This window comes from Streptomyces sp. NPDC056503, assembly GCF_042794995.1.
Classification (GTDB): Bacteria; Actinomycetota; Actinomycetes; order Streptomycetales; family Streptomycetaceae; genus Streptomyces.
The window spans coordinates 1-82026 of record NZ_JBHTST010000018.1 but is presented as its reverse complement, the minus strand read 5'-3'; the positions used below and the strand labels follow the sequence as shown (position 1 = coordinate 82026).

The window sequence follows — 82026 nt, the reverse complement described above, 5'->3', positions numbered from 1 at the left end:
CGGACCTCCTCGGTCCGGGCGCCCCTTCCGTCGTGCCGCGCCGCTACTTCTCGTACGGGCTGGGCACCGGGAAGTACGCCTCCAGGAAGGGGGTGATCAGGTCCTTCTGCTCGCCCACCTCCTGCTCCGTCGACACCGTGTCGTTGACGCAGAAGACCGTCTTGTCCCGGGCCGCGAGGAGCCGGCCGAGCCGGGTCTCCGTCCACGGGTGGGTCAGGTCCAGATAGGAGTACGGCAGCTGGGAGGGGACCGCGCGGCCGGTGTGGAAGGCGTAGTAGTGGTGCAGGGACGACGAGATGGAGATGTCGTCGATGCTGCGGAACCTGCTCGCCTCCGTGTGGCGGTACTCGGCGGCGAACTCCGTCTCGATCTCGGTCAGCACGGTGCGGCTCAGCGGATGCGGCATGTGCTTCATCTTCTGGACGAGGACGGCGCCGTACCGCTCCTGGATCAGGCGGCGGTTGTTCTTGCCGGCGGCGGCCACCGGCGGGTCGTCGACGGTCCGCTCGCCGAGCGGCACCAGCGCCGGCGACGGGAAGAACTTGGTGATGCCGTTGGCGTGGAAGAAGTCCGCCGGCGTCACCTCGTTCCCGAGCATCACGTCGTCGTTGAAGTAGAGGAAGTGCTCCGAGAGCCCCTCGATGTGGTGCAGCTGCGACTCGATCGCGTGCGAGTTGAAGGTCGGCAGCAGGTCGGGGGAGCGGAAGACGTCCTTGTGCGGGACCACCTTCAGGCCCGGCACCTCGGTGTCCAGCCAGGCGGGGACCTGGTCGTCGGTCACCAGGTAGATGTTCCGCACCCAGGGGGCGTACATGTGGAGCGAGCGCAGCGAGTAGCGGAGCTCGTCGCGGCTCAGGTAGCGGGCGGCGTTCGCCGCCTCCGCGTGGTAGCCCTCGCCGGAGAACTCGGCGCGCCGACGCAGCCAGGCCGGGTCCGCGCCGTCCACCCAGGTGTAGACGACGTCGACCGGGAAGGTGACCTCTTCGGTCGGGACGACGGCCGTCTCCGCGCGGGCGGGGACGAGCGGGGCACCCTCGGTCTCCCGGGGGGCGAGGCTGGTGAAGTAGGGCTCGGGGACCGGGACGATCTCCCCGGCCGGCGGCAGCACGGTGGCGATCCGGCCGGCGCGGGGAGCGGTCAGCGCGCCCTCCTCCAGCGTCCAGAACTCGACGTCGCAGCCGTAGGTCTCACCGAGCGCCAGCTGGTGGGTCGGGTCCGTGTGGTACCAGGTGAGGCGCAGGACGGGGGAGGTGCGCAGCCGCTGCCAGGTCGACTGCTCGAAGCCGGGCTCGGAGGCGCGGGTCACGGGGCCGTTGCCGCTGACCGGGGTCACGTAGCCGGGCAGGTTCCTGCAGGCCTCGGCCAGGGCGTCGAGGACGGCGGCGCGGTCCTCGGCGCGCACGGCCACGGCGGCGGCGGTGTCCGACTGGCCGCGGACGGCGAAGTGCTCGACGCCGGCGCCCGTGAGCGCCGCGAGGACGCTCTCCAGGTTGGCCCGACGGGCCCGGAGCGGGGTGATCCCCTCGGTGACGAGCGCCACCTTCGGCTCCTTGCCCACGGTGATCACGGCGCGGTCGGTACCGGTGGTGTAGGCCCCGTAACGCTTGGCGAGACGGCCGCCGCGGCGTCGCTCGGCGGCCGCGGTGCCGCTGGCGATGCGCATCTTCACACGGCGGCGCATATCGGCGTCGACCTGCGAAACGATGGCCCGCCTCACGCGTTCCGGTACGGCTCGGCGGTAGACCCCAAGCAGCCTGGGTGCCTCGGGATTTCGCACTGCGGTCGACTCCTTGAACGGGACCGGACGGAAGGATGAACCCGTCCAGTATGACGCCTGACCCTGTGCCCTTCCGGAGCGGTGGGGCCCGGTCGCGCGGGCCAGTCGGTACGGTGGAGTGCCGGTGCGCGGGGACCGCGCGGCGGACAGTGGCGGACAGTGGCGGACAAGGGGTGTGGTTCAGCATGACCTTCCTGATCACCGGCGGTGCCGGCTACATCGGCGCGCACGTGGTCCGGGCCATGACGGCCGCGGGCGAGCGGGTCGTCGTCCTCGACGACCTGTCGACCGGCTTCGCGCAGCGGCTCCCCGAGGGCGTGCCGCTGGTGGTCGGCTCCGTCCTCGACCGCGAGCTGCTGGACCGGACGCTCGCCGGGCACGGCGTCACCGGCGTCGTCCACCTCGCCGCGAAGAAGCAGGTCGGCGAGTCCGTCGACCTGCCGCTGGACTACTACCGGGAGAACGTCGGCGGCCTCACCGTCCTCCTGGAGGCGGTCGCCGCGGCGGGCGTGCGCACCTTCCTCTTCTCCTCCTCCGCCGCCGTGTACGGCATGCCGGACGTCGACCTCGTCACCGAGGAGACCCCCTGCGCCCCGCTCAGCCCGTACGGCGAGACCAAGCTCGCCGGCGAGTGGCTGGTCCGCTCGGCGGGCCGGGCGCACGGCATCGCCACCGCCTGCCTCCGCTACTTCAACGTGGCCGGAGCGGCCGCCCCCGAGCTCGCCGACACCGGCGTCTTCAACCTGGTGCCGATGGTCTTCGAGAAGCTCGACGCCGGCGAGGCCCCCCGGATCTTCGGCGACGACTACGCCACCCCGGACGGCACCTGCGTCCGCGACTACATCCACGTCGAGGACCTCGCGGAGGCCCACCTCGTCGCCGCCCGCAAGCTCGCCGAGTGGGCCGAGGCCGGCGCGCCGCGCGACCTCACCGCCAACGTCGGCCGCGGCGAGGGCGTCTCCGTCACCGAGATGGTCACCCTGATCAACGAGATCACCGGGCACACCGCCGAGCCCGTCGTCACCCCGCGCCGCCCCGGCGACCCGGCCCGCGTCGTCGCCTCCGCCGACCGCATCGCCGCCGAGCTGGGCTGGAAGGCGCGGTACGACGTCCGCGACATGATCGGCTCCGCCTGGGCGGGCTGGACCGCCCGCCGCGGCGCCGCCGTCTGAGGCCACGGCCCCCCTCCGCGCCGTCCCCCTCCCCTTTCCCCACGGCCCCCTCGTCCGCACGAGGGGGCCGTCCGCGTTTCCTACGAGGGAGCCCGTCCGCAGCTGACGAGGGGGCCCGTCCTCGGTCCGTACGAGGGGGGCCGTCCTCGTCGGTACGAGGGGGCCCGTCCGCGGCTGACGAGAGGGCCCGTCCTCGTCCGTACGAGAGGCCGTCCGCGTTCTGTACGAGGGGCCGTCCTCGTCCGCACGAGGGGCCGTTCGCCGTGCGGGCGTCGCCCCCAGGGCATGCCCCGTTCATCTCACGGCGATCTGATGGGCCGCATGCGAGACCAGCTCGGCCAGATCATCCGCTTCGGCGTGGTGGGCGGGATCAACACCGGCACCTTCTTCGGCTGCTACCTGCTGCTCCACCCCTGGATGCCGTACTTCGCCGCGTACACCCTCGCCTTCCTGCTCAGCATGGTGGGCTCCTTCTTCCTCAACACGTACTTCACCTACCGCACCCGCCCCACCTGGAAGAAGTTCGCCCTCTTCCCCCTCACCAACGTCACCAACTACGCCGTGCAGAGCGCCGGCCTGTACGCGCTCGTCACCTGGGCCGGAATGGACGACAGGATCGCGCCACTCGTGGCCGCCGTCGTCGCCATCCCCTTCACGTACGTGATCTCCCGCCGGATCCTCGTCAGCCGGAGCCCCGGGGCAGAGGCCGGGTCCGGGTCCGGGGCAGGGCCCGAGGCCGGGTCCGGGGCGGGCGCCCCGGGTCCGGAGAGCGGAACGGAGGAGCGGCGGCCGTCCCGGCTCGCGTAGATTGCCCCTCGCGACCGTGCCGGGAGCGCACGGCGCCAGGACAGCGAGTGAGGACGGCGCAGGTGGCGACGGAGATGGCGACGGTGCAGCAGGACATGAACCGACAGGACGTGACCCCGCAGACCGCGACCCCGCCGTCCGTGACCCGTCCGTTCGTCACCGAGGCGCGCCGGATCGTCGTCAAGGTCGGCTCCTCCTCCCTCACCACCGCCGCCGGAGGCCTCGACGCCGACCGGGTCGACGCGCTCGTCGACGTCCTGGCCAAGGTCCGCAGCGGCGGCGAGAAGGAGATCGTCCTGGTCTCCTCCGGCGCCATCGCCGCCGGCCTCGCCCCGCTCGGCCTCACCCGCCGACCCAAGGACCTGGCCCGCCAGCAGGCCGCCGCCAGCGTCGGCCAGGGACTGCTCGTCGCCCGCTACACCGCCTCCTTCGCCCGTTACGGCGTCCGCGTCGGCCAGGTGCTGCTCACCACCGACGACACCAGCCGACGGGCCCACTACCGCAACGCCTACCGCACCCTCGACCAGCTCCTCGCCATGGGCGCGCTGCCGGTCGTCAACGAGAACGACACCGTCGCCACCGACGAGATCCGCTTCGGCGACAACGACCGGCTCGCCGCCCTCGTCGCCCACCTCGTCCGCGCCGACCTCCTCGTCCTCCTCTCCGACGTCGACGGCCTCTACGACGGCGACCCCGCCAAGCCCGGCACCTCCCGGATCGCCGAGGTCACCGGCCCGCAGGACATCGCCCACGTCGAGATCGGCTCCGCGGGCAAGGCCGGCGTCGGCACCGGCGGCATGGTCACCAAGGTCGAGGCCGCCCGGATCGCCGCGGCCGCCGGGATCCCCGTCGTCCTCACCTCCGCCAGCCGCGCTGCCGACGCCCTCGCCGGCCGGGACACCGGCACCTGCTTCCAGCGGACCGGCCGCCGCTCGGCCGACCGCCTCCTCTGGCTCGCCCACGCCTCCACCCCGCAGGGCTCCCTCGGGCTCGACGACGGAGCCGTCCGGGCCGTCGTCGAGGGCAAGAAGTCGCTGCTCGCCGCCGGTATCGCCGCCGTCGAGGGCGACTTCGTCGCCGGCGACCCGGTCGAGCTCCGCGACTCCGCAGGCCACCCCGTCGCCCGCGGGCTCGTCAACTTCGACGCCAAGGAGCTCCCCCGGATGCTGGGCCGCTCCACCCACGAACTCGCCAGGGAACTCGGCCCCGAGTACGAGCGCGAGGTCGTCCACCGCGACGACCTCGTCGTCCTGGGCTGAGACCGAGCCGGCCCCGGGCAGGGGCCAGGCCGGAATCCGGTGCGGAAGCCCTTGCGAAACCGCCGCCGAAACGGCTGAAACTCCTGCCATCCGGAAGGGACCTTTACCAAAACCGCCCCATGCGGCGGCTGGGACTGGTCAACTTTGTCTCGGGGGCAACGAGCAACGCGGGGTACAGCACCACACGCATCACACAGGAGGCCGCCGGTGAGACGAGCGCGCCCAGGGGCACTGCCCCGCGGGACGGCCGAACGCGCCCTGACGAGTGTCGAGGCCGGAGCCGACTTCGACGCGGCACGGGACAGGGCCACGGAGAGCAGGAGCACAGCAGCCGAGACGGGCACAGGGGACGGCGGCGCGGGGGAGCGCCCGCTGTCCAAGCTGTGGCACGTCACCCTCAGCGTGTCCGGTGTCGAGTCACCGCTGAAGGAGGTACGACGCGGGCTCGAACAGCTCGCCCACGACCACCCCTTCCTGCTGACCAGCCGGTACGCCAACGACCACGCGGAGATCCGGTACTGGGAGGAGGCCCGCGACCTGCACGACGCGGCCGCCGTCGCCCTCCGGCTCTGGGGTGAGCACCGGCAGACCGCGAAGCTCCCGCCGTGGGAGATCGTCGGCCTGGAGGTCATCGACCGGGAGACCTACCACCAGCGGATCGCGGAGGGCTACGGCCCGCCGCCGGCCGCCCCGGTCGGAGTCCACCCCTACTGACCGGCCGGGGGCCCGGGTCCTGACGGGCCGGGCCCCCGCGGTCCGTACGGTGGCACGGGCGCGTCTCGCACTGCGGGATGCGCCCGTCGTACGTGCCGGACCGACCCGCCCGTGCCAGTACCCTGCGGGCATGACCTCGCTGACGCCCCTCGACAACCTGACCCCGGTCACCCGGGCCGCCTACCAGGCCCGTGGCGCCGCCGCACAGATCGCGCCACTGCCGCGCTCCGCCAAGGACGAAGCCCTCCTCGCCATCGCGGACGCCCTCGAAGTCCGCACCGCGGAGATCGTCGAGGCCAACGCCGAGGACATCGCCAAGGCCCGCGAGGCCGGCACCAGCGAGTCGATCGTCGACCGTCTCACCCTCACCCCCGAGCGGGTCCGCGCCATCGCCGCCGACGTCCGCCACGTCGCCGCCCTGCCCGACCCGGTCGGCGAGGTCGTCCGCGGTTCCACCCTCCCCAACGGCCTCGACCTCCGGCAGGTCCGGGTCCCCCTCGGCGTCGTCGGCATCATCTACGAGGCCCGGCCCAACGTCACCGTCGACGCCGCCGCCCTCTGCCTCAAGGCCGGCAACGCGGTCCTGCTCCGCGGCTCGTCCTCCGCCTACGCCTCCAACACCGCCCTCGTCACCGTCCTCCGCGACGCCGTCGGCGGCGCCGGGCTGCCCGCCGACGCGATCCAGCTCGTCCCCGGCGAGTCCCGCGACTCCGTCCGCGAGCTGATGCGCGCCCGCGGCCTCGTCGACGTCCTCATCCCGCGCGGCGGAGCCTCCCTCATCCGCACGGTCGTCCAGGAGTCCACCGTCCCGGTCATCGAGACCGGCACCGGCAACTGCCACGTCTACGTCGACGCCGAGGCCGACCTCGACATGGCCGTCGACATCCTGATCAACTCCAAGGCCCAGCGGGTCAGCGTCTGCAACGCCGCCGAGACCCTCCTCGTCCACCAGGACGTCGCCGCCGCCTTCCTGCCCCGCGCCCTCGACGCGCTGGCCGAGGCCGGCGTCACCGTCCACGCCGACGAGCGGGTCCTCGCCCACGCCGAGGGCACCAAGGCCACCGTCGTCCCGGCCACCACCGAGGACTGGGAGACCGAGTACCTCTCCTACGACATCGCCGCCGCCGTCGTCGACTCCCTCGACAAGGCCGTCGAGCACATCCGCATGTGGACCTCCGGCCACACCGAGGCCATCGTCACCACCTCGCAGGCCGCCGCCCGCCGCTTCACCCAGCTGGTCGACTCCACCACGGTCGCCGTGAACGCCTCCACCCGCTTCACGGACGGCGGACAGTTCGGCTTCGGCGCGGAGATCGGCATCTCCACCCAGAAGCTCCACGCCCGGGGCCCCATGGGCCTTCCGGAGCTCACCTCCACCAAGTACATCGTGACCGGCGACGGTCACATCCGGTAACACCACCCCGCATCCCTCCTTCTTTCGTCCTTTCGGTACGGGCGGGGAGACTTCGCACTCTCCCTGCCCAAAACCACAGCGCCGGTCTACTCTGAATCCGTGCCGGACGACGTGGGGGGCAGGCCGTCCCCGAACGGCTGGGAGCCCGACGACGAGCGCGGAGGCGCCGCCGAGGGCCGCTGGGACGTGGTCCTGGACGAGGAGTTCGTCCGGGCCGCCGCCATCCACGAGCCGACGGCCGTCGAGCGCCTCCTCGCCGCCGCCCAGGCGCGCGCCGAGGCCGAATCCGCCCGGACCCGCGCCCTCCGGGCCGCCGGCGACGAGGACCTCTACGACGAGGGCCGTGACCTCGTCGGCCTCACCTACGAGCCCGACGACATCGGCGACGACGCCAGCCCCTACGGCCGCCACGGCGGCGCCCTGCGCCCCTACCGGGGCAGCGCCCGCTGGCACCGGCCGATCGCCTGGCTCCTCGCCCTCCTCATGGGCATCGGCATGGTGGCCCTCGCCTTCACCGCCGTCTACCGCGGCGCCGCCGCCAACCGGCAGGACCAGGTCCCCCCGGCCTCCACCGGCGTCGACCAGCCCAACCCGGCCCCGCCCGCCGCCTCACCGGCCGCCGGACCCCCGGTCCCGGTCCTCACCGGCACCCCGGCCACCGCCGCCGCCCCGTCGGCCCCCGGCCGCCCGGCGACCGCCGACCGGACGCCCCCGCCGGCCTCCGTCGCGCCCCGCACACCCTGACGTCACCCGGACGGCCGCCCCGCCCGCCGGAGCGCTCACCCCGACGGCGGAAAACTTCCGAAGTTGTCGTGTACCTGGGCGTTTACCGAAGCCTCCGCCGACCTACCCTGAAGGTATGGCAGGGCGTGGCGACCCGCCTGAGGGGACTCCCGAGGGACTCCCCGGCGGTGAGGACGAGTACCGAGCCGTCGTCTTCGACGAGGCGTTCGTCCGCGCTGCCCACCTCCAGGAGTACTCGGCCCGGGAACGGATGGGCGAGCACGCGCTCGCCGTCCGCAGCCGCCCCGGCTCCGCCGGCCGCCGGTCCGGACCCGGCCAGGCCCTGCTGCTGGTGCTGCTGATCCTCCTCGCCTTCGGCACGGCCGTCTACCTCGGTCTGCGCAACCCCTACCTGCCGCCGCCCGACCAGCGCGCCGAGCCGCTGCGCACCACCGTCGTCCCCCTGGCCCCCCAGGGCCCCGTCCCCGGCGGCGACCCGGCCCGGCTCCTCGCCCGCAGCCCCGCCGCCGAGTACCGCGCCGGTGCCGCCGGCATCAACCTCCCCGTCGCCGCCCGCACCACCCACTTCTCCGAGGGCCAGGTCGTCACCGCCCTCAGCATCGCCAAGGACTACCTCGTCGCCTCCTCCCTGGAACCCGACGTCCTCGCCGGCCAGACCGTCCGGCCCGCCCGCCTGCTGCTCGACCCCGACCTGCTCGCCCAGTTCGACCGAAGCGTCGAGTCGCCCGCCGACGACGGCCGGCACGCCCTCGCCGCCTGGGTGGTCCGCTTCGATCCCCGTCAGGTCGCCGTCGCCGAGCCCGCGCCCCGCGTCCAGGGCGCCCTCCGCTTCGCCGAGAGCACCCCCGACACCCTGGACGTCACCACCGACCACACCTTCACCTACGCGCTGCGCCCCGCCGTCCAGGGCCCGGGCGCGCCCGCCGCGGCCTCCCTCTTCACGGTCCACCGCGTCCTGCACCTCCGCTTCGACCGCGAGGACCTGCGCATGCACCGGGCCGAGCTGCTGACCAGTACCGTCGAGGCCGGACCGCAGGCCTGCGGCGCCGACACCGGCGGCGGGCTCAGGCCGCTCCTGGCCGGCGCCGAGGTCCCGGCGAAGGCCGGCCCGGTCCTCACCGACCCCTACGCCACCGACCGTCCCCAGGCGCCCGCCCTCTGCGGAGCCCTCGCCCCGGCCGCCCAGCCCAAGCCCTGACGGCCCGAGCCCCGACGTCCGGGCCCTGAGCCCCGAACCCTGAGCCCCTGAGCCCTGACGCCCGAGCCTCGAAGCCTGACGCCCGAGCCCCGACGGCCCGGGTGCCGGCTATCCCTCGGAGCCCTCGCCCGGCTTCTTGTCCGTGTCCTCGCCGGACTCCTTGCCCGAGTCCTTCGCGGCGGCGCCGCCGAACACGGTCCGCAGCCGTCCGCCCAGGTCGCCCGCGAGGTCACCGGCCCCGCCGGCTATGTCGCCGACGAGCCTGATCAGCGGATCCCTGCTGTCCTTCACCGTCTGTGCGTAGTGGCCCGCCGACTCCCGGAAGGAGTCCGTGACCGAGGCGTCCTTGTCCTCCGAGCGCTTCGGGTAGTGGCCGTCCATCAGCCGCTGGTGGTCGCGGCTCTCCGACCACTTCTTCAGCTCCGCCGCCCGCACCGTCGTGAACGGGTGCGAACGCGGCAGCACGTTGAGGATCTTCAGGACCGAGTCCCGCAGGTCACCGGCCTTCTCGTACTCGTCCGCCTGGGCGAGGAACGCGTCCACGTTCATCTCGTGCAGGTGGTTGCCGCCGGCGAGCTTCATCAGACCGCGCATCGAGGCCTGGAGGTCCTGCCCCACCAGCAGCCCGGCCCGGTCGGCCGACAGCTCGGACTTGCGGAACCACTCGCGCAGCGCCGTCACGATCGCCATCACCGCCACGTTCCCCAGCGGGATCCAGGCGACCTTCAGGGCCACGCTCGTCAGGAAGAGCAGCACCGTCCGGTAGACCGCGTGGCCCGACAGGGCGTGACCGACCTCGTGGCCGACCACCGCCCGCATCTCCTCCTCGTCGAGCAGCTCGACGAGCCCCGTCGTCAGCACGATCACCGGCTCGTCCAGGCCCACGCACATCGCGTTCGGCACCGGGTTCTGCGTCACGTACATCGCCGGGACCCGGTCCAGGTCGAGGATGTAACAGGCATCGCGCAGCATGTCGTTGAGGTGCGAGAACTGCGCGTCGCTCACCCGGACGGAGTCCGAGAGGTAGAGGAGTCTGAGGCTGCGCTCGGGCAGCAGTCCGCTCAGCGCCTTGAACACCGTGTCGAAACCGCTCAGCTTCCTCAGCGCCACCAGCGCCGAACGGTCCGCCGGGTGCTCGTAGGCCCGGGAGGAGATGCCGGGGAACCGCTTGCGCTGCCTGCTCGGCACGTCCCCCTGCCGCTTCCCGTCGTGGTTCCGGCCGTGGTTCTCGGTCATGAACGCCCCCTGCCCATACGTACGAGTCGGTACTCGTCCCCCTGACACGCCCCACCCTAGGCGAGGGCGCTACCGTGGGCGGAGAGCCTGTGGACAACTCGGGCCCTGTGGACAACGAGGGAGCACGACCCGCATGCCGGACACCGCCGAGGCCATCGCGGCCCTCACCGGGATCGCCGCAGCCGCGCAGGAGGGACCGGGCGACACGCTCCGTATCGTCCTGCTGGTCTCCATGGTCGGCGGCGCCCTCCTCGCCTGGTTCCTGCTCCGCGGATACGGCCGGGACGAGACCGGCGAGCAGCCCGACGAGGCCTCCGCCCGAGGGGCGTCGGGGGACGCCGAGGACGCCAACGCCTGAGTCGGCGTGAGCGGGCCGCGACCGCCCGCATACGATGTGCGCGAAGTCTCCGCTCCCACCCCCGATCGGATAGGTCCCGCCGAAGATGAGCCTCCACAGCACCGCCGCCAACCTCGTCACGCTTGCCTCCGAGGGCGCCGAGCACGGTGGCAACCACGACAGCCTCAACCCGTACGTCACGGGCGGTGGCGCCTTCCTCGCGCTGATGCTGCTGCTCTGGATCACCACCCGCTTCAACCGCGACCGCTGAGCCGAGCGCCGACCGGGAGGCCGCTGAACCGGCGCCCGCCGCCGTGCCAGTAGGCTCTGCACGCATGGGAGAGCAGGAAGTGCCTACTGGCGGCAGCGGCAAGCGCCGTCTCGGCGTGATGGGCGGGACGTTCGACCCGATCCACCACGGACACCTGGTGGCGGCCAGCGAGGTCGCCGCCCTGTTCCACCTGGACGAGGTGGTGTTCGTACCGACCGGTGAACCGTGGCAGAAGAGCCACAAGGCGGTGTCGCCCGCCGAGGACCGGTACCTGATGACGGTCATCGCCACGGCCTCCAACCCGCAGTTCTCGGTCAGCCGCATCGACATCGACCGCGGCGGCGCGACCTACACGATCGACACCCTGCGCGAGCTCCAGTCGCTCAACGCCGACGCCGACCTCTTCTTCATCACCGGCGCCGACGCGCTCTCGCAGATCCTCACCTGGCGCGACGCGGACGAGTTCTTCTCCCTCGCCCACTTCATCGGCGTCACCCGGCCGGGTCACGACCTCACCGACGACGGACTGCCCAAGGGCGGCGTCTCCCTCGTCGAGATCCCCGCCCTCGCCATCTCGTCCACCGACTGCCGCGCACGGGTCGTCAAGGGCGACCCCGTCTGGTATCTCGTCCCGGACGGTGTGGTCCGCTACATCGACAAGCGCCAGCTGTACCGCGGCGAGTGAGTCCCGGGGAGGGGCACCGGTGAACGACCAGCAGAACCCGTACGACCCGTACTACCCGCAGCCGCAGATCATCGGCTACGACGCGTACGGGCAGCCCGTGTACCAGCAGCCGGCCCAGGCCCCTCAGCAGCCCGCGTACGACCCGTACGCGGGGCAGCAGCAGCCGTCGTACGGCTACGACCCGTATGCCCAGCCCCAGGCGCCCCAACAGCCCCAGGGTCCCCAGCAGCCGTCGTACGACCCCTATGCCGGGCGGCAGCAGGGCCAGGGCTACGCCCAGCAGCCCGCCTACGACCCGTACGAGACCTACGGCGGCGGGCAGCAGTGGCAGGCCGCCGAGCCCTCGGCGCCCGTCGCCGCCGCCCCGGCCGGCGTCCCCGGCCAGCGGCCCGCCCCCGAACCGCCCGTCGCGCCCGCGACGCCGCGGCGGCCGGACGCGGGCGACGACCGGGACTACCGCACGGAGCAGTTCTCCTTCATCGAGGAGCCCGACGAGGACTCCGAGGACGTCATCGACTGGCTCAAGTTCACCGAGAGCCGGTCGGAGCGCCGCGAGGAGGCCCGCCGGCGCGGCCGCAACCGGGTGATCGCCCTCGTCGTCGTGCTGGCCCTCGCCGTCATCGGCGGTGTCGGCTACCTCTGGTCCGCCGGCCTGCTCCCCGGCACCGGGGACTCCGCGCAGAAGGGCCAGGCCGCCGCCACCGGCCCGCAGCAGCGCGACACGATCGTCCTCCACCTGCACGACCTCCAGGGCGGCGGCACCTCCACCGCCCTCCTCGTGGACAACTCCACCACCAAGCAGGGCACCACCGTCCTGCTGCCCAACGCGCTCGCCGTCGCCGACTCCGAGGGCTCCGCCACCACCCTCGGCAAGTCCGTCGAGGAGGACGGCTCCAGCGGCACCCGCGAGGCCCTCGACACCCTCCTCGGCGCCAAGATCGCCGGAACCTGGCGGCTGGACACCCCGTACCTGGAGAACCTCGTCGAGTACCTCGGCGGCGTCGAGGTCGACACCGACACCGCCGTCCCGGACCCCAAGGGCAAGAAGGGCGCCGACCCGCTCGTCGCCAAGGGCGAGCAGCAGACCCTCACCGGCCGTGCCGCCGTCGCCTACGCCACCTACCGCGCCTCCGGCGAGGCCGAGGTCAAGCAGCTCCAGCGCTTCGGCCAGGTCGTGAACGGCGTGCTGCGCAAGATGCCCAGCGACGCCGCGAACGCCACGTCGGCCGTCGAGTTCCTCCAGCAGATCGCCGACCCGTCCCTCCCCGAGAAGGACCTCGGGGCCTCCCTCGCCAAGCTCGCGGAGCACGCCAAGACCGGTGCCTACAAGACGGCTCTCCTCCCGGTCGGCGAGGACGGGACCCTCGCCGAGGGCACCGGCGACAGCGTGGTCAAGGACATCCTCGGCGGCAAGGTCACCGCCCTCGAAGCCGGCGGCGTGCCGCGGGTCTCGGTCAAGGACGGCACGGGCGAGGACGCCGTCGAGGCGGCCAAGGTCGTCCTGATCAACGGCGGCTACGCCTTCGTCGGCGGCAGCAAGACCGAAAGCCAGGCCAAGTCCGAGGTCGTCTACGGCGACGACGCCCAGAAGGCCACCGCCGCCGAGGTCGCCGAGACCCTCGGTCTGCCGGCCGGATCCGTCACCAAGGGCAAGCCCGCGGGCAACGCCGCCGTCACCGTCGTCCTCGGCCGGGACTACGAGATTCCGGGCGCTTCGTAATCGTTTACGGGGTCGTCGGCGGTCCGTGAGACCCTGGAGGGGTACCCGACCGCCGACGAAAGCCTGCTTGTGACCGCCACGGATCGCTCCATCGAGCTCGTCAACGCCGCCGCCCAGGCGGCGGCCGACCGGCTCGCCCACGACATCATCGCCTACGACGTCAGCGACGTGCTGTCGATCACCGACGCCTTCCTGCTCGCCTCCGCGCCCAACGACCGCCAGGTCAAGTCCATCGCCGAGGAGGTCGAGGAGCGGCTCCAGAAGGAGCTCGGCGCCAAGCCGGTCCGCCGCGAGGGCGACCGCGACGCCCGCTGGATCCTCCTGGACTACGTCGACATCGTCGTCCACGTGCAGCACAGCGAGGAGCGGGTCTTCTACGCCCTGGAGCGGCTGTGGAAGGACTGCCCCGAGCTGCCCCTGCCCGAGGACGCCGTCAAGACCCGCGGCAAGGCGGCCGAGCACGCCGCCCTGACCGGCGCCGACAGGGCGGACGGTGAGCTGAGCTGAGCGCCGCCAAGAGCGGAACCGGCCGCCGCATCCTCCTGTGGCGCCACGGTCAGACCTCCTGGAACCTGGAGCGCCGCTTCCAGGGCTCGACCGACATCGAGCTCACGGAGGCGGGCGTCCACCAGGCCCGCCGCGCCGCCCGGCTGCTCGCCGCCCTCCGTCCGGACGCGATCGTCGCCTCCGACCTGAAGCGGACGGCGGCCACCGCCGCCGAGCTGGCAGCCCTCACCGGCCTCCCCGTCGCCCACGACGCCGCGCTGCGCGAGACGTACGCGGGGGAGTGGCAGGGCCTCACGCACGAGGAGATCGTCGCGCGGTTCGGCGAGCAGTACGCCGCGTGGAAGCGCGGCGAGCCGGTGCGCCGGGGTGGCGGCGAGCTGGAGACCGAGGTGGCCGACCGGGCCGCCCCGGTGATCCTGGAGCACGCCGACAAGCTCCCGGGTGACGGCACCCTGGTCGTGGTCAGCCACGGTGGCACCATTCGTACCGCCATCGGCCGGCTCCTCGGACTGGAACCCCACCACTGGGAGGGTCTGGGCGGCCTCTCGAACTGCTCCTGGTCCGTCCTCGGGGAGGGCGCGCGCGGCTGGCGCCTCCTGGAGCACAACGCCGGATCGCTCCCCGAGCCGGTCCTCGGCGACGACACCTGACACACCCCGGGCGTCCGGGCCCCCGGGGCCCGGATTTCACTTTCCGGCAGGTCACCGGCTAAAGTTCTTCTTGTTCGCAGCGCCGAGCGCGAAGAACACGAGGGGCTATAGCTCAGTTGGTAGAGCGCCTGCATGGCATGCAGGAGGTCAGGAGTTCAATTCTCCTTAGCTCCACAGTCACCGGATCCCGTCCCCCTGCCAAGGGGGGCGGGATCTGTTGTTTTGTCACTTCTGGGCGGCCGCCCGGCCATGGCAGAATCGGACGGCCGGAGGGGGACCAGGTCCGGACGGGAGGGTGGCCTTTGGGTGCGCACAGGCGGAAGTGCGACTGGTGCGGCAGCGGCACGCCCATCGTGCGGGACATGGACCCCGTCAACCCCGACTACCAGTACTGGTGCGAGGAGTGCGCGCGGGCGCTGATCATAAAGGGCGACCCCATCGAGACCTACCGCGAACTCGAGGGGGAGCCGATCTACGGTCGGCTCCTCGACGAGCACTGCACCCTCAAGCGGTTCTACTCCTTCGCCACGGCCTGACGCTCCCGGACCACGGTGCCCTGCCGGGGCACCGTCCGGGGGCCCGCCGCCTCCGGTCGGCGTGTCCGCCAGACCACCAGCGCGTACCCGGCGAAGACCGCCGTCGCCGTGAGCGGGTAGACCGCCGACAGCAGCATCTGACCCGCGTTCTGGTCGAGTTCGGGACGGCCCGGGTCGTGCGGCACCCACCACAGGGCGAACGAGGCGAAGGCCAGCGCCACCGCGCCCGTCACCTGCCACGCCGGGCGCACCACCCGCTCCGCCAGGCCCAGGGGGAGCGTGGCGCGGTCGTACAGCAGGATCAGCAGCGGCACGCACCAGACCCAGTGGTGGGACCAGGAGATCGGGGAGACCATCAGCGCCGTGAAGGCGGTGACGACCACGGCCACCGCCTTGTCGCCGAGCACCGCCGCCCGTACCGCGAGGGCCATCGCCGCGCCGCCCAGCAGGACCGCCGCCGCGAGCCACCACAGGCCGGGCGCGTCCGTGTGCATCAGCCGGGCGAGGACGCCGCTGAGGGACTGGTTGGCGGTCTCCTCGGCGTGTCCGACCCGGCCGGTCTCGAAGAGCGTCCGCGTCCAGAAGGTCCTCGACTCCGCCGGCAGCGCCACCACCATCGCCAGTGTCGTGACCAGGAAGGCCCCGGTCGCGGTCAGCGCCGTGCGCAGCCACTGGTTCATCCCCCGGTCCCGGCGCCACAGCAGCACGCCCGCGGCGAGGAGCAGCACCACGAAGAGGCCGGGTGTGAGTTTCACCGCGGTCGCCAGGCCTATCCCCAGGCCGGCCCAGCGGCTTTTCTCGCGGCGGGTGAAGTCCCACAGCACGGCCACCGCGACCAGCAGGTTGATCTGGCCGTACCGGAGGGTCGTCCACACCGGCTCGCACCAGACCACGACCGCCGCGACCCACAGTGTCGTACGCCATAGATCGGCCCGCCGGGCGGGCGAGGCCAGCGCCGGGCGGACCAGCTGGAGCGAGAGCCGCACCAGGGCCACCACGAGCAGCAGGTTCCCCGCCGTGGAGAGCGTCCGCATCAGCGGGACGCCGACCAGGGTCAGCGGCAGGAACAGCACGGCGGCGAACGGCGGATAGGTCATCGCCAGGTTCGCCGAGGTGGCGCGCATCGCGTACAGGTCGCCGCCGGCCCGCAGGGTCTCGGCCTCGGCCCGGTAGACCATCACGTCGAGCATGTTCACGTGGGCGACGCGCTGCGCCACCCAGAAGGCCGCGAACGAGATCAGGCAGGCCGCCGCGGCGGCGACCAGGGGCCACGGCCGGGCGCGGGACGGGGAAGGTGCGGAGGGGGACACAGGGGGCGACCCTACCCGGAGCCTCCGACAGCGCCGGAGAAACGGATTTGGAGTTCTGCCCGGCGGCCGGTTACTGTTCTGTCCGTCGCCGCGAGGAAGACCCGAGAGGGATCCGGTCGGACGACCACGAGGGGCTATAGCTCAGTTGGTAGAGCGCCTGCATGGCATGCAGGAGGTCAGGAGTTCAATTCTCCTTAGCTCCACAGAAGGCAGACGGGCCATCCACACCGGATGGCTCTCCGCACTTCTGCGGTAGGCTGAATGCCGCATATGAGGGGCTATAGCTCAGTTGGTAGAGCGCCTGCATGGCATGCAGGAGGTCAGGAGTTCAATTCTCCTTAGCTCCACAGAAGAGAAGCGGGTCATCCACACGGATGGCCCGCTTCGTCGTTACCGGCCGGCCCGTGGACGTCGATGCGGCCCGTATGGGCGCTGCGGTACCCTGGCGCCATGCGTGCCGTACGCCTGCTGCTTATCGAGCCGCGCTGACCAGTCCCGACGGGCGGAAGAGACCCCGTCGGAGTCGGCGCGGCGTCCCCTCCTGTGCGAGGGGATTTTTCATTTCGTGGCAGTTCATGGCAGTGGGCAGAGACGATCGATGGAGCTTCTAGGACCATGACCGAGATCAACACGGCCGCCGAGACGGCGGCCCCGCATCGCTACACGGCGGCCATGGCCGCCGACATCGAGGCACGCTGGCAGGACGTCTGGGACGCCGAGGGCACCTACGAGGCGCCGAACCCCACCGGTGACCTGGCGGGCGACCCCGAGGTCGCCGCCCGCCCCAAGAAGTTCATCATGGACATGTTCCCGTACCCCTCCGGTGCGGGTCTCCACGTCGGCCACCCGCTCGGCTACATCGCCACGGACGTCTTCGCCCGCCACGCGCGCATGACCGGCCACAACGTGCTCCACACCCTCGGTTTCGACGCCTTCGGCCTGCCCGCCGAGCAGTACGCCGTGCAGACCGGCACGCACCCGCGCGTGTCCACCGAGGCCAACATGGAGAACATGAAGGTCCAGCTGCGCCGGCTGGGCCTGGGCCACGACAAGCGCCGGTCGTTCGCCACGATCGACCCGGACTACTACAAGTGGACCCAGTGGATCTTCCTGCAGATCTACAACTCCTGGTACGACACCGAGGCCGCCAAGGCCCGCCCGATCGCCGAGCTGATCGAGCAGTTCGAGAACGGCACCCGTGAGATCCCCGGCTCCACGCGCGCGTGGGGCGAGCTGACCGCCGCCGAGCGCGCCGACGTCCTGGGCGAGTACCGCCTGGCGTACGCCTCCGAGGCGCCGGTCAACTGGTGCCCCGGCCTGGGCACCGTCCTCGCCAACGAGGAGGTCACCGCCGACGGACGCTCCGAGCGCGGCAACTTCCCCGTCTTCAAGTCCAAGCTGCGCCAGTGGAACATGCGCATCACCGCCTACGCGGACCGCCTGCTGGACGACCTCGACGGCCTGGACTGGCCCGAGGCGATCAAGCTGCAGCAGCGCAACTGGATCGGCCGCTCCGAGGGCGCCCGCGTCGACTTCCAGGTCGGCGACACCGGCGCCATCACCGTCTTCACCACCCGTCAGGACACCCTGTTCGGCGCCACCTACATGGTCCTGGCCCCCGAGCACGACCTGGTCGAGAAGATCGTCCCGGCCGCCTGGCCCGAGGGCACCCACACGGTGTGGACCGGCGGGCACGCCACCCCGGCCGAGGCCGTCGACGCCTACCGCAAGCAGGCCGCCTCCAAGTCCGACGTCGAGCGCCAGGCCGACGCCAAGGAGAAGACGGGCGTCTTCACGGGCGCGTACGCGACCAACCCGGTCAGCGGCGAGCGGGTCCCCGTCTTCATCGCCGACTACGTCCTCATGGGCTACGGCACCGGCGCCATCATGGCCGTCCCCGCGCACGACACCCGCGACTTCGCCTTCGCCCGCGCCTTCGAGCTGCCGATGCGCTGCGTCGTCGAGCCGAACGACGACCGCGGCACCGACCCGTCCACCTGGGACGACGCCTTCGCCTCGTACGAGGCCAAGCTGGTCAACTCCGCCAACGACGAGATCTCCCTGGACGGCCTGGGCGTCGTCGACGCCAAGGCGAAGATCACCGCCTGGCTGGCCGACCGCGGCATCGGCGAGGGCACCGTCAACTTCCGCCTCCGCGACTGGCTGTTCAGCCGCCAGCGGTACTGGGGCGAGCCCTTCCCGATCGTCTACGACGAGGACGGCGTCGCCCACGCGCTGCCCGAGTCGATGCTCCCGCTGGAGCTGCCCGAGGTCGAGGACTACTCGCCGCGCACCTTCGACCCGGACGACGCCGACACCCGGCCCGAGACCCCGCTCTCCCGCAACGGGGAGTGGGTCAACGTCACCCTCGACCTGGGCGACGGGCCGAAGAAGTACCGCCGCGAGACCAACACCATGCCCAACTGGGCCGGTTCCTGCTGGTACGAGCTGCGCTACCTCGACCCGCACAACGACCAGAAGCTGGTCGACCCGGCCATCGAGCAGTACTGGATGGGTCCGCGCGACGGCATGCCCACCGGTGGCGTCGACCTGTACGTCGGCGGTGCCGAGCACGCCGTGCTCCACCTGCTGTACGCCCGCTTCTGGTCCAAGATCCTCTTCGACCTGGGCCACGTCTCCTCGGCCGAGCCCTTCCACAAGCTCTACAACCAGGGCATGATCCAGGCCTTCGTCTACCGCGACGCCCGGGGCATCGCGGTGCCGGCCGCCGAGGTCGAGGAGCGCGACGGCGCCTACTGGTACGAGGGCGAGAAGGTCAGCCGCGTCCTCGGCAAGATGGGCAAGTCCCTGAAGAACGCCGTCACGCCGGACGAGATCTGCGTCGAGTACGGCGCCGACACCCTGCGCCTCTACGAGATGGCGATGGGCCCGCTGGACGTCTCCCGTCCGTGGGACACCCGCGCCGTGGTCGGCCAGTACCGGCTGCTCCAGCGGCTGTGGCGCAACATCGTCGACGAGGCGACCGGCGAGGCCACCGTCGTCGACACCGCGCCCGACGACGACGCGCTGCGCGCCCTGCACAAGGCGATCGACGGCGTCTCGCAGGACATGGCCGCGATGCGCTTCAACACCGCCATCGCCAAGATCACCGAGCTGAACAACCACCTGACCAAGGTCGGCGGCGCGGTCTCCCGCCCGGTCGCCGAGCAGCTGGTCCTGCTGGTCGCCCCGCTCGCCCCGCACATCGCGGAGGAGCTGTGGCGCCGCCTCGGCCACACCGAGTCGGTCGTCCACCAGGACTTCCCGGTCGCCGACCCGGCGTACGTGGTCGACGAGACCGTGACCTGCGTCGTGCAGATCAAGGGCAAGGTCAGGGCCCGCCTGGAGGTCTCCCCGTCGATCTCCGACGCCGACCTGGAGGCGCTGGCCCTGGCCGACCCGCACGTCGTCTCGGCCCTCGGCGGCGCCGAGATCCGCAAGGTGATCGTGCGCGCGCCGAAGCTGGTGAACATCGTGGCCTGAGTGCCACGACGGGCCTAGGGGTTTCCCCTACGGGCAGGTTGGGGGTTCCGATGGAACCTCCTGCCTGCCCGTTCCGTTTACCGTGGAAGAACCACAGCCGTGGGACGACGACGGAGTCTGAGGAGCCACCCACATGGAAGCCGCGATTGTCACGATCCTGGCGCTGCTCTTCCTCTCGTTCGTGGCGCTCGGGGTCTACGCCACGGTGAAGGTCGCCAAGGCGGCCAAGCGCGGCGTCGACCGGACCCTCGACCAGGCCCGGCGCACCGTCGAGGACACCACGCTGCGGGCCAAGAGCTTCGGCCAGGCCGGTGTCGCCGCCGAGCTGGCGAAGCTGCGGCTCTCGCTGCGCACCTCGATGCGCGCCACCCAGGACGCGCTCCAGGCCGGGGCCGTCGAGGACGCCTCGCTGCGCGAGTCGCTCGACCTCTTCTCCCGGCTGAGCGCCCACGGACGCGAGCTGGACGAGGACCTCAAGCGCCTGGAGCGGGAGCCCGACAAGGCGTACGTGGCCGGGCAGCTGCCCGCGCTCACCGAGCGGACCGAGCGGATCACCGGTTCGGCCGACGCGCTGCGACAGGCCGCCCGCGACCGGGCCCGCCGGTTCGCCGAGGACGACCTGGAGACGCTGAGCGCCCAGATCGACGTCGAGACGGGCGCGCTGCGGCACTGGACCACGACCGACCGGGAGACGACCGGACCGGAGGCCGGGCAGACGGCCTGGTACGAGTCGGCCCCCACGTCGCAGGCGCCGCCGCGGGCCGGGGAGGCGCCGCAGGCGATCACCGCGCCCGACCCCCGGGCGACCCCGTACCCGTGGGAGAAGACGGCCCGTCCGGAGTCCGCGGGCTGACCGTCCGCGTCGGGTCGAGCGGGTCTCCCGCGAGGGTGTCGCGCGGGCCGTGACCGGGGCCGGGCTGCCGAGCGGTGGTCGCTGCGGGTAACCTCCCGCTCATGTCCCGGCATGTCGCGATCGTCACCGATTCAACGGCCTACCTGCCACCCCAGACGATGGAGCGGCACGCCATCACCGCGGTCCCGCTGACCGTCGTCATCGGCGACCGCGCCCTCCTGGAGGGCTCCGAGATCTCGGCCAGATCGCTCGCGGAGGCGCTGCAGAAGCGGCGGCCCGTCACCACCTCACGGCCGAGCCCCGAGGTCTTCGCCGCCACCTACCGCGAGGCGGCGGAGGCGGGCGCGCGCGGGATCGTCTCCCTCCACCTCTCCGCCGAGGTGTCCGGCACCTACGACGCCGCCGTGCTCGCGGCGAAGGACGCGCCGCTTCCCGTACGGGTCGTGGACACCCGCATGATCGGCATGGCCCTCGGCTTCTGCGCCCTCGCGGCGGCGGAGGTCGTGGAGGGCGGCGGCTCGCTGGAGGAAGCGGTCGCGGCGGCCGAGAAGCGTGCCGGGAACACGTCCGCCTACTTCTACGTCGACACCCTGGACTACCTCCGCCGGGGCGGGCGGATCGGGACCGCGCAGGCACTGCTCGGCTCCGCCCTCGCGGTGAAACCCCTCCTCGAACTCGACGGCGGCCGCATCGAACTGCGGGAGAAGGTGCGGACCGCGTCCAAGGCGATCGCGAGGCTGGAGGAGCTGGCCGTCGAGCAGGCCGGCTCCGGCCCCGTCGACATCGCCGTCCACCACCTCTCCGCGCCGGAACGGGCCGAGGCGCTGGCCGAACGCCTCCGGGCGCGGGTGCCCGGGATCGGGGAGCTGCATGTCAGCGAGGTCGGCGCGGTGATCGGCGCGCACACGGGGCCGGGGCTGCTCGCGGTGGTCGTCTCACCCCGCTGATACGGGGCCTCTCACCCTTGTGGGTGAGGGAGTTGTCCACAGGAACGTCGCTGTCCACGGAAGTCGAGGGGCGACGGCACGGGGCCGTGGCGGACCCTACCGTCGCGGACATGGATCTTCGTACGGCTTCTTCTCGCGCTCCTTCTTCCTCGACTTCCGCCCGGGCCGCCGGGCCCGGACCTGTGGGGCCTCGGCGCGGTGCTTCGCCAGGGCGGGCGCGCCGGCGGGCGCGGGTGCGGCGGGTTCTGGCGCCGCCGGGTCGGGCCGGGGGCGAGGCGGGGGTCGTACGGGAGCGGGGCGACGCGCTGTTTCCGCCGTCGCCGGTCGCGGAGCCGGTGGTCATCGAGGAGCCGGGGGCCGAGGGACCCGTGGCCGTCGCGCCGGTGCTCGACGTGCCGCCGGCCGGCGTGGTGGGGGAGCGGCGCTGGCGGGCGGTGGTGGGGGAGAGGCTGCCGTTGTGGGTGCAGACGCGGTGCGGGCTGGAGCCCAGGTCGCTGGCGGCGCTCGCCGTGGTCCTGGCCGTGGCTGCCTGCGCGGCGGGTGGCTTCTTCTGGGCGGGGCGGCCGGAGTCGGTGCGGGCCCCGGAGCTCGTGCGGGTCGCGCCGGTGGCGGCTTCGCCCACGCCGGCGGCGGCTTCCGGCGCCGGTCCCGGTGGTGGCGCCGCCCCCGCGGAGGTCGTGGTCGACGTGGGAGGGAAGGTGCGCAGCCCGGGGGTGCTGACGCTGCCGGCCGGCTCGCGGGTCGCGGACGCGCTGAGGGCCGCGGGCGGCGTGCGTGCGGGAGCGGATCTGACGGGGCTCAACCGGGCCCGGGTCCTCTTCGACGGTGAGCAGGTGCTCGTCGGGGTGCCCGGAGCGCCGGTCGGTGGTGGGGCGGCGCCGGGCGCGGGGGCGGGCACGAGCGGTGTGCCGTTGAGCCTCAACACGGCGACGGCCGAGCAGTTCGACGGGCTGCCGGGCGTGGGGCCCGTGCTCGCGCGGCGGCTCGTGGACCACCGGACGGAGCGGGGCGGGTTCCGCTCGGTCGAGGAGTTGCGCGAGGTCGACGGGATCGGCGAGCGGCGTTTCGCGGACCTTCGGCCGCTGGTGCGGCCGTGACGCGGGACGGGGAGCCGGGGTGGGAGGAGCCGGCGGACCTGCGGCTCGTGCCGCCCGCGCTGGCCGCGTGGGCGGCGGCCGCGGCGGCGCTGGGGGTGGCCGGCTGGTGGGTGGTCGCCGGTGTGGGGCTCTGCCTGGCGGGAGCGGCGGCGTCGCTGACGCCGGCGGTCGCGCGGTGGGTGACCAGGGGGCGGGATCCCGCTGCGGGCGGCGGTGAGGGGGAGCGAGGCCGTGGCGGCGGTGGGTCGCCGGGGTGGCGGCTGCGGGCGACCGCCTGGGCCGGGGTGCTGTTGTGCGCCGCGGCGGGGGCCGCTTCGGCGGGGCTGCACGCCGCGGACCTGCGGCGTGGTCCGGTGCCCGTCCTGGGGCGGGAGTACGGCCGGGCCTGGGCGGAGGTGACGGTGACCTCGGATCCCCGGCTCACCCGGCCCCGGGTGAGCGGGCGGGCGATGGTGCCGGTGTCGGTGGTGATGGACGCCGAGGTGGTCCGGGTGGAGTCGGCGGGCGGCGCCGCCGTGCGGACCCGCGCGCCGGTGCTGCTGATCGTGCCTCCCGGGGAGGGACGGGACGCGTGGCTGCGGCTGCTGCCGTCCACGCGGCTGCGGATCGGTGCCCGCTTCACGCCGCCCAGGGAACCAGGGGACCCGTACGCGGCGGTGCTCAAGGCGGGGGCCGGGCCGCCACGGATCCTGGGGCCGCCGAGCGCGCTCCAGCGGACGGCCGGCGGACTGCGGGCCGGACTGCGCGCGGCCACCGACGGGCTCGCCCCGGACCCGCGGGCGCTGCTCCCGGGCCTGGTCGTCGGGGACACCGCACGGATCGGCACCGAGTTGCGGGACGCGTTCGAGGCCACCGATCTCACTCACCTGCTGGCCGTGTCCGGAAGCAACCTCTCGGTCGTGTTGCTCCTGCTCGTCGGGCGTCCGGGGCGGGCCCGCCAGGTGGAGCGGGGTGGGCTGGCTCCCCGGATCGGGCTCTCGCTGCGCGGTACCGCGCTGGCGGGGGCGGGGCTGACGCTGGCGTTCGTGGTCGTGTGCCGGCCCGATCCGAGCGTGCTGCGGGCGGCTGCCTGCGGGCTGGTCGCGCTTCTCGCGATCGCCACCGGACGGAGGAGGTCGCTGATCCCGGCGCTGGCCGCGGTGGTGCTGGTCCTGGTGCTGTACGACCCCTGGCTGGCGCGGAGTTACGGCTTCCTGCTGTCGGTGCTGGCGACCGGGGCGCTGCTGGTGGTGGCGCCGGGATGGAGCGACGCGCTGCGGCGGCGTGGGGTGCCGGGGCGGCTCGCGGAGGCGCTGGCCGCAGCGCTGGCGGCGCAGGCGGTGAGCGCGCCGGTCGTCGTGGTCTTCGCGGCCAGGATGAGCCTGGTGGCGATTCCGGCGAACCTCCTCGCGGAGCCGGCGGTGGCGCTCGCGACGGTGTTCGGCTTCGCCGCGCTCGCGGTGGCGCCGGTCTGGGCGGCGGGGGCGGAGGGCCTGGCGTGGGCGGCGGGGTGGCCGGCCGGCTGGATCGCCTCGGTGGCACGGACGGGAGCGGCACTGCCGGGCGCGGAGACGGCGTGGCCCGGCGGCTGGTGGGGAGGGGCGGCACTGGCGCTCGTCACGGTCGCGGTGGTGGCCGGGGTGCGGCGGCTGCGGCACCGGACGTGGCCGGTGGTCGGTGTGGTCGTGCTGCTGGTGCTCGTGGTGGCCCGGCCGGTGCCGTTGGTGCGCTGGGTCAGCGGGTGGCCGCCGCCGGGCTGGGTGTTCGCGATGTGCCAGGTCGGCCAGGGTGACGCCACGGTGCTCGCGACCGGCGGGGGCGCGGGGGTGGTGGTGGACGCCGGGCCGGATCCGCTGGCGGTGGACCGCTGTCTGCGCGAACTGGAGGTGAGACAGGTCCCGTTGCTGGTGCTGACGCACTTCCACGCCGACCATGTGGCCGGACTGCCGGGGGTGTTGAAGGGGCGGGCGGTCGGGGCGATCCAGACCACGGGGCTCGAAGAGCCGCCCACGCAGGCGGAGTTCGTGCGGCGGGAGGCGGCCGCCGCGGGGGTGCCGGTGGTGAGGGCGGAGCCGGGGGAGAGGCGGCGGTCCGGGGCGCTGGAGTGGCGGGTGCTGTGGCCGCCGGCCGGGCCGGGACCGTCGGACGGCGGGCCGAACGACGCCAGCGTCACGCTGCTGGTCCGGGGGCCCGGCGGGGTGAGCGCGCTGCTGCTCGGTGATCTGGAGCCGCCCGCGCAGCGGGCCCTGTGGCGGGCGCATCCGGAGCTGGGGGCGGTGGACGTGCTGAAGGTCGCCCATCACGGGTCCGCGCACCAGGACCCGGGGCTGACCGCCGCGGTGCGGCCGCGGCTGGCGCTCGTGTCGGCCGGTCGGGACAACCCGTACGGTCATCCGTCGCCCCGGACGCTGGCGGCGTTGCGGGCGGGCGGGGCGCGGGTGTTGCGGACCGACCGGGACGGGGCGATCGCGGTGGTGGGCGCGGGGAGGGGGTTGGTGGCCGTGGCGCGCGGCTGGTGACCCGCAGGAAGGGACACGCTTCTAAAGAAACGCTTGTAAAGGAGTCTTTCTATAGATACCTTTAGATCATGACGGAGAACAGCGCGTCGCATCCCGAGGACGAGAAGCGCCACAGCGTCAGGCTGACCGACCCCCGGGCCCTGCGGGCCTACGCGCACCCCCTGCGGATGGCCCTGGTCGGGATGCTGCGCCGACACGGGCCGTTCACCGCCACCCGAGCCGCCGAGCTGACCGGCGAATCGGTGGCCAGCTGCTCGTACCACCTGCGGATACTCGCCAAGTACGGGCTCGTGGAGGAGGCGCCGGGCGGACGGGGCAGGGAGAAGCCGTGGCAGGCCACCGCCCGGTACACCGAATGGCCCGGCTACAGCGAGGACCCCTCGGTCGCCCAGGCGGCCGACGAGCTCAACGTGGCCGTCGCCGAGCGCTACTTCGGGCGGTTCGCCCAGGTCCTGGAGGGCCGGACGGACGTCTCGAAGGAGTGGCGGGAGGCCGAGCTGTTCGGCGACGCCCTGGTGTACCTCACCCCCGGTGAGCTCCACACCCTCGGGGAGCGGATCGACGAGCTGCTCGGGGCCTACGCCGACCGCGAGGACGACCCGGCCACGCGGCCCGCGGGCGCGCAGCCCGTCAGCTTCCTGAAGATCGCCTATCTGGATCCGGACACCGACGACGGCAAGGAATGACAGGGATGAGCCTCACCGCACGGGTTCCGGCGCTGCTGCGCGAGCGGACCTTCCGCCGTTACTGGACGGGGCAGACGGTCTCGCTCGTCGGGGACCAGATCTCCCTGATGGCGCTGCCGCTCGCCGCCGTGCTCGTGCTCGGCGCCGACGCCGCCCAGATGGGGTGGCTCAAGACCCTCGAACTCCTCCCGGCCCTGCTGCTCAACCTCCCCTTCGGGGCCTGGGCCGACCGGCGGGCCGACCGCCGCCGGATCATGATCGCCACGGATCTGGGGCGGGCCGCGCTGCTGCTCACCCTGCCCGTCGCCTACGCCCTCGACCTGCTGACGCTCGACCAGCTCTACCTCGTCGCCTTCGGGGTGGGCGCCCTGTCGGTGCTCTTCGAGGTGTGCAACTCCACGCTGTTCGCCTCCCTCGTCCCGACCGAGCGCTATGTGCAGGCCAACTCGCTGGTGAACGGCAGCCGTTCGATGGCCTGGCTGGCCGGGCCCAGCATCGGCGGCGTACTCGTGCAGGTGCTCACCGCGCCCGTCGCGCTGCTCGCGGACGCCCTCACCTATCTGGTGTCGGCGGGATACCTGGCGAAGCTCCGGACGGCCGAGCCCGCCCCGGCTCCCGTGGCCAAGGGGCACTTCACGGAGGGGATGCGGTGGGTGCTGCGGGAGCCGTCGATGCGCGCGCTCTTCGCGGCCTCCGGCACCGTCCAGTTCTTCAACTACATGTTCCACACCCTCTTCGTGCTCTACGTGACCAAGGACCTCGGGCTCGGCGCGGGCCTGCTCGGCCTGGTGCTCGGCACCGGAGCCGTCGGCGGTCTGCTCGGGGCGGTGTGGAGCGGGGCGGTCGTCCGCCGGATCGGCATCGGCGGCTCCCTCGTCGCGGGCTTCCTCGGCTTCACCCTGCCACTGGTCCTCATACCCGCGGTGGACGGGCCGCTGCCGCTCGTCGTGGGCGTGCTGTTCGCCGCCGAGTTCCTGTCCTGCGCCGGCGTGATGATCGTCGACGTGGCCGCCGGTTCCTTCCAGATGGCACTCATCCCCGAGACCATGCGAGCCAGGGTCATGGGAGCCTTCCGCACCCTCAACCACGGCTTCCGCCCCCTCGGAGCCCTCGCCGGCGGTGTGCTCGGCACCGCGATCGGTCTCCGCCCCACCCTCTGGATCGCCACCGTGGGAGCCGTCTTCGCGGTCCTCTGGCTGCTCCCCTCGCCCCTGCCGCGCATGCGCGAACTGCCGACCCAGGAGCGGGAATCGGCCGCCGCCACCCCGTGACGCCGGTGAACCGGCAGACTGCCCCCATGACCGATCATGAAAAGTCCGGGGGACTGCAGCACGACGCCGTGGAGCGCTACCTGGAGCGCATCGGCGCCGCACGGCCGGACCGGGCGGACGCCGGGGCGCTGCGGGAGCTGCATCTGCGGCATCTGCTGTCCGTGCCCTTCGAGAACCTCTCGATCCACCTCGGGGAGGACATCGTCCTCGACGAGAAGGCCCTCGTCGACAAGGTGGCCGTGGCCCGGCGGGGCGGGTTCTGTTACGAGCTGAACACCTCGTTCGCCGCGCTGCTCCGGGCGCTCGGCTACCGGGCCGAGCTGCTCCAGGCGAGGGTCCTCGGCCCGGACGGGCGGGTGGGGATCCCGTACGACCACATGGCGCTCCTCGTCGAGGACGCGGACGGGGGACGGTGGCTGGCCGACGTGGGCTTCGGGGATCACAGCCACCATCCGCTCGCCTTCGACGAGCGCGGGGAGCAGGCCGACGCCTCCGGGGTCTTCGTGATCCGGGAGGTCCCGGGGACGGACGGGGACCTCGACGTGGTGCGGGACGGCACGCCGCGGTACCGGCTGGAGCCGCGGCCGCGGGTGCTCGCGGACTTCGAGGCCGGCGCCTGGTACCACCGGACCTCGCCGGAGTCGCACTTCACCCGCGGGGTGATCTGCTCGCTGCTCACCGAGGACGGCCGGGCCAGCATCGGCGGCCGGAAGCTGTACCGGACGGTGGCGGGCGAGCGCACGGAGCGGGAGCTCGCCACGGACGAGGAGCTGCGGGAGGCGTACCGGGAGCTGTTCGGCATCGTGCTCGACGAGCTGCCGGTCGTGCGCGCCGCGGGGGAGGACGGCAAGCGGAATCCATAATTCGGACTCGACGGCAACAAGGCCGCGTTTGCCTCGAACACCCCATGGGTGATCGAATGTGAACTCGTTGCATAGTGAACGAGTCGCACGGGGGTGCGTGGAGAATGTTCGGTGGCCTCTTCGGCAAGCGGGGGAACGGCGGCGGCCGGGGCGGTGCGCTCTCCGGGTACGCCGTACCGGCCTCGGCGGGAGTGCTGAGCTGCCGGGTGCTCGACCCCGTGCACGAGCCGCTGCGGCAGGCCGAGTTCGCGCTCACGGACACGGCCGGCCGCAAGGTGCTGGGAGGGGAGACCGACCCGTACGGCACCCTCCTCGCCACCGTCCCGGCGGGCGAGTACCGGCTCGCCGTCACCTCCGACGGGTACACCCCGCACCACACCACCGCCGTGATCGACCAGGGCCTCCACGCGGACCTCGGGGACGTCCTGCTCCAGGTCGCCCCCCAGCCGTCGCTGCCCGAGCCCGGCGACTGGGAGATCGACCCCGCCCACTCCCAGATCGGGTTCACCGCCCGGCACATCGGACTGGCCCGGATCCACGGGCGGTTCAACAGCTTCGCCGGCGCGATACGGATCGCCGAGCGCATGGAGCACTCGGCGATGCACGTCGTCATCGACGCGGCCTCCATCGACACCGGGGTCCAGATGCGCGACGACCACCTGCGCTCCGGTGACTTCCTCGACATCGGCGTGCACCCGACCATCGAGTTCTTCAGCGAGCGCTTCACCCACCGCGGCGGCACCCGCTGGAACGTCACCGGCGCGCTCAGCCTCCACGGCGTGAGCCGTACCGTCACGCTGGACACCCAGTACCTCGGTCTCGGCAGCGGCCTGGAGGGCGAGACCCGGGGCGCCTGCAGGGCCACCACCGAACTCCACCGGGAGGACTTCACCCTCACCTGGCAGACGCTGCTCGCGCGGGGCATCGCGGCGGTCGGCTCCAGCATCGCGATCGACCTGGACGTCCAGATCGTGCCGAAGGCGGCGGGCCGAGGAGAGGGCGGGGCGGAGTCGGCGGGGCGGGGCGGAGCAGGGTGAGGCGGGGCAGGGGCTAAGGAGCCTCCAGCCAGCCCTCGTACTCGGCGGCCAGGTCGTCCAGCGCGGCCGGGTCCAGGCGGCCGTCCGGGTCCTCGACGACCACCAGCCACTGGGCGTCCTCCGCGTCGTCCTCGCCGGCCAGCGCGTCCCGGACCAGTTGCGGCTCCTCGGCCACCCCGAAGCGGCCGGACAGTTCCTCGGAGAGCTCCTCGGCGGCGTCGCGGTCGGGGAGCACCAGTACGTGTCGTTCACTCACCCGGACATTCTCGCTCGGGCGCGGGCCGGGGTGTCGGGCCGGGGCCGTCGGTGGCCTTGGCGGCCGTGGCCGTGGCCGTGGCGGTGGCGGTGGCGGTAGGGCTGTCAGTGGGGCGCTGTCGGTGGGGCGTGGGATGCTGGTTCGCGATGGCCACCAGAAAGACTTCCAGCGACGACCTCCTCGGCCCCGTCACGCTCGCCGTGGGCCAGGAGGACCTGCTCCTCGACCGTGCCGTCCGGGAGGTGGTGGCGGCCGCGCGGGCCGCCGACGCCGACACCGACGTACGGGACCTCACTCCCGACCAGGTCCAGCCGGGGTCCCTCGCCGAGCTCACCAGCCCGTCGCTCTTCGCCGAGCGCAAGGTGCTGATCGTGCGAAACGCGCAGGACCTCTCTGCGGAGAGCGTCAAGGACGTGAAGGGGTACCTCGACTCGCCCGTCGAGGACATCACGCTCGTCCTGCTGCACGCGGGCGGCGCCAAGGGGAAGGGGCTCCTCGACGCGGCGCGGAAGGCGGGGGCGCGGGAGGTGGCCTGCCCCAAGACCACGAAGCCGGCGGAGCGGCTGACCTTCGTGCGGCAGGAGTTCCGCACGCTCGGGCGGTCCGCCACGCCCGAGGCGTGCCAGACGCTCGTCGACGCCATCGGCAGCGACCTGCGGGAGCTGGCCTCCGCCGTGACGCAGCTGACGGCGGACGTCGACGGGACGATCGACGAGGCGGTCGTCGGGCGGTACTACACCGGGCGGGCCGAGGCCTCGTCCTTCAACGTGGCCGACCGGGCCGTGGAGGGACGGGCGGCGGAGGCCCTGGAGGCGTTGCGCTGGTCGCTGTCGACCGGGGTCGCGCCCGTACTCATCACCAGCGCGCTCGCACAGGGCGTGCGGGCCATCGGGAAGCTCTCCTCCGCGAGGGGCGGGCGGCCCGCCGATCTCGCGCGCGAGCTGGGCATGCCGCCGTGGAAGATCGACCGGGTGCGGCAGCAGATGCGGGGCTGGACCCCGGACGGGGTCGCGATGGCCCTGCGGGCCGTCGCGGAGGCGGACGCGGGGGTGAAGGGCGGGGGCGACGATCCCGAGTACGCCCTGGAGAAGGCGGTCGTCGCGGTGGCGCGGGCGGCGAGGTTCCGGCGCGGCGCGTGACGCGTGTGCGGTGTGGTGCGACGCGGTGCGGGCCGATGGGCTGGGCCCCGCCGGCCCCCGTGCCCCGTGTGGGGCACCGCCTTGGAGGCCCCCACCCCACCCCTTCCCGAAACCCTGCCGGGGGCAGAACCCGCACCCCCTGGCGCTGAGCCCATCGGGCCGCGCCCGCGATCGGGCTGCGCCCGCGTTTTTGCTGGGTAGCGGCCTAGAGACCTTCCCGGGGCTGTGCCCCGAGCCCTGTCGGGCTGTGCCCGCTTCCCGGGGCTGTGCCCCGAACCCCGTCGGGCCGCACTCGCCCCCCCCGGGGGGCTGCGCCCGCTCCCCGAGCCGCGCCCCACCCTGCCCATCCACCCCCCCCAGCACGCCAGAAGGCCCCGCTCCCTCCTGGGGAGGAGGGAGCGGGGCCTTTTGGGTGATGCTTGGTGTCCCGCACACGCGTGGCGAACGCGTATCGCGTACGGGGCGGGGTGGCCGGACGGGAGCGGTAGAGGGTCCGCTGGGTCCCGGCGGCCGGGTGGAGCCTTAGATCATGAGATCCGGTCTCAGCCCTGGAGGGAGCCGACCTTGATCGCCAGCGCCGACTTCTTGTTGGCGGCGGCGTTCTTGTGGATGACACCCTTCGAGACAGCCTTGTCGAGCTGACGCGAGGCGGCACGGGCGGCCACGGTGGCCTTCTCGAGGTCGCCGGCGGCGACAGCCTCACGGGCCTTGCGGATCGCGGTCTTGAGCGACGACTTGACGGCCTTGTTGCGCAGGCGCGCCTTCTCGTTGGTCTTGTTCCGCTTGATCTGGGACTTGATGTTCGCCACTGAAAGAGCCTCTACAGGTTCGATGTTTCTTCAGGATGTGCCGCGCAGCTGAGAGGGCACACGAGACACAGCTGTCCACGGTATCAGGCGCCCTCCCGGCCGCCCAAACGAGGTCGCCGAACGGCCGCGGAACGCCCGAACCGGACGCCAGGCCGTGGGCATGGGACGATGGGGGCTACGTATCCGTTCCGAACACCGCCCCGAGACGAGAACCCTGCGTGCCCGCGACTCCTACCAACGTGCCCGAGCCGAGCCGTACCGACCCGGCTCTGATCCGCAACTTCTGCATCATCGCGCACATCGACCACGGCAAGTCCACGCTCGCCGACCGGATGCTCCAGCTGACCGGTGTGGTCGACCAGCGGCAGATGCGCGCCCAGTACCTCGACCGGATGGACATCGAGCGTGAGCGCGGCATCACGATCAAGTCCCAGGCGGTCCGGCTGCCCTGGGCCCCCACCGAGGGGCCGGAGCAGGGGCGTACGCACATCCTCAACATGATCGACACCCCCGGGCACGTCGACTTCACCTACGAGGTGTCGCGGTCGCTGGCGGCCTGCGAGGGCACGATCCTGCTGGTCGACGCGGCCCAGGGCATCGAGGCGCAGACCCTCGCCAACCTCTACCTGGCGATGGAGAACGACCTCACCATCGTCCCGGTCCTCAACAAGATCGACCTGCCGGCCGCCCAGCCGGAGAAGTTCTCCGAGGAGCTGGCGAACCTCATCGGCTGCCAGCCGGAGGACGTCCTCAAGGTCTCCGCGAAGACCGGCATGGGGGTCGAGGCGCTGCTCGACCGCGTGGTGCGGGACGTTCCGGCGCCGGTCGGCGTCGCCGACGCGCCCGCCCGCGCGATGATCTTCGACTCCGTGTACGACTCGTACCGGGGCGTCGTGACGTACGTGCGTGTCGTCGACGGGCAGCTCAACAAGCGCGAGCGCATCAGGATGATGTCGACCGGCGCCACCCACGAGCTGCTCGAGATCGGCGTCTCCTCTCCGGAGATGACGCCGTCCGACGGTCTGGGCGTCGGCGAGGTGGGTTACCTCATCACCGGTGTGAAGGACGTCCGCCAGTCCAAGGTCGGTGACACGATCACCTCCCTGAACAAGGGCGCCACCGAGGCGCTGGGCGGTTACAAGGACCCCAAGCCGATGGTGTTCTCGGGTCTGTACCCGCTGGACGGCTCGGAGTACCCGGACCTCCGCGAGGCCCTGGACAAGCTCCAGCTCAACGACGCCGCGCTGGTCTACGAGCCGGAGACCTCCGCCGCGCTGGGCTTCGGCTTCCGCGTCGGCTTCCTGGGTCTGCTGCACCTCGACGTCATCCGTGAGCGGCTGGAGCGCGAGTTCGGTCTCGACCTCATCGCCACCGCCCCCAACGTGGTCTACCGCGTGGTCATGGAGGACGGCAGCGAGCACACGGTCACCAACCCGAGCGAGTTCCCCGAGGGCAAGATCGACGAGGTGTACGAGCCCGTCGTGCGCGCCACGATCCTCGCCCCCAGCGAGTTCATCGGCGCGATCATGGAGCTCTGCCAGACGCGTCGCGGCACGCTGATCGGCATGGACTACCTCTCCGAGGACCGGGTGGAGATCCGCTACACCCTGCCCCTCGCCGAGATCGTCTTCGACTTCTTCGACCAGCTGAAGTCCAAGACCCGCGGCTACGCCTCCCTCGACTACGAGCCCACCGGCGAGCAGGCCTCCAGCCTGGTCAAGGTCGACATCCTGCTGCACGGCGACAAGGTCGACGCCTTCTCCGCCGTCACCCACAAGGACGCCGCGTACGCGTACGGCGTGCGGCTCGTCGCCAAGCTGCGCGAGCTCATCCCGCGGCAGGCCTTCGAGGTGCCCATCCAGGCCGCCATCGGCTCCCGGGTCATCGCCCGGGAGACCATCCGCGCCATCCGCAAGGACGTCCTCGCCAAGTGCTACGGCGGTGACATCTCCCGTAAGCGGAAGCTGCTGGAGAAGCAGAAGGAAGGCAAGAAGCGCATGAAGATGGTCGGCTCGGTGGAGGTCCCGCAGGAGGCCTTCATCGCCGTCCTGTCGAGCGACGAATCCGGCGGCAAGTCGAAGAAGTAGTCGTCTCGTCGTGTACGAACGGGTCCGCGTGCCTCCGGCGCGCGGACCCGTTCGTTATCCACAGGCCCTTACGCGCCGGACGTCGGCGCTCTAATCTGAAGCCCCCCGCAGGTTACTCGCGAGTTAGTTACGCATCCGTAGCTGCCCGTCGGCAGCTGCCGTTCGTAGCCGCGCATCCGTGGGTGCGCATCCGTAGTTGCACGACCACCGCACCGCCAACAGGCACCGCCGCCGCCCGGAGGACGACGTGAGCGACAACCAGATCCAGATCGACGACCGGCTGCCCTCCGTCGCGGCTCTCTTCCTCGAACGGGTCGAGCGCACACCCGACACGGAGGCCTACCGCTACCCGGTGCCCGCCGCCTCCGGCGCGGGACCGGACGACTGGAAGTCGCTCAGCTGGGTCCAGGCCGCGCAGCGCGTCTACGCCATCGCCGCCGGTCTGATCGACCTCGGGGTCCGGCCGGAGGAGCGCGTCGCCCTCGCCTCCGCCACCCGGGTCGAGTGGATCCTCGCCGACCTCGGCGTGATGTGCGCCGGCGCCGCCACCACCACGATCTACCCGCAGACCAACGTCGAGGAGTCCGCCTTCATCCTCTCGGACTCCGAGTCGAAGGTGCTCATCGCGGAGGACGCCGCCCAGCTCGCCAAGGCCGTCGACCGCCGCGCCGAGCTGCCCGGCCTCCACCACGTCGTGGTCATCGACCCCGAGGGCGCCGACACCTCCGACGAGTGGGTCCTCACCCTCGCCGAGCTGGAGGCGCGCGGAGCGGCGTACCTGGAGAAGCACCCCGAGGCGGTCAGGGAGCGGGTCGCGGCGATCACCCGCGAGCAGCTCGCCACCCTCATCTACACCTCGGGCACCACCGGCCGCCCCAAGGGCGTCCGCCTGCCGCACGACAACTGGTCGTACATGGCCAAGGCGATCGCCGCCACCCGCCTGATCACCCAGGCCGACGTCCAGTACCTGTGGCTGCCGCTCGCCCACGTCTTCGGCAAGGTCCTCACCTCCGGCCAGATCGAGGTCGGCCACGTCACCGCCATCGACGGCCGCGTCGACAAGATCATCGAGAACCTGCCGGTGGTCCAGCCGACCTACATGGCGGCCGTCCCCCGCATCTTCGAGAAGGTCTACAACGGCGTCGCCGGCAAGGCCCGGGCCGGCGGCGGAGCCAAGTACAAGATCTTCCAGTGGGCCGCCGGCGTCGGCCGCGAGTACGCCAAGGCCACTCAGGACAACTTCCGCCGCACCGGCACCGCCTCCGCGCCCTTCGGTCTCACCGCCAAGCACAAGGTCGCCGACGCCCTCGTCTTCTCCAAGATCCGCGGGGCCTTCGGCGGCCGGCTGCGCGCCTGCATCTCCGGCTCCGCCGCGCTCGCCCCCGAGATCGGCTACTTCTTCGCCGGCGCCGGCGTCCACATCCTGGAGGGGTACGGCCTGACGGAGTCCTCCGCCGCCTCCTTCGTCAACCCCGGCGAGGCCTACCGCACCGGCACCGTCGGCAAGCCGCTCCCCGGCACCGAGGTCCGCATCGCCGACGACGGCGAGATCCTGCTCCGCGGCCCCGGCATCATGGAGGGCTACCACGGCCTTCCCGAGAAGACCGCCGAGGTCCTGGAGGCCGACGGCTGGTTCCACACCGGCGACATCGGCGAGCTCTCCGCCGACGGCTACCTGCGGATCACCGACCGCAAGAAGGACCTCATCAAGACCTCCGGCGGCAAGTACATCGCCCCGGCCGAGGTCGAGGGCCAGTTCAAGGCCGTCTGTCCGTTCGTCTCCAACATCCTCGTCCACGGTGCCGACCGGAACTACTGCACCGCCCTCATCGCGCTGGACGAGCCCGCCCTCCTCGGCTGGGCCGCCGAGCACGGCCTGGGCGGGAAGACCTACGCCGAGGTCGTCGCCGCCCCGGAGACCGTCAAGCTCGTCCAGGGCTACGTCGACCGGCTCAACGAGGGCCTCCAGCGCTGGCAGACGATCAAGAAGTTCCGCCTCCTGCCCCGCGACCTCGACATCGAGCACGGCGAGCTCACGCCGTCCCTGAAGCTGAAGCGCCCGGTCGTCGAGCGCGAGTACAAGGGGCTCATCGAGGACATGTACGAGGGGTCGCGCGAGGCCTGACCGGGCGCGCCCGCCGCCACCCCGGGCAGTACGGGACAATGGACCCCATGCCTTCCGTACTGCCCGATGGTGAGCCCGTGCCCGAGGACGGGGCGCTGCCCCCGCGTGCCCTTCAGGGGGCGGGGGAGCGGCCGCTCGGGTTCTATCTGCACGTCCCGTACTGCGCCACGCGGTGCGGCTACTGCGACTTCAACACGTACACCGCGAGCGAGCTGCGCGGTGCCGGCGGCGTGCTCGCATCCCGGGACAACTACGCGGGGCAGGTCGTCGAGGAGGTCCGGCTCGCGCGGAAGGTGCTCGGGGACGATCCGCGGCCGGTGCGGACGGTCTTCGTCGGGGGCGGTACGCCCACGCTGCTGGCCGCCGGGGACCTCGTGCGGATGCTGGCGGCGATCCGGGACGAGTTCGGGCTCGCGGACGACGCCGAGGTCACGACGGAGGCGAACCCGGAGTCCGTGAACCCGGAGTACCTCGCCGAGCTGCGGGCCGGGGGGTTCAACCGGATCTCCTTCGGGATGCAGAGCGCCCGGCCGCACGTCCTGAAGATCCTCGACCGGACCCACACGCCGGGGCGGCCCGAGGAGTGCGTCGCCGAGGCGCGGGCGGCCGGCTTCGCGCACGTGAACCTCGACCTGATCTACGGGACCCCCGGGGAGACCGACGACGACTGGCGAGCCTCGCTGGACGCGGCGATCGGGGCCGGGCCCGACCACGTGAGCGCGTACGCCCTGATCGTCGAGGAGGGGACGCAGCTGGCGCGGCGGATCCGGCGCGGCGAGGTGCCGATGACCGACGACGACGTGCACGCGGACCGGTACCTGATCGCCGACGAGGCCTTCGAGAAGGCCGGGTTCTCCTGGTACGAGGTGTCCAACTGGGCGACCTCCGAGTCCGGGCGGTGCCTGCACAACGAGCTGTACTGGCGCGGCGCCGACTGGTGGGGGGCGGGCCCCGGCGCCCACTCGCACGTGGGCGGGGTGCGCTGGTGGAACGTCAAGCATCCGGGGGCGTACGCGGCGGCGCTCGGTTCCGGGAAGTCTCCCGGGGCCGGGCGGGAGGTGCTGGCCGAGGAGGACCGGCGGGTCGAGCGGATCCTCCTGGAGCTGCGGCTCCGGGAGGGGGTCGAGCTGTCGCTCCTCAAGCCCGCCGGGCTGGCGGCCGCCGGGCGGGCCTTGGCCGACGGACTGCTGGAGGCCGGGCCTTACGCGGCCGGGCGGGCCGTCCTGACGCTGCGGGGGCGGCTCCTGGCCGACGCGGTGGTGCGGGACCTGGTGGACTGAGGGCGCGGCGGCCAGGACGCGGCCGTGTGCGGCGTCCCGCCGTGCCCGCCCTCCCCCGAGGACTTCGTCCCGGGGGTGTTCCCGGCCCCGGCGGAACGCGTGCCGCCCACCGCGCGGTGGGCTAGCCCACCGTCACGAAGTCGATGAGCTCCTCCACGCGGCCCAGGAGTTCCGGTTCCAGGTCCTTGTAGGACGTGACCCGCTTCAGGATGGCCTGCCAGACGGCGCCCGTGTTGTCGGAGGGCCAGCCCAGGGCCCGGCAGGTGCCGGTCTTCCAGTCCTGGTCCCGGGGGATCCGCGGCCAGGAGGGGATGCCGAGGACGGACGGCTTCACCGCCTGCCAGATGTCGACGTAGGGGTGGCCCACCACCAGGACGTCCGCCGAGGCGACCTCGGCGGCGACGCGGGACTCCTTGGAGCCGGGCACCAGGTGGTCGACCAGGACGCCCAGGCGGGCGTCCGGGCCGGGGGCGAAGTCGGCGACGATCCGCGGGAGGTGGTCGACGCCCTCCAGGTACTCCACCACCACGCCCTCGACGCGCAGGTCGTCGCCCCACACCCGCTCGACCAGCTCGGCGTCGTGGCGGCCCTCGACGTAGATGCGGCTCGCGCGGGCCACCCGGGCCCGCGCGCCGGGCACGGCGACCGAGCCGGAGGCCGTACGGGCGGGGCGGGACGGGCCGGCGGACACCGGGCGCACCAGGGTCACCACGCGGCCCTCCAGGAGGAAGCCGCGCGGGTCGAGCGGGAAGACCCGGTGCTTGCCGAAGCGGTCCTCCAGCGTCACCGTGCCCGCCTCACAGCGGATCACCGCGCCGCAGAAGCCCGTGGAGACCTCCTCGACCACCAGGTCCGGCTCGGCCGGGACCTCCGGGGCGGGGGCCTGCTTCTTCCAGGCGGGCGTCAGGTCAGGGTCGTAGCTGCGCATTCGGGGACGCTACGACACCCCGAAGCGGCGTGCCAGCTCATCGCGCTGGCGTCGGACGAACTCCGCGTCCACGACGGCGCCGTGGCCGGGGACGTAGAGGGCGTCCTCGCCGCCGAGGGCCAGGAGGCGGTCGAGGGCGTCGGGCCAGCGGGCGCCGATCGCGTCGGGGCCGGCCTGGGGTTCGCCGGACTCCTCGACGAGGTCGCCGCAGAAGACGGTCTCGCGCTCGCCGGGGACGAAGACGGCGAGGTCGTGGGTGGAGTGGGCGGGGCCCAGGTTGGCCAGGAGGACCTGGCGGCCGCCCAGGTCCAGGGTCCACTCGCCGGTGACCGTGTGGCGCGGGGCCACCAGGGCCTCCACCGCCTCCGCGGCGGCCCGCTCGTCGACCCCCTGGCGCACGGCGTCCCCGTACAGCTCCTCGCGGGTCCGGGCGGAGCCGAGGAGCTCGTCCATGCCGACCGCGCCGAAGACCTCCGCTCCGGCGAAGGCGGCGGTGCCGAGGACGTGGTCGAAGTGGGGGTGGCCGAGTGCGATGTGCGTCACGCGCCGGCCGCCGGTGATCGCCTCCGCCTGGGCCCGGATCCCGGCGCCCTCGGCGAGCGTGGAGCCCGTGTCGTAGAGCAGTACGGCCTTGTCCCCCACGACCAGTCCGGTGGTGGCGTCCCAGCCGGGGAGCCTGCGCCGGCCCACTCCGGACGCGAGCCGTTCCCACCCCTGGGCCGCCCAGACCGCCTGTTCGATGTCCATGCGATCGACGCTAGCGGATCCGCCTCCTTGCCAGGAGCGACCGACCCGGCCGTACACTGGCCGGGGGTTTCCTGGCACTCGGGCAGGGCGAGTGCCAAAAGCGGAGCAACCGGAACGGCTGGAGCGGGAGGTGTGCGCGTGCTGAGCGAACGCAGACTCGAGGTGCTGCGCGCCATCGTCCAGGATTACGTCGGGACGGAGGAGCCGGTGGGTTCCAAGGCGCTCACCGAGCGCCACAAGCTCGGCGTGTCGCCCGCCACCGTGCGCAACGACATGGCGGTGCTGGAGGAGGAGGGGTACATCGCCCAGCCCCACACCAGCGCCGGCCGGATCCCCACCGACAAGGGGTACCGCCTCTTCGTGGACCGGCTGGCCGGCGTCAAGCCGCTGTCGACCCCCGAGCGGCGCGCCATCCACAACTTCCTCGACGGTGCCGTCGACCTGGACGACGTCGTGGGCCGGACGGTGCGGCTGCTCGCGCAGCTGACCCGTCAGGTCGCCGTCGTCCAGTACCCGTCGCTGACCCGCTCCTCGATCCGTCACGTCGAGCTGCTGTCGCTGGCCCCGGCCCGGCTGATGCTCGTCCTGATCACGGACACCGGACGGGTCGAGCAGCGGGTGATCGACTGTCCCACGCCCTTCGGCGAGACCTCCCTCGCCGACCTGCGGGCCCGGCTCAACAGCCGGGTCGGCGGCCGCCGCTTCGCGGACGTGCCGCAGCTGGTGCAGGACCTCCCCGAGTCCTTCGAGGAGCCCGAGGACCGCGCCACGGTCTCGACCGTGCTCGCGACCCTCCTCGAAACGCTCGTGGAGGAGCACGAGGAGCGGCTGATGATCGGCGGCACCGCCAATCTCACCCGCTTCGGACACGACTTCCCGCTGACGATCAGGCCCGTCCTGGAAGCCCTGGAGGAGCAGGTCGTGCTCCTCAAGCTGCTCGGCGAGGTCAAGGAATCGGGCATGACCGTACGCATCGGGCACGAGAACGCCTACGAGGGACTGAACTCCACGTCCGTCGTCTCGGTCGGCTACGGTTCGGGCGGCGAGGCAGTCGCCAAACTCGGCGTGGTCGGACCGACCCGCATGGACTACCCCGGAACGATGGGAGCGGTACGCGCAGTGGCACGTTACGTCGGACAGATCCTGGCGGAGTCGTAAGTGGCCACGGACTACTACGCCGTGCTCGGCGTGCGCCGCGACGCTTCCCAGGACGAGATCAAGAAGGCCTTCCGGCGCCTCGCCCGCGAGCTTCACCCGGACGTCAATCCGGACCCGAAGACGCAGGAGCGGTTCAAGGAGATCAACGCCGCCTACGAGGTCCTCTCGGACCCGCAGAAGAAGCAGGTCTACGACCTGGGCGGCGACCCGCTCTCCTCCTCGGGCGGCATGGGCGGCGGAGGCGGCTTCGGAGCCGGCGGCTTCGGCAACTTCTCCGACATCATGGACGCCTTCTTCGGCACGGCCGGGCAGCGCGGACCGCGCTCGCGGACCCGCCGCGGCCAGGACGCCATGATCCGTCTGGAGATCGACCTCAACGAGGCGGCCTTCGGCACCACCAAGGACCTCCAGGTCGACACGGCCGTCGTCTGCACCACCTGTTCGGGTGAGGGTGCCGCCCCCGGCACCGCCGCGCAGACCTGCGACATGTGCCACGGCCGCGGCGAGGTCTCCCAGGTCACCCGGTCGTTCCTCGGCCAGGTCATGACCTCCCGGCCCTGCCCCCAGTGCCAGGGCTTCGGCACCGTCGTCCCGACCCCGTGCCCCGAGTGCGCGGGCGACGGCCGGGTCCGGTCCCGCCGCACGCTGACGGTGAAGATCCCGGCCGGCGTCGACAACGGCACCCGGATCCAGCTCGCGGGCGAGGGCGAGGTCGGCCCCGGCGGCGGCCCCGCCGGCGACCTGTACGTCGAGATCCAGGAGACCCCGCACGAGGTCTTCCAGCGGCGCGGCGACGACCTGCACTGCACGGTCACCCTGCCCATGACGGCGGCCGCGCTCGGCACCAAGGTGCAGCTCCAGACGCTCGACGGCCTGGAGGAGATCGACATCCGCCCGGGCACGCAGTCGGGCCAGTCGGTCCCGCTGCACGGCCGGGGCATCACCCACCTGCGGGGCAACGGCCGGGGCGACCTGATCGTCCACGTCGAGGTCCAGACCCCGGGCAAGCTCGACCCCGAGCAGGAGCGCCTCCTGCGCGAACTGGCCAAGCTGCGCGGCGAGGAGCGGCCCACGGGCCAGTTCCAGCCCGGGCAGCAGGGGCTGTTCTCGCGGCTGAAGGACGCGTTCAACGGGCGCTGACCGGCTGGGGCCGTTCTCGCGGCCGAAGGACGCGTCCGACGGCGCCGAGTCCTCGGCGACATGACCGGTGCGTGAGAGGGGCGGCACTCTGAGTGCCGCCCCTTTCCCGTGCCCGGGAACGGGCATGACACGATGCCCATATGTCCACCACCGCACTGAACGATCTCTTCCGGTACCCGATCGTGCAGGCCCCCATGGCGGGTGGCGCCTCCTGTCCCGCGCTCGTCGGAGCCGTCGCCGAGGCCGGCGCGCTCGGCTTCCTCGCCGCCGGGTACAAGACGGCCGGCAGCCTCTACCAGGAGATCAAGCAGGTCCGCGGACTCACCGGACAGCCCTTCGGCGTCAACGTCTTCATGCCCCAGACCGGCCCCGGCGTCGACCCGGCGGCCATCGAGGTCTACCGCCACCAGCTCGCCGGGGAGGCCGGCTGGTACCGGACCGCGCTCGGCGAGACCGACGACGGCCGCGACGACGGGTACGAGTCCAAGCTGGCGATCCTCCTGGAGGACCCGGTCCGCGTCGTCTCCTTCGCCTTCGGCTGCCCCGAGCCCGAGACCTTCGAGGCCTTCGCCCGCGCCGGCACCTACACGATCGTCACCGTCACCTCCGCCGAGGAGGCCCGGACGGCCCAGGCGGCCGGCGCCGACGCGCTGTGCGTCCAGGGAGTGGAGGCGGGCGGCCACCAGGGCACGTACCGCGACGACCCCGCCGACGAACAGCCGGGCACCGGCCTCCTCGCCCTCCTCACCCAGGTCCGGGAGGCCACCGCGCTGCCGCTGGTCGCGGCCGGCGGCCTGATGCGCGGCGCGCAGATCGCCGCCGTCCTCGCCGCCGGGGCCGCCGCCGCGCAGCTCGGCACCGCCTTCCTCGTCTGCCCCGAGTCCGGCGCCCATCCGCTGCACAAGCGGGCCCTGACCGACCCGCTCTTCCACCGCACCGCCCTCACCCGGGCCTTCTCCGGCCGGCCGGCCCGCGGACTCGTCAACCGCTTCATGCGCGAGCACGGGCCGTACGCCCCCGCCGGCTACCCGGAGGTCCACCACCTCACCGCCCCGCTGCGGAAGGCCGCCGCGACCGCCGGAGACGCCCAGGGCATGGCCCTGTGGGCCGGCCAGGGCCACCGCCTCGCCCGCGAGCTGCCCGCGGGGGAGCTGGTCGAGGTGCTCGCCGCCGAACTCGACACCGCCCTCACCGACCTCGCCGACCCGGCCCTCAGGAGTGCCTCATGACCGCCCCCGTCTTCGTCGTCGACGCCGTCCCCGGCGCCGGCACCTTCGTCCTGGAGGGGCCCGAGGGACGGCACGCCGTCTCCGTGAAGCGGCTCCAGGCCGGCGAGGAGCTGGTCCTCACCGACGGCCGGGGCCGCTGGGCGCGGTGCGTGGTGCGGGAGACCGAGGGCAAGGACCGGCTGACCGTCGAGGTGACGGCGGACCACGAGGAGCCGGAGGAGCTGCCGCGGATCACCGTCGTCCAGGCCCTCCCCAAGGGCGACCGGGGCGAACTCGCCGTCGAGACCATGACCGAGACCGGCGTCGACGCGATCGTGCCGTGGGCCGCCTCCCGCTGCATCACCCAGTGGCGCGGCGACCGCGGCCTCAAGGCGCTCGCCAAGTGGCGCGCCACCGCCCGCGAGGCCGGCAAGCAGTCCCGCCGCACCCGCTTCCCCGAGGTCGCCGACCTCATGACCACCAAGCAGGTCGCCCAGCTGCTCGCCGGCGCCGACTTCGCGGCCGTGCTGCACGAGGACCGCGACCACCCCAGCGGCGCCCTCGCCACCGCCGGGCTCCCCGAGAAGGGCTCGATCGTGCTGGTCGTCGGCCCCGAGGGCGGGGTCTCCCCGGAGGAGCTGGCCGCCTTCGAGGCGGCGGGAGCGAAGCCGTACCGGCTCGGCCGGAGCGTGCTGCGGACCTCCACGGCGGGTACGGCGGCCACCGCCCTCGTCCTCGGCCGCACCGGCCGCTGGGGCTGAACCGGCCGCCGGGACCGAACCGGCCGCCGGGGCCGAACCGCGCGGGGGACCCGTCAGGGGGGACCCGGTGTCCGAGCGACCCGGGCCTTTTCTAGGCTGACCCGTATGGCCGACGAGTCCCCTCTGATCCGCAGTCTGCGCGCCGCGGTCGCCGCCGCGCCCGGCGACGTGCCCCTGCGCCTCCACTTCGCCGAACTCCTCCTCGCGGAGGGGCGGAACGACGAGGCCGTCGCGGAGGCGGCCGTCGCCCTCCAGCACGCGCCGGGGGACGCCGCCGCCCGTGCCCTGATGGTCCGCGCCATGGGGCTGCCGCCGGCCGTGGCCGAGGCCCCGACCGCGGCCGAGACCCCGGTCGTACGGCCGGCGCCCGAGGTTCCGCCGGCGCCGGCGCCCGGTCCCGTACCGCAGACCCCGCCCGCGTCGCAGACCCCGCCCGGCCCCGTCCCGCCCGAGCCGAGGTCCTCCTTCGACTGGGCCGCCGCCGAGGAGCAGGTGTCCGACCTCGTCGGGCCGCGGTACCTGGAGGAGCCGCAGGCCGAGGGCGGGGACGGGCGCGCCGGGGACGCGGCCGCCTGGGACGTGGACGCGCCCGGGGCCGTACGCCTCGCCGACGTCGGCGGCATGACCGACGTCAAGGAACGGCTCGAAGCCGCCTTCCTCGCACCCATGCGCAACCCCGAACTCCGCCGCCTCTACGGCAAGTCGCTGCGCGGCGGGCTCCTCCTCTACGGTCCTCCCGGCTGCGGCAAGACCTTCATCGCCCGGGCCGTCGCCGGCGAGCTCGGCGCGAACTTCCTGACCGTCTCGCTCTCCGACGTCCTCGACATGTGGATCGGGGCCTCCGAGAAGAACATCCACGACATCTTCGAGACCGCCCGCCGGCAGGCCCCCTGCGTCGTCTTCCTCGACGAGCTCGACGCCCTCGGCGGCAAGCGCTCCCGCACCCACAACAACGGGCTGCGCAACGTCGTCAACCAGCTCCTCACCGAGCTCGACGGCATCGCCTCCGGCGCCGGCAACGAGGGGATCTTCGTCCTCGCCGCCACCAACGTGCCCTGGGACGTCGACCTCGCCCTGCGCCGCCCCGGCCGCCTCGACCGCACGCTGCTCGTGCTGCCGCCCGACGCCCCCGCCCGCGAGGCGATCCTCCGCTACCACCTGCGCGACCGGCCCATCGAGGCCGTCGACCTCGGCAAGCTCGTCAAGGTCACCGAGGACTTCTCCGGCGCCGACCTCGCCCACCTGTGCGAGACCGCCGCGGAGACCGCCCTCCTCGACTCCGCCCGCACCGGCTCCGTCCGGCTCATCACCACCAAGGACCTGCTCGGCGCCGCCAAGCAGCTCCGGCCCTCCACCGAGCCCTGGTTCGCCGCCGCCCGGAACGTCGCCATGTTCGCCAACGAGGGCGGTCTCTACGACGACCTCCTCGCCTACCTGAAGCGGAAGCGCAAGCTGTGACCACGCCCACCGCACTCGCCCGGGCCGAGGCGCTCTACGAGGCGGGCCGGTACGAGCAGGCCGGCGAACTCGCCGTCCGACACCTCGCCGACGACCCCGAGGACGCCGACGCGCTCACCCTGCTCGCCCGCTGTCAGCACCGGGCCGGGAACCACCCCGCCGCCCTCGTCGCCGTCGAACAGGCGCTGCGCGCCGAACCCGAGCTGGTCATGGCGCACCTGATGCGCACCCAGATCCTGCTCGCGCTCAAGCGGTACGGGGAGGCCGAGGACGCCGCCCACCGCACGGTCCGACTGGCCCCGCAGTTCTGGGGCAGCCACTACGCGCTCGGCACCGCGCTCGCCGAGACCGCCGAGGCCGGCCGCGGCCGCGACCGGGCCAGGACCGCCGCCGCCTACGAGGCGGCGCGCACCGCCGTCGCCCTCGGCCCCGAGGAGGACGCCGCCCACTTCCTCGTCGGCCTCACCGCCCAGCGGCGCGGCGACCACGCCACCGCCCGGCAGGCCTACGAGACGACCCTGCGGCTCAACCCGCAGAGCAGCGAGGCCCACAACAACCTCTCCCTGCTGAAGCTGCGCCGCCGCTGGTTCCGGCGCGGGGCCTGGACCCAGGCCGCCGAGGGCTTCGTCGCCTCCGCCGCGCTCGACCTCGGCGACCGCAAGGCCCGCTTCAACCTGGAGGCGATGGCCTGGGGGACCGCCGCCGGCGCCCGCTGGGTCGCCCTGCTCGGCTTCCTCGCCTCCGCGCTCGGCTCGGCCCCGGTCCGGACCGGGGCGACCGGCGCCGACGCCGTCGTGCCCTTCGTCGTCGGCGCCGTGGTCCTCGTCGGCGCCTGGGCCGGCTGGGCCGTGTGGATGGGCCGCCGGGTGCCGCCGAGGCTGCGCCGTCCGCTGCTGCTCGTCGCGCGCAACTGCCGGCCGGTGCTCGCGATGGCCGCCGCCGTCGGCCTGCTCGGTCTGTACTCGGCGGTCACCATGGTCCTGTGGTCCTTCGACGCGGGGGTCGTCGGCGCCCTCGGCACCCCGCTCTTCTGGGCCGTCGTCATCACGTACTGGGTGAGCCGCTCGGCCCTCAACCGGCGGATGCCCAAGGACTGACGGGGCCGCCGGATAGCATGCGCAGGTACTGACCACCCGAGGGCGAGGAGGCCCGGAGCATGGCCGGAGAGCCGCAGAGCGACTGCCTGTTCTGCAAGATCGTGGCCGGGGAGGTGCCGGCGACGCTCGTCCGCGAGACCGAGACCACGCTGGCCTTCCGCGACATCAACCCGCAGGCGCCCACCCACGTGCTCGTCATCCCGCGCCTCCACTACCCGGACGCCGCCTCGCTCGCTGCCGCCGCGCCGACCGTCGCCGCCGACGTGCTGCGCGAGGCCGGCGAGGTCGCCGAGCAGGAGAAGGTCGACGGCAGCGGCTACCGGATCGTCCTCAACACCGGCGCCGGCGCCGGCCAGACCGTCTTCCACGCGCACGCGCACGTGCTGGGCGGCCGCGGCCTCAACTGGCCTCCCGGATAGGACCGTTCCCGTGTCCGTCCGTGAACTCGTCGTCCTCGGCACCGCCAGCCAGGTCCCGACCCGTCACCGCAACCACAACGGCTACCTGCTGCGCTGGGACGGCCACGGCCTCCTCTTCGACCCCGGAGAGGGCACCCAGCGCCAGATGCTGCGGGCCGGGGTCGCCGCGCACGACCTGAACCGGATCTGTGTCACGCACTTCCACGGCGACCACTCGCTGGGCCTGGCCGGGGTGATCCAGCGGATCAACCTCGACCAGGTCCCGCACCAGGTCACCGCCCACTTCCCGGAGAGCGGCCGGCACTTCTTCGAGCGGCTGCGGTACGCCACCGCCTACCGCGAGTCCGTCGAGCTGACCGAGGCGCCGGTCGCGGAGGACGGCGTCCTGGCCGTCACCGAGGCCTTCGCCCTGGAGGCCCGCCGGCTCTCCCACCCCGTCGAGTCCTTCGGCTACCGGCTCGTCGAGCCCGACGGGCGCCGGCTGCTGCCCGAGCGGCTCGCCGCGCACGGCATCAAGGGCCCGGACGTCGGCCGCATCCAGCGCGAGGGCGCCCTCCGCGGGGTCGGACTGGACGAGGTGAGCGAGGTCCGGCGCGGACAGCGCTTCGCCTTCGTCATGGACACCCGCCTCTGCGACGGGGTGCACGCCCTCGCGGAGGGCGCCGACATGCTCGTCATCGAGTCCACCTTCCTCGACGCGGACGTGCGGCTCGCCGAGGACCACGGCCACCTCACCGCGGGACAGGCCGCCGCGGTCGCCCGGGACGCGGGCGTCCGGCACCTCGTCCTCACCCACTTCTCGCAGCGCTACTCCGATCCGTCGGAGTTCGAACGGCAGGCCAGGGCCGCCGGATTCGCGGGCGAGCTGAGCATCGCCCAGGACCTCATGAGGGTCCCCGTACCGAAACGAACGTGAACATGCACCTCCCCGCACCCCTTCCCAAGGCCGAGCTCCACCTCCACATCGAAGGCACCCTCGAACCCGAGCTGGCCTTCGCCCTCGCCGCCCGCAACGGCGTCACCCTGCCCTACGCGGACACCGAGGAACTGCGCGCCGCCTACCGCTTCGGCGACCTCCAGTCCTTCCTGGACCTCTACTACGCGCTGATGGCGGTCCTGCGCACCCCCGAGGACTTCACCGCGCTCGCCGACGCCTATCTGGAGCGGGCCGCCGCGCAGGGGGTCCGGCACGCCGAGATCTTCTTCGACCCGCAGGCGCACACGGCGCGCGGAGTCCCGTTCCCGACCGTCATCGAGGGGCTGAGCGCCTCCCTCGACCGGGCCGAGGAGCGGTACGGGGTCTCCACCCGGCTCATCATGTGCTTCCTGCGCGACGAGTCCGCCGAGTCGGCGCTCGCCACGCTGGAGGCCGCGAAGCCGTACCTCGACCGGATCACGGGCGTCGGCCTCGACTCGGCCGAGGTCGGGCATCCGCCGGCGAAGTTCCGCGAGGTGTACGAGGAGGCCGCCCGGCTCGGACTGCGGCGGGTCGCGCACGCGGGCGAGGAGGGACCCGCGTCGTACGTCCGCGAGGCGCTCGACGTCCTCGGGGTGGAGCGGATCGACCACGGGCTGCGGTGCATGGAGGACCCGGAGCTGGTCGAGCGCCTGGCCCGCGAGCGGATCCCGCTCACCCTGTGCCCGCTGTCGAACGTCCGCCTCCGGGTGATCGACACCCTCGCCGACCACCCGCTGCGGGCCATGATGGACGCCGGCCTGTTGGTCACCGTCAACTCCGACGACCCCGCCTACTTCGGCGGCTACGCGGGCGACAACTACGACGCCGTCTCCGACGCCCTGGCCCTCACCGGAGAGCAGCTGCGCACCCTGGCCCGGCACTCCTTCGAGGCCTCCTTCCTGGAGGACGACGAACCCCGCCGGGCCCGTTACCTCGCCGAGGTGGAGGCGTACCGCTTCTAGCGGCGGAGTCCTTTCCGCGAACGATCCTCCCGGCGATACCGGGAGGATCGTTCGTTTCGGGGGAGCAGCGAGTGGTGGATGTGAACGGGCCCGGAGGGGCGGGTGGTTCGCCCCGCGAGGGCGAGGGCGGGGAGTCGGCGGCCGCCGTCCCGCAGGCCCCCTGTGCCGCGTCCCCCGAGCAGTTCTGGTGGCTCGCGGTCACCTGACGCGGACGGTGGCCTCAGCCCCGGTCCGACGGCCGGGCCAGGCGGAAGGCCGAGCGGGCGCGGCGGGCGGCCGTCGCCGGGGCCGGGATCGGGGCGATCTCCTGCTCCGGGGCCCCGACCTGGGGGAGGAGGGCGGTGGTCGTGGGCGTCGTGCCCGCGACGACGGCGGCGGGGGCGCCGCCGCGGCGGCGGATGGAGCCGGGGACGAGCGGGCGGCCGGAGGCGTGCCGGGCCACCGCCGTCATGGGGGCGGCCACAAGCAGCAGCAGGCCGGCCAGGACCGCGCCCATGCCCGGGTAGCCGGCCGCCTCCGAGAGGACGCTGCCGGCCAGCGGCCCGCAGGCCGTGCCGAGCGAGGACGCCGAGCCGACCAGGACGGCCCAGCGGCCGCGCGGGTCGAGGGAGGCGGCGAGGCCCAGCAGGTAGGAGAGGACCACCGGGTAGACGGCGTTCCAGAGGATCTCGCCGGTCGCGAAGGAGGCGAGGCCGCCGGCGGCCGAGCTGAGCAGCACGCAGCCGGCGATCAGGACCGTGCCGGCGCCGATCGGCACCGCGCGGCCGAGCCGCGAGCCGAGCGCCCCGGCGGCGGTGACCCCGGTGAGGCCCGCGCCGAGCGCCAGCGCGAAGACCGCGCCGACGGTCACCTCGGAGAGCCCCGCCTGGCCGGTGCCGATCCGTCCGCTCACGCCCCAGAGCGCGTTCTGGGCGAGGGACCAGCAGAGGAGGCAGCCGGCCAGGACCGCGCCCGCCCGGCGGTACGGCAGCGGCCCGCCCGCCGCCGGGGTCTGCGCGCCGGGCGCGCCCCGGTACGCGCGCGTGGCGCCCGGCAGCCGGCCGGTGACCGGCCAGACCAGCAGCGCCGCGCCCGCGAGCGCCAGCAGCGGCAGGGAGTGGCCGCCGCCGAGCCGCGGCAGCGTCAGGTACAGCGCGCCGGCCGTGGCCGAGACCGACAGCAGGCCCAGCGTGGAGGCCCGCTGCGGATCCGGCCGCCCGGCGATCCCGGAGGCCGCCACGGCCGTCGCGGTGCCCGAGCCGAAGCCGCCGAGGACCACCCCGGCGACCACCAGCGGCAGGCTGCCGGTCGCGGCGGCGGAGCCGTAACCGAGGGCCATCGCGAGCAGTCCGAGGCGGGCCGCCCGGCGGGGGCCGATCCGCTCCACGCGCGCGGCGAGCGTGAAACCGGCGGAGGCGGAGCCGAGCAGCAGCACCGAACCGACCAGGCCGGCCTGGGACGGGCCGAGGCCCAGTCCGGCGGCGAGCCGTCCGACGACGGTCGGCAGCAGGTACGGGGCGAGGTAACCGGCCGAGAAGAGGGCGACGAGGGCGACGAGGGCCCCTCGGGCGCGCGGGCGCGACGACATGGGCGTTCCAGGAACTGAACGGGGGGATGAGACGGCGCCCCGGTGATCCACGGGGTCGCGGCACCATGTGTATCAAGCAACCGAATGGGCGGAGAAGGCACTCTCCCCCGATTCGTCCTGTGATACAGGACACAATCGGTTTGGATGGAGGGAACCGGGGTATCGAGCGGCGATCCGTCGCGTCACCCCCGTCTCCCCGACCCCATCGGGCACACTGTCCGGACCGGCACCCCGGGTGCCGATCCCGCCGCACCACGACCGGGGAGTTCGCCGTGAGCACAGCCAGCGGAGACCAGCGCGCAGAGCCGCACGAAGGACCGGCCGGGGTCGACGGACCGGCCGGGGTCGACCCGCTGGAGACGGTCCGCGAGCCCGCCGACCCGGCCTGCGACGTCTTCCTCACCGGCACCGTCTTCCTCGACATCATCTTCACCGGCCTCGACAGCGCCCCCGTCCGCGGCACCGAGTCCTGGGCCCGCGGCATGGGCTCCAGCCCCGGCGGCGTCGCCAACATGGCCACCGCCCTCGCCCGCCTCGGCCTGCGCACCTCCCTCGCCGCCGCCTTCGGCGACGACCACTACGGCGAGTACTGCTGGGACGCCCTCGAACAGGGCGAGGGCATCGACCTCACGCTCTCCCGCACCGTCTCCGGCTGGCACTCCCCGGTCACCGTCTCCATGGCCTACGAGGGCGAGCGGACGATGGTCTCCCACGGGCACGAGGCCCCCCGGTCCGACGGTCCTCCCGTCCGCCCGCCGCGCGCCCGCGCCGCCGTCGCCTCCCTCGTGCCCGGCAGGACCGAGGAGTGGGTGGCCCGCGCCGCCCGCGACGGCGCCCGGGTCTTCGCGGACGTCGGCTGGGACGACACCGGCCGCTGGGACCTGGCGGGCCTGGCCGACCTGGAGCACTGCGAGGCCTTCCTGCCCAACGCCGCCGAGGCGATGCGCTACACCCGCACCGACTGCCCCCGCGCCGCCGCCCGGGCGCTCGCCGACAAGGTCCGCTACGCGGTCGTCACGCTCGGTGCCGAGGGCGCCTACGCCGTCGACGGCGCCACCGGCGAGACCGCCGAGGTCCCCGCCATCCGCGTCGAGGCCCTCGACCCCACCGGCGCCGGCGACGTCTTCGTGGCCGGCTTCGTCACCGGCACCCTCGCCGACTGGCCGCTCGCCGACCGGCTCGCCTTCGCCGGCCTCACCGCCGCCCTCTCCGTCCAGGAGTTCGGCGGCTCCCTCTCCGCCCCCACCTGGGCCGAGATCGCCGCCTGGTGGCAGCACGTCCAGCACGACGACCGCCAGGACCCCGCGCCGCTGCGGGCCCGCTACGCCTTCCTCGAAGGCCTCCTCCCGGCCCCCGCGCGCCCCTGGCCGCCCCGCCGCGCGGTCCCCACCATCGGCTTCCGCGCGGCCGTCCCGTAAACCGCTTCGGGCACACCGGTACCAGGTCGTAGGCTGGGTTCGAGAGGTTGTCGAGCCACGAGAACCCCGCAGCAGGAGGTAGGCGCAGGCCAGAGGGCCGGCCCATGACGCAGACACCCACAGCTCCCAACGGAACGCCGGGCGAGGCCCGGGCCCACTTCGCGGTGCCGGCCAAGCACCCCATGGTGACCGTCCTCGGCTCCGGCGACTCCCTGCTCCGCGTGATCGAGCAGGCGTTCCCCCGGGCGGACATCCACGTCCGGGGCAATCAGGTCAGCGCGGTCGGCGACCCCGCGGAAGTCGCCCTCATCCAGCGCCTGTTCGACGAGATGATGCTGGTGCTCCGCACCGGACAGCCGATGACGGAGGACGCAGTGGAACGCTCCATCGCCATGCTCAAGGCGAGCGAGAACGGCGAGGGCGCCGACGAGACCCCGGCCGAGGTGCTCACCCAGAACATCCTCTCCAGCCGCGGCCGCACGATCCGCCCCAAGACGCTCAACCAGAAGCGGTACGTCGACGCCATCGACAAGCACACCGTCGTCTTCGGCATCGGTCCCGCCGGCACCGGCAAGACCTACCTGGCGATGGCCAAGGCCGTCCAGGCCCTCCAGTCCAAGCAGGTCACCCGGATCATCCTGACCCGGCCGGCGGTCGAGGCCGGCGAGCGGCTCGGCTTCCTGCCCGGCACGCTCTACGAGAAGATCGACCCGTACCTGCGCCCGCTCTACGACGCGCTGCACGACATGCTCGACCCCGACTCCATCCCCAAGCTGATGGCGAGCGGGACGATCGAGGTCGCGCCGCTGGCGTACATGCGGGGCCGCACCCTGAACGACGCGTTCATCATCCTCGACGAGGCGCAGAACACGAGCCCCGAGCAGATGAAGATGTTCCTCACCCGCCTCGGCTTCGACTCGAAGATCGTCATCACCGGTGACGTGACCCAGGTCGACCTGCCGAACGGGACGAAGAGCGGTCTGCGGCAGGTCCGGGACATCCTCGACGGGGTCCCCGACGTCCACTTCTCGACGCTCACGTCCCAGGATGTCGTCCGGCACAAGCTCGTCGGCCGTATCGTCGACGCGTACGAGAAGTACGACAGCGCCAACGAGCAGCGCACCGGCCGCAACGGGAAGTAGAAGCACCGCACATGTCGATCGACGTCAACAACGAGTCCGGCACCGAGGTCGACGAGCAGGCGATCCTCGACGTCGCCCGCTACGCCCTCGGGCGCATGCGCATCCACCCGCTCTCCGAGCTCTCGGTGATCGTGGTGGACGCGGAGGCGATGGAGCAGCTCCACATCCAGTGGATGGACCTCCCCGGGCCCACGGACGTCATGTCCTTCCCGATGGACGAGCTGCGCCCGCCGGCCAAGGACGACGAGGAGCCCCCGCAGGGGCTCCTCGGCGACATCGTGCTCTGCCCCGAGGTCGCCACGAAGCAGGGCGAGGACGCCCCGACGAAGCACTCCATGGACGAGGAGCTCCAGCTCCTCACCGTCCACGGCGTCCTCCACCTGCTCGGCTACGACCACGAGGAGCCGGACGAGAAGGCCGAGATGTTCGGCCTCCAGGCGGCGATCGTCGACGGCTGGCGCGCCGAGCGGGGCCTCACCGGGCCGTCGCCGGCCCCGACCGTCAACTGACCCCGCGCGCCCGATGAGCATCCAGCTGATCCTCGGCGCGGTCGCCCTGGTCGTCGTCGCCTGGCTCGCCGCCTGCGCCGAGGCCGGGCTCGCCCGCGTCTCCAGCTTCCGCGCCGCCGAGGCCGTCCGTTCCGGGCGGCGCGGCGCCGAGAAGCTCGCCCAGGTCGCCTCCGACCCCACCCGCTACCTCAACGTGGCGCTGCTCGTCCGAGTCGCCTGCGAGATGGCGGCCGGCGTCCTCGTCACCTACGCCTGCCTGGAGTACTTCCCGGAGACCTGGGAGGCGCTCCTCGTCGCCATCGTGGTGATGGTCCTGGTCAGTTACGTGGCCGTCGGCGTCTCGCCGCGCACCATCGGCCGCCAGCACCCGCTGAACACCGCGACCGCCGCCGCGTACGTCCTCCTCCCGCTGGCCCGGATCATGGGCCCGATCCCGCAGCTGCTGATCCTCATCGGCAACGCGCTCACCCCGGGCAAGGGCTTCCGCAAGGGCCCCTTCGCCTCCGAGGCCGAGCTGCGGGCGATGGTCGACCTCGCCGAGCAGGAGTCCCTCATCGAGGACGACGAGCGCCGGATGGTGCACTCGGTCTTCGAGCTGGGCGACACCCTCGTCCGGGAGGTCATGGTGCCGCGCACCGACCTCATCTGCATCGAGCGGTACAAGACCGTCCGGCAGGCCCTCACCCTCGCGCTGCGCTCCGGTTTCTCCCGGATCCCGGTCACGGGGGAGAACGAGGACGACATCGTCGGGATCGTGTACCTGAAGGACCTGGTCCGCAAGACGCACATCAACCGCGACGCCGAGGCCGACCTGGTCTCCACCGCGATGCGCGCGGCGGCCTTCGTCCCCGACACCAAGAACGCCGGCGACCTGCTGCGGGAGATGCAGCAGGAGCGCAACCACGTCGCCGTCGTCATCGACGAGTACGGCGGCACGGCCGGCATCGTCACGATCGAGGACATCCTGGAGGAGATCGTCGGCGAGATCACCGACGAGTACGACCGGGAGCTGCCGCCCGTCCAGGAGCTCGGCGACGAGTGCCACCGGGTCACCGCCCGCCTCGACATCGGCGACCTCGGCGAGCTGTACGGCTTCGGCCCCGACGAGTTCGACGACGAGGACGTGGAGACGGTGGGCGGTCTGCTCGCCAAGGCCCTCGGCCGCGTCCCGATCTCCGGCGCCTCCGCCGTCGTCACCCTGCCCGACGGGCGGGAGCTGCGGCTGACCGCCGAGGCCCCGGCCGGCCGCCGGAACAAGATCGTCACCGTGCTCGTCGAGCCGGTGGTCCCGGCCGGCGCGGAGGGGGCGGACCAGGAGTGACCCCGGACCGGCTGCGCGCCTTCTGCCTGGAGTTCGCCGACGCGACCGAGGAGTTCCCCTTCGGGCCCGACACCTCGGTCTTCAAGGTGGCGGGGAAGCTCTTCGCCCTCTCCCGGCTCGACGGCGAGCCGCTGCGGGTCAACCTGAAGTGCGATCCGGAGGACGCCGTACGGCTCCGCGAGGAGTACCCGGCGATCACCCCCGGCTACCACATGAACAAGCGCCACTGGAACACGGTCGAGGTGGCCGGGCTCCCGGACCGGATGGTCCGGGAGCTCGTCGAGGACTCGTACGACCTGGTCGTCGCCGGCCTGCCGAAGGCGGTACGGCTCCGGCTCGACCGGCCGTAGCTCACCGGGAGCGCCGCAGGCCCAGGGCGATCAGGACCGCCGCGACCAGCACGATGGCCGCGTCCAGCGCGATGACCGTGCGCACCCCGTCGTAGAGGCTGTCGCCCGTGGTGGCGAGGATGCCGAGCAGTGGGATGCCGACGGTCAGGCCGACCTGCTGGGTGGTGGTGACCAGGCCGGTCGCCAGCCCCTGCTCCTCGTCCGGGACGCCCGAGGTGACGGTGACGCCGTACGAGATGATCGCGACCAGGTGGAACATCGAGGCGACCGAGACGGCGACGCCCGCGAAGACCGCGCCCGAGCCGGAGCCGATCCCCAGCAGGGCCGCCACGAGGACGCCCTGCCCGGCGAGCCCGGCGACCAGCGTGCGGCGGGCGCCGAAGCGGCCGATCAGCCGGGGCGCGACGGTGCCGGCGAAGACCGACACGACACCCTGGACACCGAAGACCAGACCGGTGGCGAAGCTGGACAGGCCCAGGGTCTCCTGGAGGTACAGGGTCAGCACGAAGATGATGGTCGACATCATCGAGAAGGTGACGAGACCGCCCAGGTTGCCGAAGGCGACCGTGCGCCGGCGCAGCATCGGCAGCGACACCAGCGGGGCGGGGCTGCGGGACTCCACGACCACGAAGGCGACGAGCAGCGCGATGCCGGCGACCAGGGTGACCAGGACGTCCGCGCCGCCGAAGCCGCGCTCGGCCGCCGTCGACAGGGCGTAGATCAGGGACAGCAGGCCGCCGGTGACGGTCACCGCGCCGGGCACGTCGAGCCGGGGCCGCTCCGGGGTGCGGGACTCGGAGAGCAGCCGGGGGGCGAAGGGCAGCACCAGCGCGCTGAAGAGGGCGAGCAGGCCCATGGTGGAGCGCCAGCCCAGGGTGTCGGTCATGACGCCGCCGAGGACCATGCCGATGGTGAAGCCGAGCGAGAGCAGGGTGCCGGAGATGCCGAGCGCCCGGTCGCGCAGCGGGCCCTCGGGGAAGGTGGTGGTCAGCAGGGACATGCCGGTCGGGACGATCGCGGCGGCGCCGACGCCCTGGAGGGCGCGGCCGGCGAGGAAGGAGGCCGGGCTCCAGGCGAAGGTGGCGAGCAGGGAGGCCGCGCCGAAGACCGCGAGGCCGGTGAGGAACAGCTTCCTGCGGCCGTAGAGGTCGCCGATCCGGCCGAAGAGGAGCAGGAAGCCGCCGGACGGCAGGGCGAAGGCGGTGACGGCCCACTGGAGGGCCGAGGGGCTGAGCCCGAGGTCGGCGCCGAGCGCGGGCAGCGCGACGTTCAGGACGGAGAAGTCCAGCGACACCATGAACTGGGCGGCGCACAGGACGATCAGGACGAGCCGGGCGCGGCCGGTGAGCGCGGGTGCCGGCGGCGCGGGGGCGGCGGGGGCGGACGGGGGAGAGGACACGGTTGCCATGGCCACGACTCTCGTGGTCCGGGAACAACGCTGGGGAGCGGGAACTTATCCTGTTGGTCGCACCACCAGGCGTCCGGGGGAGGAAGCACACGTGGTCACAGCGCTGGAGAGCGCCGACGGCAAGGCGCACCGACTGGCCGAGCTGCGGGAGTTCCTGATGAGCCGGCGGGCCCGGGTGAGTCCCGCGGAGGCCGGTCTGCCGGACGGCGGCGCGCGGCGCCGCACGCCCGGACTGCGCCGTGAGGAGGTCGCCGTCCTCGCCGGGGTCGGGGTGTCCTGGTACCAGTGGCTGGAGCAGGGCCGCGACATCACCGTCTCGCCGCAGGTCCTCGACGCGGTGGCGCGGGTGCTGCGGCTCAGTCCGGCGGAGCGTCGCCATCTGTACGTCCTGGCGGGGCTGAACCCGCCGGCGCCGGAGGTCGATCCGGGGGCGCGGGACATGTGCCACGGACTGCGGCGGCTCATCGAGGCGTGGATGCCCTTCCCGGCGCACATCATGGACGCCTACTGGAACACGGTCATGTACAACGACTCGGCGTCCATCGTGCTGGGGATGCGGCCGGAGATCGTCCAGAACTGCCTGATCTCCTTCTTCACGGACGAGATCTACCGGGCCCGGTCGAGCGACTGGACGGAGCTCGCGCCGAAGGTGGTGGCGCAGTTCCGGGCCGCGTGCTCGGAGAGCCCGGAGGACGAGGGGTTCCGGGCGGTGGTCGAAGAGGCCAGGGCGGCGAGTGCCGAGTTCGCGGAACTGTGGGAGCAGCGGGACGTGATGCCGGGCGGTCAGACCCGCAAGGTCCTGGAGCACCCGCTGGCCGGCCCGCTCCACGTGGAGGCCACCCAGCTGCGGGTGCCGGCCCGTCCCGACCTGGTGATCGTGCTGCACACCCCGCTGCCGGAGGCGCGGACGGCCGAGAAGCTGGAGTGGCTGGTGTCGCCGGAGGGGCGGCGGGGGGCGATGTACCCGCTGGCGGGCTGACCGGGCGCCCCGACCTATGCTCGGTCCATGACACTCAGCAGTGAGCACGGCGACCTCGGCGCCGAGGACCTGAAGATCATCACGCTGGCGCGCAGCGCCCGCGCCCGCAACGGCGTGCCCGAGGGCGCGGCCGTACGGGACGAGACCGGCCGTACGTACGTGGCGGGCACGGTGGAGCTGGATTCGCTGAAGCTGAGCGCGCTGCGGACCGCCGTGGCGATGGCGGTGGCCAGCGGCGCGCAGTCGCTGGAGGCGGCGGCCGTGGTGTCGGCCGCGGAGGCCGCGTCCGACGAGGACCGGGCGGCCGTGCGGGACCTGGGTGGGCCGGGGACGCCGGTGCTGCTCGCGGGGCCCGACGGACAGCTGCGTTCGGCCGTCACGGCGGGCTGAGAACGGCGCCCTCCGGCACGCGGGGTCCGGCCACGGCCGGACCCTTGCGCGTTTGTGAAGGATCTCCGCGCATTCTCTTGCCTTCCCATGCCGTCTGCGCGTCAATAGGCGGCGGACGGTCCGACGGACCGTCAGATATGCGCCAGTCCACGCAGTGCCCGCACCCCTGCGTTCGTCATCGGAAGGGGTACGAACTCGCCATGAGAAGAAGCACCTTAGGGGCGGCCGGAGCACTCGCGGCCGGACTCGCCGCCGCGTCCCTCGCCTTCGCGCCCACGGCCTCCGCCGCCGTCTCGCCGGGCACGGTCACCGCGACCTACGACTGCGGCAGCTGGGGCGGCGGCACCGCCACCCTCACCATGACCCACTCCGGCTCCACCGGCCAGGTCTCGATCACCGCTCCGGTGTCCACGCCGATCGCGGTCGGCGCGGACACGATCAGCTCCACGCTGATCCTGGACAACACCACCGGGCCCGACCGGACCTTCACCGGCAAGAAGAACCCGGCGATCCCGGCCGGGGGCTCGGCGAAGCTGGGCCCGCTGACCGCCACCAACGTGGTCGCCGGCGACAAGCTCAACTCGTACTTCGCCGGTGTCGCCCTCAAGCTGGTGATCTTCGGCGTCACGGTGAACTGCGACGCGGTCACGTCGCAGTCCCCGGGACCGTTCGTCATCAGCTGATCCACCGCACCGCCCGCGACCGGTGCCACCTGGGGTGGCACCGGTCCTCGGCATGCGCTCCGACATTCCGGAGAAGTCCCCACATCAGCCGATCTTGACAGGATCTGATGGGTCATCAGTCGATGGCGTCCGTCGTTATTGACTTCTCTCGCCCCCCGGCCGTCAATGGCGCCCTCTCGACCCTCAGGAGGGGGCACACACATGGCATTCACCCGAACCCGGGCGGCGGCCCGAAGACGGCGCTGGACCGCCGTACTCGGCGCCACCGCCCTCGCGTTCGCGGCCGGCGGCGCGCTCGCCGCCCCGGCCCACGCGACCGGCGCCGGGCAGTCGGTGGAATTCCCCACCCGCTGCGTCCCGCCGCCCATCGCGGGCATCCCGCCCATCGAGGGCACCACCACCGCCGTGATCTCGGTCGACAACGCCAACCCCAAGGTCGGCGACACCGTCAGCGTGACCTACTCGATCACCAAGCCCGCCGCGTCCAATCCGGTCGACCTCGCGCTCCCGGCCGACATCCTCACCCCCAGCGGCAAGGTCGTCCTCGGCGGCGCGCAGAGCGGCGCCGTCAGCGTCGTCGGCCCCAAGAAGAACCCGCCGGTCCCCGGCAAGGGCGCCTTCCCGGGCTTCTCCATGACCGGCACCTTCAAGGTCACCGCGGCGGGCTCGATCACCCTCTCGCCCGGCGACTACAACATCCACACCAGCTACCTCATGGAGCTGGACACCCCCTGCACGGTGCTCAACCCGCCCGCGCCCGTCTCCCAGACGGTCCAGGCCGGCGACCAGACCGTGCCCAACGAGCGGACCCTCGAACTCGGAGCGGCCTCCGGCGCTCCCGGCGTCCGGGTCACCGTCACCGGCGCCGAGTTCACCCCGCTCACCGAGGTGACCGTGGCCGCCAGGGCCGGAGCCGCCGAGACCGCCGACCGGATGACCGTCACCACCGACAGCGAGGGCGGCTTCGTCGCCCGGCTCAAGGTGAACGACCCGGCCACCACCGGGATCGTCGCGTACGAGGGCGGGAGCTGGAACGCGGAGAAGGGCGCCGGCCCCCTCCCGTACCAGGTCGTCGACGACACCCCGACCCCGCCGAACAGCCAGAAGATCACGGCCACCGTCCAGGCGGGCGAACTGTCCATGACCCAGGCCGGCGACGCCGTCTCGCTCTCCGCGGTCGACTTCGGCCAGGGCGGCTCGGCCACCGGAGCCCTCCAGACGGTGACGGTCAAGGACTTCCGCGGCGGCCCCGCGGGCTGGTCCGTGACCGGCAAGGTCACCGACTTCACCGGCCCGGGCGGCGCCATCGGCGCCGACAAGCTCAGCTGGACCCCGGCCTGCGTCGCCAAGGAGGGCAGCCCCAGCGCCTGCACGGCCGGCTCCGCCGGACCCGTCGGCGCCGGCGCCACCCTCGCCTCCACGGCGAACGGCACGGTCACCGGCGGCGAGTTCACCGTCGACGCCCAGCTCGCGCTGGACGTCCCGGCGTTCACCGCGCCCGGCGGCTACGCGGGCGTGCTCACGCTGACCCTGTCCTGACAGCGGCCGACGGGCCGGCCGGGCGCACCCCCGGCCGGCCCCTCGGCGGCCCCACACCCGCCCCTCCCCACCGCACCCCCGGGGGTCCGCACCGTGCGACGCAAGCTGTACGTCCTCCTCCTGAGCGCCGCCGTGCTGCTCCTCGGGGCCCCGGCCGCCCAGGCCGCCGAGAACGGCGAATGGGCCGTCTACCCGGCCGCCGCCCGGCTCGGCGACCGTCCCTACTACTTCCTCACCGCCGACCCCGGCGCCACCCTCCGCGACGAGGTCACCGTCGCCAACAAGACCGCCGCCCCGCTCACCTTCCGGCTCTACGGCGCCGACGCCTACAACACCGAGCGCGACGGCGGCTTCGCCGTCCGCACCCTGAAGGAGGAGCAGAGCGGCGCCGGCGCCTGGATCAAGCCCGAGCGGACCACGGTCACCGTCCCGCCGCGCTCCGCCGTCACCGTCCCCTTCACCCTCACCGTCCCCGCCGACGCCGACCCCGGCGACCACCCCGGCGCCCTCGTCGCCCTCGACGAGCGGATCACCCCCGCGGGCGGCGGCAGCGTCGCCATGGGCGTCCAGCGGGCCGTCGCCGCCCGCCTCTACCTCAAGGTCAGCGGCCCCGCCGTGCCCGCCCTCGCCGTCGAGGACGTCACCCTGGAGCAGGACCGGCCGCTCGTCCCCGGCACCCGGGACGGCACCACCCTCGTCACGTACACCCTCCACAACCGCGGCAACGTCACCCTCGCCCCCAAGGTCGTCCTCAGCGCCGAGGGGCTCTTCGGACGGACCCTGCTCGAACGCGACCTCGACCGGGTGCCGTCCGAGCTGCTGCCCCGGCAGCGGATCCGGCTGACCGAGCGGTGGACCGGCTCGCCCCAGCTCGACTGGGGCGAGGTGACGCTCACCGCCACCGCGAAGGACGTCCGCGAGAGCGCCCGCGTCTCCTTCCTCGCCGTGCCCTGGCCGGTCGCCGCGGCGCTGCTCCTGGGCGCCGCCGGGGGGCTCGCCGGGTGGCGGATCCGACGCCGCCGGGCCCGGTCGGGACACTGAGTGCGTGGCGGGGCCGCTCATCGGGGACAATGGCCCCCATGAGCGTGCGCAGTGATGAGACCGATGAGAACACCGCCCCCCACCGGGCGGGCTTCGCCTGCTTCGTCGGGCGCCCCAACGCGGGCAAGTCCACCCTCACGAACGCTCTGGTCGGTCAGAAGGTGGCGATCACCTCCAACCGCCCCCAGACCACCCGGCACACCGTGCGGGGCATCGTGCACCGCCCGGACGCCCAGCTGATCCTGGTCGACACCCCCGGCCTCCACAAGCCGCGCACCCTCCTCGGCGAGCGGCTCAACGACGTCGTCCGCACCACCTGGGCCGAGGTCGACGTCATCGGCTTCTGCCTGCCCGCCGACCAGAAGCTCGGCCCCGGCGACCGCTTCATCGCCAAGGAGCTCGCCGAGATCAAGAAGACCCCCAAGGTCGCCATCGTCACCAAGACCGACCTGGTGGACTCCAAGACCCTCGCCGAGCAGCTGATCGCCATCGACCAGCTCGGCCGGGAGCTCGGCATCGAGTGGGCCGAGATCGTGCCCGTCTCCGCCGTCGGCGACAAGCAGGTCCGGCTCGTCGCCGACCTGCTCATCCCGCTCCTCCCGAAGTCCCCGCCGCTCTACCCGGAGGGCGACCTCACGGACGAGCCGGAGCAGGTCATGGTCGCCGAGCTGATCCGCGAGGCCGCGCTCGAAGGCGTACGCGACGAGCTGCCGCACTCCATCGCGGTCGTCGTCGAGGAGATGATCCCCCGCGAGGGCCGCCCCGCCGACCGGCCGCTGCTCGACATCCACGCCAACGTGTACATCGAGCGCCCCAGCCAGAAGGGCATCATCATCGGCCCCAAGGGCAGCCGCCTGAAGGAGGTCGGGATGAAGTCCCGCAAGCACATCGAGGCGCTCCTCGGGACCCCGGTCTTCCTCGACCTGCACGTCAAGGTCGCCAAGGACTGGCAGCGCGACCCCAAGCAGCTCCGCCGCCTGGGCTTCTAGCGGTGCTCGACGCGGGGACGGAGCGCTTCGTCGACCACGCCGTGGCGCTTCCCCCCGCCGCCCTCGCGACGGCCTTCGACCGGATGGTCGACGGCCGCGCCACGGGCGGCCGGGAGGCCTCCCGCGCGGCGAGGCCGTCGGCGGCGCAGGACGCGGTGCTCACCCACCGGGTCCGCGGCGGACTGCTGCCCCGCGCCGACGAGCTGGACGGCCACCTCACGGGGCTCCACTCCGATGCCAAGTCCGCGATCTGCATCGCCGCCCGCGCGGTCCTCAAGCGCGGCCGGCTCACCCCGGAGCAGTACGCCCTCCTCGTCACCCCCTTCACCGGGCTGGGCGTTCCGACGCCTCCGCACCCGACCGTGGACCTGTCCTGAGGCGGCGTGCCAGCATGACGCCGTGACGGAGATCAGCAAGGGGGAGGACCTGCCGGTCCCCGGGCAGGCAGGGCAGGCCGGACCGGTTCCGCTGGAGATCCCGCACGGGGCCGTCGGAAAGTCGGCGGGCGCGGGCGCGGGCGCAGGTACGGATACGAGTACGGGCTCGGGCTCGGGATCCAGGTCGGAATCCGGCTCCGGCTCCGGCTCCGGCGCGGAGGCGGGTGCCGGGTGGGACGCGGGCTCCGGCGCGTCCGGCGCGCCGTCCGGCGCCCAGGAGGCGGACCGCTCGCGGCCCCCGCACCGGATCGACCTCGCGGACGGCGGGCGCTGGGCGGACCTGATCGCCCCCTCGCCCGCTCCGTCCCCCGGGGCGGCCGCGGTCGCCGGGATCCTCGGCGGGGAGTTCGAGGACATCGTGTACACCGGCAGGGGCGACGCCGCGTTCACCATGGAGGAGACGCCGCCGCCCGGCTACGTCCTGGTCGAGTTCGCCCGGACGGGAACGGGAACCGTCGACCTGGAGTCCATCGACTGGAACGGCAGGCAGTCCCTCTCCCTCGGGAGCGTGGACCGGCCGGGGCGGTTCGAGCAGCGGGTGATGTGGTGCGACCTCCTGTACCCGCTGCGCTTCCGGGTCCGGTGCGGTGACGCGCACCGGGGCGAGTGGGTGATCGTGATCCGTCCCGTGAGCGGGGTGCGCGAGCTCGGCGAGGGCGCCACCGGGCGGGGCTCCGAGGTACTGCTCCACACGGGGCCCGCCGGTGAACTGGTCGCCCGGGTGAGCGGGGCGAAGCGCCACGTGTCCCTGAGGGTCAGGGGGCACGAGCCGCATCGCCCCGGCGCCCCCGACCGGCGCTCGCCCCTGCTGGCGAGCGGCTACGGCCCGAGCGCGCGGGACACCGGGAAGCTGCCCGGGGGCCCGCTGCTCGTGGAGGTCGAGGGCACCGACGGCGACTGGTCGCTCGACGTCCGGCCCGCCCGCCCCGCCGAGGAGCGGAAGACCGGCTTCTGGAGCCGCCTCTTCGGGCGGTAGCTCAGGCGCCCTCCTTGAGGACCCTCGTCACGAGGGTCCGCTGGGCGTCCGTGAGGTGCGGGTCGGCGCACCGCACGGTCCGGCCGTCGACCGTGATCTCGTAGGAGAAGCCGTCCGGGACGACTCGGGTGGCCTCCGGGCCCGTGAGGACGGCGGAGGCCAGGGACTCCCACTCCGGGCCCGCGACCTCCACCTCCGCCGTCCGCTCGATGCCCGCGAAACCACCGGTGCGCCGCACTCGAATCCGCATGGGCCCTGTCTACCAGCCCGGCTCAGTCGGTGGGTACGCCCACGGTCGCCCACGCCTTCGTCACGGCCTGGATCTCCGCCGCGTCGCCGTACCGCGCCTTCGCCGCCGCCACCGTGGCCGCCGCGAACTCGGTGAAGCGGGTCTCGGGGGCGAGGGTGCCGCCGGTCATCACGTCGTACCAGATCCGGCCGGCCCGGTCCCAGGCGTGGCCCCCGAGTTCGGTCGCCACCAGGTAGAACGCGTGGTTGGGGATGCCGGAGTTGATGTGCACCCCGCCGTTGTCCCGGCTGGTGCGCACGTAGTCGTCCATGTGGCCGGGCTGCGGGTCCTTGCCGAGGACGTCGTCGTCGTACGCGGTCCCCGGCGCCTTCATGGAGCGCAGCGCCGTCCCCTGCACGTCCGGGTGGAAGAGGCCCTCGCCGATCAGCCAGTCGGCCTGGTCGGCGGTCTGGCCGAGCGCGTGCTGCTTCACCAGCGAGCCGAAGACGTCGGAGACGGACTCGTTGAGCGCGCCGGACTGGCTGAAGTACTCCAGGTTCGCCGTGTACTGGGTGAAGCCGTGGGCCAGCTCGTGGCCGATGACGTCCACGGGGAGGGTGAAGTCGAGGAAGATCTCGTCGTCGCCGTCGCCGAACACCATCTGCTCGCCGTTCCAGAAGGCGTTGCCGTACTTCTCGTCGTAGTGGACGGTCGCGAGCAGCGGCAGCCCGGCCCCGTCCATCGAGTCGCGTCCGAAGGCGTCCCGGAAGAGCGCGAAGGTGGCGCCGAGGCCCGCGTAGGCCCGGTTGACGGTGGCGTCGGCGGTCGCCTCCTCGCCCTCGTCGCGGACCTTCACACCGGGCAGCCCGGTGCGGCGCTGGGCGTCGTACACGGTCCGGCGCGGGGCCGCCGGCTCCGGCGGCGTCCCGGTGGGGGCGACGGCCGCCCGGGGCAGGACCCGGGCGGTACGGGCCGAGGCGTCGGCGATCAGGGTGCGGCGGGCGGCCTCGGCGACGGCGGGGTTGGCCGAGGAGGCGAGGTGCTCCAGGAGGTGGGGCGGCACGATCGTGCAGAAGGGGGAGGTCATACCGGCAATGTGGCACTGTGCGACGCCACTGTCACGAGAAGTGACAGGGATTGGCGAAATAGAGTGATGGGTCACCTTTTGGACTTGACGACACGGCCGTCCCGCATACTGGAACAGGACGTCCGCCTTCCCCGGTCCTGGGCTATGGTGACGCACATCATGCGTTTCGGGCTGCTTCTCCTTAGCTGCCGCGGCGAGGGCCTGTAGTCGTAGGCCGACCCCCTCCCCGCGGGTTTCGGTGTTGCGTTCGACAGTCGGCCGTCCCCCCTGAGGACCCGAGGAGCCCTACGCAATGTCCCAGTCCCCGTTCGTCAGCCGGCCCACGCCCGTCACCAACGCGACGCACACGCAGAAGCCGTCCGGGATGCCGATCCACAAGTACGGCCGCTACGAGGCCGTGGAGATCCCCGACCGCACCTGGCCCGAGCAGCGCATCACCAGGGCCCCGCGCTGGCTGTCGACCGACCTGCGCGACGGCAACCAGGCCCTGATCGACCCGATGTCCCCGGCCCGCAAGCGCGAGATGTTCGACCTGCTGGTACGCCTGGGCTACAAGGAGATCGAGGTCGGCTTCCCGTCCTCCGGCGAGACCGACTTCGCCTTCGTCCGCTCCATCATCGAAGAGGGCGCGATCCCGGACGACGTCACCATCTCCGTCCTGACCCAGGCCCGCGAGGACCTGATCGAGCGGACCGTGGAGTCCCTGGTCGGCGCCAGGCGCGCCACCGTCCACCTGTACAACGCCACCGCGCCGACCTTCCGCCGGGTCGTCTTCCGCGGCTCCAAGGACGACATCAAGCAGATCGCCGTCGACGGCACCCGCCTGGTGATGGAGTACGCCGAGAAGCTGCTGGGCCCGGAGACCGCCTTCGGCTACCAGTACAGCCCGGAGATCTTCACCGACACCGAGCTGGACTTCGCCCTGGAGGTCTGCGAGGCCGTCTGCGACGTCTGGCAGCCCGGCCCCGGCCGCGAGATCATCCTCAACCTGCCCGCCACCGTGGAGCGTTCGACCCCCTCCACGCACGCGGACCGCTTCGAGTGGATGTCCCGCAACCTGACCCGCCGCGAGCACGTCTGCCTGTCGGTCCACCCGCACAACGACCGCGGCACCGCCGTCGCCGCCGCCGAGCTGGCCATCATGGCCGGCGCCGACCGCATCGAGGGCTGCCTGTTCGGCCAGGGCGAGCGGACCGGCAACGTCGACCTGGTCACCCTGGGCATGAACCTGTTCAGCCAGGGCGTCGACCCGCAGATCGACTTCTCGCAGATCGACGAGATCCGCCGCACCAGCGAGTACTGCAACCAGATGGAGGTCCACCCGCGCCACCCCTACGCGGGCGACCTGGTCTACACCGCCTTCTCCGGCTCCCACCAGGACGCCATCAAGAAGGGCTTCGACGCCATGGAGGCCGACGCGGCCGCCCAGGGCAAGACCGTCGACGACATCGAGTGGGCCGTCCCCTACCTGCCCATCGACCCCAAGGACGTCGGCCGCTCCTACGAGGCCGTCATCCGGGTCAACTCGCAGTCCGGCAAGGGCGGCATCGCCTACGTCCTGAAGAACGACCACAAGCTGGACCTGCCCCGCCGGATGCAGATCGAGTTCTCCCGCCTCATCCAGGCCAAGACCGACGCCGAGGGCGGCGAGGTCACCCCGGCGCAGATCTGGTCCGTCTTCCAGGACGAGTACCTGCCCAACCCGGACAACGCCTGGGGCCGCATCCAGCTGCGTTCCGGCCAGTCCACCTCCGACACGGACGGCACCGACACCCTGCGCGTCGAGGCGGTCGTCGACGGCGTCGACACCGTCCTGACCGGCTCCGGCAACGGCCCGATCTCGGCCTTCTTCGACGCCCTGCAGTCGGTCGGCGTGGACGCCCGCCTGCTGGACTACCAGGAGCACACGATGAGCGAGGGCGCCTCCGCGCAGGCCGCCTCGTACATCGAGTGCGCCATCGACGGGCGCGTCCTGTGGGGCATCGGCATCGACGCCAACACCACCCGCGCCTCCCTGAAGGCGGTCATCTCGGCGGTCAACCGCTCCGCGCGCTGACCCCGCGCTCCGTACGGCGCCCCGCCCCCTCCACGAGGGGGCGGGGCGCCTTCGCGTGTGAGGTGCGTCACTGTTTCAGTCTCGCTTAAGGAAGATCATGGCGACATGCCGGAATCGGCGCGCTATGAGGTGAGTTGACGGCACATCAAGGTCTGACGGATGGTACAGACCACTTCCCCCGGGACCCCCACGTCCTCCCTCCCCGCACTCCCTGACCTGGAGTTCCGCATGCGCACGTCCGCTGCCGTCGCCACCGTCCTCACGGTGACCGGAGCCGCCCTCGCCTGGGCCCCCGCCGCCTCCGCCGCCTCCACGGAGTGCGCGCCGAACCCGCTCGGCACGGCCGGGCTGTACGCGGAGTTCGTGGAGCGCGACTCGGTACGGCACTCGGACTCCGAGGGCGCGGTGGCGGTCGGCGGCGACGCGAAGTTCGGCGACCCGAAGCAGCCGTCCGGCTTCTCCGTCGGCCACCAGCTCGGCTCCGCCGACCTCGACAGGCTGCCCGGCGGCCACAGCCTCGTGGTCGGCGGCACCCTCTCCGCCAACCAGGTCGTCATCACCAAGGGCACCGGCATAGCCGGCAAGGTCGTGAACGCCTCCGGCGGCAAGAACTTCGGCGTCGACGGCACGATCACCGAGGGCGCCTCCCCGGTCGACTTCGGCAAGGAGTTCGCCGAGCTGCGGACCCGCTCCACCGGCTGGGCGGGCGAGAAGCCCAACGGCACCGTCTCCGCCGCCGGCGACGGCCTCTTCCTCACCGGCACCGACGGCACGCTGAACGTCTTCGCCGTGGACGCCGCCGACCTCCAGAAGGCCCGCGCGATCACCCTGGACGTGCCGGTCGGCGCCTCCACCCTGGTGAACGTGCTCGGCGCCACCTACGACATGAGCGCGAACGCCACCTACGGCGTCTACTACAAGAACCTCGCCGGCGGCGCGCCCGTCGTCGACGACTACAACGTGCCGGACCCGGCGTACCGCACCATCCGTTCCCGGCTGCTGTGGAACTTCCCGCAGGCCACCACGGTGAAGAAGAACTACACCTCGTGGCCCGGCACGATCCTCGCGCCCCTCGCCACCGTCCACATGGGCGGCCCCGGCGTCGGCCCCGGCCACGTCAACGGCGCCGTGATCGCGAAGAACCTCGTCACCGTCCCCGGCGCCGAGACCCACCAGATGACCTTCGCCGGCTGCCTCCCCGGCGAGACCACCCCCGGCCCGGTCGTCACGCCGGAGACCCCCGAGCCGACCGACACCCCCGTCCCCACCCCGCCGGCCACCACCGAGCCCCCGGCCCCCACCACCTCCGCGCCCGGCGCCCCGGAGACCACCGCCCCCGCGCCCTCCGGGACGCCCTCCGACGCGCCCTCCGGGACGCCTTCCGGAACCCCCGCGGGGACCACCGCCCCCGCCGGGAGCCCGGAGGGGACCACCGCCGCGCCCGCGCCCTCCGCGACCACCCCGGAGGGTGATCTCGCCACGACGGGTTCGGCCATCGGGCCCGGTGTCATCGGGGCGGCCGTCGGGGCCCTGCTGCTCGGCGGAGGCTTCCTGGCCTTCGCGAAGCGGCGCCGCCGGGCCTGAAACCCCGGTGTCGTGTCTCGGCCATCTCCGGTGCGAAGTACGGACGAGGTGCTGACGTCACATCATGGATGTGGCTAACATCACGCCAACGCACCGGCAGTGCAGCCGGGCCGTTGAGGAGGTGCGCGTGCGTTCTGCCAGGAAAACACGTGGTGGGAAGCTGACCGTCTGCGGAATCCGCACCTCCTGGAACACCATCGGCGACGGCGAGTTCTTCTGCGAGGCGTGCGGCGGTGACCGCAGCTACCGGCGGCGCACCGGCCGCCGCCGGTTCGCCGTCCTCGGCGTCCCGCTGCTGCCCAGGGGCTGTACCGGCCCGGTGGTGGAGTGCGCCGCCTGCCACACCCACTTCGGTACCGAGGTGCTGGAGCGGCCCACCACCGGCCGGTTCTCCGCGATGCTGCGGGACGCCGTCCACACCGTCGCCCTCGCCGTCCTCGCGGCCGGCGGCACCGGCTCCCGCGAGGTCCTCGACCGGGCCGTGCACGCGGTGAGGTCCGCGGGGTACGCCGACTGCACGGCCGTCCAGCTCGTCGACCTGGTCGAGGCGCTGGAGGCCGACACCGGGCGGTTCATGCCCGAGATCAACCCCGAGGGCGCCCTCCTCGCCATCGAGATCCACGAGGCCGTCGCGCCGCTCACCCCGCACCTGGAGCCGGCCGGCCGGGAGACGCTGCTGCTCCAGGCGGCCGGGATCGCGCTGGCCGACGGCGGGTACAGCCCGGCCGAGCAGGAGGTCCTGGGCACCGTCGGAACGGCGCTGGGCCTCCCGCCGGAGGACGTCCTGCGACTGCTGGCCACCGCGCGCACCGTGTCGTGACCCGGGGCCTCAGGGCGCGATGTTCTGGTTGAGCCGGAAGACGTTGTCCGGGTCGTAGCGGCGCTTCACCTCGCGCAGCCGGGCGTAGTTCTGCCGGTAGTTCACCCGGATCCGGTCCTGGTCGTCGGTGTCCATGAAGTTCACGTACCCGCCCGCCTCCGTGTGCGGGCGCAGCGCCCGGTCGTAGGCGCGGGTCCACGCGACGTTGGCCGCCGTGCCGGACGGGTCGGTCCAGGTGGCGCCGAAGGAGTGCGAGACGTCCGCGTCCCGGTAGGCGAAGGCGGTCTCCTCCGGGCCGGTGCGGTGGCAGGCCCCGTCGATCGGGAAGAGCGCGGTGTCCGACTCCATGGTCGGCATGGTCGCCCCGTACTCGGCGTGCACGGCCGCCGCCCCCGCGGAGAGGCCGAGGCTGAAGTTCCCCTTCCAGTAGTGGTGGAGCCCGGCGGGCAGCTGCTCGTCGAAGAGCGTGTTGATCACCGGGTACGGCATCCGCTCCATGAACCGGCCCACCACCGGACCCAGTGTGTCGAGGAGCGCCCGTACCGTGCCGTCCCCGTCGGGCGGGCCGCTGAAGCAGGTGAACGCGGCGCAGACGGGGCGCCCGTGCCAGCGCTCCGGCAGGAAGGGTTCCTCCGGGCCGAGGGCGAGCACCAGGATGATGTTCAGCTCCTCCGGGGCGGCGGTGGCCGCCTCGTGCCAGGCCCGGATCACCGCCTCGTCCAGCGGGTAGCAGGTCAGCCCGCCGTACACCTCCGCGAGCGGGTGCAGCCGGTAGACGAACTCGGTCACCACCCCGAAGTTCCCGCCGCCGCCGCGCAGCGCCCAGAACAGGTCGGGCCGGCGCTCGGCGTCGCACGAGACGAGGGTGCCGTCGGCGGTGACGACCTCCGCGCCCGTCAGGTTGTCGCAGCTCAGGCCGTAGCGGCGGGCCAGGTGGCCCATGCCGCCGCCCAGGGTCAGCCCGGCGATCCCGGTCGTGGAGACCGCCCCGCCGGTGGTCGCGAGCCCGAAGGCGTGGGCGGCGTGGTTGAAGTCGCCCCAGGTGGCACCGCCGCCGGCCCGGGCCGTCCGGGCCTCCGGGTCGACCCGCACCTCCCGCATCGGGGAGAGGTCGACCACCAGGCCGTCGTCGACCGTGCCGAAGCCGGCGACCGAGTGCGCCCCGCCGCGCACCGCGAGCGGAAGGCCGCGCTCCCGGGCGTGGCGGACCGCCGCGATCACGTCGCCGGCGTCCGCGGCGTGGACGACGACCGCCGGCCGGCGGTCGTGCAGGGCGTTGTAGACCCGCCGGGACTCCTCGTACGAGGGGTCGCCGGGGGTGACGACGGTGCCGCGCACGGCACCGCGAAGCGTGTCCAGGGTGTCCGTCGTCGTGGTCATGCCTCCGGTGTACGCGGGCGGGCCCGGCCGCCGCATCGCCCGTACCGCCCATCCCGGCGGCCCGCGCATGGGCCGTTCAGACCAGGCCGTGCGCGTAGGCGTAGGCGGTCGCGGCGGAGCGGGAGGAGACGCCCAGCTTGGCGAAGACGTTGTTCAGGTGCCGGGCGACCGTGTGCTCGCTGATGACGAGGGCCCGGGCGACGCCCTTGTTCGTCGCGCCCCCGGCGACCAGCCGCAGCACCTCGGCCTCCCGGGCGGTCAGCCCGCCGGGCAGCCGGCGCCGGGCGGCCGCCGACAGCAGGGCGGCGGCGCGGCGGGCGTCGGGCGTGGCCCCGAGCCGTTCGAAGGCGTCCCGGGCGAAGGCCAGTTCGAGGCGGGCGGCCTCCTCGTCCCCGGCCGCCCGGTCGCCCGCCGCGACCAGCATCCGCGTCTGCGCCGCCTCGTAGGGCACCCGCAGCCGCAGCCAGCCGTCGAGCGCCCGCCGCAGCACGGGCAGCGCCTCCTCGGGACTTCCGGCCAGGGCGACCGCGCCGCTCGCCGTGTCGGCGAGGGCGCGCAGCAGCGGCACGTCACCGGCGAGGGCGTCGAGCTCGGCCGCCGCGCCGGCCGCGTCCCGTACGGCTCCGACGGCGAGGGAGACCTCGGTGGAGGCGGCGAGGAGCCGGGCCCGGGCCAGCGGGCCCTGGCGGGCGTCCTGGCAGGCCAGCGCGAGCCGCAGTCCGGCCGCCGCCGCGTCGGCGTGGCCCTGCGCGAGCCGCAGCAGGGCGAGACCGGGCTGGGGGAGCCGGCCCAGCTCGTGGGCGTGGGTGTAGGAGCGGGCGGCCTCGTCGAGCCGGCCCTGGCGGCGCTGGACGTCGCCGGCGGCGAGGTACGAGGCGGCCGCCGCCTCCAGGCAGTCCACCGGCACCTCCCGGCAGGCCTGCCGGGCCTCCTCCTCGGCTGCCGTCCACTCGCCGAGCAGGTCCAGGACCTCGACCCGGTGGGCCCGGCAGACCCCGCGGAAGGGGTTGTCCCCGCCGTCCGTCGTGGCGCACCACTCCATCGCCGTACGGGTCCACTCCACGGCCCGGCCGAAGTCGGCCGACTCCATGCACTGGGTGAGGGCCAGGCAGTACAGCCAGCCGGTGAAGACGCCGCTCAGCTCGCCCGCCTCGGCCGCGCACATCGCCTCGTCGAGGAGCGCGAGCCCCTCGGCGCGGCGGCCCTGGGCGAGCAGGGCGGCGGAGGCGGCCTGGCGGCTGAGCGCGAGCAGGTCGGGGCTGCCGGAGCCTTCGGCGAGGCGGGTCATGCGGGCGGTCGCGGAGAGCGCGGCGCCCCCGTCGCCCCGGGCGGTGGCCTCCTCGGCGTCGGTCCAGGCGAGGAAGGACTGCTCGGGGCAGGGCGGCAGCCCGTCCAGGTGGTGGCGGGCGCGGTGCAGCCAGCCGGCCGCGACGGCGGGCCTGCCCAGTCCGGCGTACTCGTAGTGGAGCCACCAGGCGGCCATCCCGGCGGCCCGGTGGTCGCCGGCCGCGACATGGGCGGAGTGTGCCCGCAGCCGGGCGGCGACGGACTCGTCGAGGTGCCCCGACCACCAGGCGGCGTCGGAGAGCGCGGCGAGGTCCTCGGCGGTCAGCGCCTGGTCCGGGTGCCGGTCGCAGGCGTGCAGCAGGGCGTACGCCTCGGCCCAGGCCTCGCGGGACACCGCGTCACGGGCCCGGCCGGCGCGGTCGATCACGGGTGCGGACACGGCCCTCACCCCTTCCGGTCCCTCCAGCGTAGGACCGGACGCGGGAAGGGGGCACCCGGTGGATGCCCCCTTCCGTCGCGCTCCCGGTGGGAGAGCGCCGGGTCAGTCGATCGCGCCGCTCGCGCGGAGCATGTCCTCGCGCTCGACGATCTTCACGCGCTCGCGGCCCTGCGGCTCGCCCAGCGCCTTCTCGGCGGCGTCGAGCGCGTACCAGCCCTCCCACGTGGTGTAGGTGAGGCCCTTGCCCTCCAGGAAGGCGACGACGGCGTCGGTCTCCGGGCTGGCCGGGGTGAGCAGCCGGCCGGCGGCGAAGTCCTCCAGGAGGTGGGCGACGGTCTCGTTGGCGTCGCCCTTGGTGTGACCGATGAGGCCGACCGGGCCGCGGCGGATCCAGCCGGTGACGTAGGTGGAGGCCATCGGCTCCGCGCCCTCCATCACCCGGCCGCCCTCGTCCGGGACGGTGCCGCTGACGGTGTCCCAGGGGAGCTTGGGAAGCTCGTCGGAGAGGTAGCCGACGGCGCGGTAGACGGCCTGGACGTCCCAGTCGGTGGTGACGCCGGTGCCCTTCACGTTCCCGGTGCCGTCGAGCTCGGTGCGCTCGGTGCGCAGGCCGACGACCTCGCCGTCCTCGCCGAGGATCTCGACCGGGGACTCGAAGAAGTGCAGGAAGAGCTTGTGCGGGCGGTCGCCGATGTCGCGGATCGCCCAGTTCTCCAGGGTCTTGGCGACCATGTCGGTCTGCTTGTTCTTGCGCCGCTCGGCGATCGAGCCCTCGTCGTAGTCGATGTCCTCGGGGTTGACGATGACCTCGATGTTGGGGGAGTGGTCCAGCTCGCGCAGCTCCATGGGGCTGAACTTGGCCTGGGCCGGGCCGCGACGGCCGAAGACGTGGACCTCCAGGGCCTTGTTGGCCTTGAGGCCCTCGTGGACGTTGGCCGGGATCTCGGTCGGCAGCAGCTCGTCGGCGGTCTTGGCGAGGATGCGGGCGATGTCGAGGGCGACGTTGCCGACGCCGAGGACGGCGACCTTCTCGGCCGAGAGGTCCCAGGTGCGCGGGACGTCCGGGTGGCCGTCGTACCAGGAGGCGAAGTCGGCGGCGCCGAGCGAGCCCTTCAGCTCCACGCCGGGGATCCGCAGCTCGCGGTCGGCCATGGCGCCGGTGGAGAAGATCACGGCGTCGTAGAAGGCGCGCAGGTCGTCGAGGTGGACGTCGGTGCCGTAGTCGATGTTGCCGAAGAGGCGGACCTGCGGCTTGTCGAGGACCTGGTGGAGGGCGGTGATGATGCCCTTGATCCGCGGGTGGTCGGGGGCGACGCCGTAGCGGATCAGGCCGAAGGGGGCCGGCATCCGCTCGAAGATGTCGATGGACACGCCCGGCTCGGCGGCGGTGTCGGACTTCAGCAGCGCGTCGGCGGCGTAGATGCCGGCGGGGCCGGCGCCGACGATCGCGACCCGGAGGGGGCGGGGCATGACTGGTTCCCTTCGCATACGGGGTGCGGCGGAGCCGCCGGCACTTAGGCCACCCTAATTAACATGGAGCTGGAAGTGGTACCCGACCCTGGTCTATGCCCCCATAAGGCAGGCTTATGACTTCTCAAAGGGTGGGCTGGGTCAGGTCAGCCGTCGGCCAGGAAGAGCACCGCCAGTACGGCGTGCAGGAGGGCCAGGGCGACGCCGCAGAAGAGCAGGACCGCCCCGGTCAGGGTGTTCACCAGGTGGGTGAACGGAGGCGACAGCACGAGCACGTCCCCCGGGTCCCCCGGGGGGAAGGCGACGGGGACCGACGGTCCGGCCTCGCCGTGCCGGAAGCCGCGGTAGGCGCCGGTCCCGTCCGGGTACACGTACGCGCCGCGCGTCGTGGCCCGGGTGGCGGTCACCGTGACGCCGTGTTCGAGCAGCCACCGCTCGCGTCGCGAGCGCACCACCCCGTACACCCCGAACCAGAGCGCCAGCCAGCTCAGGCCGCCGAACGGGATCGTCATGACGACCAGGTCCCCCTCGCCCAGCGCGCCGGCGACCACGCAGAGGGCGACGAGCACCAGGAAGTAGCCGAGCACGCCCCGCCGGAGCCGGCCGAGGAACCTCTTCCGCCAGGTCGGGCGGAGCGAGCGGATCACGGCGAACGGGGCCCCGTCGACGTCGTCGTCGTCCGTCCGGCGGGCGAGGATCGCGTTGATCCCGTCGGCGAAGCGGACCGCCGCCTCCGGGTCCACGTCGTCGATCCGGTGGACCTGGGGCGTGGTCCCCGCCTTCGCCCGCAGCTCGATCAGGACCGTCCGCCCCTCGGCGCGGATCCGGCCCAGCCCGTCGGCGGTGAAGGTCACCTGCTCGTCGGCGAGGTCGAGGACCAGCCCGGCGTCTTCCGCGAAGAGGGCGGCGCCGTCCCGGCCCCGGAGGACCGGGAGGGCGGAGAGGGGTGTCGACATGAGCATGATCGTAAAGGCGGTGGTGCTTTCCGGTCAGCCCTTCGCGGCGAAGACTGTCAGGACGGCCAGCAGGACGGCGACGGCGACGACGGCCGCGACCGCCTTCCAGGGGACGCCGCCGCGGGCGCCGGGGGGCTCCGGGGCACGGGGCGTGGTGGTGGTGACGAGCTCGGCGCCGTCGGGTGCCGGGTCGGCGGGGAGCGCGGCGGTCACGGCCTCCCCGAAGGCGAGCGCGGCGGCCTCGTCGACGTCGGTGACCCGGTAGATCGTGGGCTCGTTCGTGCCCGAGGCCGTCAGGACGATCGCGACGGACCGGCCCTCGGCGTGGACGAAGGAGATCGCCGCCAGCGGTATGTGGTGTTCCTTGTCCGGCCGGTGCAGGGTGACCGGCCCGCCCGCGAAGCGAAGAACCGATTCGCCACCGCGTAGGACCAGAAGAGGGGTGGCCGTCATCGTCCGCGTTCCTCCGCCGCCGTCGGTCGGTCCCGGGGCGCCTCCGGGCGGCAGGGCGACGCTCCCGCGCCGATCGTAGGGGCACCGGCCCGCCCCGCACCACGTCCGGGTCCCCGGAGCCGCCCCGGCGGGGCCGCTCCGCGCGCTCCCTTCGCGCGCCCCCGGCGTACGCCGGAGCGAATGCCGAGGGCTCCGGGAACAATTCCGCGGCGGCCCAGGACGGCCGTTCGAGAATCCTCCGGATTTACGGGACTTCGCCGATTCCACGACCGACCCGACGGCCGCGAATCGAATCATCCACTCGAACATCCTGCCCCGGTGGCGTGCGGGAACGACCCGAACTCCCTTGGTGCGTCCGACGATTCTACGGAGCACGGGTCACCCGGGAGTGGGGAAGCGGGAAATGGATTCAGAAAGGCATACGTTGGTGAAGGAAGACACCAGAAGAGAACGACCACGGGGGAAGTCGGAGCGCCGCGGCACGCGGAGCCGGAATCGCGCGGGAACGGCGCGGAGGGAATCGCCTCCGCCCGTGACCGGCGGCAGCCGGCCCCGCCGCTCCGTCGTCCCCTCGGCCGCTCGTTCGCAAGGGACACCGCACGGTGGTCCGGCCCGGCGCACCCCGCCGGCCCGGGGCCGCCGGGGAGGAGGGCCGGTCATGGCGCTGCAGATCGGGGCGTACGTCGTGGAGATCCGCACCGGGCGGGTCGCGAGGGTGATGGGCCACGAGGGCCCCTACGTCCAGGTCCGTCCGCTCGGCGGCGGACGCGAGTGGGACGTGGCCCCCGAGGAGGTCCGCGAGGCCACCTCCGCGGAGCGCCTCAGCGCCGCCACCGCCCACGCCAACGCGCGCAGCCGCGGAGAGGTCCCCTGAAACCCCCGGCCCCCTCCGCCCCCGGGGTGCGGGAGAATGGGCCGCATGAGTCTGTTCCGTGATGACGGCGTCGTGCTGCGCACCCAGAAGCTGGGCGAGGCGGATCGCATCATCACCCTCCTCACGCGCGGGCACGGGCGGGTGCGGGCCGTGGCGCGCGGGGTGCGGCGGACCAAGTCGAAGTTCGGGGCGCGGCTCGAACCCTTCTCGCACGTGGACGTGCAGTTCTTCGCCCGGGGGAGCGAGCTGATCGGCCGCGGCCTCCCGCTCTGCACCCAGAGCGAGACCATCGCCGCGTACGGCGGCGGCATCGTCACCGACTACGCCCGTTACACCGCCGGCACCGCGATGCTGGAGACGGCGGAACGGTTCACCGACCACGAGGGCGAGCCCGCCGTACAGCAGTACCTCCTGCTCGTCGGCGGACTGCGGACCCTCGCCCGCGGCGAGCACGCCCCCCACCTCATCCTGGACGCCTTCCTCCTCCGCTCCCTCGCCGTGAACGGCTACGCGCCCAGCTTCGAGGAGTGCGCCAAATGCGGACTTCCCGGCCCCAACCGGTTCTTCTCGGTCGCCGCGGGCGGCGTCATATGCGGCGACTGCCGGGTCCCCGGAAGCGTCGTACCCTCAGCGGAGGCCATCGGCCTGCTCAGCGCGCTGCTCACCGGTGACTGGGCGACGGCGGACGCGTGCGAGCCGCGTCACGTCAGGGAGGGCAGCGGGCTCGTGTCCGCCTATCTGCACTGGCACCTGGAGCGCGGACTGCGCTCCCTGCGTTACGTAGAGAAAAGCTAGGAGAGACCACGCCATGGCCATCGCACGACTCCTCGGGCGCCAGCGTCGGGAGTACCGCACCCCCGAGCCGCACCCGTCCGGCGCCCGCCCGCCGAAGCTGCAGCGCGAGCTCGTGCCGGAACACGTCGCGATCGTCATGGACGGCAACGGCCGCTGGGCCAAGGAGCGCGGGCTGCCCCGCACCGAGGGCCACAAGGTCGGCGCCGAGCAGGTCCTCGACGTCCTCCAGGGCGCGATCGAGATGGGCGTCGGCGCGATCTCGCTGTACGCCTTCTCCACCGAGAACTGGAAGCGCTCCCCCGAGGAGGTGCGCTTCCTGATGAACTTCAACCGCGACTTCATCCGCAAGACCCGCGACCAGCTCGACGAGCTCGGCATCCGGGTCCGCTGGGTGGGCCGGATGCCCAAGCTGTGGAAGTCCGTCGCCAAGGAGCTCCAGGTCGCCCAGGAGCAGACCAAGGACAACACGAAGCTCACGCTCTACTTCTGCATGAACTACGGCGGCCGGGCCGAGCTCACGGACGCCGCGCAGGCGCTCGCCGAGGACGTCAGGGCCGGCCGGCTCGACCCGGCGAAGATCACCGAGAAGACGGTCCAGAAGTACCTCTACTACCCGGACATGCCGGACGTCGACCTCTTCCTGCGCCCCAGCGGCGAGCAGCGCACCTCCAACTACCTGATCTGGCAGAGCGCGTACGCCGAGATGGTCTTCCAGGACGTGCTGTGGCCCGACTTCGACCGCCGCGACCTGTGGCGCGCCTGCGTCGAGTACGCCCAGCGCGACCGCCGCTTCGGCGGCGTCGACCCCGCCGACCTCGCCGTCCTCGAGAAGGGCCGGGAGGAGACCCCCGCCGGGTGACGCTACGATCCGGCGCGTGAACGGGATATCGGACGGGTCCACCGTCCACGACGGGGTCCACGACCGGGTCGAACTCGCCTACACCGCCGTCTTCGCGGACGTCCACGAGGCGGTGCGCGTCAGCCTCGGGGCCACCCGCTGGTGGCGGGCGCTGCGCTGGGTCGCGTACGGCGCGGCGGTCCTCGCCCTCCTGATCGCCGCCCTGGAGCTGCTGCTGCCGGGCGAGCCGGACACGGGGACCGTGGCCGAGATGGCGGGCCTCGGCGTCGCGGCCGTCGCCGTGCTCCACCTGATGAGCCGGGCCGTCGCCTGGGCCTTCTTCCGGGCCGTCCGTGCCCAGGGCGAGGTCCGGGCCGTCGTCGACGCCGAGGGTGGCCGGTGGTCCGCCCGGGACACGCAGCAGACCATCCGCTGGGCGATGCTGCCGCGGTACGTGGAGACCGACCGGCTCTTCGTCCTGCTCACGCCCCGGCAGGCCGGCTCCGGCTTCGCCTACCTGCCCCGGCACGGCCTCGCCGGCCCGGCCGACGCCGACCGGCTCCGCGCCCTCCTCGACCGGCACAGCAGCCGCGTCTGACGACACGCGAGCGGGCCCGCACCGAAGTGATCCGGTGCGGGCCCGCTCGTATGTCAGGTCTCAGCTCACTTCGCCGCGCACTCCGCGCAGGTGCCGAAGATCTCGACCGTGTGCGCCACGTTCACGAAGCCGTGCTCCGCCGCGACCGCCTCGGCCCACTGCTCCACCATCGGGCCCTCGACCTCGACGGCCTTGCCACAGGCGCGGCAGACGAGGTGGTGGTGATGGTCGTCGGACGAGCAGCGGCGGTAGACCGTCTCGCCGTCGCTGGTGCGCAGCGCGTCCACCTCGCCCGCGTCCGCCAGGGACTGGAGGGTGCGGTAGACGGTGGTCAGGCCGACGGAGTCGCCGCGGTGCTTGAGCATGTCGTGCAGTTCCTGGGCGCTGCGGAACTCGTCCACCTCGCTCAGCGCGGCCGACACGGCGGCGCGCTGCCGGGTCGAGCGGCCGCGTACGGGGGGTCCTGCCGTCACCACGGGGGCCTCCTTGATGTTTCCGTTGCCCCCGCCATTCTGCCAGTCCCCCCTGTGCCGGGTCAGACCCTGACGTCGTCCGCGGGCTTCCGGCCCGCCGGGACCGGGCTGTCGCAGCCGTCCACGGCGACCGCCTCGGCGGCCCGGGCCCGCCGCCGGGCGAGCGGGGCGGCGAGGAGGGTGAGGAGGACGAAGACGCCGATCGCGTAGAGGACGATCGTCGCGCCGGGCGGGACGTCCTGGTAGTACGAGGTGACCGTGCCGGCCAGGGTGACGGTGATGCCCGTCGCGACGGCGAGCACGAAGGTGGCCCGGAAGGACTTCGTCAGCTGCTGGGCGGCCGCGACCGGGACCACCATCAGCGCGCTGACCAGCAGCAGGCCGACGACCCGCATGGCGACGGTGACGGTGACGGCGGCGGTGACCGCGATCAGCAGGTTGAGGAGCCGCACCGGCAGGCCGGTGACCCGGGCGAACTCCTCGTCCTGGCTGACGGCGAAGAGCTGGCGGCGCAGGCCGACGGTGACGAGGACGACGAAGGCCGCGAGGAGGCTGATCGCCGTGACGTCCTCCTCCGAGACGGTGGAGAGCGATCCGAAGAGGTACGAGGTCAGGTTGGCGTTGGAGCCGGTCTTGGACAGGCTGGTCAGCATGACGCCGCCGGCCATGCCGCCGTAGAAGAGCAGGGCGAGCGCGAGGTCGCCGCGGGTCTTGCCGTACGCCCGGATCAGCTCCATGGCGACCGAGCCCGCGACGGCGACGAGGGTCGCCATCCACACCGGGCTGGAGTTGAGCAGGAAGCCGAGGCCCACGCCCGTCATCGCCACGTGGCCGATGCCGTCGCCCATCAGCGCCTGGCGGCGCTGGACGAGGTAGATGCCGACGGCGGGGGCGGTGATGCCGACGAGGACGGCCGCGAGGAGCGCCCGCTGCATGAAGGCAGGTTCGAGGAAGTCCATGGTCAGCTCAGCAGTCCCGTGCGGAGCGGCTCGCCGGCCGCGTGGGGGTGGACGTGGTCGTGGCCAGGCAGCGCGTGCTGGCCGAGGGCCTCGGGCGGCGGGCCGTCGTGGACGACGCAGCCGTCGCGGAGGACGACCGCGCGGTCGATGAGGGGCTCCAGCGGGCCGAGCTCGTGGAGGACGAGGAGGACGGAGGTGCCGCCGGCGACCTGCTCGCGCAGGGTCGAGGCGAGGATCTCCTGGCTCGCGAGGTCGACGCCGGCCATCGGCTCGTCCATGATCAGCAGCTCGGGCTCGGAGGCGAGCGCGCGGGCGATGAGGACCCGCTGGTGCTGGCCGCCGGAGAGCGCGGAGACGGAGTCCCCGGCACGGTCGGCGAGGCCGACGAGGTCGATGGCCCGCTGGACGGCCGCCTTGTCGGCCCTGGTCGCCCAGCCGAACCTCCGGCGGGAGAGCCGGCCCGAGGAGACGACCTCGCGGATGGTGGCGGGCACGCCGGCGGCGGCGGTGGTGCGCTGCGGGACGTAGCCGACCCGGGCCCAGTCGCGGAACCGCTTCCGCTCGGTGCCGAAGAGCTCGATGGTGCCGCCGGTCAGCGGCACCTGGCCGATGATCGCGCGGACGGCGGTGGACTTGCCGGAGCCGTTGGCGCCGAGCAGGGCGACGACCTCGCCGCGGCCGACGGTGAGGTCGACGCCGCGCAGGACGGGGCGGGCGCCGAGCGCCGCGGTGGCGCCGCGGACCGAGATGACGGATTCGCCGTTCAGGTCTCTCAAGGCTGTCTCCTACTTGGCGCCGAGCGCGGTCTTCAGCGCGGCGAGGTTCGACCGCATGACCTCGATGTAGTCATCGCCCTTGGACCGGTCCGTGATTCCCTCCAGCGGGTCGAGGACGTCGGTCTTCAGGCCGGTGTCCCGGGCCAGGGTCTTCGCGGTCCGATCGCTCGCGAGGGTCTCGAAGAAGACGGTGGAGACCTTGTCGGCCTTCGCGATGTCCTGGAGCTCCTTGATGCGGGCGGGGCTCGGCTCCGACTCGGGGTCGACGCCGGAGATGCCCTCCTGGTCCAGGTGGTAGCGCTCGGCGAGGTAGCCGAAGGCGGAGTGGGTGGTGATGAAGGTCCTCGTGGCGGTGTTCCTCAGACCCGTCTCGAAGGCGGTGTCCAGGTCGCCGAGCTTCTTCACCAGGGCGGCGGTGTTCTTCTCGTAGTCCGCGGCGTGGTCCGGGTCGGCCTTGGCGAAGGCGGCGCCGACGCCCTTGGCGACCTCGGCGTACTTCACGGGGTCGAGCCAGACGTGGGGGTCGGTGCCCGCCTCGGAGCCGTGGTCGTGGCCCTCGTGGGACTCGCCCTCGTGGGACTCCTCGCCCTCGTGCCCGTGGTCGTGGCCTTCGCCGGCTCCGGTGCCGTGGGCTTCGAGGGTGGTGAGGGTCGCGGCGTCGACGGTGTGCTCCACGCCGGCCTGGGCGATGGCCTCGTCGACGGCGGGCTGGACGCCCTTGAGGTAGAGGAGGACGTCGGCGTCGGCGAGCTCGCCGATCTGCCGGGGCTTGAGCTCCAGGTCGTGGGGCTCGACGCCGGGCTTCGTCAGGGTCTGGACGGCCACGTGGCCGCCGCCTATCTGCTCGGCGAGGTACTGCACGGGGTAGAACGACGCGACGACGTCCAGCTTGCCGTCCGTCCCCTTGTCCGCGGCCGAGGAGCTGCCACCGCAGGCGGAGAGGGTGACGAGACCGAGGGCGACGGCTCCGGCGACGGCGGTGGTGGGTATCAGACGGCGTACGTTCATGACACTCATTTTCAACAAAACTGGAAACGGTTGTCAATTGCCTTCGGCGGCTCCGGGGTGTGGTTCCGGCCACCCGGAGCCATGGGCATACCGATTTGATACGGGGCCCATGGGCGCCGGTAACCTGTGGCATTCGCACTTCGTCGTCGTAATGAAGAGAGCACCGTGGCCGCCGACAAGATCGACACCATCGTCAGCCTGAGCAAGCGCCGTGGCTTCGTCTACCCGTGCAGCGAGATCTACGGCGGCCAGCGCGCCGCCTGGGACTACGGGCCGCTGGGTGTCGAGCTGAAGGAGAACATCAAGCGCCAGTGGTGGCGTTACATGGTCACCGCGCGCGAGGACGTCGTCGGCATCGACTCGTCGGTCATCCTGGCGACCGAGGTCTGGGAGGCGTCCGGTCACGTCGCCACCTTCACCGACCCCCTGACCGAGTGCACCTCCTGCCACAAGCGCTTCCGCGCCGACCACCTGGAGGAGGCGTACGAGGAGAAGCACGGCCGCCTCCCCGAGAACGGCCTCGTCGACCTCAACTGCCCCAACTGCGGCAACAAGGGCACCTTCACCGAGCCGAAGAACTTCTCGGGCCTGCTCTCCACCCACCTCGGCCCGACCCAGGACTCCGGCTCCGTCGCCTACCTGCGTCCCGAGACCGCCCAGGGCATCTTCACCAACTTCGCCCAGGTCCAGACGACCTCGCGCAAGAAGCCCCCGTTCGGCATCGCGCAGATGGGCAAGTCCTTCCGGAACGAGATCACTCCGGGCAACTTCATCTTCCGGACCCGCGAGTTCGAGCAGATGGAGATGGAGTTCTTCGTCAAGCCGGGCGAGGACGAGGAGTGGCAGGAGTACTGGATGCAGCAGCGCTGGAACTGGTACACCAACCTCGGCCTGCGCGAGGAGAACATGCGCTGGTTCGAGCACCCGCAGGAGAAGCTCTCCCACTACTCGAAGCGCACCGCCGACATCGAGTACCGCTTCTCCTTCGGCGGCAGCGAGTGGGGCGAGCTGGAGGGCGTCGCCAACCGCACCGACTACGACCTGACCGCCCACTCCAAGGCCTCCGGCGCCAACCTGACGTACCTGGACCAGGAGTCCGGCGACCGCTACACGCCGTTCGTCATCGAGCCCGCCGCCGGTGTCGGCCGCACCATGCTCGCCTTCCTCCTCGACGCGTACACCGAGGACGAGGCCCCCAACGCCAAGGGCGTCATGGAGAAGCGCGTCGTGATGCGCCTCGACCACCGCCTGGCCCCGGTCAAGGCCGCGGTCCTGCCGCTCTCCCGCAACGCGCAGCTCTCCCCGAAGGCCAAGGGCCTCGCGGCGGACCTGCGGCAGAACTGGAACATCGAGTTCGACGACGCCGGCGCCATCGGCCGCCGCTACCGCCGCCAGGACGAGATCGGCACCCCGTACTGCATCACCGTCGACTTCGACACCCTCGACGACAACGCGGTGACCGTGCGCGAGCGCGACACCATGAAGCAGGAGCGGGTCTCCCTCGACCAGATCCAGGGCTACCTGGCCAGCCGCCTCATCGGCTGCTGACCTCCCGCTCGCACGCGAAAGCCCCCGGTCCGGTGTTCCGGAC

General features: G+C 73.0%; 78 protein-coding genes and 3 tRNA genes. 61 read left to right on the top strand and 20 right to left on the bottom strand.

Annotated features, from left to right (window positions below):
- Positions 1-43: 43 nt before the first annotated feature.
- Complete coding sequence (locus tag ACFQ8C_RS08130; protein ID WP_383453448.1) at positions 44-1777, bottom strand: stealth family protein; 1734 nt, start codon at positions 1775-1777, stop codon at positions 44-46.
- Positions 1778-1962: 185 nt separating this feature from the next.
- Here ACFQ8C_RS08130 and galE point away from each other — a divergent pair, with 185 nt between their 5' ends.
- The 7 genes from galE to ACFQ8C_RS08095 all read left to right on the top strand — a co-directional run bounded on the left by galE (position 1963) and on the right by ACFQ8C_RS08095 (position 9085).
- Positions 1963-2949: a UDP-glucose 4-epimerase GalE gene (galE, locus tag ACFQ8C_RS08125; RefSeq protein WP_383453446.1), complete on the top strand. Its 987-nt coding sequence runs from the start codon at positions 1963-1965 to the stop codon at positions 2947-2949.
- Positions 2950-3270: 321 nt separating this feature from the next.
- Positions 3271-3756 (top strand): GtrA family protein, encoded by a 486-nt coding sequence (locus ACFQ8C_RS08120; RefSeq protein WP_383453444.1) that lies wholly within the window; start codon positions 3271-3273, stop codon positions 3754-3756.
- 95 nt (positions 3757-3851) lie between these two features.
- The gene (gene proB / locus ACFQ8C_RS08115) at positions 3852-5015 is read left to right on the top strand and encodes a glutamate 5-kinase (RefSeq protein ID WP_383453454.1); all 1164 of its coding nucleotides are present in this window, start codon (positions 3852-3854) and stop codon (positions 5013-5015) included.
- Positions 5016-5222: 207 nt separating this feature from the next.
- Positions 5223-5729 carry a hypothetical protein gene (locus tag ACFQ8C_RS08110; protein WP_383453442.1) on the top strand — a complete coding sequence of 169 codons (507 nt, stop codon included), beginning with the start codon at positions 5223-5225 and terminating at the stop codon, positions 5727-5729.
- Between the two features lie 130 nt (positions 5730-5859).
- Positions 5860-7143 (top strand): glutamate-5-semialdehyde dehydrogenase, encoded by a 1284-nt coding sequence (locus ACFQ8C_RS08105; RefSeq protein ID WP_383453441.1) that lies wholly within the window; start codon positions 5860-5862, stop codon positions 7141-7143.
- Positions 7144-7242: 99 nt separating this feature from the next.
- Positions 7243-7887: a hypothetical protein gene (locus ACFQ8C_RS08100; RefSeq protein WP_383453440.1), complete on the top strand. Its 645-nt coding sequence runs from the start codon at positions 7243-7245 to the stop codon at positions 7885-7887.
- A gap of 115 nt (positions 7888-8002) precedes the next feature.
- Positions 8003-9085 (top strand): hypothetical protein, encoded by a 1083-nt coding sequence (locus ACFQ8C_RS08095; protein ID WP_383453439.1) that lies wholly within the window; start codon positions 8003-8005, stop codon positions 9083-9085.
- 108 nt (positions 9086-9193) lie between these two features.
- Here ACFQ8C_RS08095 and ACFQ8C_RS08090 read toward each other — a convergent pair whose 3' ends face one another.
- Positions 9194-10321, bottom strand: a complete 1128-nt coding sequence (locus ACFQ8C_RS08090) for a M48 family metallopeptidase (protein ID WP_383453438.1) — start codon at positions 10319-10321, stop codon at positions 9194-9196.
- A gap of 133 nt (positions 10322-10454) precedes the next feature.
- On the opposite strand from ACFQ8C_RS08090, the gene ACFQ8C_RS08085 reads away from it, so the two are divergent.
- The 8 genes from ACFQ8C_RS08085 (at position 10455) to ACFQ8C_RS08050 (ending at position 15027) form a co-directional block, all read left to right on the top strand.
- Positions 10455-10679, top strand: a complete 225-nt coding sequence (locus ACFQ8C_RS08085) for a hypothetical protein (RefSeq protein ID WP_383453456.1) — start codon at positions 10455-10457, stop codon at positions 10677-10679.
- Positions 10680-10764: 85 nt separating this feature from the next.
- Positions 10765-10929: a hypothetical protein gene (locus tag ACFQ8C_RS08080; RefSeq protein ID WP_030494103.1), complete on the top strand. Its 165-nt coding sequence runs from the start codon at positions 10765-10767 to the stop codon at positions 10927-10929.
- A 64-nt stretch (positions 10930-10993) separates the two neighbouring features.
- On the top strand, positions 10994-11614 hold the full coding sequence (nadD, locus tag ACFQ8C_RS08075) for a nicotinate-nucleotide adenylyltransferase (RefSeq protein ID WP_383453436.1): 621 nt from the start codon (positions 10994-10996) through the stop codon (positions 11612-11614).
- 19 nt (positions 11615-11633) lie between these two features.
- Positions 11634-13334 carry an LCP family protein gene (locus ACFQ8C_RS08070; RefSeq protein WP_383453435.1) on the top strand — a complete coding sequence of 567 codons (1701 nt, stop codon included), beginning with the start codon at positions 11634-11636 and terminating at the stop codon, positions 13332-13334.
- Between the two features lie 69 nt (positions 13335-13403).
- Positions 13404-13841: a ribosome silencing factor gene (rsfS, locus tag ACFQ8C_RS08065; RefSeq protein WP_383453434.1), complete on the top strand. Its 438-nt coding sequence runs from the start codon at positions 13404-13406 to the stop codon at positions 13839-13841.
- A complete protein-coding gene (locus ACFQ8C_RS08060) occupies positions 13838-14491 on the top strand; it encodes a histidine phosphatase family protein (protein WP_383453452.1) in 654 nt (217 codons plus the stop codon). The genes rsfS and ACFQ8C_RS08060 overlap by 4 nt, the downstream gene beginning before the upstream one ends.
- Before the next feature lie 101 nt (positions 14492-14592).
- Positions 14593-14665 (top strand) — tRNA-Ala (locus ACFQ8C_RS08055).
- 188 nt (positions 14666-14853) lie between these two features.
- Positions 14854-15027: a hypothetical protein gene (locus ACFQ8C_RS08050; RefSeq protein WP_158718759.1), complete on the top strand. Its 174-nt coding sequence runs from the start codon at positions 14854-14856 to the stop codon at positions 15025-15027.
- Here the strand turns inward: ACFQ8C_RS08050 and ACFQ8C_RS08045 are convergent.
- Positions 15006-16337, bottom strand: a complete 1332-nt coding sequence (locus tag ACFQ8C_RS08045; protein WP_383453431.1) for a glycosyltransferase 87 family protein — start codon at positions 16335-16337, stop codon at positions 15006-15008. The genes ACFQ8C_RS08050 and ACFQ8C_RS08045 overlap by 22 nt on opposite strands.
- A 130-nt stretch (positions 16338-16467) precedes the next feature.
- Here ACFQ8C_RS08045 and ACFQ8C_RS08040 point away from each other — a divergent pair.
- From ACFQ8C_RS08040 to ACFQ8C_RS07990, 11 genes are all read left to right on the top strand, one after another.
- Positions 16468-16540 (top strand) — tRNA-Ala (locus ACFQ8C_RS08040).
- A 71-nt stretch (positions 16541-16611) separates the two neighbouring features.
- Positions 16612-16684 (top strand) — tRNA-Ala (locus ACFQ8C_RS08035).
- 268 nt (positions 16685-16952) lie between these two features.
- A complete protein-coding gene (leuS, locus tag ACFQ8C_RS08030) occupies positions 16953-19820 on the top strand; it encodes a leucine--tRNA ligase (RefSeq protein ID WP_383453429.1) in 2868 nt (955 codons plus the stop codon).
- A gap of 133 nt (positions 19821-19953) precedes the next feature.
- Positions 19954-20673 (top strand): hypothetical protein, encoded by a 720-nt coding sequence (locus ACFQ8C_RS08025; protein ID WP_383453427.1) that lies wholly within the window; start codon positions 19954-19956, stop codon positions 20671-20673.
- Between the two features lie 101 nt (positions 20674-20774).
- Positions 20775-21620: a DegV family protein gene (locus tag ACFQ8C_RS08020; protein ID WP_383453426.1), complete on the top strand. Its 846-nt coding sequence runs from the start codon at positions 20775-20777 to the stop codon at positions 21618-21620.
- Positions 21621-21955: 335 nt separating this feature from the next.
- Positions 21956-22717 (top strand): helix-hairpin-helix domain-containing protein, encoded by a 762-nt coding sequence (locus tag ACFQ8C_RS08015; protein WP_383453424.1) that lies wholly within the window; start codon positions 21956-21958, stop codon positions 22715-22717.
- Entirely contained in the window at positions 22714-25215 is a 2502-nt protein-coding gene (locus tag ACFQ8C_RS08010; protein ID WP_383453422.1) for a ComEC/Rec2 family competence protein, read from the top strand. The genes ACFQ8C_RS08015 and ACFQ8C_RS08010 overlap by 4 nt, the downstream gene beginning before the upstream one ends.
- Before the next feature lie 68 nt (positions 25216-25283).
- Complete coding sequence (locus ACFQ8C_RS08005) at positions 25284-25901, top strand: helix-turn-helix domain-containing protein (protein WP_383453420.1); 618 nt, start codon at positions 25284-25286, stop codon at positions 25899-25901.
- Between the two features lie 5 nt (positions 25902-25906).
- The gene (locus ACFQ8C_RS08000; protein ID WP_383453418.1) at positions 25907-27172 is read left to right on the top strand and encodes an MFS transporter; all 1266 of its coding nucleotides are present in this window, start codon (positions 25907-25909) and stop codon (positions 27170-27172) included.
- A 26-nt stretch (positions 27173-27198) separates the two neighbouring features.
- Positions 27199-28035 (top strand): arylamine N-acetyltransferase, encoded by an 837-nt coding sequence (locus ACFQ8C_RS07995; RefSeq protein ID WP_383453416.1) that lies wholly within the window; start codon positions 27199-27201, stop codon positions 28033-28035.
- A gap of 104 nt (positions 28036-28139) precedes the next feature.
- Positions 28140-29072, top strand: a complete 933-nt coding sequence (locus ACFQ8C_RS07990; protein WP_383453414.1) for a YceI family protein — start codon at positions 28140-28142, stop codon at positions 29070-29072.
- Between the two features lie 13 nt (positions 29073-29085).
- On the opposite strand, the gene ACFQ8C_RS07985 is transcribed toward ACFQ8C_RS07990, so the two are convergent.
- On the bottom strand, positions 29086-29328 hold the full coding sequence (locus ACFQ8C_RS07985) for a hypothetical protein (protein WP_383453412.1): 243 nt from the start codon (positions 29326-29328) through the stop codon (positions 29086-29088).
- 146 nt (positions 29329-29474) lie between these two features.
- Here ACFQ8C_RS07985 and holA point away from each other — a divergent pair, with 146 nt between their 5' ends.
- A complete protein-coding gene (gene holA / locus ACFQ8C_RS07980; protein WP_383453410.1) occupies positions 29475-30467 on the top strand; it encodes a DNA polymerase III subunit delta in 993 nt (330 codons plus the stop codon).
- Between the two features lie 542 nt (positions 30468-31009).
- On the opposite strand, the gene rpsT is transcribed toward holA, so the two are convergent.
- Positions 31010-31276, bottom strand: a complete 267-nt coding sequence (rpsT, locus tag ACFQ8C_RS07975; protein ID WP_383453408.1) for a 30S ribosomal protein S20 — start codon at positions 31274-31276, stop codon at positions 31010-31012.
- Positions 31277-31494: 218 nt separating this feature from the next.
- Between rpsT and lepA the strand changes: the two genes are divergently transcribed.
- From lepA to hemW, 3 genes are all read left to right on the top strand, one after another.
- Positions 31495-33363 carry a translation elongation factor 4 gene (gene lepA / locus ACFQ8C_RS07970; protein ID WP_383453406.1) on the top strand — a complete coding sequence of 623 codons (1869 nt, stop codon included), beginning with the start codon at positions 31495-31497 and terminating at the stop codon, positions 33361-33363.
- Between the two features lie 247 nt (positions 33364-33610).
- Positions 33611-35488 carry an AMP-dependent synthetase/ligase gene (locus ACFQ8C_RS07965; RefSeq protein WP_383453404.1) on the top strand — a complete coding sequence of 626 codons (1878 nt, stop codon included), beginning with the start codon at positions 33611-33613 and terminating at the stop codon, positions 35486-35488.
- Positions 35489-35526: 38 nt separating this feature from the next.
- Positions 35527-36768 carry a radical SAM family heme chaperone HemW gene (hemW, locus tag ACFQ8C_RS07960; RefSeq protein ID WP_383453402.1) on the top strand — a complete coding sequence of 414 codons (1242 nt, stop codon included), beginning with the start codon at positions 35527-35529 and terminating at the stop codon, positions 36766-36768.
- A 121-nt stretch (positions 36769-36889) separates the two neighbouring features.
- Here the strand turns inward: hemW and ACFQ8C_RS07955 are convergent, their stop codons facing one another.
- Positions 36890-37696 carry a DUF3097 domain-containing protein gene (locus ACFQ8C_RS07955; RefSeq protein WP_383453400.1) on the bottom strand — a complete coding sequence of 269 codons (807 nt, stop codon included), beginning with the start codon at positions 37694-37696 and terminating at the stop codon, positions 36890-36892.
- A 9-nt stretch (positions 37697-37705) separates the two neighbouring features.
- Positions 37706-38443: an MBL fold metallo-hydrolase gene (locus ACFQ8C_RS07950; RefSeq protein ID WP_383453399.1), complete on the bottom strand. Its 738-nt coding sequence runs from the start codon at positions 38441-38443 to the stop codon at positions 37706-37708.
- 138 nt (positions 38444-38581) lie between these two features.
- Between ACFQ8C_RS07950 and hrcA the strand changes: the two genes are divergently transcribed.
- The 10 genes from hrcA (at position 38582) to ACFQ8C_RS07900 (ending at position 47810) form a co-directional block, all read left to right on the top strand.
- Positions 38582-39601, top strand: a complete 1020-nt coding sequence (gene hrcA, locus ACFQ8C_RS07945) for a heat-inducible transcriptional repressor HrcA (RefSeq protein WP_383453398.1) — start codon at positions 38582-38584, stop codon at positions 39599-39601.
- Positions 39602-40741 carry a molecular chaperone DnaJ gene (gene dnaJ / locus ACFQ8C_RS07940; RefSeq protein WP_383453396.1) on the top strand — a complete coding sequence of 380 codons (1140 nt, stop codon included), beginning with the start codon at positions 39602-39604 and terminating at the stop codon, positions 40739-40741.
- A gap of 140 nt (positions 40742-40881) precedes the next feature.
- Positions 40882-41970, top strand: coding sequence for a nitronate monooxygenase (locus ACFQ8C_RS07935; RefSeq protein WP_383453395.1), 1089 nt, complete (start codon positions 40882-40884; stop codon positions 41968-41970).
- Positions 41967-42710 carry a 16S rRNA (uracil(1498)-N(3))-methyltransferase gene (locus tag ACFQ8C_RS07930; protein ID WP_383453394.1) on the top strand — a complete coding sequence of 248 codons (744 nt, stop codon included), beginning with the start codon at positions 41967-41969 and terminating at the stop codon, positions 42708-42710. The genes ACFQ8C_RS07935 and ACFQ8C_RS07930 overlap by 4 nt, the downstream gene beginning before the upstream one ends.
- Before the next feature lie 105 nt (positions 42711-42815).
- Positions 42816-44168 carry an ATP-binding protein gene (locus ACFQ8C_RS07925; RefSeq protein ID WP_383453392.1) on the top strand — a complete coding sequence of 451 codons (1353 nt, stop codon included), beginning with the start codon at positions 42816-42818 and terminating at the stop codon, positions 44166-44168.
- Complete coding sequence (locus ACFQ8C_RS07920; RefSeq protein ID WP_383453390.1) at positions 44165-45265, top strand: tetratricopeptide repeat protein; 1101 nt, start codon at positions 44165-44167, stop codon at positions 45263-45265. Before ACFQ8C_RS07925 ends, ACFQ8C_RS07920 begins: the two co-directional genes overlap by 4 nt.
- A 59-nt stretch (positions 45266-45324) precedes the next feature.
- The gene (locus ACFQ8C_RS07915; protein ID WP_383453388.1) at positions 45325-45684 is read left to right on the top strand and encodes a histidine triad nucleotide-binding protein; all 360 of its coding nucleotides are present in this window, start codon (positions 45325-45327) and stop codon (positions 45682-45684) included.
- A 10-nt stretch (positions 45685-45694) separates the two neighbouring features.
- Positions 45695-46600, top strand: a complete 906-nt coding sequence (locus ACFQ8C_RS07910; RefSeq protein WP_383453386.1) for a ribonuclease Z — start codon at positions 45695-45697, stop codon at positions 46598-46600.
- A gap of 2 nt (positions 46601-46602) precedes the next feature.
- Positions 46603-47604 (top strand): adenosine deaminase, encoded by a 1002-nt coding sequence (locus tag ACFQ8C_RS07905; RefSeq protein ID WP_383453450.1) that lies wholly within the window; start codon positions 46603-46605, stop codon positions 47602-47604.
- Positions 47605-47675: 71 nt separating this feature from the next.
- Positions 47676-47810, top strand: a complete 135-nt coding sequence (locus ACFQ8C_RS07900) for a hypothetical protein (RefSeq protein ID WP_383453384.1) — start codon at positions 47676-47678, stop codon at positions 47808-47810.
- 14 nt (positions 47811-47824) lie between these two features.
- On the opposite strand, the gene ACFQ8C_RS07895 is transcribed toward ACFQ8C_RS07900, so the two are convergent.
- Positions 47825-49171, bottom strand: a complete 1347-nt coding sequence (locus ACFQ8C_RS07895) for an MFS transporter (protein ID WP_383453382.1) — start codon at positions 49169-49171, stop codon at positions 47825-47827.
- A 272-nt stretch (positions 49172-49443) separates the two neighbouring features.
- Between ACFQ8C_RS07895 and ACFQ8C_RS07890 the strand changes: the two genes are divergently transcribed.
- The 5 genes from ACFQ8C_RS07890 (at position 49444) to ACFQ8C_RS07870 (ending at position 53911) form a co-directional block, all read left to right on the top strand.
- Entirely contained in the window at positions 49444-50589 is a 1146-nt protein-coding gene (locus ACFQ8C_RS07890; RefSeq protein ID WP_383453381.1) for a carbohydrate kinase family protein, read from the top strand.
- 104 nt (positions 50590-50693) lie between these two features.
- A complete protein-coding gene (locus ACFQ8C_RS07885; protein ID WP_383453379.1) occupies positions 50694-51731 on the top strand; it encodes a PhoH family protein in 1038 nt (345 codons plus the stop codon).
- An 11-nt stretch (positions 51732-51742) separates the two neighbouring features.
- Entirely contained in the window at positions 51743-52240 is a 498-nt protein-coding gene (gene ybeY / locus ACFQ8C_RS07880; protein WP_383453377.1) for an rRNA maturation RNase YbeY, read from the top strand.
- A 13-nt stretch (positions 52241-52253) separates the two neighbouring features.
- The gene (locus ACFQ8C_RS07875) at positions 52254-53561 is read left to right on the top strand and encodes a hemolysin family protein (protein WP_383453375.1); all 1308 of its coding nucleotides are present in this window, start codon (positions 52254-52256) and stop codon (positions 53559-53561) included.
- Entirely contained in the window at positions 53558-53911 is a 354-nt protein-coding gene (locus ACFQ8C_RS07870) for an MmcQ/YjbR family DNA-binding protein (protein ID WP_383453374.1), read from the top strand. The genes ACFQ8C_RS07875 and ACFQ8C_RS07870 overlap by 4 nt, the downstream gene beginning before the upstream one ends.
- A 1-nt stretch (position 53912) precedes the next feature.
- Here the strand turns inward: ACFQ8C_RS07870 and ACFQ8C_RS07865 are convergent, their stop codons facing one another.
- Positions 53913-55319 (bottom strand): MFS transporter, encoded by a 1407-nt coding sequence (locus ACFQ8C_RS07865; protein WP_383453372.1) that lies wholly within the window; start codon positions 55317-55319, stop codon positions 53913-53915.
- A gap of 91 nt (positions 55320-55410) precedes the next feature.
- On the opposite strand from ACFQ8C_RS07865, the gene ACFQ8C_RS07860 reads away from it, so the two are divergent.
- From ACFQ8C_RS07860 to ACFQ8C_RS07825, 8 genes are all read left to right on the top strand, one after another.
- Positions 55411-56298 (top strand): helix-turn-helix transcriptional regulator, encoded by an 888-nt coding sequence (locus ACFQ8C_RS07860; RefSeq protein ID WP_383453370.1) that lies wholly within the window; start codon positions 55411-55413, stop codon positions 56296-56298.
- A gap of 27 nt (positions 56299-56325) precedes the next feature.
- Entirely contained in the window at positions 56326-56688 is a 363-nt protein-coding gene (locus tag ACFQ8C_RS07855; RefSeq protein WP_383453368.1) for a cytidine deaminase, read from the top strand.
- Between the two features lie 200 nt (positions 56689-56888).
- Entirely contained in the window at positions 56889-57371 is a 483-nt protein-coding gene (locus ACFQ8C_RS07850) for a hypothetical protein (RefSeq protein ID WP_383453366.1), read from the top strand.
- 201 nt (positions 57372-57572) lie between these two features.
- Complete coding sequence (locus tag ACFQ8C_RS07845) at positions 57573-58910, top strand: beta-xylosidase (RefSeq protein WP_383453364.1); 1338 nt, start codon at positions 57573-57575, stop codon at positions 58908-58910.
- Positions 58911-59003: 93 nt separating this feature from the next.
- Positions 59004-59951 carry a WxL protein peptidoglycan domain-containing protein gene (locus tag ACFQ8C_RS07840; RefSeq protein WP_383453362.1) on the top strand — a complete coding sequence of 316 codons (948 nt, stop codon included), beginning with the start codon at positions 59004-59006 and terminating at the stop codon, positions 59949-59951.
- Between the two features lie 29 nt (positions 59952-59980).
- Positions 59981-60940 carry a GTPase Era gene (gene era, locus ACFQ8C_RS07835; protein WP_383453360.1) on the top strand — a complete coding sequence of 320 codons (960 nt, stop codon included), beginning with the start codon at positions 59981-59983 and terminating at the stop codon, positions 60938-60940.
- Positions 60941-60942: 2 nt separating this feature from the next.
- Positions 60943-61317 carry a hypothetical protein gene (locus ACFQ8C_RS07830; protein ID WP_383453358.1) on the top strand — a complete coding sequence of 125 codons (375 nt, stop codon included), beginning with the start codon at positions 60943-60945 and terminating at the stop codon, positions 61315-61317.
- Between the two features lie 22 nt (positions 61318-61339).
- Positions 61340-62353 (top strand): hypothetical protein, encoded by a 1014-nt coding sequence (locus ACFQ8C_RS07825; protein WP_383453356.1) that lies wholly within the window; start codon positions 61340-61342, stop codon positions 62351-62353.
- Between the two features lies 1 nt (position 62354).
- Here ACFQ8C_RS07825 and ACFQ8C_RS07820 read toward each other — a convergent pair whose 3' ends face one another.
- On the bottom strand, positions 62355-62603 hold the full coding sequence (locus tag ACFQ8C_RS07820) for a protealysin inhibitor emfourin (RefSeq protein WP_383453354.1): 249 nt from the start codon (positions 62601-62603) through the stop codon (positions 62355-62357).
- A 22-nt stretch (positions 62604-62625) separates the two neighbouring features.
- Complete coding sequence (locus ACFQ8C_RS07815; protein WP_383453351.1) at positions 62626-63669, bottom strand: M4 family metallopeptidase; 1044 nt, start codon at positions 63667-63669, stop codon at positions 62626-62628.
- Between the two features lie 292 nt (positions 63670-63961).
- On the opposite strand from ACFQ8C_RS07815, the gene leuA reads away from it, so the two are divergent.
- From leuA to ACFQ8C_RS07800, 3 genes are all read left to right on the top strand, one after another.
- Entirely contained in the window at positions 63962-65725 is a 1764-nt protein-coding gene (gene leuA / locus ACFQ8C_RS07810) for a 2-isopropylmalate synthase (protein WP_383453349.1), read from the top strand.
- A 228-nt stretch (positions 65726-65953) separates the two neighbouring features.
- Positions 65954-67309, top strand: a complete 1356-nt coding sequence (locus ACFQ8C_RS07805) for a choice-of-anchor A family protein (RefSeq protein WP_383453347.1) — start codon at positions 65954-65956, stop codon at positions 67307-67309.
- Positions 67310-67436: 127 nt separating this feature from the next.
- Positions 67437-68129, top strand: coding sequence for a TerB family tellurite resistance protein (locus ACFQ8C_RS07800; RefSeq protein WP_383453345.1), 693 nt, complete (start codon positions 67437-67439; stop codon positions 68127-68129).
- Positions 68130-68138: 9 nt separating this feature from the next.
- Here ACFQ8C_RS07800 and ACFQ8C_RS07795 read toward each other — a convergent pair whose 3' ends face one another.
- The 5 genes from ACFQ8C_RS07795 to ACFQ8C_RS07775 form a co-directional block, all read right to left on the bottom strand.
- A complete protein-coding gene (locus tag ACFQ8C_RS07795) occupies positions 68139-69509 on the bottom strand; it encodes an FAD-binding oxidoreductase (protein ID WP_383453343.1) in 1371 nt (456 codons plus the stop codon).
- A 76-nt stretch (positions 69510-69585) separates the two neighbouring features.
- Entirely contained in the window at positions 69586-71235 is a 1650-nt protein-coding gene (locus ACFQ8C_RS07790) for a LuxR C-terminal-related transcriptional regulator (RefSeq protein ID WP_383453341.1), read from the bottom strand.
- Positions 71236-71337: 102 nt separating this feature from the next.
- The gene (locus ACFQ8C_RS07785; protein WP_383453339.1) at positions 71338-72705 is read right to left on the bottom strand and encodes an FAD-dependent oxidoreductase; all 1368 of its coding nucleotides are present in this window, start codon (positions 72703-72705) and stop codon (positions 71338-71340) included.
- A 146-nt stretch (positions 72706-72851) separates the two neighbouring features.
- Positions 72852-73661 (bottom strand): hypothetical protein, encoded by an 810-nt coding sequence (locus tag ACFQ8C_RS07780; RefSeq protein WP_383453337.1) that lies wholly within the window; start codon positions 73659-73661, stop codon positions 72852-72854.
- A 33-nt stretch (positions 73662-73694) separates the two neighbouring features.
- Entirely contained in the window at positions 73695-74114 is a 420-nt protein-coding gene (locus ACFQ8C_RS07775) for a hypothetical protein (RefSeq protein ID WP_383453335.1), read from the bottom strand.
- 658 nt (positions 74115-74772) lie between these two features.
- Between ACFQ8C_RS07775 and ACFQ8C_RS07770 the strand changes: the two genes are divergently transcribed.
- Genes ACFQ8C_RS07770 through ACFQ8C_RS07755 form a run of 4 tightly spaced genes read left to right on the top strand, consistent with a single transcriptional unit; the run spans position 74773 to position 77219 of the window.
- On the top strand, positions 74773-74988 hold the full coding sequence (locus ACFQ8C_RS07770; protein ID WP_043221446.1) for a hypothetical protein: 216 nt from the start codon (positions 74773-74775) through the stop codon (positions 74986-74988).
- 45 nt (positions 74989-75033) lie between these two features.
- On the top strand, positions 75034-75783 hold the full coding sequence (gene recO, locus ACFQ8C_RS07765) for a DNA repair protein RecO (RefSeq protein ID WP_383453332.1): 750 nt from the start codon (positions 75034-75036) through the stop codon (positions 75781-75783).
- A 13-nt stretch (positions 75784-75796) separates the two neighbouring features.
- The gene (locus tag ACFQ8C_RS07760; protein ID WP_383453330.1) at positions 75797-76642 is read left to right on the top strand and encodes an isoprenyl transferase; all 846 of its coding nucleotides are present in this window, start codon (positions 75797-75799) and stop codon (positions 76640-76642) included.
- A 16-nt stretch (positions 76643-76658) separates the two neighbouring features.
- Positions 76659-77219, top strand: a complete 561-nt coding sequence (locus ACFQ8C_RS07755) for a YcxB family protein (protein WP_383453328.1) — start codon at positions 76659-76661, stop codon at positions 77217-77219.
- Between the two features lie 65 nt (positions 77220-77284).
- Here the strand turns inward: ACFQ8C_RS07755 and ACFQ8C_RS07750 are convergent, their stop codons facing one another.
- The 4 genes from ACFQ8C_RS07750 to ACFQ8C_RS07735 are packed head-to-tail and all read right to left on the bottom strand — an operon-like array spanning position 77285 to position 80435.
- Positions 77285-77695 carry a Fur family transcriptional regulator gene (locus ACFQ8C_RS07750; protein ID WP_351847920.1) on the bottom strand — a complete coding sequence of 137 codons (411 nt, stop codon included), beginning with the start codon at positions 77693-77695 and terminating at the stop codon, positions 77285-77287.
- Positions 77696-77754: 59 nt separating this feature from the next.
- A complete protein-coding gene (locus ACFQ8C_RS07745; RefSeq protein ID WP_383453325.1) occupies positions 77755-78651 on the bottom strand; it encodes a metal ABC transporter permease in 897 nt (298 codons plus the stop codon).
- 2 nt (positions 78652-78653) lie between these two features.
- Positions 78654-79427, bottom strand: coding sequence for a metal ABC transporter ATP-binding protein (locus ACFQ8C_RS07740; protein WP_383453323.1), 774 nt, complete (start codon positions 79425-79427; stop codon positions 78654-78656).
- Between the two features lie 9 nt (positions 79428-79436).
- Positions 79437-80435 (bottom strand): metal ABC transporter substrate-binding protein, encoded by a 999-nt coding sequence (locus ACFQ8C_RS07735; RefSeq protein ID WP_383453321.1) that lies wholly within the window; start codon positions 80433-80435, stop codon positions 79437-79439.
- Positions 80436-80600: 165 nt separating this feature from the next.
- Here ACFQ8C_RS07735 and ACFQ8C_RS07730 point away from each other — a divergent pair, with 165 nt between their 5' ends.
- Complete coding sequence (locus ACFQ8C_RS07730) at positions 80601-81983, top strand: glycine--tRNA ligase (protein WP_383453319.1); 1383 nt, start codon at positions 80601-80603, stop codon at positions 81981-81983.
- The last annotated feature ends 43 nt before the right edge of the window (positions 81984-82026 follow it).

Coding starts and splice junctions, on each gene's coding strand:
- galE (WP_383453446.1), top strand. CDS start 1,963: ATGACCTTCCTGATCACCGGCGGTGCCGGCTACATCGGCGCGCACGTG.
- ACFQ8C_RS08120 (WP_383453444.1), top strand. CDS start 3,271: ATGCGAGACCAGCTCGGCCAGATCATCCGCTTCGGCGTGGTGGGCGGG.
- proB (WP_383453454.1), top strand. CDS start 3,852: ATGAACCGACAGGACGTGACCCCGCAGACCGCGACCCCGCCGTCCGTG.
- ACFQ8C_RS08105 (WP_383453441.1), top strand. CDS start 5,860: ATGACCTCGCTGACGCCCCTCGACAACCTGACCCCGGTCACCCGGGCC.
- ACFQ8C_RS08095 (WP_383453439.1), top strand. CDS start 8,003: ATGGCAGGGCGTGGCGACCCGCCTGAGGGGACTCCCGAGGGACTCCCC.
- ACFQ8C_RS08090 (WP_383453438.1), bottom strand. CDS start 10,321: ATGACCGAGAACCACGGCCGGAACCACGACGGGAAGCGGCAGGGGGAC.
- ACFQ8C_RS08085 (WP_383453456.1), top strand. CDS start 10,455: ATGCCGGACACCGCCGAGGCCATCGCGGCCCTCACCGGGATCGCCGCA.
- ACFQ8C_RS08080 (WP_030494103.1), top strand. CDS start 10,765: ATGAGCCTCCACAGCACCGCCGCCAACCTCGTCACGCTTGCCTCCGAG.
- nadD (WP_383453436.1), top strand. CDS start 10,994: ATGGGAGAGCAGGAAGTGCCTACTGGCGGCAGCGGCAAGCGCCGTCTC.
- ACFQ8C_RS08050 (WP_158718759.1), top strand. CDS start 14,854: ATGGACCCCGTCAACCCCGACTACCAGTACTGGTGCGAGGAGTGCGCG.
- leuS (WP_383453429.1), top strand. CDS start 16,953: ATGACCGAGATCAACACGGCCGCCGAGACGGCGGCCCCGCATCGCTAC.
- ACFQ8C_RS08025 (WP_383453427.1), top strand. CDS start 19,954: ATGGAAGCCGCGATTGTCACGATCCTGGCGCTGCTCTTCCTCTCGTTC.
- ACFQ8C_RS08020 (WP_383453426.1), top strand. CDS start 20,775: ATGTCCCGGCATGTCGCGATCGTCACCGATTCAACGGCCTACCTGCCA.
- ACFQ8C_RS08005 (WP_383453420.1), top strand. CDS start 25,284: ATGACGGAGAACAGCGCGTCGCATCCCGAGGACGAGAAGCGCCACAGC.
- ACFQ8C_RS08000 (WP_383453418.1), top strand. CDS start 25,907: ATGAGCCTCACCGCACGGGTTCCGGCGCTGCTGCGCGAGCGGACCTTC.
- ACFQ8C_RS07995 (WP_383453416.1), top strand. CDS start 27,199: ATGACCGATCATGAAAAGTCCGGGGGACTGCAGCACGACGCCGTGGAG.
- ACFQ8C_RS07990 (WP_383453414.1), top strand. CDS start 28,140: ATGTTCGGTGGCCTCTTCGGCAAGCGGGGGAACGGCGGCGGCCGGGGC.
- holA (WP_383453410.1), top strand. CDS start 29,475: ATGGCCACCAGAAAGACTTCCAGCGACGACCTCCTCGGCCCCGTCACG.
- hemW (WP_383453402.1), top strand. CDS start 35,527: ATGGACCCCATGCCTTCCGTACTGCCCGATGGTGAGCCCGTGCCCGAG.
- ACFQ8C_RS07955 (WP_383453400.1), bottom strand. CDS start 37,696: ATGCGCAGCTACGACCCTGACCTGACGCCCGCCTGGAAGAAGCAGGCC.
- ACFQ8C_RS07950 (WP_383453399.1), bottom strand. CDS start 38,443: ATGGACATCGAACAGGCGGTCTGGGCGGCCCAGGGGTGGGAACGGCTC.
- ACFQ8C_RS07935 (WP_383453395.1), top strand. CDS start 40,882: ATGTCCACCACCGCACTGAACGATCTCTTCCGGTACCCGATCGTGCAG.
- ACFQ8C_RS07930 (WP_383453394.1), top strand. CDS start 41,967: ATGACCGCCCCCGTCTTCGTCGTCGACGCCGTCCCCGGCGCCGGCACC.
- ACFQ8C_RS07925 (WP_383453392.1), top strand. CDS start 42,816: ATGGCCGACGAGTCCCCTCTGATCCGCAGTCTGCGCGCCGCGGTCGCC.
- ACFQ8C_RS07915 (WP_383453388.1), top strand. CDS start 45,325: ATGGCCGGAGAGCCGCAGAGCGACTGCCTGTTCTGCAAGATCGTGGCC.
- ACFQ8C_RS07905 (WP_383453450.1), top strand. CDS start 46,603: ATGCACCTCCCCGCACCCCTTCCCAAGGCCGAGCTCCACCTCCACATC.
- ACFQ8C_RS07895 (WP_383453382.1), bottom strand. CDS start 49,171: ATGTCGTCGCGCCCGCGCGCCCGAGGGGCCCTCGTCGCCCTCGTCGCC.
- ACFQ8C_RS07885 (WP_383453379.1), top strand. CDS start 50,694: ATGACGCAGACACCCACAGCTCCCAACGGAACGCCGGGCGAGGCCCGG.
- ybeY (WP_383453377.1), top strand. CDS start 51,743: ATGTCGATCGACGTCAACAACGAGTCCGGCACCGAGGTCGACGAGCAG.
- ACFQ8C_RS07875 (WP_383453375.1), top strand. CDS start 52,254: ATGAGCATCCAGCTGATCCTCGGCGCGGTCGCCCTGGTCGTCGTCGCC.
- ACFQ8C_RS07865 (WP_383453372.1), bottom strand. CDS start 55,319: ATGGCAACCGTGTCCTCTCCCCCGTCCGCCCCCGCCGCCCCCGCGCCG.
- ACFQ8C_RS07855 (WP_383453368.1), top strand. CDS start 56,326: ATGACACTCAGCAGTGAGCACGGCGACCTCGGCGCCGAGGACCTGAAG.
- ACFQ8C_RS07850 (WP_383453366.1), top strand. CDS start 56,889: ATGAGAAGAAGCACCTTAGGGGCGGCCGGAGCACTCGCGGCCGGACTC.
- ACFQ8C_RS07845 (WP_383453364.1), top strand. CDS start 57,573: ATGGCATTCACCCGAACCCGGGCGGCGGCCCGAAGACGGCGCTGGACC.
- era (WP_383453360.1), top strand. CDS start 59,981: ATGGCCCCCATGAGCGTGCGCAGTGATGAGACCGATGAGAACACCGCC.
- ACFQ8C_RS07820 (WP_383453354.1), bottom strand. CDS start 62,603: ATGCGGATTCGAGTGCGGCGCACCGGTGGTTTCGCGGGCATCGAGCGG.
- ACFQ8C_RS07815 (WP_383453351.1), bottom strand. CDS start 63,669: ATGACCTCCCCCTTCTGCACGATCGTGCCGCCCCACCTCCTGGAGCAC.
- leuA (WP_383453349.1), top strand. CDS start 63,962: ATGTCCCAGTCCCCGTTCGTCAGCCGGCCCACGCCCGTCACCAACGCG.
- ACFQ8C_RS07805 (WP_383453347.1), top strand. CDS start 65,954: ATGCGCACGTCCGCTGCCGTCGCCACCGTCCTCACGGTGACCGGAGCC.
- ACFQ8C_RS07795 (WP_383453343.1), bottom strand. CDS start 69,509: ATGACCACGACGACGGACACCCTGGACACGCTTCGCGGTGCCGTGCGC.
- ACFQ8C_RS07785 (WP_383453339.1), bottom strand. CDS start 72,705: ATGCCCCGCCCCCTCCGGGTCGCGATCGTCGGCGCCGGCCCCGCCGGC.
- ACFQ8C_RS07780 (WP_383453337.1), bottom strand. CDS start 73,661: ATGTCGACACCCCTCTCCGCCCTCCCGGTCCTCCGGGGCCGGGACGGC.
- ACFQ8C_RS07775 (WP_383453335.1), bottom strand. CDS start 74,114: ATGACGGCCACCCCTCTTCTGGTCCTACGCGGTGGCGAATCGGTTCTT.
- ACFQ8C_RS07770 (WP_043221446.1), top strand. CDS start 74,773: ATGGCGCTGCAGATCGGGGCGTACGTCGTGGAGATCCGCACCGGGCGG.
- recO (WP_383453332.1), top strand. CDS start 75,034: ATGAGTCTGTTCCGTGATGACGGCGTCGTGCTGCGCACCCAGAAGCTG.
- ACFQ8C_RS07760 (WP_383453330.1), top strand. CDS start 75,797: ATGGCCATCGCACGACTCCTCGGGCGCCAGCGTCGGGAGTACCGCACC.
- ACFQ8C_RS07745 (WP_383453325.1), bottom strand. CDS start 78,651: ATGGACTTCCTCGAACCTGCCTTCATGCAGCGGGCGCTCCTCGCGGCC.
- ACFQ8C_RS07735 (WP_383453321.1), bottom strand. CDS start 80,435: ATGAACGTACGCCGTCTGATACCCACCACCGCCGTCGCCGGAGCCGTC.